The organism is Polymorphospora sp. NPDC051019 (genome assembly GCF_040683055.1).
GTDB lineage: Bacteria > Actinomycetota > Actinomycetes > Mycobacteriales > Micromonosporaceae > Polymorphospora > Polymorphospora lycopeni.
Map to the genome: position 1 here is coordinate 54,849 of NZ_JBFBCH010000017.1, position 115,343 is coordinate 170,191.

The window sequence follows — 115,343 nt, forward strand, 5'->3', positions numbered from 1 at the left end:
CCGTCCCCGACGCCGAGCGCCACGACGTCGACCGCGCCGGCCCCGAAGCCGACCCGTACCACGACGTCCGCCCCGCCACCCCCGGCCGGCGGCGGCATCCCGGCGTCCTTCCCCGGACCGCACAACACCGGCGTGCCGGCCGGCGTGACGTTGAAGAACTCCGGCGGCATCACCGCCTCCCGCGACGGCCAGGTCATCAGCGGCCTCAACATCAACGGCTGCGTCACCGTCACCGCGAAGAACGTGGTCATCCGCAACTCGCGGATCAGTTGCGGCGGGACGTACTCGATCCGGACCAACGGGGCGAAGAACCTGGTCGTCGAGGATGTCGAGATCAACGGGCAGGGCAAGAACTCGGCCGCCGTCTGCTGCGGCGACTACACCCTGCGCCGGGTCGAGATCACCAACGTCATCGACGGGCCACGGCTCGGCAGCAACGTCCGGATCGAGGACTCCTGGATCCACCACCTGACCCGGGTCTCCGGCTCGCACAACGACGTACTCCAGACCACCGGGGCGTCCAACATCGTGGTGCGCGGCAACACGCTGGAGGCGTACAACCCGACGACGCGGGATCCGTTCAACGCCTGCCTGATGATCGGTTCGACGACCGGGCCGATCGTGTCGAACCTGACCTTCGAGCGAAACTACTGCAACGGCGGCAACTACTCCATCGGGGTCCGCGAGGATCTCAACGCCGCCAACATCGTCATCCGCAACAACGTCTACGGCCGTGACTACCGCTACGGCGTCATCGCCCGGCCGCAGCAGTCCGGCATCACCTGGGAGTCGGCCACCAACGTGTTCGCCGACAACCGCAAACCCGTCAAGTAGCGGGACCGACAAGCAGTTCGACGCCCTCCCCGGTGGACCGCGGGGCCGTGCGATCCGCACGGCCCCGCGGCTCGTCCACGCACACCTCCCGGCCGCGCCGGGCGCCCGCCGTCCCAGCGGGTCGCCGTCCCAGGGCCGGGTACGCGACCGCGCGAGCCGTGCCGGTCAGAGCCGGTCGTCGAAGGCGGCGAGCCCGTTGTGGCCGGCCCCGTCCGGCAGTCGGTGGCGGGCGTCCGGATCGCCGTAGAGCGTCCAGCGCAGGAAGTCCGTCGTCGTCTCGACCACCACCTCGAACGCCGGATCGCCGGTGCGCAGCAGCGAGCGGCCGTGGTCGCCGTCGGGCAGGCTCAGCATCGCCTTCGGCCAGGGCACCTGGTCGTACGCGGCCTTGCCGGAGGCGTACGACACCACCTCGTCCAACTCCCCGTGCACGAAAAGCTGCGGAGCGGCAGGTCCGCTGAACGTCGTACCGACCCCCAGCGCACTGCCGGCGAGCACGATCCCGGCGTCCAGCCGCTCGTCCCGGGCCAGGGTGAAGAGCCCCAGCGTGGTGATGCCACCGGCGGAGTGCCCAGCGGCGGCCACCCGGTCGGTTGCCAGCCGGCCGGCGAGCGGATCGCCGTCGCGCCCGTCGAGCGCCAGCACCTCGGTCACCACGTACGACACGTCGGCCGGCTGGTTCAGCACGTCGAAGACGTCCGGCTGGGTGGCCGTACCACTGGTCTTCGGGAAGCGGGGCGCCGCCACCACGAAGCCGGCCGCGGCCCAGCGGGTGAGTACCGCGGCGTAGTCCTGGGGCGTGCCGGTGAGGCCGTGACTGAACGCGACCACCGGGAAGCGGCCGGTCGCCGCCCGCGCGCCGCTGCGGGGCGTACCGCCGGGTTCGCCGGCCGCCGGATACCACACCGTCACCGGCAGGGCCCGGCCGTCACGGGCGAGGTCGAGCTGCCGTACGCCGACCGCGAACGGCTCGGCCGGCGCGGCCCCGGGCGTGACCGGTGCGGCGCTCGCGGTGGCCGGTGCCGGCGCGGACGGGGCGTCCGTCGTGCCGCCCGAGTTCGGCGTGGGCTGCGGCGAGCAGCCGGCGACCGTCACCGCCAGCAGCGCGGTGACCAGGATCGGGATACGGCGGGAGCGTCGGGGCATCGCTCGATTGTGCCTCGCCACCCACCCGTCCCGTCCGGCCAACGGCCACGCCGGCAGCCGGCTACCCGCCCCGAGGCGCCCTTGCGCGCCGATCAAGGAGAAGTTGTGGCTTCCGCGGGGCGAGATGCCCGAAGTATCCCCATGATCGACGCGGCGTCGGGCGCGGCCGGCGGGGCGGCCGGCGGGCGCGGCGCGGCCGGCGGGGTGTCAGAGGCGGTTCTCGAATTCGGTTACGCCGGTCAGGTGGGCCGCGTCCGCGATCTTCTGCCGGGCGGCCTGGTCGCCCTGGAGGATCCAGCGCAGGAAGTGGGTCATCGCGGCCATCGTCTGGGCGAAGCCCGGCCGCCCCGGCGTCAGGTAGGTGCCGTGGTCCTGCCCGACCAGGGTCAGGAACGCCTTCGGCCACGGCACCCGGTCGTACGCCGCCCGGCCCCGTGCCGCCTTGACGATCGGGTCGGCGCTCCCGTGCACGAAAAGCATTGGCGCGGCGGTGCCGCCGAACGCCACCCGGGAACCGCCGGCGATCACGATCCCGCCCCGCCACTGCTCGGCGTGGCCGTCGGTGAAGAGCCCGGCGGTGGTGAAGCCGCCCGCCGAGTGCCCGGCGGCGGCGATGTTCGCGGTGTCCAACCGGCCGGCGAACAGGTCGCCCGGCACCCGGTCGAGCCGGCTGAGCTGACGGATCACGTGACGGGCATCGGCCGGCTGGTGCCGTACGTCGTTCCGGTCGAACCGCCGGCTGCCGCGCTTGGTGTACGGGTATGCCGGCGCCACGACCACGAACCCGGCGGCCGCCAGCCGGGTCGTCACCGCCCGGTGCAGATCGGGCAGGCTGTCCAACCCGTGGCTGTAGAGCACGATCGGGAAACGCCCGGGGGCGACCTCGGCGTCGACCCGGGGCGTCGGGCCGGTCGGGCCGGCCGACGGATACCAGACAGTGGTGGGCAGCGGCCGGGCCGCACCCCGGCGCAGGTCCAGGGTCCGCACCCCGACCGGATAGCTCACCTGCGGCCCGGCGGCGGCACGGGGTGTTCCGGCCTGCGCCGGTTTCCCGACCGCCGGGGCGCAGCCAGCGAGCAGCACCGGCACAAGACCGATGATCAGTGCTGTGACCAGCCGTTTGGTGCCCACGCCTAGAAGGTAAGGGCGGGCCGGCGCGGCGAGGCCAGCTTTCCGGTTCCCCTGCGCCGGCCGGCCGGATGGTGTTGTCCCGATCATCGGCCGGCCGGCGCTGATCGTGATCAATTGCGGTGTCGGGAAGTCGCCGGTCGGAAAGGGGGTACGCCACGCCGACGGGAGCGGACCCACAACCGGACCCGACTTCGCTAGGGTCGTGCCCATGTCTGACGAGTACGTGGATCCGAGCGGGAACACGGAGGCCTTCCAGGCCTTCACACAGACGGCGGAACCGGCCGAATCGTCGTCGAAGCTGCCCCTGATCATCGGTGCGGCCGTCGCGGCGGTCGTGCTGCTCGCCCTGGTCGGCTGGCTGGCGCTGGGCTGACCCCAGGTCCCGGGGGAGCGCGGTCAGCCGCGCGCGGCCACGACGCTCCGGGTCTGCTCGGCGATCTCGCCCTCCTCGTCGGTGGGCACGACGCAGACCGCCACCGGCGAACCGTCGGGCGAGACGACCCGTTCCCCGGACCCGGCCGTGTTGCGCCCGGCGTCCACGGCGATCCCCAGCCGCTCCAGCCCGTCCAGTGCCGCCGCCCGCACCTCGGCGGCGTTCTCGCCGACCCCGGCCGTGAAGGTGATCGCGTCGAGCCGGCCCAGCAGGGCGTAGTAGGAGCCGACGTACGACCGGATCCGCCGGCAGTAGACGGCGAAGGCGAGCGCGGCGGCCCCGTCACCGGCGGCCCGCCGGGCCAGCACCTCACGCATGTCGTTGACGCCGCACAACCCGACCAGCCCGCTGCGCTGGTTGAGCAGGTCGTCGATCTCGTCGACGCTCATCCCCGCGGTGCGGCGCAGATGGAAGACGACCGCGGGATCGATGTCCCCGCTGCGGGTACCCATCACCAGCCCCTCCAGCGGGGACAGGCCCATCGAGGTGGCGGCACTGCGCCCGCCCTCGACCGCGCACGCGCTGGCGCCGTTGCCCAGGTGCAGGGTGATCGTGTTGGTGTCGGCCGGGTCGCGGCCGAGCAGCCGCGCGGTCCGCCGGGAGACGTACGCGTGCGACGTGCCGTGGAAGCCGAACCGGTAGATGCTGTTCGCACGGGCCACCTCGGCGTCGATGGCGTACGTCGCCGCCTCCGGCGGCAGGGTGCGGTGGAAGGCGGTGTCGAAGACCGCCACCTGCGGTACGTCCGGCAGCAGTCGCCGGGCCACCTCGATCCCGGCCAGGTTGCCCGGATTGTGCAGCGGGGCGAGCGGGACAAGTTCCCGGATCCCGGCCACGACCTCGTCGTCGATCAGCGTCGGCTCGGCGAACCGCAGTCCGCCGTGCACGACCCGGTGCCCGATCGCCGCCAGCCCGCCCAGGTCGAGCCCGCCCATGATCTGCGCGAGGGCGGCTTCGTGATCCTCCGGGGCGTCGCCCGGCTCGCCGATCCGTTCGACGATGCCCCGGTCCACGACCCGGTCGCCGTCGTACAACCGGAACTTGACCGACGACGACCCGGAGTTCAAGACCAGGATTCGCATGGTCCCTACCCCTTGTGTCCGGCGGCCTGGATCGCGGTGATGACGACCGTGTTGACGATGTCCTTCACCGTGGCGCCCCGGGACAGGTCGTTGACCGGCCGGCGCAGACCCTGCATCACCGGCCCGACCGCGACCGCGTTGGCCGAGCGCTGCACCGCCTTGTAGGTGTTGTTGCCGGTGTTCAGGTCGGGGAAGACGAACACGGTGGCCTGGCCGGCGACCGAACTGCCCGGCAACTTGGTCGCGGCGACGGCCGGGTCGATCGCGGCGTCGTACTGGATCGGGCCCTCGACCGGCAGGTCGGGCCGGCGCTGCCGGACCAGCGCGGTCGCCGCCGCCACCTTCTCGACGTCGGCGCCGGAGCCGGAGGTGCCCGTCGAGTAGGACAGCATCGCCACCCGCGGCGTGATGCCGAACTGCTCGGCGGTCACCGCACTCGACAACGCGATGTCGGCGAGCTGGACGACGTCGGGGTCGGGGTTGACCGCGCAGTCGCCGTAGACCAGCACCCGGTCGGCGAGCAGCATGAAGAAGACGCTGGACGCGACCGATACGCCGGGCACCGTCTTGATCACCTCGAACGCCGGCCGGATCGTCGCCGCGGTGGTGTGTGTCGCGCCGGAGACCATGCCGTCGGCGTGGCCGGCGGCGACCATCATCGTGCCGAAGTAGTTGGGGTCGGTGACCACGTCGCGGGCCAGGTCGAGGGTGACGCCCTTGTGCCGGCGCAGGTCGGCGTAGCTGGCCGCGAACTCCTCCCGCCAGGCGCTGGTCGTCGGGTCGACCGTCTCGATCCCGTCGACGTCGACGCCCAGCTCGCGGGCCTTGCGGGCGATCTCGTCCGGATCGCCGAGCAGGGTGAGGTCGGCGACACCGCGGCGGAGCAGCAGTTCGGCGGCGCGCAGGATCCGCCCCTCGGTGCCCTCCGGCAGCACGATCCGGCGGCGGTCTGCCCGGGCCCGGTCGACCAGGTCGTACTCGAACATCAGCGGGGTGACCCGGCCGGAGCGGGTGACCCGCAGCCGCCGGGACAGCTCCTCGGTGTCCACATGGGACTCGAACGCGCCGAGTGCCGCCTCGACCTTGCGCTGGTTGGTGGCGGTCGGCCGGCCCTCGATCCGGGCCGAGGCGGCCACCGTGTCGAAGCTGTCGGTGTGGGCCAGCAGCACGGCGAGCCCGGTGTCGAGCCCTTCGACCAGGCGCATCGCCCGCGGGTCGGGCCGTTCGCCCAGCGTCAGCACCACGCCGGCCACCGACACCTGGCCGGCGGCGTGCGCGGCGTGCGCGGCGACCAGCAGATCGGCCCGGTCGCCGGGGGTGATGACCAGGCAGCCGTCGGTCAGGTGGTCGAGCAGGGTCGGCACGTGCGCGGCACCGACGACGAAATCCAGCACGTCCCGGGAGTACGCCGCGTCGGTGCCGGCCAGCCGGTCGGCGCCCAGCGCCGCCGCCACCTCGGCCACCGTCGGCGCCGACACCGCCGGCACCTCGGGGATCGCGTACGCCGGCACCGGCAGCCCGGGCGGCTCGGTCCCGGGCCGGACCCGGTTGGCCACCACGGCCAGCACGGTCGCGTCCAGGTCCTCCAGGTCGTGGTAGGCGCTGCGGGCCGCCGCCGCGATCGCTTCGCCGTCCTGCCCCAACCCGTCGACCACCGGTACGACCACACTGCCGAACTCGGTCGCCAGCCGGGCGTTGAACGCCAGTTCGCGGGGCAGCCCGCCGGGGGTGTCACCGCCGCCGTCGTCGTCGAAGTCGCTGCCGACCACCACCATCGCCGCGCAGCGCCGCTCCGCCGCCCGGTAGCGCTCGACGATCCGCGAGATCAGTTCCTCGCGCCGGCCGTCGGCGACCAGGACGGCCGCCTCGGCATAGGTGGTGCCGTACAGGTCGGCGTACGGCAGCTCGATCCGGTAGCGGTCGCGCAGCAGCGTGAGGATCGGGTCGTCGTCGCCGGTGACCAGCGGCCGGAACGCGCCGATCCGCTCGACCTGCCGGGACAGCAGCTCGGCGAGGCCGAGCGCGACGGCCGACTTGCCGCCGCCGGAGCCGATGCTGGCGATGTAGACGCTGCGGCGGTTCACGTCGGTTACTCGTCGTCCTCGTCGTCGAGGCGCGCCAGCCAGGTGGCGAACCGCTCGACCGGCGTCTCGAACTCCGGGTTGATGTCGACGAAGTCGCGCAGCCGCTCACCGAGCCATTCGATGGTGACGCTCTCTTCGCCCCGGCGCTGCACCAGTTCCTCGATGCCGCGGTCGGTGAAGTACATGGCCTGCTCCTCGATTCCGGGCGCGTCGCCGGCGGGCCGGTGGCGGGTCGTCGACCACACCACCGGCCCGCCGGTCGGGCGCGGATGTGCCGCCGGGCTACCGGCGGGGGAGGGCCGCCTCGAGCAGCGCGGCCTGCTCGGCGTCGTGCAGCTTCGCGGACCCGACCGACGGCGCGGCGGCCGCCGGGCGCGAGATCCGCTGGAGCCGTACGCCCTCCAGGTGCTCCAGCAGGTTGAGCGCGACGAACGACCAAGCGCCCTGGTTGGCCGGCTCCTCCTGCACCCAGGCGAAGTCCTCGGCGTTCGGGAACTCGGCCAGCGCGGCCCGGACCTCGTCGACCGGCAGCGGGTAGAGCTGCTCGACCCGGATGATCGCGGTGTCGGTGATGCCGCGCTCCTTCCGGGCCTGGACGAGGTCGTAGTAGACCTTGCCGCTGCACAGCAGCACCCGCTTGACCGACTCGGCCTTCAGACCGGCGTCGTCGCGCAGGACCGGCTGGAACGTGCCGCTGGTGAAGTCTTCCACCGAGGAGACGCACAGCTTGTGCCGCAGCAGCGACTTCGGCGTGAAGACGATCAGCGGCTTGCGCTTGGGCGACAGTGCCTGCCGGCGCAGCAGGTGGAAGTAGTTGGCCGGGGTGGTCGGGATCGACACCCGCATGTTGTCCTCGGCGCACATCTGCAGCCAGCGCTCCGGACGGCCGGACGTGTGGTCGGGGCCCTGGCCCTCGTGGCCGTGCGGCAGCAGCAGGGTCACCGCCGACGGCTGCCCCCACTTGACCTCGCCGGACGAGATGAACTCGTCGGCCACCGACTGCGCGCCGTTGGCGAAGTCGCCGAACTGCGCCTCCCACAGCACCAGCGCCTCGGTGTTCTCCACCGAGTAGCCGTACTCGAAGCCCATCGCCGCGTATTCGCTGAGCAGCGAGTCGTGCACGAAGAACCGGGCGCGGTCCCTGGTCAGCCGCGACAGCGGCAGGTAGTCGTCACCGCTGTTCGCGTCGACGATCGAGGCGTGCCGCTGCACGAACGTGCCCCGGCGGGAGTCCTGCCCGGCGAGCCGTACGGTCACCCCGTTGTCGAGCAGCGAGCCGAACGCGAGGATCTCGCCGAAGCCCCAGTCGATGTTGCCCTCGGCCGCCATCTTGGCCCGCCGGTCGAGCAGCTGCTGGATCCGCTTGTGCGGGGTGAAGCCCTCCGGCAGGCCCACGTGCGCCTCGCCAATCGCCCGGATGACGGAGGCGTCGACCGCGGTCTCCACCGCCGGCTCCGGCTCCTCCTGCCGGTTGCGGGTCACGCGGGGGGCCGCCGGTCCGGCCGCGTCCCGGGTGGCCTTGAAGACCTTCTCCAGTTGGGCGTGGAAGTCGCGCAGCAACTCCTCGGCGTCCTCGACGGTGATGTCGCCGCGCCCGATCAGCTCCTCGGTGAACAGCTTGCGGACGCTGCGCTTGCTGTCGATGATCTGGTACATCAGCGGGTTGGTCATCGAGGGGTCGTCGCCCTCGTTGTGCCCCCGGCGCCGGTAGCAGACCAGGTCGATCACGACGTCCTTGTTGAACGCCTGCCGGTATTCGAACGCCAGCCGGGCGACCCGGACGACCGCCTCGGGGTCGTCGCCGTTGACGTGGAAGATCGGCGCCTGGATCATCCGCGCGACGTCGGTGCTGTAGAGGCTGGACCGCGAGTATTCCGGCGCGGTGGTGAAGCCGACCTGGTTGTTGACCACGACGTGCACGGTGCCGCCGGTGCGGTAGCCGCGCAGCTGGGACAGGTTGAGCGTCTCGGCGACCACACCCTGACCGGCGAACGCGGCGTCGCCGTGCACCGCCAGCGGCAGGACCGTGTAGCCCTCCAGCTTGAGGTCGATGCGGTCCTGCTTGGCCCGGACGATGCCCTCCAGGACCGGGTCGACGGCCTCCAGGTGCGACGGGTTGGCCACCAGCGACACCGTGATCGAGTGGTCGCCCTCGGGCGTGGTGAACTTCCCGGTCTGGCCGAGGTGGTATTTCACGTCACCGGAGCCCTGGGTGGAGCGCGGGTCGATGTGCCCCTCGAACTCCGAGAAGATCTTCTCGTACGGCTTGCCGACGATGTTGGCCAGCACGTTGAGCCGGCCCCGGTGCGCCATGCCGATGACGACCTCGTCCAGGTCCGCCTCGGCGGACGCCTGGAGCACCTCGTCGAGCAGCGGGATCAGCGACTCGCCGCCCTCGAGCGAGAATCGCTTCTGCCCGACGTACTTGGTCTGGAGGAACGTCTCGAACGCCTCGGCGGTGTTGAGCCGGTTGAGGATGTGCTTCTGCTCGTCCGGGGTGGGCTTGGTGTACTTGCGCTCGATCCGGTCCTGGATCCAGCGGCGCTCCTCCGGGTCCTGGATGTGCATGTACTCGATGCCGACCCGGCGGCAGTAGGTGTCGCGCAGCACGCCGAGGATGTCGCGCAGCTTCATCTTCTGCTTGCCGGCGAAGCCGCCGACCGGGAAGCTGCGGTCGAGGTCCCACAGGGTCAGGCCGTGCTGGAGTACGTCGAGATCCGGGTGCTTGCGGATCTTGAACTCCAGTGGGTCGGTGTCGGCCATCAGGTGGCCACGGACCCGGTAGGCGTGGATGATCTCGATGACCCGGGCGGTCTTGTCGATCTGCCCCTCGGAGCTGACCGCCACGTCCCGCATCCAGCGCACCGGCTCGTACGGGATCTGCAGCGCGGTGAAGATCTGGTCGTAGAAGTTGTGCTCGCCCAGGATCAGCTCGTGCATGACCTTGAGGAACTCGCCGGACTGCGCGCCCTGGATGATCCGGTGGTCGTACGTGCTGGTCAGCGTGATGATCTTGCTGACGGCCAGCTCGGCCAGGGTCTCCTCGGACATGCCCGCGTACGGCGCGGGGTATTCCATCGCGCCGACGCCGATGATCGTGCCCTGGCCGACCATCAGCCGCGGCTGCGAGTGGACCGTGCCGATGCCGCCCGGGTTGGTCAGCGAGACCGTGGTGCCGGAGTAGTCCTCCATGGTCAGCTCGTTGCGCCGGGCCCGCCGGACGACGTCCTCGTACGCCTGCCAGAACTGCCGGAAGTCCATCTGCTCGCAGCCCTTGATCGACGGCACCACGAGGTTGCGGGTGCCGTCGGGCTTGACCAGGTCGATCGCGATGCCCAGGTTGACGTGCTCCGGCCGGACCACCGCCGGCTTGCCGTCGACCTCGGTGAACGAGTTGTTCATCTCGGGGTGCTCGGCCAGCGCCCGGACCAGCGCGTATCCGATCAGGTGGGTGAAGCTGACCTTGCCACCACGGCCCCGCGCGAGGTGGTTGTTGATCACGATGCGGTTGTCGACCAGCAGCTTGGCCGGCACCGCCCGGACGCTGGTCGCGGTCGGCACCGACAGCGAGGCGTCCATGTTCTGAACGATCTTGGCGGCGACGCCGCGCAGCGTGGTGGTCTTCGGGCCCTCGTCGGTGGACTTCGACGCCGGGGCGCTCTTCGCGGCCGGCGCGCCGGTGGGTTGCGGCGTGGCCTTCGGCTGAGGCGTGGCCTTCGGCTGAGGGGTGGCCTTCGGCTGGGGGGCAGCCTTGGGGGCGGGCTTCGCGACCGGCTTCGCGGCGGCGGGCTTCCCGGCCGGGGCCGGCTTGGCCGGGGCCTCGGCGGCCTTCGGCTGGGGGGAGGTCGGCGCGGCCGGGGCCGAGGTGCCCGCCCGCTCCGCGGTCGACGCCCCGGCCGTGGCGGTGACCTCGGTCGGGGTGGCCGCGCCGGCACCGTCGCCGGACGGCCGGTAGTCGGCGAAGAAGTCGTGCCAGGCCGAGTCGACGCTGCTGGGATCGGCGAGGTAACGCTGGTACATCTCCTCGACGATCCACTCGTTCGGGCCGAAGCCCGCCAGTGGGTTGTCTTGCGAAGTCTGCTGCGTCGACACGGCCGGTAATCGCCTCTTTCACGCGGGGTGTGGTGCTCGCGGGATGCCGCCACCACTCGGGGGCTCGGGTCACAAAGTCGCGTACAAGGCTACGCTGTGCCCCGAGCGGGGGCATTGCCCCATCCGGCCCGTGTCGTGTTTCACAAGGTGATCATGGCTGACGACCACGGCGGGTGGCGCCGGCTCCCGGCCCGCGCCACCCGCCGTAGGGTCAGGAGATGTCCCGCTTGCGGACGATGAGCGTGCCGACCACGCCGGTCACCACGGCGTAGCCGATCAAAACCACCGCGCCCACCCACTGCGGCGGGTTGCCGGGCAGGGTGGTGCCGGAGACCATGAGCTGCGAGGCCAGCGACGGCACCAGCACCTGCAGGTTGTTGATCCAGTCGCCGAAGCGGTTGGCGAACGTGCTGAAGAACAGCGCCGCGCCGATGAACCCGGCGAAGTAGAAGATGATGGCCGCCACCGTCGCGCCCATCTGACTGCGGATCAGCACGCCGAAGCCGACGCCGAAGATCGCCCAGAGCAGGTACGCGAGCCCGTTGAGGCCGATCGCCTCCCACACACCGGACTGGTCCAGCTGCGCGCCCGTGTCGAGCCCGTTGAGGATCAGCGGGGTGACCACCAGGTTCGCCGCGGTCGTGATCACCCAGAACAGCACGCCGATGATCGACGCCGCGACCAGCTTGGCGACGATCACCGCGGTGCGGTGGGGCGAGGTCAGGAACGTCGTCGTCGCCGTCTGGTGGAAGAACTCGTTGGTCACCACGATGACGCCCAGCAGCATCACGATCAGCAACCCGAAGAGCTGGCCGTTGGTGTAGAGGTTCGCCGCCAGGTAGACGACGTCGGACACCGCCTCGAGCGCCGGGTCGTTCTCCGGCACGGTCCCGCCGAACTGCTCGGGGTCGAGCAGGAACGAGGTCTGGAAGTAGTTGAAGAACAGCGTGATCGCCCACAGCGGCACGGCGATGAGCGCGAAGACCCACCAGGTGTTGGTGGTGCGCAGCTTCAGCAGTTCGGCACCGATCAGCTTCATCGGATGACCGCCTTCCCGGACGTGAGCTCCAGGAAGACCCGTTCGAGGTCGGGCCGCTCGGGAGTCAGTTCGTGCAGTTCGACCTGGGCGGCCAGCGCGACCCGGCCCACGAAGGCGGCGTCGCTGCCCTCGACCAGCAGCAGGCCGTCCTCGCCCCGCTGCACCTTGGCGTTCTGCTCGGCGAGCGCCTTGGCGAGCTGATCCGCGTGTGGCGTACGGACCCGGATCCGGGCGCCGGTCGTCATCGAACCCAGCACCTCGTCGACGGTGCCCTGCCGGACCAGCTTGCCGGCGGCGATGATCACCACGTCGTCGGCGAGCAGTTGCATCTCGGACAGCAGGTGGCTGGAGACCAGAACGGTGCGCCCCTCGGACGCGAGCCCCTTGAGGAACCCGCGCATCCAGCGGATGCCCTCCGGGTCCAGGCCGTTCGCCGGCTCGTCGAGCACCAGCACCTTGGGGTCACCCAGCATCGCCGCGGCGATGCCGAGCCGCTGCTTCATGCCCAGCGAGTAGCCCTTGAACTTGCGCTTCGCCGCCGGGGACAGCCCGACCATCGCCAGCGTCTCGTCGGCACGCCGCTTCGGCAGGCCCGAGGCGGCACAGATCACCCTCAGGTGGTTGATCCCGGTACGTCCCTTGTGCGCACTCGATGCCTCCAGCAGCGCGCCCACGGTCCGCAGCGGTTCCTTGAGGTCCGGGTAGCGCCGGCCGTCGATGGTCGCCGTGCCCGAGGTCGGCGTGACCAGGTTGAGGAGCATGCGCAGCGTGGTCGTCTTGCCCGCGCCGTTCGGGCCGAGGAAGCCGGTGACCCGGCCCGGCTGGACCCGGAATGACAGGTTGTCGACCGCTTTGACGTTGCGATACTGCTTCGTCAGGCCGGCGACGATGATCTCGCCTCCGGCCGTGGGGCCTGTATGCCCGTCGGACATTTCTCTCCTCACTGTGTGCCGTGTGCACTCGTCGGGCGGATCCGGCGTGGAACCGCCGCCCGAACATCTCGCGCGTCGTCGCTCAGCGTGACGGTTGGTGGTGCGAAGGTCAATCCGCGCGAGTATCGAGGCGTGTCTCCTCCGCAGGCAGGAGATGGTCATACGTAGGCAGGAGAGCGCCCCGGAGTCCGACCGGGGGTTGCCCGCCGTACGGATCGTACGACGGAGATCATGCCGGGGTGGCGGACCGCCACACCCGGACCCGCCACGCGTCGTGACCGCCGCGCGCCGTGCCGGCCTGGTCCGGGTGGTCCGGTGGCGGCCGCCAACCGGCGGCGCGCAGTGCCGCCCGTACCTGCCCGGCGACCTCGGCCGGGCGCTGCCCGACTACCCAGGCGGGGAAGCGCAGGATGCGGTCGCCCCCGATCCACACCTCGTTCTGCCGCCGCATGTCCGCCGCCCACTCCCGTACGTCCATGTGGTGGGCGCCGTCGACCTCGACATGCAGTCTCCAGTCCCGCCAGTACGCGTCCAGGTAACGGTTGCGCCCCGCCGCGTCCGTTCGCCGTTCCTGCGGGTCGGGGCGGGGGAGCACGTGCTGCCGGCAGAGTCGTACGAAGTCGATCTCGCTGAGCGCCTGCGCCCCGCCGGCGACATCGTTCGCGGTCCGGAGCAGCAAGGCGCGCCGACGTACCCGGGGCATTCTTCCGAGCACGGTGAGTATCTCGCCCGGTGTGGTCCGGCGCTGCTGGCAGGCGGCGGCCACCACCGTCCGGGCGTCGTCGTCGGTCGACGCCCACTGCGCCGCGTCGACGACCGACCGTGCCATCGAGGTGCGGTCGGGGCGGGCCCGCTGCCGGTCACCGGCGGGCAGGGCCCCGGTACGGCGGACCCGTACGGCGGGCAGTCCCAGCGGGAGCCGGCGGAGCAGGTCGGCCCGTCGGCGACCGGCCGGCACCAGCACGTCGACCACGTCGTGCCGTGGGTCGAGCCGAAGGCCACCAGCCCGGGCGGCCGCGAGGCCGGCCAGCACCGCACCGGGCCCCGCCGCGAGTACGGCGGTCCAATGGTGCTGCTCGCGGGTGATCTCGCCGGAATGAGCGAGTAGTACGCCCCGGCAGATCCGCTGTCACCGTCCGCCGGCCACCGGATGCCGCACCTTTGCCGGGGACCGCAGGGCGACCGCCTGCTGCCAGGTCAGTACGCCGGACTGGGCGAACAGCAGCCAGTCGAGCGGGTCTGCGTCGTCGTGGGGGATCCGCATCCGGCGATGCAACCGCAGCCGCCGCTGCCCACGCAGCCCCGTCCCCGTCGAGCCGTGACCACCGCCCGCTGCCCGCCGATCTAGAACGTTTGTGGTCGTCCCGGCAGCCACAAACGTTCCAGATCCGTGCGGTGCGACGGCGCTCCGCGCTCCCGCGGGCCGGTGACGCGTCCCGTCCGGCGCGGAACCGGCGCGAAACCGGCGCGGAATCCGCCACGCCGACACGCGCGACGGGCTTGGCCGCCCCGTCGACGCTTTCGTCCGGGAGATGCGGATACTGGTACGACGCGGACGACCGTTGACTGAGAGATCTCTCAGGGATCTTTCAGTATTCGCCCAGCGATGACCCAGCGGCGCGACAGATGATGGCCCCATGGCCGCCGCATCGCAGACCGAGGCAAGACTGCTCGTCGTCGAGGACGACCCCAACATCCTGGAGCTGCTCTCCGCCAGCCTGCGCTTCGCCGGCTTCGACGTGGCGACCGCCACCAGCGGCAGCGCGGCGGTCGCGGCGGCCAAGGACCGCCGGCCGGATCTTGTGGTGCTCGACGTGATGCTGCCCGACTTCGACGGGTTCGAGGTCATCCGCCTGATGCGTGAGGGCGGCACCCGTACGCCGGTGGTCTTCCTGACCGCCCGCGACGCGACCGACGACAAGATCCGCGGGCTGACGCTGGGCGGCGACGACTACGTCACCAAGCCGTTCAGCCTCGAAGAGTTGACCGCGCGGATCCGGGCGGTGCTGCGGCGTACGACCAGTGGTGAGCCGGTGACCGCGCGGCTCACCTTCGCCGACCTCGAACTCGACGAGGAGACGCACGAGGTCTACCGGGCCGGGCAGCGGGTGCAGCTCTCGCCGACCGAGTTCAAGCTGCTGCGCTACCTGATGCTCAACGCCAACCGGGTGCTGTCGAAGGCGCAGATCCTCGACCACGTGTGGAACTACGACTTCCGGGGCGACGACAACATCGTCGAGTCCTACATCTCCTACCTGCGACGCAAGGTCGACAACACCCAGCCGCGGCTGATCCACACGCTCCGGGGGGTCGGGTACGTCCTGCGTAAGCCGGCGGCCTGACGGTGGACTGCCTATGATCACCCGCGCCCCGCTGCGCACCACGCCGCTGCGCGTCAAGCTCGTGGCCGCGGTGCTGGTCCTGGTTGCCGCCGCACTGCTGGTGATCAGTGTCTCGACGACGTTCTTCCTGCGCAGCTACCTCGTCGGGCAGATCGACAGTGAGCTGCGCGACTACGTCGGCGACCTGAAGTCGGCGTCGTCGCTGCCCCGTCCCGGCGAGTCCGTCTGGGTCGGGCTGCCCACCGACTACCTGGCGGTGCTCGCCGACGACTCCGGCCACGTCGAACCCGCCCGCGACGTCCTCTACGACCGTGAGCGGATCGCCTGGGAGGACCTACCCGCCTGGCCGGACAACGCCGCGGGCTTCGAGGAGCACCGGGACGAGATCGTCACGGTGAAGGCCCGGGACGGCAACCCCCGCTGGCGGATGTACCACGCCCGGCTGCCGAGCGGCCAGTACATCGCGGTCGGCCAGAGCCTCTCCGACGTCGACCTCGCCGTGCAGCGGCTGATCTGGATCGACGTGCTGGTCGGCGGGGCCGTACTGATCATCCTCGCGTCGCTGGGCGCGGCGATCGTACGCACCAGCCTGAAACCGCTCGACGAGATCGAGCGGACGGCGGCGGCCATCGCCGCCGGCGACCTGTCCCGCCGGGTGCCCGATCCCGAGCACGGGCTGGTGGTGCCGCAGACCGAACTCGGCCGGCTGTCGCGGGCGCTGAACACGATGCTGACCCAGATCGAGGCCGCGTTCTACGCCCGCGAGGCGTCGGAGTGGGCGGCCCGGGCGGCCGAGGCGGCGGCCCGCGACGCGCTGGTCTCCGCGCAGACGTCGGAGACCCGGGCCCGTCGGTCCGAGGAGCGGATGCGGCAGTTCGTCGCCGACGCGTCGCACGAGCTGCGTACGCCGCTGACCACCATCCGCGGCTTCGCCGAACTGCACCGGCAGGGTGCCGCCGCCGGGCCGGAGGACACCGCCCGGCTGCTGCGCCGGATCGAGGACGAGGCGGCCCGGATGGGCCTGCTGGTGGAGGACCTGCTGCTGCTGGCCCGGCTGGACCGGGAACGCCCGCTGGTGCTCGCCCCGGTCGAGTTGCGGGTGCTGGCCACCGAGACGACGCAGGCGACCCGCGCGGTGGCCCCGGAGCGGGACATCCGGATGGAGGTGGCGCCCGACGCCGGCGACCTGGTCGTGCTCGCCGACGACGCCCGGCTGCGTCAGGTCCTGGGCAACCTCATGACCAACGCGATCAGGCACACGCCGGCCGACGCGTCGGTGCGGCTGCGGCTGCGGGCCGAGTCCGGGTTCGCGGTGGTCGAGGTCGTCGACACCGGGCCCGGATTGACGGCGGAGCAGGCCGAGCGGGTGTTCGAACGGTTCTACCGGGCGGACGCGGCCCGGACCCGCCGGGACGGCGCCGCCGGCACCGGGCTCGGTCTCGCGATCGTTGCCGCCCTGGTGGCGGCCCACAACGGCCAGGTCGAGGTCGACAGCTCGCCGGGTGAAGGGGCGACGTTCCGGGTACGGCTACCGCTGGCGCCCGGGTCGGCGATTCCGTACGAGGAGTCCTGACTCACAGTCAACGTACAGTCCGGTTACAGGTGGATCGCAGTGCGAGGGGGGAAGGTGTAGGACATGAGCGAGCAGGAGACCAATCCGCAGCACAAGCCGGTCTGGCCCGGCGACGAGGTGACCCGCCCCGAGCTGTCCGGTGCCGGCCCGGCGCCGTCCGACTCCGCCGCCACCCCAGCCACCCCCGCTCCGCAGGCCGCCGCCCCACCACCGCCGGCGCCACCCACACCACCCACACCGGCACCGCCGGCGGCACCCGCCCCGCCGGCCGGCCCGACCCCGCCGATCGCATCCGCCCCGCCGGCCGGCCCGACCCCGCCGGCCGCACCGGGTCATCCGGCGAATCCGTGGCAGTCCCCCCGGCCCTCCGGCGAGCAGCCCCAGGCCGCCGCGCCGGCGTACGCGCCGAGCCCGTGGCAGGCTCCGCGACCCGACGCCACGCAGTCCCACGCCGTACCGGCGGGCGCCCCGCAGTCGGGCGTCCCGCACGCCCCGGCGCATCCGGGCGTACCGCATGCGGCGCCGCAGTCGGGCGTACCGCACTCCGGACCGCCGCACCAGCCGCACACCGCGCCGCCCTACCCCGGGCAGCAGCCGAGCCAGCCGCCGTGGGCGGTCAACGTGGGCCAGCCCGGATACCCGCACCAGCCGTACCCGGGTGGCAGCCCGTGGGCGCAGCAGCCCGGCGCCGGCCAGTCCGGCGGCAGCCGGGTCGGCCGGGCCTTCGCGGCCGGGGCGGTCGCCCTGGTGCTGATGCTCGGCTCCGGCCTGGCCGGTGGTGCGCTCGCGCTCGGCCTCAGCGACGAGCGGCCGGGCGGCAACCGCACCTACACGGCCGCCCCGATCATCAACAGCGCCGACCTGCCGGCCATCGCCGCGTCCGTACAGGACAGCGTCGTCTCGGTCACCACCGGTAGCGGCGGCGGCTCCGGCGTGGTGCTGTCCGCCGACGGCTTCGTGCTCACCAACAACCACGTGGTGGCCGGCGCCGACAGTGTCACTCTCGCCTTCGCCAACGGCCGCCGGGCCCAGGCGAGGATCATCGGCACCGACCCGAAGAGCGACCTCGCGGTGCTCAAGGCCGAAGGGGTGGGCGACCTGTCCCCGGCGACGTTCGGGGACAGCGACGCGATGCAGGTCGGCAACACCGTGCTCGCCCTCGGCAGCCCGCTCGGCCTGGAGGGGTCGGTGACGGCCGGCATCATCAGCGCCAAGGACCGCACCATCCGGGCCGGCGGCGACCAGCAACAGCAGGGGGCGGGCGCCACGTCGATCTCCGGCCTGTTGCAGACCGACGCCCCGATCAACCCCGGCAACTCCGGCGGGGCACTGGTCAACACCAACGGCGAGGTGATCGGCATCAACACCGCGATCCTCACCGCCGGCCAGAGCCAGGGCAACATCGGCGTCGGCTTCGCCATCCCGAGCAACAAGGCCAAGTCGGTGGCCGAGGCACTGCAGCGGGGCGAGAAGGTGTCGCACCCGGCCCTCGGCGTCTCCGTCGGCCCCGCCGACGGCGGCGGCGCACTGGTCGCCCAGGTCGTGCCGAACGGCGCCGCGGCCCAGATCGGCCTTCAGCAGGGCGACGTCATCAAGGAGTTCGACGGCAAGCCGGTGAACGACTCCGACGACCTGATCAACGCGGTGCAGGCCCGCAAGGTCGGTGACCGGGTCGAGATCACGTACGAGCGAAATGGAACGGAAGTCAAGGCAACCGTGACGCTGACCGAAGCGTCGTAGGTAGTAGCAGACCGAGCTTTGTAGGGCGGAACCCTTTCGCAACGGAGTCCGCCTCCTCCCCAGAGCGGCGGGTGATGTGACCAAGGGGGTTGGTCACGTCGCCCGCCGCTCGCCCTTCGCGGGACCCGTGCTCCGCAGTGGACTGGTACGGTCGGCGGCCATGCGGACCGAGACGTTCGTCGACCGGTTCCCGGTCGCGGCGCCACCCGACCGGGTCTTCGCCCACCTCGCCGAGCCCACCAACTCGGTCGGTCTCTCACCGCTGATCGTGGCCGTACGGGACGTACGGCGGGAAGCCGGCGGAGCGGTCGTGCGGTTCGTGGCCGTGGAGAGGTTCCGGATCGCCGGCCCGCTGCGCTACGACAACATCCTCCGGGTGACCCAGACGGCGACCGTGCCGGACCGGCAACTGGTGCTCGACGTCCTCAGCCCGGCGCGGGTCACGGTGCGGTTCGTGATGGACCTCGCACCGCTGGACGACGGCGGCACCGAGGTGACCGTGACGGTGACCCTGAGGATGCCGGCGCCGCTGCGGGCCTACGTGCTGCGTACCGCCCGGCGGGTCCAGGAATATCGGGCCCGCGAACTGGCCCGGCGGATGGCCGCCTGAGACCCGGTCCCGCCCACCCGGTCCGGGTGACGCCGCCGGCACCGGTTTACCCGCCGGGCGGCCGGGAAACCGCGGCTCATCTCGTCAATACCGGCGCGTCATTTCCGGCCACGAGGGGGCTGCGGACGGTGACCCAGATTCCAGTCACATCGGCGGTAGGGCAGCGGCCGCTACGGATCGCGATGGTGGTGCCACCGTGGTACGAACTGCCGCCGCCCGGCTACGGCGGCCTGGAACAGGTGGTCTCGGCGCTGGTCGACGGCCTGGCCGCCCTGGGACACGACGTGACGCTCTTCGGTGCCGGAAGCGGGACCGGTACGGCCGCCGAGTTCGTCGGCACCGACCAGTTGCAGAACTCCCGGCTCGGCCAGGCCCTGCCCGAGTTGGCCCATGTCGCCCGGACCAACCGGATGATCGCCGACGGCGACTTCGACATCGTGCACGACCACACGACCATCGGCCCGCTGGCGGCGTCCCGCCGGGAGACACCGACGGTGGCGACGGTGCACGGGGCACCCGTCGGCGAACTCGCCGACATCCTCAAGGGCGTCGACCCGCAGGTCGCCCTGGTCGCGATCTCGCACTCGCAGCGCCGGATCAGCGCCAACCTGCCCTGGGTGGCGACCGTGCACAACGCGATGGCCGGCAGCGGCGTCAGCAAACCGGCACCCAGCGACGGGCCGGTGGTCTGGCTGGCCCGGTTCTCCGCCGACAAGGGGCCCGACCTGGCGATCGAGGCGGCCCGGGAGGTCGGCCTGCCGCTGGTGCTCGCCGGCAAGTGCACCGAGCCGGGCGAGGTGCAGTACCTCGCCGAGGTGATCGAGCCGATGCTCGGCCCCGACGTGACGCTGCTGCGCAACCCGGACCGGGAGACGTGCGCGTCGCTGCTGCTCGAGGCCCGTTGCCTGATCATGCCGATCCGCTGGTCGGAGCCGTTCGGGATGGTGATGCTGGAGGCGATGTCGGCCGGTACGCCGGTGGTCGCGCTGAACCGGGGCGCCGTACCGGAGTTGATCCGGCACGGTGAGACCGGTTTCGTGCACGACGATCCGGCCGAACTGCCGCAGTCGCTGCGGGATGTTCTCGCACTCGACCCGGCCGCGTGCGTGGAGCACGTCCGGACCGAGTTCGGCGCCGACCGGATGGCCCGCGCCTACGAGCGCGTATACCGGCGCTGGGTCTCCAACGACCGCTCGGCTCCGGCGGAACGGGAGATGGCGGCGTACTCGACGACCTGACCGACCGCCGGCCGCGTCGCCTCGCGCGCCGGCCGCCCTACGCGCCGGCCGCGCCGTCAGCCGGCGCCGAAGCAGACGAAGGCGGCGGCGGTGGCGTGCTCCGCACCCGCCGGTCCGAACGCCGCCTGGGCACCGGCGAGCGCGCCGGCCGGCGGTGCGCCGGCCCGCATCCGCCGGTGCAGGTCGAGCATCAGCGCGGTGGTGAGATCCGCCGGTACGGGCAGCACGGCGGCGATCAGCGTACGGGTGCCCAGCGCCAGCAGCACCGAGCTGAAGCCCATCACCTCGTCACCGGGCCGGACCGCGGACAGCCCGGCGTCGCAGGCCGAGAGCACGACGCAGCCGGGCGGGCTGACCAGCCGTTCCAACTCGTAGGCGGTGAGCGGGCCGTCGGCCAGTTCCAATGTGGAGAACAGCGGGTTGTCGGCCCGGAACCGGCCGTGGGCGGCGATGTGGGCCAGCCCGGCACCGTTCAGCGCGGCGGTGATCGCCTCCGCGGTGGCGGCCGTACCGGCGAACAGCCGGGCGCCGGGCCGGACCCGCGCGAGGTGACGTACCTCGGTCCGGGCCGCGGGCAGCCGCGGCCCGGCGGCCAGGACGGTCGGGCCGTCGGGGGCCGGCCGTTCGGCGGCGCGCAACCAGGCGGTGGCCGAGGGGGTGACGGTCACCGGCCGGCCGGCGCAGGTGGGCAAACCCGACCACGGTACGGCGTGCAGCCCGCCGACCGGTGCGATCACCAGCGGGCGGTCGCGGAGGTACGGGCGCAGCGGGCCGAAGAGCTGCTCGTCGAGGGCGTGGGCGGCGTGCCCGGCGCCGGTGCGGGCGGCGGCCGAGTCACCGGTGGTGACCAGCCGGCGCAGCCCGAACCGGTGGGCGGCGGCGTGCCGCAGCGCGTCGGCGAGCGGGCCGAGATCGTGCAGGGTGGCCCGGCCGTCGCGGAGCAGCACCGCCCGCAGCCGGTCGCCGTGGGCGACCAGTTCGAGCAGTACGGCGGTGCCGAGCACCCCGGCCAGCCGGCGGATCCCGGGCGGGGTCATCAGGGTGCCGCCGCCGCCCGCGCCCCGGGCCAGCTCGCGGATGCGCTGTTCGAGCCGGGCCTGGTGGCGGCGCAGGCCGTGCACCGGACGGTCGGCGAGCAGGGCGTCCTCCAGGGCGGTGCTGACCAGCCGCAGTTCGGCCAGGGTGGCGGCCAGTTCGGGGTCCTGCGGCGGCAGCACGGGACGCATCCGCAGTGCGTTGGCCCGCCAGCGTTCCGCCCAGGCCAGCACCTGGGCCGGCGCACCGGAGCGGACCGCGATGTCGAGTCCTTCGGCGGCCAGTTCCCGCCCGTACGTGCCGCTGTGCGCCCGCAGTTCGGTGGTGCCGAGCGACGCCCGGTAGCCGTCGAGCACCGCCAGCCCGCGACGCAGCGCCCGGCCGGCGCCCCGTACGTCGTCGGCGATCCGGCGCGCCAGGGCGAGCGCGTACCAGCCCTGGGCCCGGTGCGAGGCGGTGCCGCGGTGGCGCGCCCGGGCGGCTACCGCCAGCAGTTCGGCGGCCCGCCCGGTGCGACCGAGTTCGGTGGCCAGCCGGGCGGCCTCGATCCGGGTGGTCAGGGCCGGATCGGGCCAGCCGGTCGCGTCGAGCCGGCCGGCCGTACGCACCATCGCGCCGAGCAGCGCCGGCGAGCGGGTGCCGCGGGAGAACTCGGCCCGCAGTTCGACATGCCGGGCGAAGGCTGCCCAGGTGCGGCGGCCCTGGCGCTGGAACCGGGTTCTGGCCTGGCCGGCGGTCGCGGTGGCGGTGTCCAGGTCGCCGGCGAGCAGGGCGGCCCGGGCCCGGGCGAGCAGTGCCTCGGCGAGGTCGGAGGACATGCCCCGGCGGCGGAGCTGGTCGACGGCGGCGCCGGCCACCTCGACCGCCTCGTCGACCAGCGGCACCGACAGCAGCAGCTCGAAGCGGTCGAGCAGCAGGGCCGGGCGGGGTACGGCGAGCCGGTGGTATTCCTGTTCGACGGCGGCGAAACAGCGTAGGGCACCGGCCACGTCACCGCGCTGGCCGGCGGCGATGCCGCTGTTCCAGCGGGCGTCGGCGGCGGCCAGGTCGAGGCCGAGCCGCTGGAAGATCGTGGCGGACCGGTCGAGGTCGTCGTCGGCGCCCCGGCTGGTGCCCCGGTGCGAGTTGAGCAGTCCGCGGTTGTTGCGGGCCCGGGCCTCCAGCAGCAGGTCGCCCTCGCGCTGGGCGATGTCGACCGCGAGGCCGTAGTCGCGGACCGCCTCGTCGAACCGGCCCCGGTAGTGCAGGACCACGCCGCGCTGCATCCGGGCCCGGCCGGCGTCGGCGCCGGTCAGCCGGGGGAGTGCGGCGGTCACCTCGCGCAGGGCGGCGGCGGTGTGGCCGGCGTTGGCCAGCACGTAGCCGAGGCTCATCCGGGCCAGCGCGCGGGTGCGCGGCGAGCCGGTGGCCCGTACCGCGCGGCGTAGGTGGCGCAGTGCGCCGGGCAGGTCGTTGAGTTCCCGCAGGGCCAGGCCGATGGCCCGTTCGGCCGTCGAACGCTCGTCGCCGGTCGGGGCGCCGGTGGTGAGCACCCGGTTCGCGATGGTGATCGCCTCGCGGGGGTAGCGCTGCACGGCGTCGAGTGCGCGCTGGGCCGTAACCGCACCGGTGCCGGTGAATTCGGCCATGCCAAGAGAATCGCCGAAGATTGATCTACAGTCAATATCTTCAATGTCTGAAGAATGCTGTTTATCGTTCGGTGGAGGATTGCTCTATTGACTGGAAACTATTGGTCTGAATAGAGTCCAGGACTGGCGAGCGTCCCCTCGACCGCTGCCGGCCTGCGCTCTTTCCCACCCTCAGGAGGACCGGTGCCGCCTGACAATCCCGCCGTGCCGCGCCCGGGCAGCCGGATGTCGCGGCGCCGACTGCTCGGCATTCCGGTCCTGGCCGCCGCCGCGGTGCCGCTCGGCGCCGCACCCGCCGTCGCCGGGCCGTCCCCCGGTGCCGGCCCCCGGTCGGGCGCGGGACTGGCCGCCGACCAGGCCGACCAGGCATACCAGCAACTGTTCCGGACGGCCGTCGCCGCTGATCCGGCCGTACGGCTGCACACCGTCCCCGGCCGGGAGTTCAGCTACCGGCCCCGGCAACTGCTCGTCGCCCCCGCCGACAAGGCGCGGGTCGTCGCCAGGCTGCGGACGTACGGTCACAACGTCACCGAGAACGCCGGATTCGCCGGGGTGGCCCGGCTGCTGGTCGAGTCCACCGCCGACATCCCGTCGCTGGTGACCAGACTGCGGGACCAGCAGCAGTGGCCGGGGCAGCCGGTCCCGCGCGTGCAACCGCACCACGTCGCGGTCGGATTCGGCAACATCATGGGCAACCCCGGCGGGCCGCCCCGCGCCACCGGCGCCCTGCCGGTCCCGGACCCGGCCCGCCTCGGTGAGGGCGCCGGAGTGACGGTGGGCGTCTGCGACACCGGCATCTGGCGACTCGCCGGCAGCCGCCATCCACAGTGGCTCGGCGGCCGCTACCTGCCCGAGACCGACGACGAGGACCAGCTCTACAGCCACCTCGACGTGCTCGCGCCGCAGGGCGGCCACGGCACCTTCGTGGCCGGGGTGATCCGGCAGGCCGCGCCCGGTGTGCGGTTCGACCCGGAGGCCGCGCTGAACGCCACCGGGGTCGGCGACGAGGAGATGCTGGTCGGTGCGCTGGGCCGGCTCGACCCGGCGACCTCGGTCGTCAACCTGTCGCTCGGCTACTACACACAGGACGACCTCGCCCCGCTCCCGCTCGCCAACGCGCTCGCCGCGTTGCCGTCCCGCACCGCCGTCGTGGCGGCGGCCGGCAACGCCGGCACCGCCCGGCGGTCCTGGCCGGCGGCGTTCGACCGGGTGGTGGCCGTGAGCGCGGTCGACGTGACCGGGACCGGACACCTGCCCGCGCCGTACAGCGGCTTCGGTCCCTGGGTCGACGCGTGCGCGGTGGGCGAGCACACCAGCACGTACGTCGACGGCCGGCTGCAGATGCCGGGCCAGCCGACCCGCTGGTTCCACGGCTTCGCGGCCTGGGCCGGCACCTCCTTCGCCGCCGCCCACGTGTCCGGGCGACTCACCGCCCTGATGACCGCCACCGGACTGGACGCCGAAGCGGCCCGCACGCTGCTGCTGTCCGGCCCGCGCTGGCACCCCGACTACGGCGTGCTGGTCGGATGAGCCGTTCCGCCACGCGTTGCGCGGTGTGCCGGTGACCGGCGGTGCGCCGCCCGGTCCGGAGACCGGCGGCGGACCGTGCCGCCAGCAGGGCGCACCGACCGGTCCGGCCCCCGACGCGGCGACCGCCCCGACGGGCTTCGCGGCGGCGGCCGGCCACGGGGCGTCGGACGCGCCGGCCGGTCCGGCCGGGCTGATCGCGGCGGCGTCCACCGGCGACGAACTGGCCTGGGCCGAACTGGTCCGGCGCTACACCCCGCTGGTGCTGTCGGTGATCCGCTCCTACGGGCTGAACCGTACCGACGCGGCCGACGTGAACCAGACCGTGTGGCTTCGCCTGGTGGAGCAACTCGACCGGCTGCGGGAGCCGAGGGCTCTGGCCGCCTGGTTGGCGACGACCTGCCGACGCGAGTGCTACCGGCTGGTCCGCATCGGCCGGCGCACCCAGCCCTTCGACCCGTACGACGACGCCGGGCACGCACCCGGTTCGCTGCTGGTCGACGCGGCGAGCCCGGACGAGGACCTGCTGCGCGCCGAACGGCACCAGGCGCTGCGGGAGGCGTTCGCTCAACTTCCGCCACGGTGTCAGAAACTGCTGTCGCTGCTCGCCGCCGACCCGCCGGCCAGCTACCGGCAGGTCGGCGAACGGCTCGGCATGCCGATCGGCAGCGTCGGCCCGACCCAGGGCCGATGCCTGCGCAAACTGCGGAGTTGCCCGGCCCTCGTGTCGTTCCTCGCGACGGGCCCCGACACCGAGCCGACCGGAGGTGAGCGCGATGCAGCCGTGGCTGCCGAATGCTGACGACAGCCTGCTCGCGGAGCTTGGTGCGGCACTGCGCGATCCCGGGCCGGTGCCCGAGGAGTTCCTGACCGCCGCCCTGGCGGCGTTCGCCTGGCGGACCGTCGACACCGACCTGGCGATCGCCGAACTCACCTTCGACTCGGCGTGCGATCCGGCGCCGGCCGGCCCGGTCCGGTCGGCGGGAACCGCCCGCTCCGCCCGTACCCTGGCCTTCCGCACCGGGCCGGTCAGCGTCGAACTCGAGGTCACCGGTGCCGGGATCGTCGGTCAGCTCACCCCGGCCAGCGGCGGCCTGATCACCGCTCGCACCCCGGACGGTCGCTACGACGAGAGCCCGATCGACCAGGTCGGCTTCTTCTCGCTGGGACCGCCGCCGGCCGGACCGGTCCAGCTCTGGGCGCGCACCGGCGGCCGTACGCTCGCGACCGCCTGGGTCAGTCTGCGCTGAGGCCGTACCGGCCTGCGTCGATCCGTCCGTGGTGGAGCAGGCCGTGGGTCCCGTCACGGCCTGCTCCGTGCACCGGCCACCCGGCGTCTCCCCACCGATGTCGGCGGGTGGATATCAGTACGGAGGGCGATCGAGGCGGCGGGATACCTCGGCCGTGGCCGGGCATCGTCAGATGGCGAAAGCAGCGGCGAACGGGGCGTAGCCGTCGGGCAGGTGATTCCCCGCCCTCGCCGGCCGCGCCGGGCGTTCAGGTCAACGCGTGGCGGGCAGTCCGGCTATATCCACTTTGGACAGCAGTGGGACGGCCGGGGTCATCGGGAGGTTGCTCGACCTCGCGGCTCGGTGGGCGGGTGGATGGCACCATTTCTTCTTACGGCGAAGAAAAAGAGTCGTCAAGTAACGAGATGGTCTCGGTGTGTGGGGTCGTGCCGTTCGAGCCGGGCGGGTGCCGATGAGTTTGAATGTTCTCCCAGCTTACGGCAGTGCTCGCGGTCCCATTGGACAGTCCACGGGGGGCGGCCGCGTTGCTGCCGCGCCGCTCGCGTCCGGCTGGTAGGCCCTGCGGTCGGGGCACTTTGTTTCTTCGGGGAGGTAAGAAAGTCCCCGAGAACTATTGACGAGGAAGCGACAAGATCCTTAGCGTTACCGACCGAAGGCCTTCCGGTGGTAAGGAACCTCCCCTGCCACCGCTCCGTACCCGCTCGGTCATCCCCGCTGAGCGCGCGTCGTCGTGCCGTCGCCGCGGCGCGGCCGACCCGTAACCGTCAGTGAGACCGGATGTCGGTCTTCTGCCGGTTGCTAACCATCCAGCATGGCTGGGCGCGAAAGAAGCATCCGAGAGCCCCGGCCCGGACCCCCGACGTCCCCCCGGACGCAGCACCCTGTTCCAGATAAGAGGTATGCCCATGAGGTGGCGCACCACCGCCGTGATCGCCATGTGCGGTCTGCTCACACTGAGCCTGGCCCAGCCGGTTCAGGCGAACCCAAGCAAGGATGCCGTCGACCTGGACGTCATGTTCATCGGCGCGCACCCCGACGACGAAGCCGGCCAGCTCGGCATGTTGGGGTACTGGAACGAGTACCACGACATGAAAGCCGGTGTCATCACCACGACCCGCGGCGAGGGCGGTGGCAACGCCACCGGCCTGGAGGAGGGGCCGGAACTCGGCATCCTGCGCGAGGCCGAGGAGCGTCGCGCCGTCGGCTGGGCCGGCATCGAACACATCTACAACCTGGACGCGCTCGACTTCTACTACACCGCGAGCGCACCGCTCACCGAGCAGGTCTGGAACTACGAGAGCAGCCTGTCCCGGATCGTGCGGGTCCTGCGGATGACCCGTCCCGAGGTCATCATCACGATGAACCCCTCGGCCACCCAGGGCAACCACGGCAACCACCAGCAAGCCGCGATGCTCGCCGTGGAGGCCTTCTACGCCGCCGCCGACCCGGCGGCCTTCCCGGAGCAGATCACCGAGGAGAAGCTCAAGCCGTGGCGGGTCTCCCGGATCTTCCAGTCCGGCGGTAGCGGCTCGAGCAGCACCGGCCCCGCCTGCGAGACGACCTTCACCCCGGCCCGGTCCGACAACGTCATCTTCGGCACCTGGCAGGGCTACGAGTCGGCGCGGCACGACGGCACCCGGTGGAACCAGGTCACCACCTGGGCCCGCCGCGAGTACGTCTCCCAGGGCTGGGGCGGCAGCGCCGACCCGTCCTCGAACCCCGCCAACATCAACTGCAACCGGCTGACCCTCATCGACAGCCGTACGCCGTACCCGGACCCGAACGTCGGCGCCGGCACGGCGGCGCTGCAGGGCGCCACCCTCCGGGCCCCGGGCGGGCTGCCGCTCGGCACCGAGGTGCACGTCCAGCCCGAGCAGTGGGAGGTCCTCGCCGGCCAACCGTTCAAGGTCAAGACGGTGGTCCGCGCCGAGCAGGCGATCGCGGGCGGCAAGGTCTCCGTCGACGCGCCGGAGGGCTGGACCGTCAGCGGCAGCGGCAACATCGGCTGGATCGGCCCGCGTAAGGACATCGTCGCGACCTTCACCGTCACCCCGCCCCAGGACCTCACGGCGGGCACCCGGTTCCGGCTGAACGCCACGTTGACCAGCAAGAACGACGGTTCCGGAAGCAGCAGCGCCCTCGTGCAGGCGACGGCGCCGGTGCGCGGCACCCTCGAGCCGCTGCCCGAGATCGGCAACTTCCGGGAGTGGACCCAGCGCCACAAGGTGCAGTCGCTCGACGCGCTCATCGAGTCGATGCTGAGCATCCCCAGCGGCGGCACCCGCGACGTCCGGGTCGACCTCCACAACCACAGCCACGAGGCCCAGTCCGGCACGGTCAAGCTGCATGTGCCGGCCGGATTCACGGTGGCCCAGCAGGACCTTCCCTACAGCGACCTGCAGCCCGGCGCCAAGGGTGCGGTGACGTTCTCGGTGACGAACTCCGACGCGTCGCTGCCCACCTCCAACCGGGCACCGAACAACGGCGCCTACCCGGTGCAGATCGAGACGACCCACAACGGCGGCAGCGCCACCGAGCCGGGCGTCCTCAACCTCGTGCCCGTCACCGCCATTCCGAAGGCGAGCAGCGCCCCGGTGGTCGACGGCACGGCCGGCCCGGGTGAGTACACCGGCGAGGTCATCGACATCTCGACGCGCTGGGAGGGTACGGCGGCGCCGGCGGAGGACATCTCCGGCACCGCACAACTGACCTTCACCCACGACGCCCTGTACGTGATGCTCTCCATCACCGACGACGTACTCGGCACCGTCCTGCCCGCGGAGGACTGCAAGCGTCCGCGGCGCAACGACAACGTGGAGTTCGGTATCGACCCGCGCGGCGACTCGGCCAACACCTCCACGGTGTTCAACGTCGCGCTCTTCCCGATCACCAACGACCCGGCCAACGGCAACCCGCCGTGCTTCGCCCGGGAACGGGACAACCACCAGGGCCCCGGCCCGGAGACCGCCCCGGGCATGGAGGTGGCGTCCGTCGTCACCAGCAACCCGTACGTCGGTTACCGGATCGAGGCGAAGATCCCGTTCAGCGTGCTGCCGGACGCGATCGACCCGGCCCGGATGGGCATGAACATCCTGGTCAACGACTCCGACACGCAGGACCTGACGGCGCAGACCCGGGTGGGTTGGTCGACCTGGAGCGGGGTACGCGCCGACCCGTGGCGCTGGGGCGTGGCGACGCTGGACGGACTGGCGAACCAGCCGTCGGCGCCGAAGGCCCCGATCATGCCCGACACGGCCGCGATGAGCGTCAACTCGCCGCAGACCATCCTGCAGTCGAGTTCGGACAAGGTCGCGCCGGGTGGCTGGCCGGCCCTGCCCAAGAACACGATCACGGTGCCGAAGCTGTTCGCGTCGGACGACGCGGTCACGTTGCGGCTGCGGGCGAAGGCCGCCGGTACCGCCAACGTGTACGTGTGGGACGGCAGCAAGGTCCTGGCCCAGAAGACGGTCGAGGTGACCGGCAACAACCTGGACCTGGTCCTGCCGCTGACCGCGCCGCTGCCGGCCGGTTCGAAACTGCTCGTCTCCTACGAACGGGACGGCGCCACCACCGGTGTCGCCTACGTCCTGAGCTGACCGCGGAAACCTGATGGGCCGGACGATGTCCGGCCCATCAGGGCGTCCGGACCCGGTCCGCGACGACGGAACCGTGACCCGTCGGTGGTGGACTTCGGCCGGATCACCGGATGCGGGGTGGCACGATCCGGGGATCAAGGCCGAGGTGGCGAGCCGTAGCGTGTTCGGCAGACAAGCCATTGAGGCGTCACGGAGGGAACGACGATGAGCGACTACTCGACCAGCATCGATGTTGACGGCGACGGCACCTGGGACGAGCACACCGTCCACGAGCAGGCCGACGGCAGCGTGGAGCTGCACGCGGACATGAACGGTGACGGCCGGGTCGACTTCATCGGCCACGACTACGACGCCGACGGCCTGGTCGACGCCAGCGAGTACGACCGCAACCACGACGGCGTCTTCGAGACCCAGATGCGCGACACCGACGGTGACGGCTGGCAGGACGAGGAGATCGCCGACCGCAACGGCGACGGCGCCGTCGACCTCGCCGGCACCGACTACAACGAGGACGGGACGCTGGAGAACGTCGTCCTCGACAACGACTTCAACGGGCTGATCGACACCTTCGTCCAGGACACCGACCTCGACGGCCGCCAGGACACCATCGGCTTCGACTTCAACGAGGACGGCAACACCGACGCGGTGGTGCAGCACCCGAACGTGACCGAGTACGTCGACCCGGTCCAGTATCCGAACGTCAACCCGCTGCTGTCGAACTGACCCGGGGCGTACCGACGGTGGTTTGTCGATGACGGTGGGTCGGCCCGGTGCCGGCCCACCGTCGTACGTTCCGAGGTTTTGCCAGCCAGACCCTGGCGTACGCCCGTCCCAGCGCTGACGATTGGGGCGGGAGGTGATCGCCTTGGTCGCCATCGCCACCGACCGGTTGACGAAGATCTTCGACGACGGCACCGTCGCCGTCGACGACGTGACCATCGACGTGCGGTCCGGGGAGTTCGTGGTCCTGCTCGGACCGACCGGGTGCGGCAAGTCGACGGTGCTCCGGCTGGTGGCCGGCCTGGAGCGGCCCACCTCGGGCGAGGTCCGGTTCGATGGCCGGGTGGTCGACGACATCGAGGCCGGCGACCGGGGCGTCGCCCTGGTACGTCAGGACCACGCCCTCTACCCGCACCTGACGGTGGCGCAGAACATCGGCTTCCCGCTGCGCTCGGGCAGCGACGCCGGTCCGGAGGTGACCGGCCGGATCGCCGAGCTGGCCGGGCAGTTAAGCATCACCGACGTGCTGCACCGGCTGCCCGGGAACCTGTCCGGCGGCCAGCGGCAGCGGGTCGCGATCGCCCGGGCGCTGGCCCGTCGCCCGGCGGCGTTCCTGCTCGACGAGCCGCTGTCCCACCTGGACGCCGGAATGCGCGCCGACCTGCGTGCCGACCTGACCGCGCTGGCCCGCCGCAACGGGACGACCACGATCTACGTGACCCACGACCAGGTCGAGGCGATGTCGATGGCGGACCGCGTCGCGGTGCTGCGCCGGGGGGGGCTGCAGCAGGTCGGCCCGCCGTCGCAGGTGTACGGCGACCCGGCGACCGTCTTCGTCGCCGCCTTCCTCGGCAGCCCGCGCCCCAACCTCTTCCAGTGCGCCGTGTACGCCGGCGACGGTCGGGTCGTCCTCGACCTGGGTACGCAGGTGATCGACTTTCCGTCCGACGACCCGCGCGGCGCGGTCCTCGCTGCCCGGCACACCGAGCGGGCGACGGTGGCCCTGCGGGCGGACGCCCTGCGCCCGGCACCGGCCGACGCCGAAGGACCGGTGCTGCACGGCGTCGTACGGGTGGTGGAGAACCTGGGGCACGAGGCGCTGGTGCACCTGGAGACCGGTGGCGTGCCGACCTCGGCGGCCGAGTCGAGGCTGGAGCTGCCGGATTCCGTACGGCCGCTGTCCGGGCTGCTGGCCGAGCCGGAGCGGCCGGCACGGGGCGGGCGGTGGCCGGGGCTGGGGCGTCTCATCCCGCGCCAGCGCGACGGCGGGCGGCCGACGGCGCGGACCCGCTACGGGTTCTATCCCGTCTACGACCCGGAGCTGCCCGACGACGAGTCGGCCGCCGGTGACCTGGTGGTCCGGGTGCCGGTGCCGGCGACGCCCCGGACCGGTGAGCGGATGACGGTGTCGGTCGACCTGGACCGGCTGCTGCTCTTCGACCGCGCCGGCGACCGTATCCGGCTCTGACCGCCGCTGGCCGGCACCGACCCCGGCGACGAGCGGACCGCCCTGCCGGTACGGCGCACTTCAGGCAAATTTCAGGGACGTCGTCGGGTTCCGCCCTGGACATTAACAGTTAACAGTCCTAATAATTGGCCAACTGTTCGACAGCGGCCGATGCCGCGCCGGGTTGGGAGGGACTGGTGATGAGACGCTCCAGGTCGTTGTTGCTCGCCGTGGTGTCGGCGTTGGCCGTGAGTGCGGGGGCGGTGTGGGTGGCGGGGCCGGCCCTCGCCGCCGGCCCGTCCGCGACGTTCGTCAAGACGTCGGACTGGGGTTCCGGCTGGGAGGGGAAGTACACGGTCACGAACGGCGGGGCGACCGCCCTGTCGTCGTGGGCGGTGGCCTTCACCCTGCCCTCGGGTTCCTCGGTCGGTTCGTTCTGGGACGCCGACATGACCCGGTCGGGTCAGCGGTTCACGTTCCGCAACCGCTCGTGGAACGGCAGCCTGGCGCCGGGGGCGTCGGTGTCGTTCGGGTTCATCGCCACCGGTTCGGGATCACCGGCGGACTGCACGCTGAACGGCGCGGCCTGCGGCGGCGGCACCCCGCCCACCACGCCGCCACCCACGACCCCGCCACCCACGACGCCACCCCCGACCACGCCGCCGCCCACCACGCCACCTCCGACCACGCCGCCGCCGAACTCCGGGCTGCCGAAGCGGGCGCTCATCGGCTACCTGCACAGCAGCTTCGCCAACGGCTCCGGCTACGTGCGGATGGCCGACGTACCGGCCTCCTGGGACATCATCAACCTGGCGTTCGGCGAGCCGACCTCGGTCACCTCCGGTGACATCCGGTTCCAGCTCTGCCCGGTCGCCGAGTGCCCGAACGTCGAGACCGAGGCGCAGTTCATCGCCGCGATCCGGGCCAAGCAGCAGCAGGGCAAGAAGGTGCTGATCTCGATCGGCGGCCAGAACGGGCAGGTGCAGCTCACCACCACCGCCGCCCGGGACCGGTTCGTCAGCTCGGTCGCCGCGATCATCGACCGGTACGGCCTCGACGGCCTCGACATCGACTTCGAGGGCCACTCGCTGTCGCTGAACACCGGCGACACCGACTTCAAGAACCCGACCACCCCGGTCATCGTCAACCTGATCTCCGCGGTCCGGTCGCTCAAGCAGCGGTACGGCAGCCGCTTCATCCTCACCATGGCGCCGGAGACGTTCTTCGTGCAGCTCGGCTACCAGTACTACGGATCGGGGCCGTGGGGCGGCCAGGACCCGCGGGCCGGCGCCTACCTGCCGGTGATCCACGCGCTGCGCAACGACATCACCGTCCTGCACGTGCAGGACTACAACTCCGGTCCGATCATGGGGCTGGACAACCAGTACCACACGATGGGCGGCGCGCTCTTCCACATCGCCATGACCGACATGCTGCTCGCCGGGTTCCCGGTGGCCGGCAACACCAACAACGTCTTCCCGCCGCTGCGTGAGGACCAGGTGGCGTTCGGCACCCCGTCGTCGACCTCGGCCGGCAACGGCTACACCGCCCCGGCGGCCGTCCAGCAGGCCGTCACCTGCCTGGTACGGGGCACCAACTGCGCCGGTTACACGCCGCGCAGCGGCACCAACCCCAACTTCCGGGGCCTGATGACCTGGTCGATCAACTGGGACCGCTACTACGGCTGGGAGTTCCAGAACTCGCACCGGCCATTCCTCAACGGGCTGTCGTAACACCCGTACGGGACGCAAGGGGGCGCGGATTCCGCGCCCCCTTCGCCGTCTGCCGGGTCAGGCCGGCGATGCCGATCCGGCGGCGGCGAGCCGGTCGAGCCCGGCGCGCAGCGCGCTGGCGTACTCGGGGGTGATCGCCCCCTCGTCGACCCGTAGCGCGATCTTGCTGCGCATGTGCTCGACCGGCCCGCCGACGTCGACCGGTCCCCGGGCCGCCGCGTTCCGCAGGTTGCGCAGCAGGTTCTGCAGGTCGAGCCCGGCGTCGTCGCGGATCGCGCCGGCCGCCAGCCCGGCGGTGACGATCTGGTCGAGATCGGCCACCGCCTCCGGCACGCTCGGGCCGGCGGTTCCGCCCGGCCCGGGCGTACCGCTTGGTGGTAGCCCGGTCGGCGGCGCCCCGGTCGGTGTCCCGCCGGGAGTGGGGCGGCCGGTCGGCCCCGGACCGGGCGACGGTCCACCGGTCGCCGGACCGTCGGGGGGCACGGCGTCCGGCGAGAACAGCGACGTCGGCCGGGCGGTGCCCGGTAGGCCGTCGGCCGCCGGCGGCCGGTGGTCGTCCCGGGGCCAGGTGAACGCCAGTACGACCGCCGCGAGCGCCGCGACCGACGCGGCGGCCAGCACGGCGAGCCGCAGCGGCACGGCGCGTGCGGGCGGCGCGGCCGACTCCGCGACGGGGGGTTCGGGCGTGAGCTGCGCGCGCAGCACGAGCCCCACCTGGTGGGCGGTGGGCCGGTCGCGCGGGTCGCGGGCCAGGCAGCTCAGGCAGACGTCGGCCACCGCCGGAGGCAGTCCCTCCACACCGGACAGTGTCGGTGGTTCGGCGTCCGGCCTGCTGCGGGCCAGGTCCTCCCAGGTGTTGGCCGGGAACGGCACCCGGCCGGTCAACGTCTCGTAGAGCAGGACCCCCAGCGAGTAGGTGTCGGTGGCCGGCTGGGCCGGGGTGCCGTCGAGCCGCTCCGGCGCGACGTACGCCGGCGTGCCGAACGTCTCGCCGTCGGCGTCCTCGTCGGGCGCGCCGACGTGCGTGGCGATGCCGAAGTCGAGCACCTTCGCACCGGTCCCGGTCATCATGATGTTGGCCGGGGTGACGTCGCGGTGGACGATGCCGAGCCGGTGCGCGGCGGCCAGCGCCTCGGCGACCTGGGCGCAGACCTCGACCGCCTCGGGCCACGGCAGCGGGCCCTCGGTGAGCCGGGACTCCAGTTCCTCGCCGGAGAGCAGTTCCATCACGACGAAGGCGGTGACGGTGCCGTCGGGCGCGACCGTCTCGCCGTAGTCGTGGACCGACGTGACGTGGGGGTGTACGAGTTGCGCGGCGGCCCGGGCCTCCTCACGGACCATGCCGCGGAACCGGGCGTCGGCGGCCAGTTCCTCCGCGAGCACCTTGAGCGCGACGACCCGGTCGAGCAGTTCGTCGCGGGCGCGCCAGATGACGGACATCCCGCCCGCACCGATGCGGTCGATGAGGCGGTATCGGCGGGCGAGCAGACCACCGGGGTGGAGCGAAGACATGTGGGCACCTGTCCGGGGTGGGGGGCGGTATCAGGCTGCGGGACGGAAAACACTCTGTCAACGGCTTGTAACGCATGGGTGCGAATCGTTTGAAACATGTCGCTCTCGGGCAACTCCGGGTAAGTGGCCGGCGGGGCGGGACGGACCCGAAGCCGGTCGTGCCAGGATGAGGCCATGGTCAACGGTCCGGTGGGGTTCGTGCTCGGCGGCGGCGGTGTGCTCGGCGCCGTCGAGGTGGGCATGCTGCGCGCCCTGTTCCGCGCCGGCTACCGCCCCGACATCGTGGTCGGCACCTCGATCGGCGCCGTCAACGGCGCCCTGGTCGCGGCCGACCCGACCGAGGCGGTCACCGAACGGCTCGTACGCCTGTGGGCCAGCCCCGAGGCGAGCGAGGTGTACGGCGACTCGGTCGCCCGGCAACTGCGCCGGTTCGCCGCCCGTACCCACCTGCACTCGCCCCGGCCGCTGCGCAAGCTGCTGGAGAGCGCACTCGGCGCGGAAACCACGATCGAGGAGCTGAAGGTGCCGTTCCGGTGCTGCGCGGCGAGCATCGAACGCGCTTCCGAGCACTGGTTCGACCGCGGCCGGCTGGTCGACGCCGTACTGGCCTCGGCGAGCGTGCCGGGGCTGCTGCCGCCGGCCGAGATCGACGGCGAGCACTTCGTCGACGGCGGCATCGTCAACTCCATCCCGATCGGCGCGGCCGTCGACGCCGGCGCGAAACTGATCTTCGTACTCCAGGTCGGTCGGGTCGAGCGGCCACTGACCCCGCCGCGGCGGCCCTGGGAGGTGGCGCAGGTCGCCTTCGAGATCGCCCGGCGGCACCGCTTCGCCCGCGAGATGGCCGCCCTGCCCGACGGCGTCGAGGTGCACGTCCTGCCGACCGGCGGCGGGGAGTCCCGCGACGACACCCCCTGGGCCTACCGGGACATGGCCGCCGTCGGGCGGCGGATCAGCCGCGCCTACACCGCCTCCCGCCGCTACCTGTCGACCAACGTGGCGGGCCGATGACCACGGCGACACGCACCGGGCGCCGCTGATGCGGATCCCGCCCCGCTGGCTGCGCCGGATCCTCCTCGGCCCGGCCGTCGTCCTGCTCACCTTCCTGTTCGTGACCACCCTGCCGATCTGGCTGCTGGTCGCCGCGGCCGCCTCGCCGCTGGTCCCCGGCTACCTGCGGCCGCTGCGTGTGCTGTGGATGCTGACCTTCTACCTGGTCTGGGACGCCGCCGCGCTGATCGCCCTCTTCGTCCTGTGGCTCGCGTCCGGGTTCGGCTGGAAGAAACGGTCACCGGCGTTCCAGCGGGCCCACTACGTGCTCACCGGCTGGTTCCTCACCGCACTCTTCTGGCAGGTGAAGTGGACGCTGCGGCTGGGTATCGAGGTGGTCGGCACCGACCCGGACACCGCCCTGCCCGGCCGGCCGGAGATCGTCGTGAGCCGGCACGCCGGGCCCGGCGACTCGTTCATCCTCATCCACGCGCTGGTCAACTGGTACGCCCGCGAGCCGCGCATCGTCCTCAAGGACACCCTCCAGTGGGACCCGGCGATCGACGTCATGCTCAACCGGCTGCCCAACCGGTTCGTCGCACCCGGACACCAGCCCGGCGAGACGATCGAGCAACAGATCGCGCACCTGGCGACCGGGCTCGACGACAACGACGCCTTCGTGATCTTTCCGGAGGGCGGCAACTTCACCCCCCGCCGCCGGCTGCGCGCCATCGCCCGGCTGCGGGCGTTGGGCCTGGAACGGATGGCGAAGCGGGCCGAGGGGATGCGCAACGTGCTCGCCCCCAAACCCGGCGGGCTGATCGCGGCGCTGGACGCCGCACCCGACGCCGGCGTCATCTTCGTCGCGCACACCGGCCTCGACCGGATGCTCACCGTCGCCGACGTGTGGCGCGAGCTGCCCATGGACAAACGCATCATCATGCGGTTCTGGTCGGTGCCACCCGAAGACGTACCGACCGGCGAGGCGGAACGGATCGAGTGGCTGTACGACTGGTGGAAGCGGATCGACGAATGGATCGACGAGCACCGTCCCGAGCCCGGTGGGGCGTAGGGTCGGCGGGTGGACCAGATTCACGTCGTGACGACCGTCGTCGACGCCCGCTCGGTGGCCGAGGTGCTCTCCGCCGCGGCCGTGGCCGGCCGGCTCGCCGCCTGCGCCCAGGTGAGCGGGCCACTCGACAGCACCTACTGGTGGGACGGCCGGATGGAGAGCACCCGGGAGTGGACGGTGCGGTTCAAGACCGCGCCCGACCGGGTCGACGCGCTGGTCGAGCACATCCGTGGCGCCCACCCGTACGACGTACCGGAGATCCTGGTGGCCGCGGTCGGCAGCGCCAACCCGGCCTACACGGCCTGGGTACACGAGCACACCCGACCGGCCTGAGTAGTCGGACCCAGGCTGAGTACGCACACTCTGTGACCGCCCCGCCGGCGACGGAAATCATGCGACTGTGACCGAACCCGCGCCCGTCTACCCCTGCCCGGCCTGCGGCGGCACCGCCAACCTGGCGGTCGGCTGCCGCCGGTGCGGCCGGGCGCCCGACCCCGTCGCCGCCGAGGTGATCCGGCTCGACTACCAGATCCGCGTGCTCGCACCCCAGGTCGAACAGGCCCGCCAGCACCACCTGTCGCTGGCCGCCGCGCTGCGCGACGCCCAGCAGCGGCGCCAGGCCCTCGCCGCCCGGGTACGCGCCGCGACCCTCGCCGCCCGCCCGGCGACCCGGCCGGCACCCGTACTGCCGCCGGGCACCGTCGCGCCGCGTCCGGGGGCGCCGGTCCCGGCCGGGATAGGCACACCGGACGCCCCTACCGGGCCGGTGGGCCACGGCGCGGCCGGGGGAGCGGCGGGGTGGCCGGCCGCCCCCGGGTACGGCGTGCCGGGCGGCCCGGCCGTGCCGGCCCGGCCGGAAGCCTCCACCCGGACGGTGCAGAACATCCTGTTCATCCTCGGCGGCCTGCTCTTCGGCACCGCCGCGATCGTCTTCACCTCCGTCGCCTGGGCCACCTACGGCGTCGCCGGCCGGGCCGCGATCCTGGCCGTCGTCACCGGGCTCGCGCTCGCCGTACCCCCGCTGGCCAGGTGGCGCGGTCTCACCGCCACCGCCGAGACGTTCGCCACCATCGGCCTGCTCCTGGTCCTGCTCGACGGGTACGCCGCCTGGTACGTCGACCTCTTCGGCCTCGCCGGATCGGCGGGTACCCGGTACACCGGGCTGGTCTGCGCGGTCACCGCCCTGGTCGCCGCCGGCTACGCCGCGCTGACCCGGCTGTGGGCGCCACGCTACGTCGCACTGCTGGTCGCCCAGCCGGTCCTGCCGCTGCTGGCGTACGACCACCGGCCGGACCCACTCGGGTGGGCACTGGTCTACGCGGCGGTCGCCGCCGGCAACCTGCTCGTCCTCCGGCTGGCCCGCCACGCCGTCGTGCCCGGCGCCGGTCCGGTGCCGGCCAATGCCGCGCCGGGCGGCGGCCGACGGGTCGCGTTCCGGGTCGTCGGCTGGGTCGGGTACGCCGTCATGCTGGCCGCCGCGACGATCAGCTCCCTGATCGCGCTGGTCGTCGCCGACGTGGCCGGACCGGTCGCCGTCGTCGGGCTGCCGCTCGTGGCCACGGCCCTGCTGCTGGTCGCCGCCGGTGCCGTGGCCGGCAGCGCGGTCCTTCGTGGACTGGCCGGCGCCGTCCTGGTGGTCGTGCTCGCGGTCGCGGCCCTGCGCCCGGTCGCCGAGGTACGCCCGTCGCTGCTGCTGGTGGCCGCCGCCGTGGTCGCGCTCGGGCTGGCCGCCGTCGTCACGGTGACCGCCCGGCCGCTGCCCGCCGCCGTGCGTACCGGCCACCGGGTCGGCGCGCTGCTCGTCACCGGGGTCACCGCGCTGGTCACCGTGATCGCGACCGCTGTCGTCGCGGTGGCCACGATGGCCACCGCGCTGCCGGGCGACGACACCAGGGTCCCGTTCGACTGGCAGGTGCCGGTGGCGGTGCTGGTGGTGACCGGCGCGCTCGGGGTGCTGCTGCCGCGGGCCGGCCGCGACGCCACCGCCGCCGTCGGCGCGGGCCTGGCGGTGCTCGCCCTGCCGGCCGCCGTGCCGATGGCCGGCTGGCCGGTCGCGGCGGTGGACCTCGCCGCGATGGCGGCGCTGCTGTTCGCCGCGCTGTGGCACCGGGCCGTCGTCGGGGGCGTGGTCCGGGCCGGCACCGGCGCCGTCCTGACGCTCCACGCGGTCGGGGTCGGTCTCGCCCGGCCGTCAACGGCGACCGGCACGCTGGCCGTCGTACTGCTGCTCGGGCTCGCGGTGGCCGCCGTCGCCGACCGGCTGGCCGCCGGACCCGGCGGCGGCCGGCCCGCCGGACCGGGCGCCGCGGACGGTGCCGACGCCGCCGGCCCGCACCCCGGCGCCGTGGCCGGGCCGGCCGGCGGCGCGAACGTCACCGGCCTGCCCGGGCGCCCCGCCCACCGGCGGCCGATCGGCGGGCTCGCCTTCGCCGCCGCACTGGTCACCTGGCCGGCGCTGGTCGTCGCCGGGCTGGCCGCCGCCACGATCGCCGGCTGGTGGCAGGCGAGGGCCGCGCTGCTCGCCGTCGCGCTGCTGCTGCCGGTGCCGGTCCTGGTCCGGCGGCTGCGGCCGGCACTGCTGCCGTACGCCACCGCGGCGGTCGCGGTCGCCGTGGTCGCCACCGCCACGGCGGCCGGCGGCGGGCCGTACGACGAGCCACCGGCGGTGTACGCCGCCGTCGGCATCCTGCTGCTCGTCACCACCGCGCTGCTGGTCGCCTGGACGCCGGGGCGGATCCTCGCCGCCGCGGCGACCCTGCCACTGCTGGCGATCGCCGTTGTCACCGTCGTGCCGGCGGTCGTCGGGGTGCTGCTGGCGCCGTACGCGTGGCTCGGAGCGATCTGGTCGGGCCGGCCGAGCGGCGGAGTGCCGACCCCGTCGCGGCGGTGGTTGGTCGAGTCCGGGCTCGACTCCGCCGCGCCCGCCCTGGCGCTCGGCGTGCTCACGGTCGCGATCTGGCTCGCCGCCCATCTGCTCCGCCCGGCCACCGCCGGACCGGCCACCGCCGGACCGGCCACCGCCGGACCGGCCACCGCCGGACCGGCCACCGCCGGACCGGCCACCGCCGGACCGGCCATCGGCAAGCCGGCCGCTGTCGAGCCGGCCACCGCCGGCCGGGGGATCGGGTGGTGGCAGGTGCGGGTCCGGCTCGCCACCACCGCGGCGCTGCCGGTCGGCGTGGCCGCCGTCCTGGTCGCGCTGACCGTCGCCGGCACACCGTGGCCGGTCGTACCGGCGGTGTCGCTGGCCGCCGGGCTGGCGTACCTGCTCACCGCCGCCCTGGTGCCGGTGCGGACCGGGGCGGTCCTGGTCGCCGTACCGGTGGGGGTCGCCCTGACCGGGGCCGGCCTGGCCGGTGCGCTGCCGACCGAGGCATCGACGATCGCCGCCCTCGGCCTGGTCGTCGCCGGCGCCGCCACGGTCGGCGTCGCCGGCCGGGGCCGGGGCGGCCGGATCGCCGGCTGGCTGGTGGCGGTCGTGGCCGGGTTGACGCTGGCGGCGACCGTGGCGCTCGCGGCCGACCTGCCGCTGCGGCTGGTCGCGCTGGCGGTCCTCGGCGGCGCGGCGGTGGCGCTGGCCACCGGCACCGTGCTGCGGATCCGGCGGCCCGCCGAGTCGGTGGCCGTCGAGGCGCTCGCCCACGCCGGGGCCCTGGTCGCGCTGCTGCTCAGTCTCGGCGGGATCCGGTACGTCGCCGCGGTGTTCACGCTGTGGGGCGTCGCCGTCGGGGTCCGGGCGCTGTGGGCCGGACCGGTGCCGGGCGCGGCGTTCCTGCACCGCCGCCGGGTGCTGGTCTGGGCGGCTCTCGGCAGTGAGCTGGTCGCCTGGTGGCTGCTGCTGGTCGCCGACCGGGTGGCGGTCCTGGAGGCGTACAGTCTGCCGGCAGCGGCCCTCGCCCTCCTCGCCGGCTGGCTGGCCGCCCGGTCCGGGCTGGGGAGCTGGTCCGCGTACGGTCCGGGGCTGGCCGCCGGCCTGCTGCCGAGCCTGGCCTCGGTGCTGGTCGGTGACGACCAGCCGATGCGCCGGCTGCTGCTGGGCACCGGCGCGGTGCTGGTCGTCCTCGCCGGTGGTGCGGCCCGCCGGCAGGCGCCGGTGGTGCTCGGCGGGGCCACCGTCGTCCTGCTGGCCCTGCACGAGCTGGTCGCCGTCTGGGACCTGCTGCCCCGGTGGATCTTCCTCGCGATCGGCGGTCTCGCGTTGATCGCCCTGGCCGTGACGTACGAGCGCCGGCGGCGTGACCTGGCCCGGCTGCGCGCCGCCGTCGGCCGGATGACCTGACCCGGTAGGAGGGGACGTATGGGGGGTGGGGTTAGCCCTACCCCCCATACGGGGGTGGCCAGGATTACCGAAAAGCCGGACTAAAAGGATGCTGGACGGCAGCGCGCGGCTCGACCACGGAGCGGCGACTGAGTGAACAGGGAGATCCATGACTGTCGGCGCGGTGGCGGAACGCACGCTGCAACGGGGAAGTGACTTCGCGCGGCTTTCCCGCCGGATCAACGAGGCCGGGCTGATGCGTCGCCGGCCGGGCTGGTACGCCGCGAAGATCGCGCTGACCGTGGGGCTCTTCCTGGGCGGCTGGGCCGCCTTCTTCCTCGTCGGTGACAGCTGGCTGCAACTGCTCGTCGCGGTGTTCCTCGCCTTCGCCACCACGCAGGTCGCCTTCCTCGGCCACGACGCCGGGCACCGGCAGATGTTCCGCAAGCGCCGGATCAGCGAGATCTCCGGTCTGATCGCCGGCAACCTCGCGGTCGGGCTCAGCTACGGCTGGTGGATCGACAAGCACAACCGGCACCACGCCAACCCCAACCACGAGGAGCACGACCCGGACGTCGAGGCCGGCGTGCTGGTGTGGACCCAGGAGCAGGCGGCGCAGACCAGCGGGTTCGGCCGGTGGATCGTCGAGCGGCAGGCGTACCTCTTCTTCCCGCTGCTCACCCTCGAAGGGCTGGCCCTGCACGTCGCGAGCGTGAAGGCGCTGCTGGGCAGCACCCCGATCCGGCACCGGCGCACCGAGCTGCTGCTGCTGGCCGTGCACACCGTCGGCTACTTCGCCGCGGTCTTCGCCGTGCTGTCGCCGCTCAAGGCGATCGCGTTCATCGTCATCCACCAGGGCCTCTTCGGGGTCTACATGGGCTGCTCGTTCGCCCCGAACCACAAGGGCATGCTGATGCCGACCGACGAGGACGACCTCGACTTCCTGCGCAAGCAGGTGCTCACCTCCCGCAACGTACGCGGCGGCGTCTTCGTCGACTTCGCGCTCGGCGGCCTGAACTACCAGATCGAGCACCACCTCTTCCCGAGCATGCCGAGGTCGAACCTGCGCCGGGCGCAGCCGATCGTCGCCGCCTACTGCGCCGAGAACGGCATCCCGTACGAGGAGACCAGCCTGGTCGACTCCTACCGGCAGGGGCTGGCGCACCTGCACGAGGCCGGTGCGCTCCTGCGGGCCGAGCGCCGCTGACGCCGTACGCGAAAATGGGCGACGCCGACCGGCGTCGCCCATTCTTTTGCCTTCGCTCAGCGGCCGAGGAACTGCATCAGCGAGTCGGGTGCCTCCACGGTCTGGCCCGCCGGCGGTGCGGTGACGTGGACCGGGGCACCGAAGTCGGAGTACGTCATCTTGAGCGTGTCGAGCGTCGGCTCGACCGATGTGAGGTCGATGTCGAGCCCGGTGAGCCGGCCCTGCGCGTCGGTCGTCGCGGTGAACGGCAGCGCCTTCGCGTTGTCGCCCAGCGCCTGCTGGATCCCGAAGCTGCCGGCCGGCGTCTGGCTCAGGTCGAGGGTGCCGGAGAAGTTGGTCGGGCCGTCGCGCCGCGCCTCGACCACCGACTTGATCATCCGGTCGGCGCCGGCCGGGTCGCCCTCGGGCAGGATGTCGAAATCGGTGCCGGCGAGCCGGGCGACGTCGACGCGTACCCATTTGTCGCCGACGTCGGGCAGCCCGGGGACCTTGAGGTAGACGGTCTTGTCGACCGCCACGACCTCGATCTGCACCGCCTGGCCCTGGCCGGTGTCCAGCGCCATCGTCATCGTGCCCCGGTCACCCTGCGGGTCGAGCTGGCCCCGGCTGCTCAGGCCGGTCGCCTCCATGGTGACCCGGAGGCTGTCGTCGTTGAGTCGCTTCGCCGCGGTGCTCAGCGCCTCGACCGCGGCCGGGTCGGCCGAGGGGGCGGAGGTCGCGGATCCGGTCGGTGCCGGGGACGCCCCGGTGCCGTTCTGGTCGGCGGGCGCGGCGCAGCCGGCCACGCCGAGCGTGAGTACGGTGACGAGGCCGAGCCCCGTGGTCGCCATGCGTGGAATCTGCCTCATTGGCACAGGGGTAACCGTTCGCGCGGAACGGTAAACATCGATCACCGCATGTCGGTGGGGTGCGCGCCGCCCGGATCGCGGAGAGCCGGCGGTGGCGGGCGCGCGGCAGGCGGACGAGACCGCCGGCGGTACAGTCTGCGCATGGCAAAGGTGCTGGACACGGACGCGTTGCGTGGCGAGCTGGCGGGGCTCGAAGGCGACTGGGCCGGCGACTCCACGGCGATCACCCGCACGGCGGAGCTGCCCGGTTTCGTCGAGGCGATCGCGGTGGTCGACCGGATCGCCGTGGTCGCCGAGGAACTCGACCACCATCCCGACATCGACATCAGGTGGCGCACGCTGACCTTCCGGTGCGCCACCCACTCCGAGGGTGGCGTGACGGAGCGTGACATCGAGCTGGCCCGGCGAATCGACGAGATCATCGGAGCGGCGACATGAGGTTCGAGATCAGCAAGGTCCTCGACGCGATCGAGGGCCGCCTGACCACCGACCCGAAGCTGGCCCGGGCCGTGCTCGACCTGGCCGAGGTGGTGCGCTACGTCGACTTCGACGGCGGCCGGCCGGCCACCCTGCTGCGGCTCGGCATGGTGGTCGACGCGCTCGGCCGGCAGCTCGCCGAGGAGAACGTCCCGGTCTACGTCGTGGTGCACCGGGCGCTGCTGTCGGACGCCGACCTGACCTCCAACGAGCGGATGGTGGTCCGCCGCTGGGCCGACGACGGCGTCGTCGAGGTCCTGCCCAATCCCGGTGAGCGGGTGCTGGAGGTCGCCGACCTGCTCGGGCTGCCGGTGCTGAGCCGGTCCCGCTTCGACAACGCCGTCGGCCGCTACCCGTGGCTGGCCGACCAGCCGGGCCGGCTGCTCGCGCCGGTGCCCGCGGCCGGCGGCCCGGCGCTGGTCGCCCAGGTCGGCGGCGGGCACGAACCCACCTCGGCGGCACCGTCGCCGGTCGGTGTGCAGTTGCTCGGCCGGATGTGGCGCTGCCCCGACCCGGAGTGCTCCAGCTTCGGCTCGATGCGGGTCGGCCGGCCCGGCGGGCAGCCGCCGCCGACGTTGCGGACCGGCATGCCGACCTGTCCCCGGCACGACGAGCGGCTCACCGACGCGGGGCACCGGCCCCGGGCGGAGCTGTTGTCGGTACGCATCGACGGGATGGTCCGGCGGCGGTTCGTGGTCGCCGCCGACGACCCGGTCGTGGTCGGCCGGGCTCCGGAGGGTGGCGGGATCATTCTCGGCCAGTGGCTGACCGACGAGGCCCGGCGCTGGATCAGCCGCAGCCACGTCCGCTTCGAGTTGCAGGGCAGCGAGCTGGTCGCGCACGACGTCAGCACCAACGGGACCGGGGTGCGGCCGGGCGGCTCGACCGACGACGACCAGCGGGAGACGCTCAAGCGGCAGGCCCGCCCGCTCGGCCCGACGGACGTGGTCGAACTCTACGCGGGGGTGCAGATCGGCCGGTCCCGGCTGTGGCAGACCGGCGGGGTGGCCAACCCGACGTCGGTGATGGCCGAGGCACCGACGATGGCGATCCGGATCGCCGACCGCTGAGCCGCCGGCCGTCCGGCCCGCCGTCGGCCGGACCGGCGGTCGACCGGGGCACGGGGCGGTCGGCTGAGGAGAGGCGGACCGCCCGGCCCGCGAACCGCGGGCCGGGCGGTCCCGGATCAGTGCAGTACGGCGGCGAGCTGGGCGATCGCGTGGTCGATCTCGGCCGCCTCGACGACCAGCGGCGGGGCGAGCCGGATCGTCGAGCCGTGGGTGTCCTTGGCGAGCACGCCCCGCTCGGCCAGTCGTTCGCACGCCTGCCGGCCGGTCATCAGCGCCGGGTCGATGTCGACGCCGGCCCACAGCCCCCGGCCGCGTACGGCGACCAGGCCCTCGCCGACCAGCGAGCGCAGGCCGGTGTGCAGCCGTACGCCGAGCTCGGTCGAGCGGCGCTGGAACTCGCCGGTGCGCAGCAGCCGTACGACCTCGGTGGCGACCGCGCAGGCGAGCGGGTTGCCGCCGAACGTCGAGCCGTGCTGGCCGGGACGGAGCACGCCGAGCACGTTCCGGTCGGCGGCGACCGCGGAGACGGGCACGATGCCGCCGCCGAGCGCCTTGCCGAGCACGTACATGTCCGGCCGGACCCCTTCGTGGTCGCAGGCGAACGTCTCACCGGTCCGGCCCAGACCGGACTGGATCTCGTCGGCGATGAAGAGCACGTCGCGTTGCGTGCACAGGTCGCGTACGCCGGGCAGGTAGCCCGCCGGCGGGACGACCACGCCCTGCTCGCCCTGGATCGGCTCGATCAGTACGGCGACCGTGGTGTCGTCGATCGCGTCGGCGAGCGCGGCGAGGTCGCCGTACGGGACGATCCTGAACCCGGGGGTGTACGGCCCGAAGTCGTCGCGGGCGTCCGAATCGGTGGAGAAGCTGACGATCGTGGTGGTGCGGCCGTGGAAGTTGCCGTCGGCCACGATGATCGTCGCCTGCCCGTCCGGCACGCCCTTGACCTGGTAGCCCCACTTGCGGGCGACCTTGATCGCGGTCTCGACCGCCTCGGCGCCGGTGTTCATCGGCAGCACCAGGTCCTTGCCGCACAGTTCGGCCAGCTCGCGGCAGAAGGTCGCGAACTGGTCGTGGACGAACGCCCGGCTGGTCAGCGTGAGCCGGTCGAGCTGGGCGTGCGCGGCGGCGATCAGGGTCGGGTGCCGGTGGCCGAAGTTGAGCGCCGAGTAGCCGGCCAGGCAGTCCAGGTAACGCCGCCCGTCGACGTCGGTCACCCAGGCGCCCTCCGCTTCGGCGACGACGACCGGCAGCGGGTGGTAGTTGTGCGCGGTCCAGCGCTCGGCGTCGCCGACCGCCGCCGGGGTACGCATCCGTTCGACGATCACCGGTTCGCCTCCCGCAGTTCGAGGGTGCAGCACTTCGGGCCGCCGCCGGCCTTACGCAGTTCGGACATGTCGACGCCGATGGTGTGGTAGCCCCGCTCACGCAGCGCGGCGGCCAGTCCGGTCGCCTGCACCGGCAGGACCACGTTGCGGCCGTCGCTGACCGAGTTCAGCCCGAACACCGCGGCGTCCTCGGGCGTGGCGACCACCGCGTCCGGAAAGAGCCGGCGCAGCACCGCTTGGCTGCCCGGCGAGAACGCCTCGGGCAGGTAGGCCACGTTGTGCTCGTCGAGCACGAAGAGCGCGGTGTCGAGGTGGTAGTAGCGCGGGTCGACCAGTTGCAGGGTCACCGTCGGTCGCCCGAAGAGTTCCTGCGCCCGGGCGTGCGCGGCGTGCGTGGTGCGGAAGCCGGTGCCGGCGAGCAGCAGGTTACCGACGAGCAGCAGATCGCCCTCGCCCTCGTTGACGTGCTTGGCCTCGTGCACCTCGAACCCGGCCCGCGACAGCCAGGAGGCGTACGCGGGTGCCTCGTCGGCGCGCTGCGGGTCGCGGAACTGCACGGCGAGGGCCTGCCCGTCGACGACGGTGGCACCGTTGGCCGCGAAGACCATGTCGGGCAGGCCCGGCACGGCCGGGATCTCCTCGACGGTGTGGCCGAGGTCCAGGTAGACCTGCCGCAGCGTGCTCCACTGCGCGATCGCCAGGTCGGCGTCGGTCGGCGCGGTGGGGTCCATCCACGGATTGATCTTGTATTCCACGGCGAAGTACGTCGGCCGGCACATCAGGTAGCGCCGGCTGGTGGCGTCCAACGACATCTGTCCTGCTCCCGTGATCGGCGCGCCCGGCCGGGTTCGGCCACTGGGCTGGCGCTTGCCGCCAACGCTATGCGGCCGGCTTCGGCGGCATCTACCGTTCAGGGTTGCGTTCTGTCGCAGATCGTTGCGTGGATCGGGGCAGCGACCATCGAATCGTTGTGTCGTCCCGCGAGCGACCCCGGACAGCGTTGAGGGGCGGCGAACCGCCGCCCCTCAATAGGTGCTCTGCCAGAGGTGAACCACTTCGGGCGAGACTGCGGAACCGGTGAACCACCGCTTCCGTGCCAGCTCGGATACCCGTCAGAAGCGCTCGATAAACTGTGTGTCAAGCCACTCTCGGAACCGCACGACGGTGTCACCGTCCGTGGTCGGCCAGGCGAACTGGCCGGTCATCGCCAGGATGCCGATGACGACCGCCGCGAGCCCCAGCACCAGGCCCAGCAGGGCCTCCGTCTTGCCCGAGATGTGGCGCCGGGCGGTGGCCGAGATGCCCGCCACCCCGAGCAGGGCGCCGACCGCGCCGATCCCGATGCCGTAGCCGGCCAGCGCGCCGGTGAGCACGAAGAGGATGCCGGCGACACCGAGGATCAGGCTGATCGTGGCCAGCAGGCTGGTCCGGGGACGCGGGCCGGTCGGCGCGACCGGCCGCTCCTCCTCGGTCTCCGGCGTACGGTCGACGACCGCCGCACCGGCACCGCCCATGTCCCGGCGGTCGGCGCTCAGGTCCTCGGTGACGATCCGGTCGGTAGGTGCCATTTCGTCCCGGTCTGACCTGCGGTCAGGTGCCGGCGGCAGCACCGGCTCCGGCTTGCGGATCTCGGTCCGCGTCCTCGTCGGGGCGGCCCCGGTCGCCGACCGGCTGCGGTAGGTCGTCGCCTCGTCACCCGGGCGGCCGGCGGCCGGGGCGGCATCGGCGGGAGCGGGCCGGGCCATGGTGGCGGTCGGGGTCGGCGCTTCCGAGCCGGCGGGACGCTCGTCGTCCCGCGTCGGCGCCGTCTCCTCCCGGCGCGCGAACGAAGGAATCCTTACCACAGCACACCTCCTGGTCAGTGCGTGGTGCCTCGGTGATGGCGCCTACGCGGGGAACACCATCGGAGTACCCCGATGGCCGACGAACCATGCCCGGGCCGCGGGGATAGGGTTTCGCTGTGCCTGAAGGTCACACCATCCACCGCCTCGCCCGCCGCCACCGCGAGCTATTCGCCGGTGACAAGGTCACCGTCGCCAGCCCGCAGGGCCGGTTCGAGACCGGCGCCGCGCTGCTGTCCGGCACGGTCCTGCGCGACACCGAGGCGTACGGCAAGCACCTGCTGCACCACTACGAGAACGACCTCGTCCTGCACGTCCACCTCGGGCTGTACGGCAAGTTCACCGACGGCGCGGGGGAGCCGCCACCGCCGGTCGGCGAGGTACGGATGCGGGTCGCCTCCGACGCGTACTGGCTCGACCTGCGCGGCCCGACCGCCTGCGAGGTGCTCGGCCCGCCCGAGACCCAGACGTTGCGGGACCGCCTCGGTGCCGACCCGCTGCGTGACGACGCCGACCCGGGCCCCGCGTACGCGCGCATCCGGCGCGGCTCGACCGCGCTGGCCGCTCTCCTGCTGGACCAGTCGGTGGTGGCCGGCACCGGTCTGATCTTCGTGACCGAGGTGCTCTTCCGGGCCGGGATCGCGCCGACCACCCCCGGCCACCGGCTGACCCCGGCCGCCTGGGAGAAGATCTGGACCGACCTGCGCGAGCTGATGGCCACGGCGGCCGGGACGGGCGTCATCGACACCGTCCGGCCCGAGCACCTGCCGGAGGCGATGGGGCGGGCGCCCCGGGTCGACCGGCACGGCGGCGAGGTCTACGTCTACCGCCGGGCCGACCTGCCCTGTCACGTCTGCGGGACCGAGGTCCGGCGCGGCACGCTGGGCGGCCGCAACTCCTACTGGTGCCCGACCTGCCAACCGGCCGGCTGACGCTCAGCCGCCGGCCAGCGCCTCGACCGCCCGCCGGGCGGCGATCAGCACCGGATCCCAGACCGGTGCGTACGGCGGGGCATACCCCAGGTCGAGGCCGGTCATCTCCTCCACCGTCATCTGGTTCCACAGCGCGACGGCCAGCGGGTCGATCCGCTTCGCCGCCTCGGACCGGCCGACGATCTGGGCGCCGAGCAGCAGCCCGCTGCGCCGCTCGGCGAGCAGCTTGACCGTCATCGGGTCGGCGCCGGGGAAGTATCCGGCCCGGTTCGTCGACTCGACCTTCACGGTGACGAACTCGTAGCCGGCCGCCGACGCGTCCTGTTCCCGCAGCCCCGTACGCGCCACCTCCAGCTCGCACACCTTGGTGACCGACGTACCGATGACGCCGGGGAACGTCGCGTAGCCGCCGCCGATGTTGATGCCGGCCACCCGGCCCTGCTTGTTCGCGTGGGTGCCGAGCGGCAGGTGCACCGCCTGCCCGGTGAGCCGGTGCACGGTCTGCACGCAGTCGCCGGCCGCCCACACCCCGTCCACCCCCATCACCCGCATCCGCAGGTCGACCTGGATTCCGCCGGTCGTCCCGACCGGCAGGCCGGCCCGCCGCGCGAGCGCGGTGTTGGGGCGTACGCCCAGGCCGAGCACGACCACGTCGGCCGGCAACTCGCCGGCGTCGGTGACCACCGCCGCCACCCGGCCGGCGCGCTCGGTGAGCCCGGTGACGGCGACCCCGCTGCGTACGTCGATCCCGATCCCGACCAGCGCGTCGCGGACCAGGGCCGCCATGTCGGGGTCGACGGTCGACATCGGCTGCGGACCCCGCTCGACCAGCGTCACCGACAGCCCGCGCCGGATCAGCGCCTCGGCCATCTCCACGCCGATGTAGCCGCCGCCGACCACGACCGCCGTACGCGGCCTCGGGTCGCCGTCGAGCCAGGCCCGCAGCGCCGAGCCGTCGTCGAGGGTCTGCACCCCGAACACCCCGGCCGCCGCCGTCCGCGCCCACGGCGGGTCGACCGGCACCGCGCCGGCGGCGTACACCAGCTGGTCGAAGTGCTCGTGGACCTCGCCCCCGCCGTCGAGGTCGCGGGCCACCACCACCCGGCGGTCCAGATCGATGGCGGTGACCTCGTGCCGGAGCCGGACGTCGATCCGGTACTTGTCGCGGAACACCTCCGGCGCCCGCGCGACCAGGTCGTCGCGGCTGTCGACCAGGCCCCCGATCCAGTACGGGATCCCGCACGCCGAGTACGACGTGAAGTGGCCCCGTTCGAAGGCGACGATCTCCAGCTCGTCCGGACCCAGCCCGCGGCGGGCCTGGGACGCGGCCGACATGCCCGCCGCGTCGGCGCCGACGACAACCAGCCGGGTCAACTCAGCTCCTCGTCGCCGTGGCCAGGTGGTCGACCACGCTGCCCAGATCACCCGTACGGTCGTGCACGGCGCGCTGGCGGGCCGCCCCGGAGCCCTGACGGCGCAGCTTCTCCAGCAGCGGGGTGACGGTGTCGAGGTCGCCGTGCCGGGCCAGTTGCGGGCCGACCCGGTCGACGAGCCGGAGCAGCAGTTCCCAGGCCGGCCGCAGGCCGCCGCCGAGCAGGTCGACGGCCAGCCCCTCCAGCCCGTCGTGTGCCGCCCGCCAGTGCGCCGACACCAGCAGGTGGTGGTCGATCCGGGGTGCCGGCCGGCCGGCGGCGATGTCGTCGAGGGCGGCGCCGACCAGACCGCGTACGAGGGCGGCGACCAGGATCGTGTCGTCGAGGCTGGCGCAGACGTCGCCGATGCGGATCTCGACGGTCGGATAGCGGTCGGACAGCCGCGAATACCAGTAGAGCATCCCCTCGTCGAGGATCACCCCGGACTCGATCAGCTCCCGCAGCAGCCGCTCGTAGTGTTCGTGCGAGTCGAGCCAGGGCATCGGGCCGACCGACGGCCAGCGGTTCCACAGCATCGAGCGCCAGCTCGCGTAGCCGGTGTCGCGGCCGGCGTAGAACGGCGAGTTGGCCGTCGCGGCGTGCAGGACCGGCAGCCACGGGCGCAGGTGGTCGAGCACCCGGACACCGGTTTCCGGGTCGGGTACGCCGACGTGGACGTGCATCCCGTTGAGGCCGGGCCCGGGCACCAGCATCCCGTACCGCTCGATCATCCGGTGGAACCGCGGATTGTCGACCAGCGGCGGCACCGGGCCGTCGACCGGGCCGGTGCCGACCGCGAGCAGTCGTACGCCGGCCTGTTCGGCGGCGTCGGAGACGCCGGTACGCAGCAGCCCGAGCGAGTGCCGCAGCGCGTCGAGGCAGAGCCCCGGCGGACTGCCGATCTCGATCTGGCTGGTCTGGAACTCGAGCTGCACCTGACCGCGCAGCTCGGGCGGTACGTTCGCCAGGACCGCGTCGACCGCCGGCGCGGCGATCCCGGTCGCGGCGTCGACGAGAAGGAATTCCTCCTCGACCCCCACGGTCAGTAACTCCGACGTGCCCGCCGTCGCGGGTCTCACCTGCTCGGCCACCCCACCGGCCATCGCCGCCACCGCCGTTCTTCACCCCGTGCCCGGGCGGATGCCCGCGCCTGCCGTCCTGACTACCCACCGTCGCCGGCCGGGAAAACGCATCCCTTCTCATCCTGCCCCGCGTCGGTCCGGTTCGGCCGTGTCCGTTCGGCCGCGCGTCGGTCCGGCCCGGCGTCCGCTCGGCCGTGCGTCGGTCCGGCCCGCCCGCGTCCGTCGACGCGGGGCGGTGTCGGAATTGGCGGCGGAGCCGTAAGCTGGGCTGCGTGCCGGGGATGCTGATGAGCCTGATGGGCCTGTGGGCCTTCGCCCTGGCCCAGTTCGCCGCCCACTCCGCACACCCCGCCGAGTTGCTGGCCGGGGCGACCGTCGTCGTCGCGGCGCTGCTCGCGGTCGCCGTCGCGGTCCACCTGGTGGTCGCCGGCCCCCGGGGCGCGGATGAGAGCACCCGCACCGGCGCCACGCTGCGCGAGCGGGCCCGTCGTCGATCTCTGCCCCGCCTGCTCGATCCCGACGCCGCCGGCCGGCCACGGCCGCGAGCACCCGCACCGGGCCGGGTCCATCCCGTCCCGGCCGTGTAGCACCACTTTTCCTCCACCGCTGCGCGGTCGATTCCACCGCACCTAAACCGTCCACATCGGACTGTCAAGCCGGGCCGCCGCGTGCCGCCCGGACACGGAATCGAACCCAGAGGGATCACCCATGCTCGCCTTCGCGCCCCTCGACGCCGCGGTCACCGCCGCGTCGACCGCCGTCACCGCCCTGGCCGACCTCGTCGCCCCGCTCGCCGGCGGCGCCGCGACCGCCGCCGCCATCGTCCTGTTCACCTTCGCCGTACGACTGCTGATCTCGCCGCTGAGCTGGGCGCAGGTACGCGGCGAGCGGAGCCGTACCGCGCTCGCCCCGCAACTGCGGGAGATCCAGCGCAAGTACGCCGACGACCCGGCCAGGATGCAGGCCGAAGTCGTCGGCCTCTACCGGTCGGCGGGTGCCTCGCCGCTCGCCGGCTGCCTGCCGGCACTGCTCCAGGCACCGTTCTTCCTCGTCATGTACCGCCTCTTCACCACCGCGGACCCGGATTCCGGGCTGCTCGCCGAACGGCTCGCCGGGGTGCCGCTCGGGCACCACGTCGCCGACGGACTCGGCGGGGCGGCGGGGCCGCTGTTCGCCGTACTCTTCGCCGCCCTGCTGGTGCTGGCCTGGTGGTCGTCGCGGCGGATGCGTCGTACGGCCGCCCTGGCCGCGGCGGCCGGCGCCGGGGCCGCCGCGCCCGCGAAGGCGACGGGCCGGGCGGGGGAGCCGCAGCCCGATGTGGCGGCGCTGCTCGGCCGGATCATGCCGCTGCTGCCGTACGGGACCCTGATCGTCGCGGCGGTCGTCCCGCTGGCGGCGGTGCTCTACCTGGTGGCGACGACGGCGTGGACGGCGCTGGAGCACGCGGTGCTGCGCCGGCCGCAACCGGCTCCACTGGCCGTTCCGGTGCCCGGCCGGTGAGTCGCCGGCCCCGCCCGCCAACATGCGCGTGATCAGGGGCGGTGGTCGGCGACGCGCCGACGACCCGCACGATTTGGTCCCTGATCACGGGGATCTTGGGGTGGGACTTCAGGCAAATTTCAGGGACGGGGTCGGGGAGCGCTCTGGACATTAACAGTTAACAGTCCTAATAATTGGCCAACTGTTCGACGGCGGCCGATGCCGTGCCGGGTTGGGAGGACTGGTGATGAGACGCTCGAGATCCTTGTTGCTCGCGGTGGTGTCCGCACTCGCCGCAGGTGTGGGTGCGGTCTGGGTCGCCGGCCCGGCGCTGGCGGCGGGGCCCACCGCGACGTTCGTCAAGACGTCGGACTGGGGCTCCGGCTGGGAGGGGAAGTACACGGTCACCAACGGTGGCGCGACGGCGCTTTCGTCGTGGGCGGTGGCGTTCAGCCTGCCGTCCGGTTCGTCGGTCAGTTCGTTCTGGGACGCCGACATGACCCGGTCGGGCCAGCGGTTCACGTTCCGCAACAAATCCTGGAACGGCAGCCTCGCGCCGGGCGCGTCGGTGTCGTTCGGCTTCATCGGCACCGGCTCCGGTTCGCCGACGGACTGCACCCTGAACGGCGCGGCCTGCGGCGGCGGCACCCCGCCCACCACGCCGCCACCCACCACCCCGCCGCCGACCACGCCACCGCCCACCACCCCACCGCCGACGACGCCGCCACCGACCACCCCGCCGCCGAACCCCAACGACGGCCTGCCCAAGCACTTCCTCACCGGCTACTGGCACAACTTCGACAACCCCGCAGTCGAGCTGCGGCTGCGTGACGTACCGAACGAGTACGACCTGATCGCCGTCGCGTTCGCCGAGGCGACCAGCACCCCCGGCCAGGTCACCTTCGGCATCGACCCCGGCCTGTCGGCGTCGCTCGGCGGATACACCAACGCCCAGTTCAAGGCCGACGTCGCGACCCTGCACCAGCGCGGCAAGAAGGTCATCATCTCGATCGGCGGCGAGACCGGCCGGGTCCAGGTCAACGACTCCGCCTCGGCGACCGCGCTGGCCAACAGCCTCTACTCGATCATGCAGGAGTACGGCTTCGACGGCGTCGACATCGACCTGGAGAACGGCCTCAACCCGACCTACATGGCGCAGGCGATGCGTGCGCTGCGTAGCCGGATCGGGGCCAGCCTGATCATCACGATGGCGCCGCAGACCATCGACATGCAGAACCCGACGGTGTCGTACTTCAAGCTCGCGCTCGACATCAAGGACATCCTGACCGTCGTGCACACGCAGTTCTACAACTCGGGCTCGATGCTCGGCTGCGACCAGATGCAGGCGTACTCGCAGGGGTCGGTGAACTTCATGACCGCGCTCGCCTGCATCCAGCTGGAGGCCGGTCTGCGGCCCGACCAGGTGGCCCTCGGCCTGCCGGCCGGACCGGGCGCGGCCGGCGGCGGGATCGTCGCCCCCGCGATGGTCAACCAGGCGCTCAACTGCCTGGCCCGGGCGACCAACTGCGGCAGCTTTCGCCCGCCGCGCACCTACCCCGGCATCCGGGGCGCGATGACCTGGTCGATCAACTGGGACGTCTCCAACGGCAACAACTTCGCCCGCACCGTCAAGCCGCACCTGGCGACGCTGCCATGACGGGAGTACGCATGAAGATCAGACCGCTACGCACGGCGGCGATCGCCGCCGGCCTGGCCGCCGCCGTCGCGGCGACCACCCTGGTCCTGGCCCCCTCGGCCGCCGCGGCCACCGCCACCTACGTCCGCACCTCGAGCTGGGGCAGCGGGTACGAGGCCAAGTTCACCGTCACCAACAACACGTCCTCGGCGATCAGCTCCTGGACGGTCGCGTTCGACCTGCCGACCGGCTCGCGGGTCAGTTCCTTCTGGGACGCCGACCTGACCACCGCAGGGCAGCGGGTGACCGCCCGGAACAAGTCGTGGAACGGCGCCCTCGGGGCGGGGGCCACCGCCTCGTTCGGGTTCATCGTCGCCGGCTCCGGCGACCCGACCAACTGCACCGTCAACGGCACCTCGTGCGGCGGCGGACCGGTCCCGACCACGCCCCCGGTCACCACGCCGCCGCCGACCACGCCCCCGCCGACCAACCCGCCCCCGTCCGGGGCGATGCGGGCGGCGCCCTACATCTACTCGTGGGGCAGCGTCCCGCCGATCAACACGATCATGCAGACGACCGGCATCCGCTGGTTCACCAAGGCGTTCATCCTGTCCGGTGGTGGCTGCACCCCGGCCTGGGACGGCAGCCGGCCGCTGCTCGGCGGCACCGACGCCGCGCAGATCGCCCAGATCCGGGCGGCCGGCGGCGACGTCATCCCGTCGGTCGGCGGCTGGAGCGGCAACAAGCTCGGCCCGAACTGCTCGACCCCGCAGGCCCTGGCCGGCGCGTTGCAGCAGGTGGTGACCGCGCACAACCTCAAGGCGATCGACCTCGACGTGGAGAACACCGACGAGTTCGAGAGCGAGGTCGTGCAGGACCGGATCCTGAACGCGCTGAAGATCCTCAAGCAGAACAACCCGAACCTGAAGACGATCGTGACCATCGGTACGGCGACCACCGGTCCGACGTACTGGGGCACCCGAATGATCAACCGGGCGGCGGAGTTGCAGGCCAACGTCGACGTCTGGACGATCATGCCGTTCAACTTCGGCGGCGGGGCGAACATGTACACCTCGACGGTCAGCGCCGCCGAGGGGCTGAAGAACACGCTGAAGACCGCGTTCGGCTGGTCCGACGCGACGGCGTACGGCCGGATGGGCATCTCCGGGATGAACGGCCGGTCCGACCAGAACGAGATCACCACGCCACAGCAGTGGACCCAGATCCGCGACTGGGCGAAGTCGAAGAACCTGGCCCGGCTGGCGTTCTGGTCGGTCAACCGGGACCGGCCGTGCCCCGGCGGCGGCCTGAGTTCGGAGTGCAGCAGCATCGCGCAGCAGAACTGGGAGTTCACCGCGATCACCGCGGGATTCTGACCGGATGTTGAAAGGCTGACCGCGGCGGGCGGCAAACCGCCGCGGTCAGCTCCGCGTCATCCGGCGGAGGCGCGGGCCTTCGCCCGCCGCTTGCGGAGCTTCTTCACCACCCACCAGGCGATCAGCACCACGAACAGCCCGATGATCGCGTAGTCGAAGTAGTTGTAGTAGCGGTCGACCTGCTGCCAGCGTGAGCCCAGCGCGAAGCCCAGCCCGATGAAGATCGAGTTCCAGATCCCGCTGCCCAGCGTGGTCAACGCGGTGAACTGCACCAGCGGCATCCGGTCGGCGCCGGCCGGGATCGACACCAGGCTGCGTACGACCGGCACCATCCGGCCGAACAGCACCGCCCACCGGCCGTGCCGCTCGAACCAGCGGTCGGCCTTCTCCAGGTCTTCGAGATCCACCAGCGGCACCTTGTCGAGCCAGCGCTTCAGGCGGTCCTCGCCGACCGCCGCGCCGAGCCAGTAGAGCAGCAGCGCGCCGAGCACCGAGCCGGCGGTCGCCGCGATCGTCACCAGGACGACGTCGACCCGGCCCTCGCCGGCCAGGTAACCGGCCATCGCCAGCACGATCTCGCTCGGAATGGGCGGGATCAGGTTCTCCAGCGCGACCAGGAGGCCGACGCCCACCTCGCCCATCGCCTCGATGACACCCGCGACCCAGCCGGTGAGTCCACCGATCTCGGTCGGCTCGGCGGCTACGGCCATGGGCGTGCTCCCTCACCTGGAATCAGCCTGATCCCGTTCTCTACCCCGATGATCGCGGGGTCACACCCGGCCGGGCGCCGGCACACCCGCGGTCTCCGGACGGGCGGAAACGGGGGCGGCGGCGTACCCGGCACGTGCGGCCGGATCCCGCGGCCCGGTAGGCAGGCGACCGGACGGCCATCGGGTTAGGCTGCGGCCCCCAGGTTCGTCACCGGCGAAAGGTCGCAGCATGTTCGAGGAGTCCCGCGTCGCCCTCGTCACCGGCGCCGCTCGCGGCATCGGGGCCGCCACCGCCCGCCGGCTGGCGGTCGACGGGTTCACGGTGGCCGTGCTCGACCTCGACGAGGCGGCCTGCGCCGACACGGTCGCGCAGATCACGCGGGACGGCGGCCGGGCCCTGGCCGTCGGCGCGGACGTGGCCGACGAGACCGGGGTGCGGGCGGCCGTCGACCGGGTCGCGGCCGAACTGGGCCCGCCCGCCGTCCTGGTCAACAACGCCGGCGTGCTGCGCGACAACCTGCTCTTCAAGATGACCGAGGCCGACTGGGACACGGTGCTCGGCGTACACCTCAAGGGGGCCTTCCTGGTCACCCGGGCGGTGCAGAAGCACATGGTCGACCAGCGGTACGGCCGGATCGTCAACCTGTCCAGCACCTCGGCGCTGGGCAACCGGGGGCAGGCGAACTACGCCGCGGCCAAGGCGGGCATGCAGGGCCTCACCAAGACGCTGGCGATCGAACTGGGCCCGTTCGGGATCACCGCCAACGCGGTGGCACCCGGCTTCATCGTCACCGAGATGACCGCCGCCACCGCGGCCCGGCTCGGCGTCGACTTCGCGCAGTTGCAGGAGCGGGCCGCGGCCGAGACCCCGGTACGCCGGGTCGGAAGGCCCGAGGACGTCGCGCACACCATCGCCTTCCTGGCCAGCGAGGGTGCGTCGTTCGTGTCCGGGCAGGTGATCTACGTCGCTGGCGGCCCGCGCGACTGATCCGGCTCAGGCCCGGGCGGACCGGGTCCGCCAGAGCCAGAGCAGGCCGAGCACGGGCAGCAGGAGCGGAATGTAGCCGTACCCCTCGCCGAAGCCCGACCACACCGTGTCGTCGGGGAACGCGGACGGGACGAGCAGGCTCGCGGTGCCGACGACGAGCACCCCGACGAGTTCGATCGTGCAGCACACCAGCGCGATCCGCCGGCCGAGTTCGCCGGCCCGGGCCAGGCCGTAGGTGGCGATGATGTAGACCACCGCGGCGAACGCCGACAGCAGGTAGGCCAGCGGCGCCTCGCCGAAGCGGGTCGCGATCTGCAGGCCGGCGCGGGCGGTCGCCGCGATCGCGAAGAGCAGGTAGACGGCGATCAGCACCCGGCCGGGGCCGCCGTTGAGCATCCGCGACACCCGGGTGTCCGTACGCGGTTCAGACACCGGCCACCTCCCAGGTCTGCTGCAGCCGTACGACCAGCACCGGGATGACCAGGCAGACGACGGTGACGATGATGGAGCCCCACCGGGTCGGTTCCATCCGGGCGAGCACGGCGGCGATCGGCGGCAGGCAGACGATCGTGGCGAGGTAGCCCCAGAAGGTGCCGGGCTCGGCGGGACTTTCCCCGCCGGCGATCGCCACCAGGGCCGCGACGCCGAGGGCGAGGATCGCGACCTCGACCACGGCGAGGCCGATCAGGTGGGACCGGTCGGGGGCCCGGTCGCGCACGGTCGCGACCAGCCCCCACGCCGCCAGCGCGAGGGCGAGCACGATCGTCAGGGTTTCGAGAGCGCCGTTCACGGCCACACTCTACTAACGCCTGTAGTAAGGCGATCCGCGGATGGCGCTTCTGGAATCGATCATGTGAAACAGATCAATATGCGGCTATAGTTCTCGGGCATGGGCGGGACGGGCATGTGGGCTTTGCCGGTCGTAGGCGGATGTGTCCTGTTGGCCATGGTCGTCCTCGCGTTGATCCTCGACCGTCCGCGTGGGCCCCGCCCCGACCTCGGGCAGCTCCGGGCCGAGGCCACCGGGCTGGCCGCGCACGCGGTCGCCGCCCAGGAGCGGGCCGGCCGGGCCGGTGCGGCCGCGGTCGAGGCCCGCTCGGCGGCGCTGGCCGCGCGGCGGGCCCGCGACGAGGCGTGGACCGCCCAGGAGCGGGCCGCGAAGGGCTACCACCTGGCCTGGCAGGAGGTGCTGGCGGCGCGGGAGACGGCGGGGGCGGTCGACGTCACCGGCGGCCGGGACCGGACGGTCACCCGGGCGGCGCTGTCGGCGTACCGGCGGGGCGACATCTCGATCGACGAGCTGCGCCGGGTGTGGTCCGGCGCGGACGGGGCCGACCCGGTGCTGGCCGATCGCGAGCGGGCCGCCGAACGGTGGCGGATGCGGGAGCTGGGGGCGCGGCGGGTCCACGACCGGGCCAACCTGGCGCTGCGCCGGGCCGACGAGGCGGCCGGGATCGCCGAGTGTGCGGCGCGGGCGCTGCTCGACGAGGCCGTGGTGGCGGCGACCGAGGCACACGAGGCGATGCTCGCGGTCGAGTGGCGGGCGAGCCGGTCCCGGTTGCGCTGACGTCACGTACGGGCGGGAGAATTCCGACAAAAGTGGCAAGTGTCGTCCGGGGTGGCGGCGGTCGGGACTGATAGCTTCCGCTCATGATCGATGGTGGTCGCCGGGTGGCCGTCGCCCTGCGGATCGTGACCGTGCTGGCGGTGCTGGTCGGGGTCGGGGTGACCGCGGTCGGCGCCGACACCCTGCCCGGACTGCTGCCCTACTTCACCATCCAGAGCAACCTGCTGCTCGGCTGCTTCGCCGCGTACGCCGCCCTGCTCGCCGGGGGCGACGGGCAGCCGCCGGCGGTGGTCAAGGGCGCGGTCACCACCTACATGGTCATCACCGGGCTGGTCTACCACCTCGTGCTGATGAACGGCTCCGGCGAGTTCTCCATGGCCGACGAGGCCGCCGCCGCGTCGGCGCTGCTCCAGCTCGGCAACCAGCTCACCCACACCCTGACCCCGATCCTCGCGGTCCTCGACTGGCTGCTGCTCGACCGGTCCCGGGCCCGCTTCCGGTACGCGCTGCTCTGGCTGGCGTACCCGCTGGCCTACCTGGCCTTCGCGCTGGTCCGCGGCCTGGTCGTCGGGACCTACCCGTACCCGTTCGTCGACGTGACCGAGCTGGGCTACGGCGGGATCGCCGTCAACACCCTGGTGTTCGGCGGCGCCTTCTATCTCATCGGGCTGGCCGTCGTGGCCGCCAACCGGGCGGTGACGGGACCGCGCCGGGGGCGCGGAACGGCCCCGGCCGCCGGTCGGGCAGACTGACCGGCGACGAGGCGACCGGAGGGGGCGGGATGGGACTGCGGTTCGGGCTGTTCGGCACCGGCAACTGGGCGGCGAACGCGCACGCCCCCGCGATCGTCGGGCACCCGGGGGCCGAACTCGTCGGCGTCTTCGGCCGCGACCCGGCCAAGGCCGCCGACCTCGCCGACCGCTACGGCGCCCGCCCCTACCACGACGCCGACGAACTCATCGCCGACGTCGACGCGGTCGCCGTCGCGCTGCCGCCCGACGTGCAGGCCCCGATCGCCGTACGGGCCGCGCAGGCCGGCAGGCACCTGCTCCTCGACAAGCCGCTCGCGCTCGACCTCGCCGAGGCCGACCGGGTGGTCGACGCCGTACGGCGCACCGGGGTCGCCTCGGTCGTCTTCTTCACCAACCGTTTTCGCGGCACCGTCGTCGACTTCCTCGACGGGGCGGTGACCACCGGCGGCTGGACCGGCGCCCGGGCGATCCTCTTCGCGTCGATCTTCGAGCCGGGCAGTCCACACCTCGGCTCGACCTGGCGGCGCCGGCACGGCGGGCTGTGGGACGTCGGGCCGCACCTGCTCTCGGTGGTCGTACCGGTGCTCGGGCCGGTCACCCACGTCGCCGCGATGGACGCCCCGGACCACACCGTGCACCTGCTGCTGCGGCACGCCGGGGGCGCGGCCAGCACCATGTCACTGACCGTCGACGCCCCGCCCGCCGCCCGGACGAACGAGGTCACCTTCTACGGGACGGCGGGGCTGGCGACCGTGCCGCCCGGCGAGACCACCGCGGTCGAGGCGCTCACCACCGCCGTCGACCTGCTGCTCGACGAGATCGCCACCGGGGCCCGGGGCGGGCTGCTCGACGTCCGGTTCGGCCGCGACGTGGTGGCCGTACTCGCCGCCGCCGAACTGGCCCGGTCCGGCGCCGGCACGGTGGCGGTCGCCCCGGCCCGCTGACCGGCGGCTGGGGGACATCCCCCGTACGCCACTCAGGGTCGGTCTCCTACCCGGGGCCTACTCCGTACGGCCCGGTCTGCGCCGAAGGGGCAGGCCCGACTCCGCTGTCAGCAGGTCGCGGATGTCAGAGGGGGTGCCTAGGCTCGGTACGTGGAGCTGATCAGGGTGCAGGCACTGTCGACGACCCGTCTGGACGTGACCGTGGACGCCGCCGGTGACACGCTGGAGGTGCGGGTCGTCGGGGAGATCGACATCGCCAATGTCGACGAGTTCCGGGTGCTGCTGTGGTCGCTACCGGCCGGCGCGACGACCGCCCGGGTGGATCTGTCCGGCCTCGAGTTCCTCACCGCGGCGGGGGTCCGTGCGCTGATCGCCGCGCACCTGCGGCTGCGCGCCCGGGGCACCCAACTCGTGCTGTGCCGGCCGACCCCGCTGGTACGGCGCGTACTGCGGGTCAGCCGGGTGAACCGGGTCATCCCGGTCGTCGGCTCGGCCCGACCGGCGGCGGATCAGCCGTCCGCCGGACAGTGGGGCGGCGAATCGCGAGGAACCGAGCGGCCCGCCAGCCGGCCGGGCGTCGAGCGGCCGGGACCGGAGAAGGTGACGTCGGACAAGGCCGGCCAGCGGGTCTGGCAGCCCGGCCCGCTCCGCGACGCCCACCACCCGGTCCGCTGCGGCCGGGCCGCCTGACCAGGGTTCCGGCCGACCGGGCGAGCACCGGCCGGGTCCGCCCCGCCGGTGCCCGGGCCGTGTCGGCCAGGGGGCTCAGTACCGGGCCATCGGGCTGGCCAGGGGGGCTCAGTACCGGGCCAGCGCCAGCCAGTCCTGGCTGGTCACGTCGGTCCCCGGCTGGATGAGCAGGCGTTCGAGGGTGCCGGGGTTGGCGGCGGTCAGATCCCAGATGGCACCGCTCGGCAGCCGGGTACGGGCCAGCCGGGTGCCGGCCGAATAGACCTCGCCGGGCCGGACCAGCCAGCGCAGCAGCCGGGTCGAGCCGCCGGGGATGCCGAACGACAGCGGTGCGATCCGTTCCGGTGACGACCACGCCGGCAGCGTCCGCGGCCCGCTGCGGGCCAGCCAGCGGGCGGCACCGAGCACGGTCGCCAGTTCGGGGTCGTCGGCGGTGCGGATCGGGCGGCCGAAGGCACGCCGTACCGTCTCGGTGACCGCCGGCATCCGCGACCCGCCACCGACCAGCAACACCGCGTCGACCTGGTGGGCCGCGACGTTCAAATGGTCGAGCATGGCCGCGCAGCACTGCGTCGTACGGCTCAGCAGCGGCGCCGCCAGGGTGGCCAGCTCGGTGCGCGACAGCCGGTAGGCGGGCACGTCCGGCAGCAGGTAGTCCTCGACCGTGGCGGTGTCGCTGAGCCGGTGCTTGATCCGCTGCGCGAAGTCGGTCACCGCCATGCCCAGCCGCAGCGTCGCGGGCGCCGACGGGCTGGCCGCCGCGGCCCGCAACAGTGGAGCGAGCCACTGCTGCCCGTCGCTGTGGATCTGGGCGGCCAGCAGGGCGTCGATGTCGCGGCCCCCGTCGTCGATGGCCGCGTGCCCGAGCACCTCGTGCCGGCGTTCGTCGATCCGCACCAGCGCGGTGTCGAAGGTGCCGCCGCCGAGGTCGTAGACGAGTACCAGGTCGCCGTTGCCCAGCGGTGGCCCGGCGACCGGGGCGAAGGCGGCCGCGACCGGCTCGGGCAGCAGTTCGACGGTTTCGAAGCCGGCCGCCTCACCGGCGGCGACCATCTGCGCCCGGCGGGTGTCGGCCGGGGCGGCTGCCGTGGGATCGAGCGGGGTCGGCGCATAGGTGGCCGGTACGGTGATCACCGCCCGCTCGATCCGCCCGCCGTGCAGCCGTTCGGCCTCCGTACGCAGGGCCACGAGCACGGCCGCCACCTGCTCGATCGGCCGGAACCGCCGGTGCCCGAGCACGGTGGGGGTGTCGGCCGCCAGGCCGCGCTTGAACTCCGTGGCGTAGGCCGTCGGATCGGACCGTTTGCGCTGCTCGGCGGGGCTGCCGACGAGCATCTGCGCGCCGTCCCAGTAGACGGCCGAGGGCCAGCTGCGCAGGCCGGTCACCGGCTCGGGCACCAGGGACACCGAGTCGCCGCGGACCACCACGGCCGACGACGAGGTGGTGCCGATGTCGATGATCAGCACCGGCTTGTCAGACGTCGTAGACATCGACCAGGCTCCGTTCCTCGGACTCCCAGTTGACCAGTAGATAGCGGCTGTCGGCGCTGAACCCGACCCGGCCCTGGTGGCCGGCGCTGCCGCGCAGGCGGAACAGTTCGTGGTCGGTGGTCGTGTCGTGTACGGCGACGACCGGATCGCCGTTCGGCGCGGGGCTGGCGTCGGCCCTCAGCTGACCGTCGGGGCTGGTGGTCGTCGTGCCGAAACCGTCCCGGCCGCTGAGCTCGGCGAAGCCCGGATGCTGCCGGCGCCAGTGCTCGTCGCTCAGCCGTTCGAGCCGGCTGCCGGTGCGCAGGTCCCACAGCGTTGTCGCGGCGCGGCGGCGCAGCCCGACCCCACGGCTGCCGCCCTCGGTGGCCAGCCGCCACGCGGTCTCGTCGACCAGGACCTTGAACGGCCCGCCGGGATCGCGGAACCGGGTGTTGAGCTTGCCGGTCTCCACCTCCCACACCGAGAACCACCCGTCGGCGTCCCAGCCCACGAGGCAGAACCGCCCGTCCGGGTCGACGAACACCCGGCCCCTGGTGGTCGCGTCCACGCCGGCCTCGGGGCGGAAGTCGCCGAGCACCGCCCCGTCGAGCAGCGAACGTAGCCGTACCGACGGGGCCCGGGTGCACTCCACCAGCAACTGCCGGTCGGCGTGCAGTTGCCAGAGACCTCGCGACTCCAGGTGCAGGCGGCGGTTGGGCGCGTCGAGCGGCATCCCCCCGCGGTCGCGGGCGGCACCGGCGACCATGACCGGGCCGACGGGTCCGCCCGCGGCGGACCGGTGCGAGACCAGGGTGCCGGACCGGGCCACGGTGAGGTCGAAGACCCGCTCGTCGGCGGTGCGGACCCGGGCGACCGGCTCGCCGGCCGCGAACGGCGCGCCCTCGGCGACCAGCCAGCGCTGCAGCCGTCCCACGCCGCCGGGGATGTCCCACGTGAGTGGTTCGACCTGCCAGCGGGGTCGCTCGGCGGGAACGACCCGGGCGGCCGCGCCGGCCGCGTAGCGGGCCGCGCCGCGCAGCACCGCCAGTTCGGGCTCGCCGGAGCGGCGTAACGGGTGGGCGGTGGCGCCGTCGCGGAACCCCAGCCCGTCGAGCATCCCGGGTACGACCATTTGCAGCCGGGCGCCACCACCGGCGAGTACGACGGCGGCGACGTCGGCCAGGGTGAGCCCGCGCTCGCTGACGAGCGCGTGGCAGCTCTCCACCAGCCAGTGCAGTGCCGGGGTGGCGATCGCGGTGAGCCGGTCGCGGGTGAGCCGGTGCGGCGGGCTGAGCGCGGTCAGGTGGTCGACGACCTCCTCGCCGCCGCCGCTGAGCTGGTGCTTGAGCTGCCGGATGAAATCGATCATCTCGTAGTAGGCCCGCAGGCCGGGGTCGCCGGGCGCGGCGAGCAGCGGTTCGAGCCAGTCCCGGGCCCGCTCCCGCAGATCGTTGATCAGTTGGGCGTCGATGTGGTGGCCGGCGGCGTTGCCGCGTTGCGACAGCAGGGTGGTGTGGCTCCCGTAGACCTGGACCAGGCCGACCGTCCAGTTCGTACCGAGATCGCAGACCAGCACCAGCGCGCCGGCCGGAAGGTTGTCGCTGACGTCGGGGTCGAGTGCGGCGGCGACCGCGTCGGGCAGCAGCTCGACGTCGGTGAAACCGGCTGCCTCGCCGATCCCGATCATCAGGTCGCGGCGGGGGTCGCCCGGCTCGTAGTCGGCCGGCACGGCGAGCGAGAGGCGGGACGGCGGGCTACCCAGCAGCCGCGCCGCCTCGGCGCGCAGGACACTCACGAACAGGGTCAGCGCGTCGACCCCGCTGATCTCCCGGTCCTCCAACCGCATCGAGGCCTGGGCGTCGAGCGCCCGGCGCGGCCCCTCGATGTAGCGGCGGGGCAGGGTGCGCTTGCACAACTCGGCGGCGGTGCCGACGACCGGCCCGGCGTCGTCGAGGCAGATGGCGGACGGCCAGCTCGACCCGCCCCCGGGTTCCTTGACGAGGGTGACCTGATTGCCGTCGACGAGCGCGGCCCGGGTGCCTGACGTGCCGAGGTCGACCACCAGGATCGGTTCGCTCACCGTAATCCCCCACACGTCGTCGGTCATCACTATCCGAAGTAGTGCGGGCATAGTGTCCGCGAGGGGTACACGTTCCGTCCAGCCTTGATACGGCACTGTGTCCGCACCCCAGACGGAGTGCGGTTACGTGAAATGAGGCCGTAACCGAGCAGAACCGGCCATCCGGTCGAGGTGCTCCGTCGAATGCCGTACGCGCGGTCGAACGCGAGTGACGGAAGGCTGCCAGGCATGACGCTCCGTGACGGTTCAGCATCCCGTCGGGCCGGGCGCCTGTCGGTCGTACCCGACGGTCCGGGGACCGGGACTGGCGACGGAGGTCAGCCGGCCGGGATCGCCCTGACCTGACCGGACCCGCAGGGAGGGCGGAAAGACTCTTACCTACCCAATCGGGCGCATATCACGGCTTGTCGATGTATGGGGGTCGCCAAGCTCGCCGTGACTGTCACCGGGGTGGGGCTAGCCACACCCCAAGGAGGCGCGCAGGGTCAATGCCGGCACGAACACCGGTCGGCCAGACTGGGCGGCATGACAGGCGAGCTGGTCCGGCGGCACACGGGGGCCGTCGTACGCGGGCTCGCCCTCGGCGGGCTCGCCGTCGCCGCGGCCGCCTCGTTCACGCTGCAGATGGCGCTCTTCGTGCCGGGGTTCATCCTCGGCATGGTCTTCCTGCTGCCCCGGCCGCTGGTCGTCGCCAGGTGGCTGCCCAACCTGGCCCGCCGGCTGGCCGGGCGCTGGTCCGGCGTCGAGATCTCCTCGCCGTACCGGCCGCGCCCGCAGCCGCCGCAGCCCGGTCCGGACGGGCTGTACGAGCGGGACCGGCAGCTCTACCGCAGCCCGTGGTTCCCGGCGTACATGGACCGGATCGACTGGGTGCTCGGCGACACCGCCACCTGGCGCGACCTGCGCTGGACGTTCCTCGAACCGGTCGTCGGCGGCCCTCTCGCCCTGCTGCCCGCCGCACTGGTCGCCGGCGGCGGGTGGCTCGGGTACGCCGGTGTCACCGGTCCGGCCGGGACCGGCTGGTGGGCGGTCCCGCTCGGCCTGCTCGCCGTGACAGCCGGCGTCACCGCCGCACCGGCGCTGCTGTCGGCGCACGCCCGCTGGACCCGGCTGCTGCTGCGCCCGGTGGAGCCGACCCTCACCCCGGCCAAGCGCTGGATTCTCCTGCGGCTGCTGGTGCTGGTCCGGATGCTCGCCCTGCTCGGCCTGACCCTGCTCGTCGTACCGGTCGCCGTGCTGAGTGCGCTGGCCGTCGTGCTCACCTTCGGGTTCGGCCTCATCGTCGCCTTCCCGCCGGCCGTCGAGCACTCCCGTCCGCTGACCAACCTCCGCCGCCGGATGGCCCGCTGGTCCGGCGTGGAGGTGCCCGAGCCGTACCGGCCCCGGCCGCCCCTGCAGCGTCGCCCCGACGGGCTGTACCAGGTCGGCAAGTCCCTGTACGAGACGCCCCGGATGGCGGCCTACGCGCAGCGGATGGACTGGCTGGTCAGAGATCCGGCAAGCTGGCGGGACATCATCTGGCAACTGCTGGACCCGCTGGTCGGGGGAGTACTGCTGGCGGTGCCGCTCGGTGCGATCGGCTACGGCATCTGGGGACTGGCGCTGCCCCGGTTCACGGTTCTCATCGGCCTGCGGGGCGACGACCTCGGACCCTGGCACGGCAACGTCGCCGGGAACGGCGCGATCGCCGTACCGGTCGGGCTGGCGCTGGCCGTCGCCGGCCTGGTCGTCGCACCGTCGCTGCTGCGCCTGCACGGCCGCTGGACGGCGCTGCTGCTCGGACCGACCGTACGGGCCAAGCTCGCCCTGCGGGTGCAGCGGCTCACCGAGACCCGGGCCGACGCCACCGAGGTGCAGGCCGCCGAGCTGCGCCGCATCGAGCGTGACCTGCACGACGGCGCGCAGGCCCGGCTGGTCGCCCTCGGCCTCACCCTCGGCGCCGCCGAACAACTCGTCGAACGCGACCCGGCCGTCGCCCGCGAGCTGATCGCCGAAGCCCGCGACAACGCCGCCCGGGCCCTGACCGAACTGCGCGACCTCGTACGCGGCATCCACCCGCCGGTGCTCGCCGAACGTGGCCTCGGCGACGCCGTACGGGCGCTGGCCCTGGACTGTCCGCTACCCGTCGAGGTGACCGTGGACCTGCCGGGCCGCGCGGAGGCCCCGGTGGAGTCGGCGGCCTACTTCGCGGTCAGCGAGCTGATCACCAACGCGGTGCGGCACGCCGGGGCGGGCCGGATCGCCGTCGACATCGGCCACCGCGACGACGCCCTGCGGATCGTCGTCACCGACGACGGCCACGGCGGCGCCGACCCGACCCGCGGCACCGGGCTACGCGGCATCGAACGGCGGCTCGGTACATTCGACGGCGTCGTGACCGTCGACAGCCCGCCGGGCGGTCCGACGACCGTCGTATTGGAGCTGCCGTGCGTGTTGTCCTCGCCGAGGACCTCTACCTGCTGAGAGAGGGGTTGTCGCGGCTGCTCACCGCGCACGGGTTCGAGATCGTCGCGGCCGTCGAGACCGGCCCGGAACTGCACCGGGCGCTGATCGGGCTGCGACCCGACGTCGCGGTCGTCGACGTACGGCTGCCGCCGACCCAGACCGACGAGGGGCTACAGGCCGCGCTGGCCGCCCGCCGGGAGATCCCGGGCCTGCCGGTGCTGGTGCTGTCGCAGCACGTCGAGCAGTTGTACGCCCGCGAGTTGCTCGCCGACGGGTCGGGCGGGGTCGGCTACCTGCTCAAGGACCGGGTCTTCAACGCCGACCAGTTCGTCGACGCCGTACGGCGGGTCGCGGCCGGCGGCACCGCGATGGATCCCGACGTCATCGCCCGGCTGCTCACCGGCACCGGCCGGGCCGGACCGCTCGCCCGGCTGACCCCACGTGAGCGCGAGGTGCTGGAGCTGATGGCGGAGGGGCGCTCGAACAGCGCCATCGCCCAGCGGCTGTTCCTGAGCGAGAGTGCGGTCGGCAAACACACCGCGAGCATCTTCGGCAAACTCGACCTGGCGCAGTCGGACGACGACAACCGGCGGGTGCTGGCCGTGCTGGCGTACCTCAACGGCTGACGGCCCGGTCCCGGCCGTGGGCGGCCAGGGTCAGCGGAGCGGGCCGAGCGCGCCGGTGACCTCGGCGGCGGAGCCGAACCGGTCGACCGGCAGCGAGCGCAGTGCCTGCATCGTCTTGGTGTCCGCGCCGCTCTCCTGCGCCCGCCTGATCAGATCCTCCTTCGACACCGGATAGTCCAGGCCGCTGAGCTGTTCCTCCCACGGAAGCTGCTGACTGGTCATGACCACCCCCGTACCCGCAAACCCCCGCCCACACTCCCGCCCCGCCCCCTTCGCGTTGATCAAGGAGAAAGCGTGCCCGTCTTGTACGGGATCGCCGCTCAACTTCTCCTTGATCAACGCGGCGGGCGGGCGAGCGGCGGGCGGGGCGGCGGCGGGGCGGCGAGCGGCGGGGTGGCGGGGCGGGGTGGGGGTGGGGGTTTGGTGGTGGTAGGGGTGGGTAGGAGTTGGTATGTCCTTGTATGACGCTAACCTCGGCGAGAACGACGCCGGCTGGGGTGGGACGTTGGGGCGGATCGCCCACCGGCTGGCCGGCCCGGACGACTTCGACCCCCTCCTCGCCCGGATCGGCGACGCCCGGATCGTGCAACTCGGCGAGGCGAGCCACGGCACGTACGACTACTACCGGCTGCGCGAGCAGCTCACCCGTCGGCTCGTCACCGAGTACGGGTTCTCGTTCGTCGCCGTCGAGGGAGACTGGCCGGACTGCGACCGGGTGCACCGCTCGGTCACCGGCGTACCCGGCGCCGACCCCGACCCGCAGGTCGCGTTGCAGCGGTTCGAGCGGTGGCCGACCTGGATGTGGGCCAACGCGGAGGTGGCCCGCTTCTGCCGGTGGCTGCGGGCGTGGAACCTCGACCGGTCGCCGGAGCAGCGGGTCGGGTTCCACGGTCTCGACGTCTACAGCCTCTGGGAGTCGATCCACGCGATCCTCGACCATCTGGGGCAGGACGACCCGCCGGCCCGCCGCGCGGCGGAGGAGGCGTACCGCTGCTTCGAGCCGTTCGGTGGCGATCCGCAGGTCTACGCGATGGTCGACGACGAGTGCCAGGGCGAGGTCGTCCGGATGCTCACGCAACTGCGGACGCGCGCCGCCCGGGACGGCGCCGACCGCTTCTCGGCCTGGCAGAACGGCGAGGTGGTCGCCGGGGCCGAGCGCTACTACCGGGCGATGGTCCGGGGCGGCCCGGATTCGTGGAACGTCCGCGACACCCACATGGCCGACACCCTCGACCGGCTGCTGACCTTCTACGGCACCGGTGCGAAGGCCGTGGTGTGGGCGCACAACACCCATGTCGGGGACGCCCGGGCGACCAGCATGACCCGGTCCGGGCTGGTCAACATCGGCGAGCTGGCCCGGGAGCGGTACGGCCCCGACGACGTGGTCCTGGTCGGCTTCGGAAGCTATCGGGGCGAGGTGATCGCCGGCAGTGAGTGGGGTGCGCCGGCACAGGTGATGGAGTTGCCGCCGGCCCGCCCGGGTTCGCTGGAGGACCGGCTGCACACGGTGCTTCCGGAACGCGCCCTGCTGGTCTTCCCGCGCGAGGATCGGCCGGCCTGGCTTGCCGCGGAGTTCGAGCACCGGGCGGTCGGCGTCGTCTACGACCCGGAGGTCGAACGCTGGGGCAACTACGTGCCGACCCGGCTCGGCGACCGCTACGACGCCTTCGTCTGGTGCGACCAGAGCACGCCGTTGCACCCGCTGTCGGCCCGGATGGTGCCCGGCGAACTGGAGACCTATCCGGCCGGCGTCTGACCGGGGCCGGGCGGGTTCCAGGTGAACCTCGGTGCGCGGCGCTCGTGGAACGCCGCGACCCCCTCGGCCAGGTCACCGGCGGTCCGCATCTCCCGCTCCCAGTACGCCGCCCGCCCGACACCCGGGTCGGCGCCGCCGTGCCGGGCCGCGGACGCCAGGGCGACGTACTCCTTCGCGGCGGACTGGGTGAGCAGGGACCGTTCGGCCAGCGTCGCGGCGAGGGCGCGTACCCGGTCGGCCAGCCCGTCGGCGGGCACCACATCGTCGACCAGCCCGATCCGGGCCGCGTGCGCGGTGTCGACGAGTTCGGCGGAGTAGAGCAGGTATTTCGCCGCGGCCGGCCCGACCAGTTCGACCAGCCGGCGGGTGGTGGGCAGCGGGTAGACCACGCCCAGCCGGGCCGGTGGTATCCCGAACCGGGTGCTGTCGGCGGCGATCCGTAGGTCGCAGGCGACGGCGAGCTGGCAGCCGCCGCCGACGCAGTGGCCACGGATCTCGGCGATCGTCGGTTTCGGGAACGCCGCCAGCGCCGTTTCGGCGACCACCGCGGCGATCTGGCCGTCCCCGCCGTCGCCGCCGACGCCGAGCAGTTCGTCGAGCGAGCCGATGTCCGCGCCGGCGCAGAACGTGTCGCCGGCCCCGGTCAGCACGAGCACCCGTACCCGGGGGTCGGCGGCGAGCCGGTCGAGCAGCATCGGCAGCTCCCGCCACATCCGTACGGTCATCGCGTTGCGCTTGGCCGGGTTGTCGATCCGGATCGTCGCGGTGCCGCCGGCCACGTCGAGCCCGAGCCCCGGACGGCCCGCCGCCCGGTTCCCGCCCAGCGTCCTGTCGTCGGCCATCGACCACTCCTCCCACGCGTGCACCGACCCTACCGGCCGGTAACGCGAGCTGGCGCCACACCCGCCCCGGTACGGCGCGGGTCAGGCGCTCACCGGCTGCACGTGGCGGCGGCAGGCGTCGGCGTACGCGGCCGGGGTCATCCCCACCGCCGCGCTGAAGTCGCGGATGAAGTGCGACTGGTCGAAGTAGCCCAGGTCGGCGGCGACCTCGCTCCAGTTGGCCGGCCCGTCCTCCGCCAGCCGGGCGGCCGCCTCGTGCAGCCGGTAGCGCCGGAGTATCCACTTCGGGCTGACTCCGACGTGGCGCTGGAAGAGCCGCTGCAACGACCGGGACGACAGCCCGAACCGGGTCGCCACCTCGTCGACCCGGACCACCGACCGGTCGTGCAACAGGGTGCGTACGATCCGCCCGACCCGCTCGACCTCGGGATCCGGGGCGGGCCGGCGGGCCCGCAGGTGGCGCTCGGCGATCGCCGTCAGCGTGTCGAGATCCGGGCCGGCGGCCGCCAGTTCGTGGGCCAGCCGGGCGGCGTCGGCCGCGCCCCAGAGCTCGGCGAGCGGTCTGGTCTGGCCGGTGAGCCGGGCGACCGGGCCGGCCAGGAACGGTGCGAACCCGCCCGGTCGGAACTTCACCCCGAAGACGTGGCCGCGCCCCCGGTAGCGATAGGTGAACACCGTGTCGCCGACCCCGGCCACGGCGACCGGTCCACCGGTGGCGAACAGGTTGACGCACGGGTGGGGGAGCAGGCTGACCGAGCCCTCCCGGTCCTCGGGCAGGTCCCAGCGGACCAGCCAGTGCCGCTCGACGAGGCCCGCGAGGTCGGCCGAGGCGGGCGCCCGGTCGAGGTCGAAGTCCCGGGCGCGCACGCCGAGCAGGCCGTGGCGGCTCGCGGTCGGCGCCGGTAGGTGTCGCGTTTTTCCAAGCGGTGGCCGGTCCACCAGAGCAGCATGCACCATATGACCGACAACAAAACCCCTGCTCGTGGGCCGGCACCGGCCGGCACGCAACGCCTGATGCCGTACGTCACCGTCAACGACTCGGCCCGGGCCGTCGACTTCTACCGCGACGTGCTCGGCGGGGAGGTGCTGACCAGGATCGACGGACCGGACGGCGAGATCATCCACGCGGAGGTGCGGCTCGGCGACTCGGTCTTCCAGTTGGGTGCCCCGATGCCCGACCTCGGCCTGGTCGGACCGCCGGAGCAGGGCAACGCTTTCACGTTGACGTACTGGGTCGAGGACCCGGACACCGTCTTCGCCCGCGCGGTGTCCGCCGGGGCGACCCCGCTGTCGGCGGTCGGCGACGCGTTCTCCGGCGACCGGATGGGAGTGTTCCGCTGCCCCTTCGGGCTGCGGTGGTGTGTGGCCCGGCACGACCGCGACATACCGGTCGAGGAGATCCGGGCCGCCGCGCTGGCCTGGACCGCCGAGGGCGACGACTGAGCGTACGGAGGTGGTGCCGCCGGACGGCCGGCGGCACCACGGCTGTCAACGGGCCGGTGCCGCGTCGTCGAGTGCCGCCGCCTCCTGCGGCGTCGGGGCGCTGCCACCCAGATGCGCCGGCTGCCACCAGCCGTCCTCGGGCCCGGACGGCAGGTCCGGATAGTCACGCTGGGCGCGGTCGACCAGCGTGGAGAGCGCGGTGTGCAGTTCGGCGGTGACCGCCTCCTGATCACGCTGCGTGGGTACCGGCTCGCCGATCAGGATCGTGATCGGCACGTGGCGGGTGAAGGTACGGGGCCGGCCCTTCGTCCACAGCCGCTGGGTGCCCCAGATCGCCATCGGGATCAGCGGGACCTTGGCACTGTGCGCCATCCGCGCGGCCCCGGTCTTCAGCTCCTTGACGGTGAACGACCGGCTGATCGTGGCCTCCGGGAAGACGCCGACCACCTCGCCGTCCTTCAACTTGGCCAGCGCCTCACGGTAGGAGGCGATCCCCGCGTTGCGGTCGACCGGGATGTGCCGCATGCCACGCATCAGCGGCCCGGATATCCGGTGGTCGAACACGGACTTCTTGGCCATGAACCGCACCAGCCGGCGGGCCGGTTGGGCGCCGAGACCGCAGAAGATGAAGTCCAGGTAGCTGACGTGGTTGCTCGCGATCACCGCCCCGCCCTGCCGGGGGATGTGCTGCTCGCCCTCTACCCTGATCCGCAGGTCCAACACCCGGAACATCGCCTTTGCGGTGGCGATGACGGGCGGGTACACCAACTCCGCCATGGGATGAACCTAGCCGGCTTCGCTGGGAGGCGCCCGGCAGCCCGCCCGGCGGGCGCCGGACCTACGCCCGGTCAGCGCCGGTGGATGTCGAGCTGGTCCTGCATCTGGCGGGCGAAGCCCTCGGCGGTGGCGAGTTGGTCCCGTAGCGCCTGCACGCGTGCCATCGCCGCCCGGTGGAACATCGCCAGCCGTTCGAGCAGGGCGGTCCGCTCGTCGCCCGGGTCGGTGCCGGACAGCGCGTCGAGCAGGTCGAGCAGGTCGCGCATCTCCTCCAGGGTGAACCCGAGGGGCTTCATCCGCTTGACCACGGCGAGGCGGTCGAGGTCCGGCTGGGTGTAGAGGCGGAACCCGCCGTCGCTGCGGGCCGACGGGACGATCAGCCCGGCCTCCTCGTAGTGGCGGATGGTGCGGATGCTCAACCCGACCCGCTCGGCGGCCTCGCCGATCTGCATGAGCTGGCTGGTTCCCTCACTCCGCTCGGTCACGCGCCCCCCTCACTTCGTTCGGTGTTCGCATGACGGTGACTGAGCTGGCTGGTTCCCTCACTCCGCTCGCTCATGTCACCTAGTGTCCATCAGTGTCCGACCTTCGGTTGACCGCCCAGATTGGCGTGCGTCCGGGCGCTCGACCCGGTCAGTCCGGTGATCTCGACGGTGGTGCCGTGGGCCGCGTACCGGGTGGACGATCGCGATGGCGGCGGCCATCGTGAACGACGCGAAGAGCCCGAGCAGACCCTACTCTCCGGTTAGAGGAGAGTTCCCCGATCCGTGCCGTGCTGATCGTCACCGCCCGCCTGTCGGGACCGGCGCATCTGTCTTCTTACGAGAGAGTAGAGTTCCCGACCTTAGGATGGTCGTCATCCAGGGCGGCGCACGGATTGTTGGGGGCCAGCGATCGACCTCTTCGAGATCCTGCTGGTGGCCGTACGCCGCTGGTACGTCTCCGTGCCGGCGGTCCTCGTCGCGATCCTGACCGCGGTGGCGGTCGGATTCGTCATGCAGCCCGAATACAAGGCGTCCGCCACCGTCCTGCTGATCCCGCCGACCGTGAACCCCAACGACCGCCGGCCGACCCCGGCGAGCGCCACCCCCGTGGAACGCAACCCGTGGCTCAGCCTCGGCGAGGTCGGCATGGCGCAGGCGGTCCAGGTTTCCGTCACCGCCCCGCAGGCCCGCCAGCGGGTGGAGGCCGCCGGTGGCGTCCCGGACTACGAGGTCGGGCACACCGTCCGCAGCGGCCTGCTCACCATCGACGTCGCGGCACCGACGCCCGAGCAGGTGGCGGTGACCGTCGACACGGTCACCGCGCTCATCGCCGAGGAGGTGGTCGAGCGGCAGCGTGACTACGATCCCGGCCCGGGCGAGGCGATCGGCACCCAGTTGCTCGACAGCGGCGCCGGCGTCGTCACCTCCCGCTTCCACATCCTGCGGACCCAGTTGATCGTCGGTGCCGTGGGGATGGTGCTCGCCACCGTGTTCGTGGTCTCCTTCCACGCGATCGCCCGCCGCCCGTCCCGGAGCCGCCGGGCGCAACTCGCGTCGGCCAGCCGGTCCGGCACGGGCAGCGTCGGAGTGGCCAGCGTGGGGGCGTCCCGGATCGACCCGGCGAGCCCCGAAGCCGCCCGGGTCGACCGGGACGTCCGCCCGGCGCGCCCCGGAAACGGCCGCGCCACCGGCGCCGCCTCCGTCGGCCGGGCCGGCAGCGTCGGAGTGGCGAAGGTCGTCGGACCGGCACCACCCTCGGCATCCGCGCCGCCACCCGCGCCGGCCACCTGGCCGCCCGCGCCGCCCGGCGGGCGAGGCTGAGGCCGTTACGCGATCCGGCCCGGCGTCCGGCGGCGGGCGAAGCGGGTCAGCCGTCCAGCCGGCGGACCATGTTCATGATGGTCTCCAACTGGGCTCCGCCCTTGATCGCGTAGTTGGTCGCGCCGAGGTATCCCCACCAGTCCCAGCAGCCGTTCGGGTTGACCGCCGACGGGACCGCCTGCGGGTACAGCACGATCAGGCGGTTGGTGTCGGCGTACTGGTTGAGGTTGGCCCGGTCGACGAAGGCCGTGCCCACCTCGGCGTGCCCCTGCTTGCAGCCGTGCAGTGCGACCAGCAGCCGGCAGGACTGGCCGGCGGCGCACGACGCCGGCACGTACGCGAACCCGGTCGAGCCCATGCTCAGCCCGGGCGCGTAGCCGTTCACCGCGAAGCTGCTCTGGTTGAAGCTGATGAGCTGCCCGCCGAGCGCGCCGGTGTTGCGCGGGCTGACCGAGCCCAGCAGTTTGCGCAGGAAGGCGTTCTGCGGGTCGGTGCCGCAGTCGTTCAGGTACGGCTGTGCGGTGGCCGAACAGCCGACCGTCCCGTACGGCGTCACCCATCCGTGCCCGGCCGGCGATCCGGTGTCGTACTGCACGCTGGCGCCGAAGTGCTGGTAGAAGTTGACCAGCGCGTCGTTGACCGGCTTCTTCACCACCGTGTCGCCGGTGCCGCGGAAGGCGTAGACGGGCCGGCCGGACAGGTTCGTGACCGGATCGATCCACCCGTACGCGGCCCACAGCGGTGGATACGTCTTCAGCGCCGCCAGGTTGGTCGGCCACAGGTCGTCCATGCAGCCGTACGTGGCCTGGGCGGCGTTGAACTGGGCGCAGTAGTAGGGGCCGGCGGCGAAGATCGCCGCACCCCTGATCCGGGCCGAGTAGGCCAGGTGCAGTTGGGTGGCCATGTAGCCGCCGGCCGAGACCCCGGCGACGTAGACCGCCGACACGTTGTAGGTGTTCAGCGAGCCGGGCACCGGCGGTCTGGTCGGTGGGTCGGCGGCCTGGGCGGCGGTCGTGGGTACGACGGTGAGCAGGGCCGCCGTGGCGGCCGCGGTGATGGCGCGGACGAGGAACTTCACGGGTCCTCCTGTTCCGGGCCGGGCCGGTGGGCGCGGCATGCGCCGAGGTTAGGGGCGGCGGGAGCAGGCCGTACATCGATGTGGGTGACATGTTTCGGCCGCCTGGAGTGTGGTGCACCCCACAGGTGGAGTTCGATCTAGCTCCAGGTGGTCGAGCCGTTCCCCACGCTGTGGCTCCGACTGTGGATCCCGAACCGGAATGGCACGCTCGTGCAGCGCGGCTGCACCTTTGCCGGCATCGACAGGTCGGACGCCACCCTCACCCTCGACTTCGTGCTCCACGACGTCTCCGGACCGGCCGGCGTCTACGCCTGGGCGGCCGGCGAGAAGAACCTGGTGAAGGCGCTGCGTCCGGTCTTCGTCGAGCGGCTCGGGCTCGACCGGCGGCAACGCTTCACGCGGTTCTACTGGATCCGGGGCCGGGCCGCCGGCTGAGCCCGGATCGACACCGGCTCGTGCGAACCCGCCACCGAGCCGAGCGTCGTCCGGAGGATCGCGCCGGCCAGGCTCATGTCGCCCTGCTCGCGGTGAACCCGGCGAGCGGCAGGATCACCTCGACCAGGCCACCGGATTCGTCGTTGGTGGGCGATGACGCCGCGGTCTGAAGCATGATCTGAAGCTGTGAACCGGTCGGACCCGCCACCATGAGGTCCACCGCCCGGGGCGAATGGGCGGACCACACCGGCGTGGGTGCGGAAAACCCCAGGTTCGGCTTGACGGCACTGCCGTGACCTGTATATTCAACTCATTGGTTAATCAACCAATTGGTTGAGAGGAGAGATGACGGCAGATCCGGTGAGCACCGTGTTCGCCGCGCTCGCCGACCCGACCCGCCGGGCGATCCTGGCCCGGCTGGCCGAGGGCGACGCGACGGTCAACGAGTTGGCGGAGCCGTTTCCGGTCAGCCTCCAGGCCGTCTCCAAGCACCTGAACGTGCTGGAGCGGGCCGGGCTGATCGTGCGGACCCGAGAGGCACAGTGGCGGCGCTGCCGACTCGACCCCACCCCGCTCCGCTCCGTCGCCGAGTGGATCGACCAGTACCGCCGGCACTGGGAAGGGCGGTACGACGTGTTGGACGACTACCTGCGTGAACTGAAGGAGAAACCGCGATGACCAACGACCTGAGCGTCGAGCACCCGTCCGACCTCGAGATCACCCTCAGCCGGGCCGTCGACGCCCCGCGTGACCTGGTGTTCGCCGCACACACCCAGGCAGAGCACCTGAAGCACTGGTGGGGCCGGGGCAATCCGCTCGACGTCGAGATCGACTTCCGGGTCGGCGGCAGGTACCGCTACGTCGAGCACACCCCGGACGGCGAGAGCCACGCGTTCCGTGGCGAGTTCCGGGAGATCGTCCCGAACGAGCGGATCGTGCAGACCTTCGAATACGAGCCGATGGCCGGCCACATCCTGGAGGAGACGGTGGTGTTCGAGGAGCGGGGCGGCCAGACCGTGGTGACGAGCACGTCGCGCTTCGCCAACAAGGAGGACCGGGACGGCATGGTCGCCTCCGGTATGGAGGACGGCGCCGCCGAGTCGTACGCCGTCCTCGACAGCTACCTCAAGACCCTCGCCTGACCGGCGGGCGTGGTGCCGGCCCCGTGCCGGCACCACGCCGCGTCCACCGAAAGCCGGGAACCGCAATTGCGGACATCAAGGTTCGGCGCCTGACCAGCCCGATCGATGCGAGGTGGTCGGCATCGGTTCACGCCGATGTCGACAGTCGATCGCCTGCGCGCCGCCCGGCCTCACCATGCTGGCCGCCGACCGGCGGGACCCGCCCGCCGCGGAGGGAGACCAGCGTGCGCAAGACACGCCGCATCACCACGGCGGTGCTGGTGGCGGCCACGGTGCTGGCCGGCACCCCGGCCCTCGCCGCCCCCGCCAAGGGCAAGACGTTCGACCTGCAGGCCCACCGGGGCGGGCTCGGCCTGCGGGTGGAGAGCAGCCTCGCCTCGTTCGGCAACGCGCTCCGCCTCGGGGTGAGCACGCTCGAACTCGACGTGCAGATCACCGAGGACGGCCAGGCCGTGGTCACCCACGACCGCCGGGTCGCGGCCAACAAGTGCGTCGACACCGCCCCGGTCACCCCGGGCGACCCCGAGTTCCCCTACGTCGGCAAGTACGTCAACACGCTGACCCTGGCGCAGGTCCGGACCCTCGACTGCGGCACGCGGACCCTGCCCGAGCATCCCGGCCAGCTCGCCGTGCCGGGCTCCACGATGCCGTTGCTGCGCGACGTGTTCGCGCTGGTCAAGCGGTACGGCGCCGACGACGTCACGCTCAACGTCGAGACCAAGGTCGAGGCCGGCGCGCCGCACGAGACCGCACCCCGCGAGCAGTTCGTCCAGGTCACCGCCGCCGAGATCCGGGCGGCCGGGCTGCTCAAGCAGGTCACCATCCAGAGCTTCGACTGGGGCGCGCTGATGCGGATGCGCCAGGTCGAGCCCCGGCTGCCGCTGGTCGCGCTGACCAACTACGACTTCCTGCAGACCGGCCAGCCGGGCCGGTCGCCGTGGCTGGGCGGCCTCGACATCGACGACTTCGGCGGCGACCCGATCAAGGCGATCAAGAGCTTCGGGGTGAAGACCTTCTCGCCGGTGCACGGGTTCCCGCAGAACGGCTCGGTCGCCGACCCCGGCTACCGGTCGTACGTGACGAAGGAGATGGTCGACCACGCCCACCGCAACGGCATCAAGGTGGTGCCGTGGACGGTCAACGACGTACCGACGATGGCCAAGCTGATCGACGACGGGGTGGACGGGATCATCACCGACTACCCGGACCGGCTGCGCGGGCTGATCGCCGGTCGCGGCTACCGGCTGCCGAAGGCGTACACGGCACCGTTCGACATCCAGGCGCACCGGGGCGGCAAGGCGACCCGGCCGGAGAACACCCTGCCGGCGTTCGCGAACGCACTGTCCAACAAGGACATCTCTACTCTGGAGCTGGACACCGGCGTGACGTCCGACGGCCACCTGGTGGTGTCGCACGACCGCACCGTCAACGGCTCGCACTGCGTCGACACCGCACCGGTCCGTCCCCGCGACCCGAAGTTCCCGTACGTCGGCAAGCCGGTCCGGGAACTGACGCTGAAGCAGATCAAGACGATCGACTGCGGCTCGAAGACGACCGAGCCGACCCAGGTGCCGGTGCCCGGCGCCCGCATCCCCACCCTCGACGAGGTCTTCTCGCTGGTGAAGGGGAGCGACCGGCCCGACGTACGGCTGAACATCGAAACCAAGATCAGCCCGCTGGTGGCGGACACGGCCCCGTACCGCAACCTCACGGCGAAGCTGGTCCGGGCCGTCGAGAAGGCGGGCTTCGTCGACCGGGTCACCATCCAGTCCTTCGACTGGCGGACCATCCGGCACGCCAAGAAGCTCAACCCGCGGATCGAGACGGTCGCCCTGGTCTGGCAGTACGGCCCCACCGAGTGCGCCGGCCTCGCCGACGAGTGCTCGCTCCGAACGGTGTACGGCGACCCGTCGGTGCGGAGCCCCTGGACCGGTGGCCTGGACTGGTGGCGTCACCGTGACCTGGGCAAGCTGGTCCGCGCCGCCGGGGCCGGCACGGTCTCGGCGAACTGGCAGGTGCACGACCCGGGGCAGGGCACGGTCGCCTCGGCCGACTGGTACCTGCGGGAGAACCCGGCCTACTACCACGGGCCGGACGTGCCGGTGCTCCAGCGGCGCGACGGGCTGAAGGTGGTGCCGTACACGGTGAACGACCCGGTGATCATGCAGCGGGTGATCGATCTCGGGGTCGACGGGATCATCACCGACGACCCGGAAACGCTGATCCGGGTCGCCATCCGCAACGGCCTGCGCTGATCGGCGCGGGTGGCCCGGCCCGCCCGGGCCGGGCCACCCGGCGGGCGGTTCAGGGGTGGCGGGCCGGCTCGCCGGGGAAGCCGGCACCGTCGCGGGGGCCGGCCAGCCGGGCGCCGATCCGGCGGCTGGCGGCCAGCGCCGCCCACGCGCAGAGCGCGACCAGGTCGGCGTCGGTGGCACCGGTTCGTCGGAACGCGTCGACGGCCGGCTGGTCCACCCGGTAGGCGGCGAACGCGACCAGCATCGCCAGCCGGCCGGCGGGGCGGTCGGCCTCCGCCAGCCCGGCCACCGGTCCGGCCAGCCAGGACGGGTCGAGCGGCCGGGCGGTGCCGTCCCAGGCGTCGAGTTCACGCCGCACGAGTTCGCGTACGGGGGCGGGAACCGCCCGGGTGGCGGCGGCCTCGACGGCGGCGACGGCGGCGCCGAACGCCGCGGCGACGTTCGGGTTCGGCGCGGTCCACCACAGGTCGGCGGGTGGCTCGGCGGCCGGCAGCAGGCCGAGCGAGTGGCCGGCGGGGTGCGGTCGACGGGCCTGCCCGACGATCAGCCGGCCGAGCACCTTCATGACCGGCCCCAACGCCTGGCGCGGCACCCCGGGCGGCAGCGGAATGTCGTACAGCAGCACGTTGACGACCCGGTTCAGGTAGTGCATCAGCACCGCGCTGCCCACGATCTCCGGCGTGTGTGCGGGCGGGAAGGGCAACTCCCGCCCGGGGGACGGCGTCGTCACCCAGTCCGCGATGGCGTCGAGGCGTGGGTCGGGCCGGCCGGCCCGCGCGCCGGGCAGCATCGCCTGCCGGCCCAGGCTCTGCGACATCTCGTCGTGCACGGTGATGCAGTACGGGCAGGTGTTGGCCCGCGACACCGCGGCCGCGATGGTCTCCTTGGTCAGCCGGTCGACGGCGCCTTCGACGATCACGGTCTCGCGCAGCAGCAGCCAGCAGGCGGCGAGCACCTCGGGTGCCGGGGCGTGCAGCGCGACCGGCGGCGCCAGCACCCCGAAGTCGCGCTCCAGCTGCCGGTAGACCTCGGCGACCAGGCCGCGCGCCGCGCCTCGGCGGACCGGGGCCACGTGCCGGACCTGGGTGAGCCCCAGCATGCCGAGCACCGGAACCAGGAGCTTCTTCGACATCGCACTCTCCTTCCGCCGGGGGCACATCGGTCGGTGGCGCGTCACCGCCAGCCGGCGAGGCCCGCCGCGAGCGCCGTGGCGAAGCCGGCCGGGTTTTCATCCATCATGGAGTGACCGGCGTCGGGCACCTCGTACGCCGGGATGCCGTGCGCCGCGAAGGCGCCGACGTCGACACCGGAGCGGGCGCCCACCACCACCGCCCGACCCATCGGCAGCCGGTAGAGCTGGTCCCGGAAACCGGGGTCGCGGGGTTGCCGCAGCGAGCGGCCGCTGCGGTGCATGGCGTGCGGTGCGGCGGCCCGGACCGCGGCGGCGAAGTTGCCGGCCCCGGTGTGCCCGTCGGCCGCGGCCTTCGCCAGCATCTCGACCAGTTCCCGGTGGCCGCGCTCGACGAACTCCGCCTCGTCGAGGTCGGCCAGGTAGGGGCTGAGCATGCCGCGCCCCCGGTCCAGCGCCGGTTCGGCGAGCAGCAGGTATCCGACGAGGTCGGGCCGGGCGGTGGCCAGGGTGATCGCGACGGCGCCACCCATGCTGCTGCCGACCACCGCGCAGCCGGTCAGGCCGAGGTGGTCGAGCAGGGCGGCGACGGTCGCGGCGTGGGCCTCGATCGTGTAGGAGAAGTCGGCCGGCCGGTCGCTGAACCCGACACCGAACGGGTCGACCAGGATCCACCGCCGGTCGCGGATCGCCGGATGCGCCGCGGTCTCCGGGAAGTCGGCCGACGCCGAGCAGGCCAGCCCCGGAATGTAGACGCCGGCGGGCCCGGTGCCGGGCAGGTCGTGGTAGCGAAGGGCACCGCCCGCGTCGGCGAGGTGCAGCGACTGCATCTGGCTCACCCCCCCCTGGTCGGTCCTCTTTATAACGAAAAACCGTTGTCCGGGACCGGAATCTTTCGCCGTACGGACAGCGCCCGCCGGGCCGACGGGGGTGCCGGCGGGCGAGGGGCTTTCGCCGCACCGACAGATGTGCACCGAGGGCCGTACGGCGTCGTTAGCGTCAATCCATGACTAGTGATGCGGTCCGTCCGGGGCACTGGGGCGGCGAAGTGGACAGTGACAGTGCCGGTTCAACCGCGACCGTGACCGCGCGGCGAGGCCCCGCCGACGCGACCACCCAGGACAACTGGGTCGCCTCGGCGTTGCTCGTGCTGCGGCTGGCCGTGGGCAGCACCTACCTTCTGCACGGTCTCCAGAACCTCTTCGGCGTGTGGACCGGATGGGACACCGCCAAGATGGCCGGATACCTGGAGCCGAAGGGATTCGGCGGCGCCTCGACGGTGTTCGCCTGGATCCTCGCCGTGACCGAGACGCTCGCCGGTCTCGCCCTGCTGCTCGGGGTGTTCACCGCGCTCGGCGCCTCGCTCGTGGTGATCATGATGGCCACCTCGGCGTCGCTCAAGCTCGGGGTCGGCTTCTTCATGCCGGGCGGGTTCGAGTGGGAACTGGCGGTGCTCGCCTGCGGGCTCGCCGTCCTGCTGGCCGGCGCCGGCAAGTGGTCCATCGACGCCTGGAAGATCCCGTCCCGTACGGTCTCCCGGGTCCGGACGATCGCACTCGGGATCACCATCGTCATGACGCTGGTCATGGTCGTGGTCACCTGGGGATCGCCGCCACCGCACGTGCAGTGAGTGTGTCGACGTCGGGGGTGCCACGGACGGACCGGTGGCACCCCCGGCGTGCTGCGTTACCCGCCGGTTCGTCCGCTATACGATGGTTGCGCCGGCCGGTCGCCGGTGACCGGCCATGCCGACGGCTGAGGGGGAGACACCGTGACCGAGACCATCGGGCAGCTCAACCGCGCAGTGTCCGGGGACTACCGTACGGCGCGGGCGGCGCTGCTCACCGCGGAGCGCGAGCTGCGCGACGCGACCGAGCGGGTGGCGGCCCTGCGCCGGGCACTGCCGCCCGGTCCGGTGGTCGCCGCCGACACCCCGCTCACCGCCCTCGACGGCACCGTGACCTCGCTGGGTGAACTGTTCGACGGGCACCCGACGCTGTTCACCTACAACCTGATGTTCGACCAGGACTGGCCCGAGCCGTGCCCGATGTGTGCGATGTGGATCGACGGGCTCGACCCGCTGGCGCCGCACCTGCGCGAGAACACCGGCGTCGCCGTGCTCGCCCCGGCCGCCCCGGACCGGCTCGCCGCCCTGGCCCACGCCCGGGGCTGGCACCGGGTGCCGGTCTACTCGACCCGCCCCGGCGACCTGAGCGACCAGCTCGGCCTGCGCCTGCCCGGCGGCGACATGGTGCCGGCGGCCACCGTCTACCGCCGCGACGGCGCCGACCTGCGGGTGCACTGGCACGGGACGGCCGACCTGACCGACCCCGCCGACCCGGAGGCGACGCCCTACCACGCCGGCGACGGCGGCGACTCCCGCGGCCTCGACCCGATCTGCGCGACCTGGCCGGTGCTCGACCTGCTGCCGCAGGGGCGCGGCGACTGGTACGCCAGCCACCCCGAGCCGACCGGCGGCGGATGCCACGCCTGAGCGAACCTTCGGCCGGCTGACAGGTCTGTCGGTCCCCGGCCACCGCTGCGGCACAGTGGAGTGACGGGCACCCCGGCCGGCGGTGTACGACCCTGGCGGCCCGCTGCGGGATGGGTGATCTGGTTGATCTCCGACTGTGCGATCGAGGTCGAGGGGCTGCACAAGCGATTCCGGCGTACGCACGCGTTGCGCGGGCTGGATCTGCGGGTGGCGGCCGGAACGGTCTGCGCGCTCCTCGGCCGCAACGGCGCCGGCAAGACCACCGCCGTACGGGTGATGACCACGCTGACCAGGCCGGACGCCGGCCAGGTCCGGGTGGCCGGCTACGACGTGGTGCGCGAGGCCGAGACCGTACGTCGCAACATCGGCCTCGCCGGGCAGTACGCGGCGGTGGACGACGACCTGACCGGCCGGGAGAACCTGTGGGTCTTCGGGCGGCTGCACCACCTCGACGACCGGACCGCGAAGGCGCGGGCCGCCGAGCTGCTCGCGCGCTTCGACCTCGCCGGCGAGGCCGACCGGCCGGTGAAGGGTTACTCGGGCGGCATGCGCCGCCGCCTCGACCTGATGGCCAGCCTGATCACCGCGCCGCCGGTGCTCTTCCTCGACGAGCCGACCACCGGGCTCGACCCCGGCAGCCGGCGGCAGATGTGGCGGCACATCGCCGACCTGGTCGCGGCCGGCACGTCGGTGCTGTTGACCACGCAGTACCTCGACGAGGCCGACAGTCTCGCCGACCAGATCGTGGTGGTCGACCAGGGCCGGGAGCTCGCCGCGGGCACCCCGGCGGAGCTGAAGTCGGCCATCGGCATCCGGGTCGACGTGGTGCTCCGGGAAACCGCCGAACTGGCCGCCGCCGCCGGCATCCTGGCCGGCTTCGCCAGCGCCGAGCCGGAGATCGACCATGATCAGCGTACGGTGCGGGTCGCCGTGCCGACCGGTGCGATCACCCTGCCGGTGGTCGTACGCCAGCTCGACGCCGCCGGGCTGGTGGTGGAGGACGTGGCGCTGCGTCAGCCGAGCCTGGACGCGGTCTTCTTCCGGTTGACGGAGCGGGCCGCCGGGGCCGGCGCGGACCGGGCGGGCGGCTGATCCGCCGACCGGCCGACCCACGCCGCCGCTGGCGCGCGGTACGTCAGCGGTCCGGCCGGCGGGGCCGACGGTCCTGGCGGGGGGTGCGGGTCGCCCGGCCCGGGGGAGCGGGGCGGTCGTCGTCGGCGGGGCGGGCCGGCCGCAGTGCCGGGGTCATCTCGACACCGAGGCTCTGGATGGCGCGGCGGTAGGCGACGATCGCCGCATCGGTCTCGCCGACCTGGGTCATCGCCTCGCCCAGCTGGGACCAGAGCCGGGACGTCTGTGCCGAGTCGGCCAGCTCCTCGAGCTCGTCGCGGGCGGTCCGGCAGGTGGTCCGGGCGCCGTCGGTGTCGGCGAGGATGGACTGGGCGGCGGCCAGCAGCAGCAGCGTGTCGATCCGTTCCGGGGTCGACCGGCCCGCCGTGCTGTCCAGCAGCTCGCGGGCACCGCTGACCGCCTCGTCGGGGCGGTCGAGCAGGATCAGTGCCGAGAGCAGGTCGTTGCGGCACCGGATGATCTCCAGCACGCTGCCGGTCGACCCGAGGTCGACCAGGGCCTGGGTGAGGATCTCGTGGGCCAGCTCCGGGTCGACCGGGGGCTGGCGCAGCAAGAGGCCGCCGTAGAGGGCCCGGAGCATCCCGATGATCCGCTGGTGGTCGTGGCCGAGGCTGGCGTCGATGGCCCGGCCGAGAAGCTCCATGGCCCGCCCCGGGTGTCCGGCCTCGGCGGCCGTGGCGCTGGCCCGGTGGTAGACCGCCATCAGGTCGTGCCGGTCGGTGATCTCCGGAACGATCTCCAGCGCCTCGGCGATGGGCTTGCGGGCGAGCCCGGGCTCACCGAGTTCACACTGGACACTGGCGATGATCGCGCGGATCTCGACCCCGACGTCGGAACGGTCGAGGCCGATCTGCTCGATGTGGTTGGCGGTGGACCGGGCCACCGCGAGCGCCTGCTCCGCCCGGCCGAGCTGGGCCAGGCACCGGGACAGCCCGAGGCCGGCCGACAGCCGGTTGCTGTAGCCGGTGTCGGTCTCCGCGGCCAGGCAGGTCTCGTAGTGCCGGGCCGCCTCGGTGGAGCGGCCGGCCGCCTCCTCGACCTGGGCGAGCCCGAGGGTCGCCTCGCCGAACACCGCCGGGACGGTCGGGTGGGCGTCGGCCAGCTCGGCGTACGCCGTCCGGGCCTGGTCCAGCTCTCCGGCGAGAAGTGACACCCTGGCCAGCTTGAGTTCGACGGTGGCGGTTCCCGGCGTGGGCTGGTCGGCTTGGGGTGGCATCCACAGATCCTCAGGGCGACAGGTCAGGCGCTCGGAGAGCTGGCGGACGACCCGCTCGGTGGGCGCGCGACGGTCGGACTCAAGAAAAGAGATATAGCTGGCGGATAGGTGTTCACCGGCGAGGTCGCGCTGACGTAGGCCGCGATCGAGGCGTAGCAGCCGCAGCCGGGTGCCGAATGACTGCGGCTGTGAGGACGCGTCGGGTGTCCGGGTCGAACCTGAATCCATCATGACTGCCAGCCTGTGAGATGCGTTAACAGCGGGTGGAGACGAGTAGTGGAGAGGACCGATGGTGCACCCATAGTAGTCGAACAATGGGTGGACAGAGGTGCCCCTTCAATACTCAATCACAGGCAAAGTCAACTTAGGATCACTGACTTGACAAGTTGATCACAGCAAGTCATCACTGCGGAACCGCATGGTAGCCGTTGGTCGCGGGCCGGGTGTGCTCAGTTGATCGGCCATCCGGCGGTGGGCGCGGCCTGACGGAACGCGAGCTGCGCGCTGAGTTCGGACCAGCGCGGCAGCGGCACCGGCGTGATCCGGCGGATCGAGTGACGGTGGTCGGCGCCCCGGTCCGGGCCGGTCACACCGGCCGCCGGCTGCCCGGCCAGCGCCGGGTCGAGGTCCGCCGTGGGGAGCAGTTGCTCGGCGGGACGCTCGTCGGTCGCGTCGGCCACGGCGCTCCACGGCTCGCCGGCCGCGCCGTCGAGCCGGGCGATGATCGTGTCCAGATCCACGATGCGACCGCTGCGCTGGAATCGGGTATAGAAGGCCAGACCCAGCCTGGCGGCCACCGTCTGGCGCGGGGCGCTGCCCACCGAGGTCTGCGACCAGGCGTGTTCGAGTAGTTCGATCGCATTGTCGAGACGCTTGTCGTCACCGGTGTGGCGGGCGTATTCCAGCATCGCCGAACCGAGGTCGCTGGCATGCGACCAGCACAGGTCGCGATGCCGATCGGTGGCATTGGTCTGGTTTCCGCGGGCCTTGGTGACGAGAAGGTCCTGGCAGCGGCGCAGCCACGGCAGGGGCCCCGGTTCGCTGGCGGGAGGGCTGTCGGTGGGCGGTCCGTCGACGCTATCGAGCGAGGTGGATCGACATCGTGAGTGCTCGTCCGGCTGCTGGCCTTCCATGCCCGCCCCCCACCGTAATGCAAAACTCGATCTTGGCCCAGGTGGAACATGGTCAAGGTTAATCGATGTCTCCGGAGGTTCGCTATGCCAAAGTAAAGAGACAGTGTGCCCGTTATGTCGGCAGAACATATGCAATAGCGTTCTTTTCACTACCGGAGATGGCGGGGTTGTTAACCTGCCCGCCTTCTTCTGCCACCGGAACCCGACCCGCCACCGTCGCCGGGCGTACGGCCCCAGGCCGGCGACACATCCCACGCCGTACGTCTTTCGCCCCGCTAACGGATGTCTGGCCGGCTGATCAGGCGTCCCATAACTTACGGGCATGGCTGCTGGGTCCGTCTCCAGACGCCGCTTGCCCACGGCCGGCGGCGCCGCCGGCGTGCCCGCCGAGGTGGACCTGGCCGTCGTGGCGCAGACCTACGTGGACAGCCGTACGCCCCCCGGCGCCCCGGGCGGCCCCGCCCTCGCCCGGCTCGCCGACGTCGCCGTACGCCTCGACGCCGACTACTGCCGCGCGGTGGCCGAGTATTTCGACCGCGCCCCCATGCTCGGGCTCGATCCGCGGCTGACCGAACTCTACGAAGGACTGAAGGCCGAGAACCGGCGCCAGTTCCGGGCCATCGTCGACGCCGGCATCGAGGTCCGGCCGTGGTCGGCACCGGGCCAGCCGTACCACGGCTCCCGGGAACTGATCACCGGCGTCCGCGAGACCGGCGTGCTCTACGTCTACCTCACCAGCTCCGGGCACGGGCCGGCCGCGCCGACCGGGTTCCACCCGCTGCGCGAGCCGTCCGGTGTGGTGATCGACGGCGTCGAGCTCAGCCACAACGACGTCTTCCGCGCGGTCCACGACATCTTCGGTCACGTCATGTTCGGCAACAGCTTCGGGCCGGTCGGCGAGTTCAAGGCGACGTACTGCCATCTGCACATGTATCCGGCCGAACTGCACCCGGTGCTCTTCGTCGAGCACGTCGGGCAGCTCTGCTGGTTCTTCTACGGCCCGCACCTGCGCGACCCGCGGGGGCGGCTGCCCGCACCCACCGAACCCGGCTACCGGTCGCCGGCCAGCCGGCCGTACGCGCAACAGAAGGTGTTTCCGTTCCCCCAGGGCTACATCGACCAGTTTGTCAGCATGTTCCACTACCGGGAGCCAGCATGACCCAGATGCAAGATTCCAGGTTGGACGACCGGCGGCTCGCGGCGGTCAGGCAGGACTTCCCGCTGTTGCAGTCAGGGGGCGGGTCGCTCGCCTACCTGGACAACGCCGCCACGACCCAGAAGCCCACCGCCGTGCTCGACGCGATCGTCGACTACTACCGCCACGCCAACAGCAACGTCGGCCGTGGCTACCACCGGCTGGGCCTGGCCGCCACCGAACTGTTCGAGCAGGCCCGGGAGACCGTACGCGCCTGGATCGGCGCGGAGCACCCCGACGAGATCGTCTTCACCAGCGGCACCACCGCCGCCACCAACCTGGTGGCCGAGACGCTCGGCCGGCGGCTCGTCGGCGCGGGCGACCAGATCGTGGTGACCGCGATGGAGCACAACAGCAACCTGCTGCCGTGGCGGCGGCTGTGCGAGCAGGCCGGCGCCGAACTCGTCGTCGTGCCGGTGAACGCGGCCGGCGTGGTGGAGACGGCCGACTTCGCCGCGGCGCTGGGCCCGCGGGTGCGGATCGCGGCCTTCTCCCACGTGTCCAACGTGCTCGGCACCGTCAACCCGGTCCGGGAGATGATCGCCGCCGCCCACCGGCACGACGTGGTGACCGTCGTCGACGGGGCGCAGGCGGTCCCGCACCGCCCGGTCGACGTACGCGACCTCGACGCCGACTTCTACTGCTTCTCCGGCCACAAGGTCTACGGCCCGATGGGTATCGGCATCCTCTACGGCCGGCGCGAACTGTTCGCCACGATGGGGCCGTACCAGGTCGGCGGCGGCACGGTGAAGGGCGTCTCGTTCGAGGAGCCGGTCGCCTACCAGCCACTGCCCAGCCGGATGGAGGCCGGCACGCCGGACGTCGCCGGCGCGATCGGGCTCGCCGCCGCGCTGCGCTACGTCGACGGCATCGGCTGGGACGCGCTGCGCGCCCACGACGCCGACCTGGTGCGCGGCGCGGTCCGCGAACTGGGCCGGCTGGACCGGGTACGGATCATCGGCGACCCCGGGCTCGACCCGAGCGGCATCGTCTCCTTCGCGGTGGACGGGCTACACCCGTACGACGTCGGCGGCCACCTCGACCAGCACGAGATCGCGGTGCGCTGCGGCGTGCACTGCGCCAGCACCTTCCTGGACAGCCTGGGCCTGGTCGGCACGGTGCGGGTGTCGTTCGCCGCCTACAACACCTGGTCGGAGGTCGAGCGCGTGATCGAGGCGCTCGGCACCGTACGCCCCGGCTTCTGGACCACCGAGCAGCCCACCACCCGGTTCCTGTGAACCGCGACGAGAGGAGCTAGCGGCCATGGTTTCGGCACTGGAGACGGCGGCCGTACTGCGCCAGCAGCGGGCCAACTGGGACGCGGTCGCCGCCGGCTGGCGGACCTGGACGGTGCCGTTCGAGCGGGGCGCCGCCGTGGTGACCGACCGGCTGGTCGCGCTCGGCGGGGTGGCGTCCGGCCGGCGGGTGCTGGACCTGGGCACCGGGGCGGGCGAACCGGCGCGTACCGCCGCCGGACTCGTCGCACCGGACGGCCGGGTGGTCGGCGTCGACCCCTCGCCCGTGATGATCGAGGCGGCCCGGGAGCGGTGCGCCGGGCTCGGGGTGGACTTCGTGGTCGGCGACGTCGCCGCGCCGGAACTCGCCGACCAGCGGTTCGACACCGTACTGGCCCGTTGGTCGCTGATGTTCGCCGCCGACCGGGTCGACAACCTCGCCAAGGTGCGGCGACTGCTGGTGCCCGGTGGCGTACTGGCCGCCGCCGTGTGGGGACCACCGCCGGCCGTACCCATGATCAGTCTGGGTTTCGCGGTCGTCTCCGCCGAACTCGCGCTGGCGCCGCCACCACCGGGACCCGGCCCGTTCACGATGGCCGACCCGGAGCAGGTGGTGGCGGAGTTCACCGCCGCCGGGCTGCGCGACGTCACGGTGCACGAGCAGGTCGTGCCGTTCGTGCTCGACTCGGTCGACGACTTCGTCCGGTTCACCCGCGACGTGCTGCCGCCCCGGATGCGCCAGGTGATCCAGGAGCACCGCGGCTCGGTCGACGACCCGGCGGTGTGGGCGGCGGTCGGGCGGGCCGCGCGGCGGTTCGTGAACGGGGACGGCCGGGTCGAGCTGCCGTCGACGGCGTACTGCGTGCGGGCCGTCGCGCCGGGGGCGGGCGGATGAGGTTCGACACCCGGCTGGTGCACGTCGGCCAGACCCCCACGCCCGGAACCGGGGACGTGGTCCCGCCGCTGCACCTGGCGACGACGTACGAGCGGTCGGCGCAGGGCACGCCCCGCTACTTCTACGGGCGGGGCGAGAACCCGACCCGGGAGGCCCTGGAGGCGGCGCTCGCCTCGCTGGAGGACGTCGAGCACGCCAGTGTCTACTCCTCCGGCCAGGCGGCCACCGCGACCGTGCTCTCGCTGCTGCGGCCCGGCCAGCGCCTGGTCGCCTCCGACGACGTGTACGGCGGCACCTGGTCGCTCATGCAGACCCTGCGCCGGTACGGCATACACGTCGAGCACGCCGACCTGACCGATCCGACGGTCGTGGCGGCGCTGTCCGATCCCGACCGGTTTCCCGACCTGGCGATGGTGTGGGTCGAGTCGCCGACCAACCCGCTGCTGAAGATCGCCGACCTGGCCGACGTGTCGGCCCGGGCCCACCGGCGGGACGCGCTCGTCGTGGTCGACAACACCGTGTGCAGCCCGGCGGGGCAGCAGCCGCTGCGCTTCGGTGCCGACGTCAGCGTCTACAGCACCACCAAGTCCATCGCCGGCCACCTCGACGTGATCGGCGGCGCCCTGGTCTGCGCCGACCCGGCGCTGCACGCGGCCTTCGTCGAACACCGCACCACCGCCGGGAACGTGCCCGGCGGGCTGGACTGCTACCTGGTCCACCGCGGCCTGAAGACGCTCTCGCTGCGGGTCGAGCGGCAGGCCCGGACCGCGCGGGTGATCGCCGAGGCGCTCACCCGGGAGCCGCTCGTCGGCCGGGTGCACTACCCGGGGCTCTCCGACCATCCCGGTCACGACGTCGCCCGCCGGCAGATGGCCGGCCCCGGCTCGATGATCAGTTTCGAGTACCGCGCCGACCCGGAGAAGCTGATGACCCGTACCGGGCTGTTCGCCTGCGCGGTCAGCCTCGGCGGCGTGCGGTCGCTCATCGAGTGCCCGGCGCTGATGACCCACCGGCCGATTCCCCGCGAGGTCCGGTTGCGGTCCGGCGTGACCGACGACCTGATCCGCCTCTCCGTCGGCATCGAGGACCCGGCGGACCTGCTGGAGGACCTGCTCAGCGCGATCCGGGCCGGCTGACCGGCCGTCCCGGCGGGACGAAGGAGGACGTCGAGGTGACCACAGACACGGCCGGTACGGAGCACCGGGTGCCGGAGGGGACCGGCGGATCGCTGGACGACCCCACGGTCTGGCGCCGGATTCGCGAGCTGTTCCTGCTCGACCCGTCGACCGTCCACCTCGACACGGCCACCGTGGGCTCACCGCCCCGGGCGGCCCTGGACCGGCTGGGGGTCGCCGACCGGGAACTCGCCCGCGTCCCGCGCGACCCGTACGACGACAGCGCCCTGGTCGACGTGCGGACCGTCCTGGCCGGCGGCTACGGCTGCGCGCCGGACGAGATCTGTGTCGCCGGCAGCGCCATCGACGCCAACACGAGGGTCCTCAACGGACTGGAGTTGGCCGAGGGCGACGAGATAGTCAGCACCGACCACGAGTGCTTCACCATCCGTGCCCCGCTCAACGCGCTGGTCAACCGGCGTGGCGTGGTGGTCCGCCGGGCCGCGCTGCGGGTCGGGCCGGAGCAGCGGGCCGAGGACATCGTCGCCGCCTTCGCGGCCGCCATCGGGCCACGTACCCGGGTCCTCCAGTGGCCGGCGGTGAGCCTGACCACCGGGACCGTCTTCCCCAGCCGGCTGCTGGCCGAACTCGCCCACCGGCACGGCCTGGTGTCGGTGGTCGACGGTGCGCAACTGGCCGGGCAGCTCGAACTCGACCTGCACGCGCTCGGGGTGGACTTCCTGACCGGGTCGGGGGCGAAGTTCCAGTGCGGCCCGCAGGGCACCGCCTTCGTCTACGCCCGCAACCGGGTGCTGCCCCGGCACAACCCGCTTCCGCTGCCGGCCTTCTGGCCGGCGCCGTCGCTGGCGTACCCGGCACAGGGTGGCCTGCCGCCGCGCACCACCACAACCGAGCCCGCGTACGACCTGGCCGACCTGATGCAGCGCGCCGACACCGTCGACCTGTCGCGGGCGGCCGCCCTGCGGTTGTCGTGTCAGCTCTGGGACCGGATCGGGCGGGCCGAGATCGGCCGCTACGTCCGTGCGCTCGGCGACCGGCTGCTGTCCGGTGTCGCCGAGCACTTCGGTACGGCGGCGCTCTACAACTCGGTCGAGGACGCCCGGCTGCGCTGCGGGATGATCGCCTTCACACCGTTTCCCGAGGCCGCTGACGGGCCCGCGGAAATGGCGCGGTACGGCGAGTTCGCCGCCCGGCTGCGCGACGAATACCGGATCGCGACCTCGGTGACCGGGTTCGCGACGCCGAACAATTCAGGTATGCGATTCGCAATACGCGTTTCGCCGCACCTTTACAACACTTATGACGAAATTGATTCGGCGGTGGCTGCGATGGCGGCCCTGGCCAGCCGGTGAGCTGACCTGTAATGCCTGCTCACAGCCGAGTTGTGGAGCGGCGTGCGGACCGAGTTGACAGAAGCTGTCAATGAAACTTGACTGCTGCCAATATTCGATGATAATCAATTGGCAGTGGTTGGCTCACACTGGAGGACCACGTGTTGCAGAAAGCCAACAAGCCTGCGTCCAATGATCTCGGCGCGTTTCCCGTGCAGTCCTGGCCATTGCCGATGCGCATGGCCGACTTCGCGCACCGCGGCTTCCGGTGCACCCGCCCGGAATCCCGCGCGCTGCTCGAACGGCACGCCCGCAGCTTCCTCACCGGCTTCAACCTCGCCGCCCGCAACCGCGGTGATCTGCACGGCCCGCTCGCGGCGGTCACCGCCGAGGAACGCGGGTTCGCGTACGAGGGCGCCGCGATGTTCGCCTCCATGCTCGACGTCGTACCGGCCCGCCGGCAGGCCCTGAGCCGGCTGCTCGCCGGCCCCGGCGACGGCTACACCCACCTGATCCACGTCGGCGCCGGCTGGACCTTCGCGCCGATGCGGCTGCCGCTGCCCAGGCTGCCGGTGGCCCCGCTGCTGCGCTGGCTGGCGCTCGACGGCGCCGGCTTCGCCGAGACGTTCTTCGGCGGGCCGGCGGCGCTGACCCGGCGCTGCGCGCGCCACAGCGGCGAGCGCTGGGAGGCCGTCGTCGCCGGCTGCGGGCGGGCGCTGTGGTTCCTCGAGTCCGCCGACGTCGACGGCATCGCCGCCGCGATCGAACGGCAGCCGTTCGCCGCCCGCGCTCCGCTGTGGAGCGGCGTCGGGCTGGCCTGCGGCTACGCCGGCGGGGTCAGTGAAGAGGAGATGGACCGGCTGCCGGTCCACGCCGGCGTGCACGCCGCGCACCTGCGCCAGGGCGTCACCTTCGCCGCCGGCGCCCGGGTCCGCGCCGGCATCGTGCCCGCGCACACCACGCTGGCCTGCCAGCGCCTGGTCGGCGTCTCGGCGGAGACCGCCGCCGGCTGGACCGACACCGACGCCGAAGACCTGCTGACGTCGACGGAACTGCCCGCGTACATGGAGTGGCGGGCCAGGCTGCGCCGCCGCTGCGACGCGCGCTTCTGACATCCGGTGCTGCCCTCGAGGAGGTAGACAGACATGCCGAAAGCCCTACGGCTTGCGCTTGCCCCGGTGTTGGGGGTGGTGCTGTGCGTCGCGCTCGGGTTGCTGGTCAGCCGACCAGCGCTCGGTGACGCCGAACGCGCCCGGACGGTGGAGCGCTTCGGGTTCGCCGTACAGAACCTCAACTCCACCCCGCCCGACGCGCGGTACATGCGGCCGGTCGCGCCCGCGTTGTGGGGGCTGCGGGCCTGGATCTCGGCCGTCGGCGCGGCCGTCGGCCTGGTCGACCTGACCGGGCAGGGCCGGGCCACCGACGCCTGCCTGGTCGACCCCCGCGACGACTCGGTCACGGTGCGGCCGGTGCCCGGCGCGGGCGGGCCGGCGTACGCCCCGGTCGAACTGCTCCCGACCGGGCTGCCGTACGACGCCACGATGGCGCCGATGGGCTGCGTGCCGGCGGACCTCGACGAGGACGGCGACCAGGACATCATCGTCTACTACTGGGGCCGCACGCCGGTGCTGTTCGTCAACACGGCCGGCCCCGCCACGACCCCGACCGCGGCCACCTTCCGGGCCGTCGAGATGGTCGTGCCGATGCAGGTCTGGAACTCCACCGGCCTCAACGTCGCCGACGTCGACGGGGACGGCCACCTCGACGTGATGGTGGCCAACTACTTCCCGGACGAGGGCAAGGTCCTCGACCCCGCCATCACCAACGAGGCCCGCATCGCGATGCAGGACTCGATGGCGCTGGCCGCGAACGCCGGCATGAACCGTCTTTTCCTGGCCCGGCCGACCGGCCAGCCGGACACCCTGCCCCTGCTGACCGACGCCTCCACCGCCATCCCGGAGCGGGCCGGCACCTCGTGGACCCTTGCGATCGGCTTCCAGGACCTCACCGGCGACCACCTGCCGGAGGCCTACCTCGCCAACGACTTCGGCCCCGACCACCTGCTGGTCAACCACTCCACGCCCGGCAAGGCCCGGTTCGAGGCCGTGATCGGCGACCGGGACATGGTCACCCCGAAGTCGCTGGTGCTCGGCCGGGACTCCTTCAAGGGCATGGGCATCACCTACACCTACGACCGGGGCAGCGAACTGCCGATGATGGTCGTCAGCAACATCACCCACCCCTTCGGACTGCACGAGAGCAACTTCGCCTTCGTGCCCGACGGCAAGGGTGAGGACCTGCTGCGCGGCAAGGTGCCGTTCCGCAACGACAGCGAACGGCTCGGCCTGTCCCGGTCCGGCTGGGGCTGGGACGTCAAGTCCGGCGACTTCGACAACGACGGCGTCGACGAACTGGTCCAGGCGACCGGCTTCATCAAGGGCGAGGTCAACCGCTGGCCGCTGCTGCAGGAACTGGCGATGGGCAACGACGGCCTGACCCGCTTCCCGGTGTCCTGGCCGGTGTTCGGCCCCGGCGACGACCTGTCCGGGCACCAGCACAACCCCTTCTGGGTACGCGGGTCCGACGGCCGCTACACCGACCTGGCCAAGGACGTGGGCCTCGGCGCGCAGGACGTGTCCCGGGGATTCGCGTTCGGCGACGTCAACGGCGACGGGAAGCTCGACATGCTGGTGGCCAACCAGTGGGAGGACTCCCGGGTCCTGATCAACGAGGGGCCGGCCGGGCCGGGCGCGTTCCTGCGGTTGGAGATGCCGGCCGGTGCCGGCACCCGCCCGGCGATCGGCGCCAAGATCGAGGTGCACGACCCGGAGGGCGTCCGCCGGACCCAGTTCTTCCCGGCCAACGGGCACGCCGGCGTCTCCGCCGCCGAGGTCTCCATGGCCCTGCCGTCGACCGGCGCGACCCGGGCGACCATCACCTGGCGGGCCGGCACCACGGTGCACCGGGCCGACGTCCAGCTGACCGCCGGCCGGCACACGATTCTGCTCACCCCGAACGGAACGGCGGAACTGCGATGACGACGACGGCCGCACCCCCCACCAGTACGCCGGCCGACAGGCCGGAGCCGGTCGGCGGCACCACCACCGAACCCGCCGCCGCGGCGGCCAAGCCACCGACCCCGCCCCGGGTCAAGGCGCTGCAACGGTTCGCGCTCTCCATCACCGTGTTCAACATCGTCGGGCACCTCTTCCTCGGCTTCGAGCAGTCGCCGATCACCCCGATCCTCGCGCTGCTCGGCAGCTACACGACCGCCCTGCTGATGGAATGGGTCGACAGCAGGGCACACGGCCGGGTGCCGGAGTTCACCGGCGGCACCGGCAACCTGGTGACGTTCCTGCTGCCGGCGCACATCGCCGGGCTCGCCTGCGCCATGCTGCTGTGGGGCCACGAGTCGATCTGGCCCTACCTGTTCGCGGTCACCGCCGCCAACGCCAGCAAGTACGTCATCCGGCTGCGCGAGAACGGCCGGCTGCGGCACATGCTCAACCCGTCCAACGCCGGTATCGCGCTGACCCTGGTGGTCTTCCCGTGGGTCGGCATCGCCCCGCCGTACCACTTCACCAACAACATCTCCGACACGCTGGACTGGCTGCTCCCGCTCGCGGTGCTCGGCGCCGGGACGATGCTCAACGCCGGGCTGACCAAGAAGATCCCGCTGATCATGGCCTGGGTCCTCGGCTTCGCGGCCCAGGCGTTCCTGCGCTGGCTGTTTCTCGACCACTCGCTGGTCGGCGCGCTGCTGCCGATGACCGGCTTCGCCTTCATCCTGTTCACCAACTACATGATCACCGACCCCGGCACCACGCCCAGATCCCGGCGCGGCCAGGTGATCTTCGGGCTGACCGCCGCCGCGACCTACTCGATCCTGGTCCTCGCCGAGGTCTCCTTCGGACTCTTCTTCGCCCTCGTCATCACCTGCATCCTGCGCGGCCTGATCCTCCTGTTCAGTCCGGCCCGCCGGGAGTCCAACCGGCGGGCGGCCGAGGCCGCCACGACCGCAACCGCCACCGCCACGGCCGGCACCACCCCCGCCGCCCCGGTGGCCGAGCCCGCGAAGACAGTGGCCGGACCGCCGAAATGAGTACCGAACCGATCGCCATCGTGGGGATGGCCTGCCACTACCCCGACGCCACCGACGCCGGACAGTTGTGGCAGACCGTCCTCGGCCGGCGCCGAGCCTTCCGGCGACTGCCGGAACAGCGGCTCGGTGCCGGCTACCGGGGCACCCCGGACGAGGCGGACACGACGTACGTGACCCACGCCGGTCTCCTGCGGGACTGGTCGTTCGACCGGCAGCGGTTCGGGATTCCCGGACCGCTGTACCGGTCGGCGGACCTCAGCCACTGGCTGGCCCTCCAGACCGCCGCCGAGGTGCTCTCCGACGCCGGCCTGTCCGGACCCGACCTCGACCGGGCCGGGGTCGACCGCGACCTGGTCGGGGTCGTGCTCGGCAACTCGCTGACCGGGGAGTTCAGCCGGGCCGCCACGGTACGCGCCCGGCTGCCGTTCCTGCGCGACGCCAGCGCCCTGGCCATGCGCCGCAGCGGGATCGAACCCGACCGGGTCACCGCCACCCTCGGCGAACTCGAACAACTCGTCGGCGACGCCTTCGCCGCGCCCAACGACGAGACCCTGGCCGGGGCCCTGTCCAACACCATCGCCGGCCGGATCTGCAACCACTTCGACTTCCACGGCACCGGCTACACCGTCGACGGTGCCTGCTCGTCCAGCCTGCTCGCGGTCATGACCGCCTGCCGGGCCCTGCGCGACCACGAACTCGACCTGGCCATCGCCGGCGGCGTCGACCTCAGCCTCGACCCGCTCGAACTCGTCGGCTTCGCCCGGGTCGGCGCGCTCGCCGTCGACGAGATGCGGGTCTACGACGCCAACCCGACCGGATTCCTGCCCGGCGAGGGCTGCGGGATGGTCGCGCTGATGCGGGCCTCCCACGCCGACCGGCTCGGCCTGCGCACGTACGCCACGATCGTCGGCTGGGGCACCTCCTCCGACGGCTCCGGCGGCCTCACCCGGCCCGAGGTGAGCGGCCAGACCCGGGCGCTGGCCCGCGCCTACCGGATGGCCGGCGTCGACCCGGCCGCGGTCGGCCTGATCGAGGGGCACGGGACCGGCACCGCCGTCGGCGACCAGGTCGAGATGCGGGTGCTGCGCCAGGTGCTGGAACGCGCCGGCACCCCGGCCGCCTTCGGCAGCATCAAGGCCAACATCGGCCACACCAAGGCCGCCGCCGGCGTCGCCGGCCTGATCAAGGCGGCACTGGCGACGTACCACCGGATCCTGCCGCCCACCACCGGCTGCGAGGAGCCGCACGACCTGCTGCGCGGACCCGGCGTACCGGTCCGGATCCTCGCCGAGCCGCAACCGTGGACCGACCCGGAGCCGGTCGCCGGCGTCTCGTCCATGGGCTTCGGCGGGATCAACACCCATCTGGTCCTGCGCGGAGCCGGCAGCGGCGCCCCGCTGCCGGCACCCGCCGTCGCCCGCTGGGCGGCCCCGGTGCCGGAGTACGACATCGTGCTGCTGCACGGCCGCGACCGGGCCGACCTCGCCGACCGGCTCGACCTGCTGGCCGCCCAGGCCGACCGGCTCAGCGTCGCCGAACTGCACGACCTGGCCGCCACCTGCCACCACACCGGCGACCACGGCCCGGCCCGCGCGGCACTGGTCGCCGCCCGGCCCGACCAGCTCGCCGCCGCCGCCCGCCGGGCCCGGGAACTCCTGGCCGAACCCGTCGCGGTCGGCATCGACGAGCGGGCCGGGTGCGCGGTCGGTGTCGGCGCGCCGGCCCGGGTCGGCCTGCTGTTCCCCGGCCAGGCCGCGCCGGTCCGCGCCCGGCTGCCGTACTGGCTGGACCGGCCCGGCGTGCCGGTGGTCCCCGACGGGGTCGAGCTGCGCGACGGCGACGCCGCGACCCAGGTGGCCCAGCCGGCGATCGTCCGGCAGAGCCTCGCCGGCCTGGCCTGGCTGCACGCGCTCGGCTGCCGGCCGGTCGCCGCCGTCGGGCACAGCCTCGGCGAGATCACCGCACTGGTCCACGCCGGTGCCCTCGACCCGGTCGACGGGCTGCGGCTCGCCGCCGTACGCGGGCGGCTGATGGCCGACTACGGCCGGCCCGGCACCGGCATGGCCAACCTGGCCACCGACGCCGACCGGGCCGCCGCCCTGCTCGACGGCACCGGCGTGGTCGTCTCCGGCCGCAACGGCGCCCACCAGACGACGGTCGCCGGCCCGGTCCCGCGGGTGCGCGAGGTGCTGCGCCGGGCCGCCGCCGCGGGCGTCACCGGCGTCGAACTCGCCGTCTCGCACGGCTTCCACAGCCCGGCCATGGAACCGGTCGCCGACCCGCTCCGGTTCGCGCTCAGCGGCTTCACCTTCGGCGAGCCACGCGCGACGGTGGTGTCCACCACCACCGGCGCCCCGCTCACCCCGGCCACCGACCTCGCCGCCCTGCTGGTGGAGCAGCTGACCCGGCCGGTCGACTTCCTGGCCGCGGTGCGGGACCTGGCCGGCCGGTGCGACCTGCTCGTCGAGACCGGACCGGGCACCATCCTGACCCGGCTGGCCCCCGACTGCGGGGTGCCGCTGCCGGCCGTCAGCCTCGACTGCGGCGGCGGGCAGCGCCAGCACGCCATGGCGACCGCCGTACTCGCCGCCGCCGGCGCCGCCGACCTCGGCCCGTACTTCGCCGGCCGGGGCTACCGGCTGATGACCGCCGGGCAGCCGGTCGAACTGCTCACCAACCCGTGCGAGACGCTGCCGGTCGACGAGGTCGCCGACCTACGCCCACCGGCCCGCGCCGTCGCGTCCGCGCCGGCCGCCGCGCCCGTCGCCGAGGCCGCCGCACCGGTCACCACCGGCGGCGAGCCGCTGACCGTCCTGCGCGAACACCTCGCCCGTACGCTGGAGCTGCCGGTCGCCGCCATCCGGCCGACCGCCGACCTCCTCGGCGACCTGCACCTCAGCTCACTGCAGGTGGTGCACACGGTGAGCGAGGTGGCCCGGATGCTCGGCCGCGACGTGAAGCTCACCCCGGTGCTGCTGGCCGGCGCCACCGTCGCGCAGGCGGCGGAGGTGCTCGCCAGCGCCGACCGGCCGGCAGCGCCCGTGGCGGCGCCCGACGCCCCGCCGGAGCCGCCGCCCGGCCCCCGGGTCTTCGCCCACCGCCTCGTCGAACACCGGACGCCGGACCGGCCCGCGCCCACCGTCGCCTGGCGGGTCGTCGCGCCGGACGGGCACTGGCTGGCCGAGCGGCTGGCCGCGCCGGACGACGTACCGGCGACCGGGCTGGCCGTGGCGCTGCCCGAGGTCGATCCCGGCGTGCCGAGCGACCACCTGGCCGGGCCGGTCGCCGAACTACTGGCCCGGATCGGCCGGGAGCGGCCGGAACGGCTGCTCGTGACGCACCACGGCCATCCCGCCGCCGCGGCCGTCGCCCGCAGCGCGGTCGCCGAGTACGGATGCCACGCCACCGTGGTCGAGCTGCCGGCCGACGCCCGGCCCGACGACCTGCCCGACCTGGTCGCCGACGGCTACCAGGAACTGCGGATCGGGTCCGACGGGAGCCGGCACCGGGTCGAGACCTCGGTCCGGGCCACCGGCGAGGGCGGCGACGCGCCGCTGCGCCCCGGCGACGTGCTGCTGGTCACCGGCGGGGTCGACGGCATCACCGCCGAGGCCGCGTCGGTGCTGGCCGAACGCAGCGGCTGCCGGCTGCTCGTGCTCGGCCGCACCGCCGCCGACGCCCCGGCCGTCGTGGCCGGCCTGGACCGCCTGCGCCGCCGCGCCCCGGCGACGTACGTCAGTTGCGACGTCACCGACGCCGACCAGGTACGGCGGACGCTGGCCGCGGCGGCGGCCGACGGGGTCGTCGCCGGCATCGTGCACGGCGCCGGGATCAACGAGCCCCGCCCGATGCCGGACGTGGACGCGGCGTCGCTGCACCGGGTGCTGCGCCCCAAGGTCGACGGCCTGCGGCACCTGCTCGACGCCGCCGGCCCCGACCTGCGGCTGGTCGTCGGCTTCGGCTCGATCATCGGCCGGTGCGGGCTGACCGGGCAGCCGGAGTACTGCGTCGCCAACGACTGGATGCGGCTGCTCGTCGAGCGGTGGGCCGCCGCGCACCCGGACCGCCGCGCCCTGGTGCTGGAGTGGTCGGTCTGGTCGGACCTCGGCATGGGGGTCCGGCTGGGCGCCGTCGACAGCCTCGCCCGGCGGGGCGTGGCGCCCATCCTCCCGGCCGACGGCTGCGCCGTCCTGCTCGACCTGGTCGGCGATCCCGGCGCCCCGGTCACGGTGACGGTCACCAGCCGGTTCCCGGCGATGCCGACGTTCGCCACCGCGACCGTCGAGGTGCCCGCGCTCCGGTTCGCCGAGAGCCGCCGCGACCTGCTGCCCGGGGTGGAGGTGGTGCTGGAGAACTCGCTCTCGCTCGGCGCCGACCCCTACCTCGACGACCACCGGCTGGACGGTACGGCGGTCTTCCCGGCCGTGCTCGGCCTCGAGGCGATGGCGCAGAGCGCCCGGTCGCTGCGGGGGCCGCGGCCGGTCTGGTCGGTGTGCGACGCGGAGTTCGCCGCCCCGATCACCGTTCCGGAGCGGGCGGAGCGGGCACTGCGCTGCTCGGCCGTCGGCGCGGCGACGAACCCCGACGCCGTCACCGTGACACTGCGCGACGACAGCGACGGCTTCGCCGCCGACCGCTTCCGGGGAACCGTCGACCCGCTGCCGCCGGCCGCGCCGCCCGACGCCGAGGTCGGGCCGGCACCGGCCGGTGCGGCGCCGCACCCCTTCTACGGCGACCTGCTGTTCCACAGCGGACGGTTCCGCCGTCTGGTCGGCTACGACCGGCTGTCCGCGTTCGAGGTACGGGCCTGGGTGGGCGCCGACCAGGCGGGCCGCTGGTTCTCCGCGTTCCACGGCGACGAGTTGCTGCTCGGCGACCCCGGCCTGCACGACGCCAGCATCCACGTGCTGCTCGCCTGCGTACCGCACCGGCGGGCGCTGCCGGTGGGGGTGGACCGGTTCACCGTGTGGCACCGCCCGGACGGCCCGGTCCTGGTGACCGCCGTCGAGCGCCGGCACACCGCCGACGACTACGTCTACGACGTCGAGGCCCGGGACGCCGCCGGCCGGGCGGTCGCCGCCTGGGAGGGGCTGCGGCTGCGCGCGGTGGGCCGGCCCCGGCCCGGTCCGCTGCCGGTGGCGGCGGTCGGCCCGTACCTGGCCCGCCGGCTCATCGAGTGCGGGGTCGCGGACACCGTCGACCTGTCCTCGGCACCGTCCGGCGCCGGCGTCCCGGGAGTGCTCGGCGCGGTCGCCGGCGGACCGGTCGGCCTGGAATGGCGGTGGGCCACCGACGAGGTACCGGCCACCGACGGCGCCCCGGCCGGCGAGGGGGAGGGGTGGCAGCACCAGCTCGCCCGGGACGTCGCGGACAAGGCCGACGAACCCTTCGCGCAGGCGCTCGGGCGCGTCACCTCCGCCTGGGCCGCCCTGCGCCAGCTCACCGGCGGTACGCACGACCAGCCGCTGCGCGTCGACATCGTGGTCGACCCCGGCACCGTCGTACTGCGGGCGAACGGCACGCAGGTGCTGACCGCGCGGATGTCGCTGGTCGGCGCCGACCGGCCGGCGATCGCGGCGGTCGCGGTGGCCGTGGAGGGAAGGTGACATGACATGTCCGTGTACGTCTACCGGCACCTGGTGACCCTCGACGAGACGAACCTGGTGGGCAACGTCTACTTCGCCCACTACCTGCACTGGCAGGGGCACTGCCGGGAACGCTTCCTGGTCGACCACGCCCCCGGGGTGATGGCCGCGCTGAAGTCCGGGGAACTCGCCCTGGTCACCATCTCCTGCGGGATGGACTACTACGCCGAGTGCTTCGGGCTCGACCTGGTGGAGGTGCAGATGACCCTGCGCGACACCGGCGGCAACCGGATCGCGATGGACTTCAGGTTTCGCCGCGGTGACGAGACGGTGGCCGTCGGCCGGCAGACCGTCGGTTGCCTGCGCCGGGCCGAGCCGCATCCGGTGCCGGTCCCGGTGCCGGACGAACTGGTCCGGGCGGCGGCGGCGTTCCCGTCATGATCTTCACCGCGAAAACCTGTAGCTGCCGGTCCCGGCGTACGCGGTGGTCCCGATTCGCCCGGCCAGCCGCGGTCGCGCTGCCGGCAACGGCTGGATCGGTCCGGCGACCGTCACGTCATGGTTCTACCTGAATCATTTCTGTGATTGACTAACTACCCCTTTGAGGAGCAGATCAGAAAGTCGCCGGGCGCACGTCCGGCCGATCCGCGTGGGTGCGTCACGGGGCGCGGCCAGACCGGGCACGGTGGACGGTCGGTGGCCGGACGGCACGTGGTCCGCCCGCGCGACCGGCCGGGGGCGTGCCGATCGTTGGAGGGCAGGTCGTTGGTGGACAGGACGCTGGCGGGCAGGGTCGCCGTCGTCGCGGGTGCGACGAGGGGCGCCGGCCGGGGCATCGCGGTGGAGTTGGGAGCGGCCGGTGCGACGGTGTTCGTCGCCGGGCGGTCGACCCGGCAGGCGCCGTCGGCGATGAACCGGCCGGAGACGATCGAGGAGACCGCCGAACTGGTCGACCGGGCCGGCGGGCGCGGCATTCCGGTCCGCGTCGACTTCTGCGAACCGGCGGAGGTCGACGCGCTGCGCGACCGGATCCGGTCCGAGGTCGACGGGCGGCTCGACATCCTGGTCAACGACGTCTGGGGCGGCGACCCGCTGGTCGAGTGGGGCAAGCCGTTCTGGGAGCACGACCTCGACCGGTCGCTGACCGCCTGGCGCAACGGCGTGCAGAGCCACCTGGTGTCGCTGCACCGCCTCGTCCCGCTGCTCATCGACCGGGGCGGACTCCTCGTCGAGATCACCGACGGCGACCGTGAGGACTACTACGGCTCGCTGTTCTACGACGTGGTCAAGGCCAGCGTCCGCCGTCTCGGCAAGGTGCTGGGCGAGGACCTCGGCAAGCACGGGGTCACCGCGGTCTCGCTGACGCCCGGCTTCCTGCGCTCCGAGGCGATGCTCGAGGGTTTCGGCGTCGCCGAGGGCAACTGGCGGGACGCGGCGAGGAAGGACCCCCACTTCGCCATCTCCGAGACCCCGCACTACGTCGGCCGGGCGGTGGCCGCACTGGCCGGCGACGAGAAGGTCGCCCGGTGGAACGGGCAGGTGCTGTCCTCGTGGCAGCTCGCCAACGAATACGGGTTCACCGACGTCGACGGGTCCCGCCCCGACTGGGGGAAGTACCGCGTCGACGTCTTCGAGAACGGTCGCAAGGACGTCGATCCGGAGGACTACCGATGAGCGCAGAGGTCACCAAACCCCCCACGGGTGGCACCGCACCGTCCGGGGCAACCGACACCGATTCTGGCGGCGGCGGCGGGCTGCTGCTCTGGGTGCTCTGCCTGGCCCAGTTCATGCTCATCCTCGACGTCGCCGTGGTCGCGGTGGCGATGCCCACCGTCCAGGGCGACCTCGGCATCGCGCCCGGCGACCTGATGTGGATCGGCACCGCCTACTCGCTGACCTTCGGCGGCTTCCTGGTCGTCGCCGGGCGGCTCGCCGACCTCCTCGGTGCCCGGCGGATGGTGCTGATCGGCCTCGCGGTGTTCGCCCTCGGCTCGCTCGGCTGCGGCATCGCCGTCAACGGCTGGACGCTCTTCGTCTCCCGGGCGCTGCAGGGCATCGGCGCGGCGATGATCTCGCCCGCCGCGCTGTCGCTGGTGATGACGAGCTTCGGCGAGGGCGCCGGCCGGGCCAAGGCACTGGGCATGTGGGGCGCCGTCTCCGCCGGCGGTGGCGTCGTCGGGCAGCTGCTCGGCGGTGTCCTCACCGACCTGGCCTCGTGGCGGCTGATCTTCCTGATCAACCTGCCGTTCGCCGCGCTGGTGGTCTTCGCCGTGCTGCGCCAGGTCGCCGCCGACCGCCCCGGCCAGTCCCAGGGCCGCACCGACCTGACCGGCGCCGGCCTGCTCACCGGCGGCATGGTGCTGCTCGTCGCCGCGGCCGGGCAGGCCGCCAACGGCTTCGGCCCGTTCGTCGCGGTGAGCGCGCTCGCCGGGCTCGCCGTACTGGTCGTCTTCCTGCTCGTGGAACGGCGGGTGGCGAACCCGATCGTCCCGCTCGGCCTCTTCAGCAACCGGCACGTCAGCCTCGGCAACGTCATCTGCTTCGCCTCGGCCGGCGCCACCATGGGCACCGTGTTCTTCGCCGCCCTGGTCATGCAACAGGTGCTCGGCGCGTCGGCACTGGTGGCCGGCCTGTCGTTCGCACCCGTCTCGGCGGTCATCACGATCGTGGCGCTGAAGTCGGGCGCCGCCGTCGCGAAGTTCGGGGTGAAGGCCGTCCTGCTGGTGTCCGCGGCACTGAACGCGCTCGGCATGCTCCTGCTGGCCAGTGCCCCCGCCGACGGCAGCTTCCTGCTGAACGTCGTACCCGGCCTGGTCGTCTTCGGCATCGGCGGCGGCCTCGGCTTCGCGCCGGCGATGTTCGTCGCGACCACCGGGGTCGCCAACGAGCAGCAGGGTCTCGCCTCCGGGCTGCTCTCCACGGCGCAGCAGATGGGTGGCGTCGTCGTGCTGGCCGTCCTCAACCTGATCGTCGTACGGGTGATCGTGGCCAACGGCGGGCCGGAGTCGGCGGAGGCGGCCATGGCCGGCTACCGGACCGGCTTCCTGTCCGCGCTGGTGCTGCCCGCCCTCGTGGCGATCTGCGTGCTGGCCCTGCCCCGCCAGCCGGCGCCGCCGGCACCGGTCAGCCCGGCCCCGGCCCCGGCCGGCCCGGCCGACTGACGGCACCACACACGCGAAAAGGTGGGGTGGTCACCTCGGTGACCACCCCACCTTCGTCGTACGGTCAGGTGAACACGTGCGGGGCGGGCTCCTCCTCCGCGGTGACCTCCGGGCTGAGCCGGCCGTAGCAGCGGGAGAGCCGCAGCACCGGATCCATCAGCGTGCTGTCGACCCGGCCGTCGCGCCACACGCCCGGCTCCACGTGCACGTGCACGACCCGGCCCAGCACCAGGTTGCCGTTGCCGACCGGGTGGATACCGGCGACCTCGCACTCCATGTGCGCCTTCGCCTCCCGGACCCGGGGCGGCCGGACCCGGACCGACGGCACGGGGGTCACCCCCACCTCAAGAAACTCGTCCTGGTCGGGGCCGAAGTGTGCGCCGGAGTTGTCGAGCTGCTCCAGCAGCCCCTGGTCGGCCAGGTTCACCACGAACTGGCCGGTGGCCCGGATGTTGCGCAGCGTGTCCTTCTCGCCGATGGAGCTGAACGCGACGTGCGGCGGGTGGTCGGCGACCAGGCTGAAGTACGAGTACGGGGCGAGGTTGCGCCGGCCGGCGGGCGACACCGTGGAGATCCAGGCGATCGGCCGGGGCACCACCAGCGAGGTGATGAGCTGGTAGACGTCCGGCTTCGACCAGTCGGCCGGATCGACTTCCAGGGGCTCGTCCAGTTCCCTGGGGGCGAGCGCGGGCTGGATGGTCATAGCGACTCCAATCGGCGGGTCAGCGCGACATCCGGGTCAGCCACCGGTCGCCGAACTGCATCAGCGGGCAGTAGTTGGCGGCCCTCATGTGGCGCATCTTCCGCAGGGTGCTCGTCGCGTTCTGGGTCGTCGTACCGGGCTGGACCAGGGACCGTTCCCCGCCGACCAGCACTGCCGCGAGCGTGATGTGCCGTTCGAGGTCGAGCAGGTCGGCCTCCAGCACCTCGTCGCGGGCGTCGGCCAGCTCGGGGCGGGTCAGCATCAGGTCGGCGTACGGCTCGGGCACGGCGGTGATCAGTTCCTCGACCGCGGCCCGGTAGCGGCGGTGCTCGATCTGCATGACGCCGGTGAGGTTGATCGGCACGTACGGCGGCGACATGGTCGGGCGGACCACGTCCTGGTAGTACTTCGCCGGCATCGCACCACTGTGGATCATCGCGGCGGTGAAGCCGCGGATCAGGACGGCGGCGTCGGCCAGGGCGGCCGCCGCGGGCCCGTCCGCGCCGGCCCGGGTGTGCTCCACCGCCCGGTGGATCAGCGCGGCGGCGTAGACGTTGAGCACGAAGTAGTAGTGGTGGACCAGGAACCAGCGGTCCATCCAGTCCCCGTCCGGCCGGTACGCCGCGGCAGACTCCGCCAGGTTGTCTGGCGCCGCCATGTCGGCGGCCGTACCGTCTGGCGCCGCCGTGCCGGCGGCCGTACCGTTCGGCGTCGCCGTGCCGGCGGAACCGTTCGGCGCCGCCGGCTGGGTCGGCGGTGGTCCGGCCGGTACGTCGACCGGGGGGCCGTCGGGGGTCGAGCCGTTCGTCCCGCCGGCCGACGCCGGCCGCAGCAGCCGGAAGAGCAGCGACATGCTGGCGACCTCGGCGAGCACGTCGTTGATCTCCAGCATGGTGAGGCGGAGGTCGGCGAGCGTACGGAACACCGCCACGGCGGTCTGCGCGGCCTGCTGGTGCGGTGTCAGCGGGGTGTGCCGGACCCGGAAGTAGTCGGAGTGCACCGGGACCGGGGGCGGCAACCGCCACGGCTCCTCGACCGGGGCGATCGCGTCGAGCCGGGCGGCCAGCGCGGCGGTGCTGTCCACGGCGAACTCGAAGCGCCGGGCGACCTCGGTGCTGTTGCCGCCGCGCTGCATGGCGTCCATCAGCATGCCGAGGCTGGCCTCGGCGCTGGCCCACACCGCGCGGGTCGACGCGTCGAAGCGGGCCCGTTCCCACTGCACCGGATAACCGACCACCAGCAGCGGTACGCCGCCGGACGGGGCGGGCTCGGCCGGGTCGACCATGACACTGCTCCTCATCGCAGAGGCGGGGACGCGCCTGAGGCCCGTCCCCGCCGAAATCTGAACCGACGTCTCAGCTTCCGACCGGCACCGCACCGGTCAGGCTCAGCGGGATGCTGGAGTGGCCACGCAGCGTGGCGTTCTCCCAGAAGTGCGTCTCGCCGCTGACCCGCAGATCGGGGTAGCGCTTGAGGACCGCGGTCAGGGCGACCCGTCCCTCGATCCGGGCGATGATGTTGCCGAGGCAGGAGTGGGTGCCGCGGCCGAAGCCGAGGTGCGGGTTCGGCGCCCGGTCCATCACCAGTTCCTCGGGCCGGTCGAAGCGCGCCGGGTCGCGGTTGGCGGCCGCCAGAACGATGACGACCATGTCGCCCTTGCGCAGCCGGGCACCGCCCAGCGTGGTGTCCTCGGTGCAGACCCGGCTGACGACGTGGACCGGGCCGGAGAACCGGACCAGTTCCTCGACACCGGTGTCGACGTCCGACCACATCCGTTCGAGCGCGTCGGGGTTGGCGAGCAAGGTGGTCAGGGCGTTGCCGAGGAACCGGGCCGGTACCTCGAAGCCGGCGTGCCAGAAGGCCCGCAGCGAGTTGAAGAGCACGGCGTCCGGGTAGTCGACCTTGGCGCGGTTGGTGGCGACGTACCCGGAGATCCCGTCGGCGGGTCCGGTGGCCAGCCAGCGCGCGACGAAGTCGCTGAAGTGCTGCCGGGCGGTGAGACCGGCCTCCTCGCTGTTGGGGTCGAGGCCGGCGTCCATGCTGCGGTGCAGCTCGTCGTTGCGCTGCCGCCACTCCTCGTCCTTCTCCGGCGGCGGCATCCCGACGAGATCGGAGATGGTGCCCAGGGTGAAGGGGGTGGCGTAGTCGCTGACGAAGTCGATGCTGTCGCGTCCGGCCAGGTCGTCGAGCAGCCGCTCGGCGCGTTCGACCGCGTTGCGTTCCAGGGCGCCGAGGTCCTGGGAGCGCAGCGCGTCGACGGCGAAATGGCGCAGCGGGGTCTGGTCCGGCGGGTCGAGGGTTTGCAGGCTCAGCAACGGCCCCGGGGTGGGAATCCCGACCTTGCGGAAATCCGCCGCGAAGACGGCCGAATTCTTCAGCGCCTCGAGGCAGTCGGCGTGCCGGGTCAGGATCCAGGCGCCCAACTGCTCGTGCCAGTGCACCGGATCCGTTTCGCGTAGCTGTCGGTAGACCGGGTACGGGTCGCGGATCGTGTGCGGGTCGAGCGGATTGAAGATTTCCTTCTGGGAGCTCACTTCGGTCTGCCGATCTGGCCGGCGGGGCGGCCGGTGAGAAGTTTCCGTGGCCGAGAAGTGGTGCGTGCGATCGAGTGGGCCGTGGCCCGGCCACGCCGGCCGGGCCACGGCGCACTACCCTAGTTTCAGTGCAGGTAACGCATGGCCTTCCCTCCTTTCGCGATGGCGGACCGGGGAAAGCCAGGGACGCGCCCACGCGTTACGGCACTTCGCCCCTGACGACTGAGCCGGATAATGCGAATCGATTGTCTACCTGGGCGAGGCGTAACTGGATTCTTCGGCCCGGTGCGCAAACGGGTCAAGCGGATCTGACAGATCTTTCTAATTCCTGAAAGCGAACGGTCCGGCCGTCGCGCGGTGTTCCGGAAACGAAGTGGCCAGGCAGAGAGTCAGCAAGAAATCTATCAAGCATCAGCTTGTTTTCCGATCGACTCGTTAACGTGTAATCCGCGTTGATCCGCTCAGTTATTGGAGCCCTGGATCGAGAGAGGACGGAGCACACGGTGTCGAGTGTCCGCGAACAGGTAGCAGAGCTGTCCGATGAGGAGAAGCGTGCTCTCCTGGCCCAGTTGCTCGGCCAGGACGGCAACCGGGAAGGTGAGCGACTGCTGCCCCCGCAGCGTCGGTACTGGGTGTTGCACCAGGTCTCGCCACAGGTCCCCACCCATGTCGTACGCACCGTCGACGTGACGGGCGAACTGGACGTCAGCCGGTTGGAGCAGGCCTTCAACCTGCTGGTCGACAGGCATGAGCAACTACGCACGAGTTTCGTCAGCGTGGAGGGCCGGCCGGTGGCCGCGCTCGCCGACGCCGGCGCCGTACGGCCCGGCATCGCCACGTTCGAGGTCGGCGACGGAACCGCCGAGCCGGCGGAGGAGGCGCTGCACAAGGTGCGGGTCCGGGAGGCGGGCCGCCCCTTCGACCTGGACGTCGCCCCGCTGGCCCGGGTCGCCGTCGTACGGCGCACCGCCGACCACCACGAGGTGCAGCTCACCGCGCACCAGATGATCGCCGACGAGGTGACCGCAGACCTGCTGCTCGGCCAGCTCGCCGAGGCGTACGACGCGCTGTCGGCCGGCCGTGAACCGGCGGAGGCGCCGGTGGCGGCGTCGGTCACCGCGGTCGTCGACCGGCAGCGGAGCTGGCTCGGCACCGCCGCGGCCCGCCGCGAGATGGAGTTCTGGACCCGGCGGCTGGCCGCCGTGCCGAACCTCGACCTGCCGATCGACCACCCGCGTCCGCTCGACCGGATGCCGCTGCTCAAGGGTGCCCGCAGCACCGTGGAGCTGGGCCCGGAACTGGTCGCCGCCGCCCGCGAACTCGCCGCGGCGCAGGGCACCGACCTGTCGTCGGTGGCGATGGCCGGCCTGCTCGCCGTCGTGGCCCGCTACACCCGCGAGAAGGACATCGCCATCGGCATCCCGGTCGCCGGCCGCGACGACGCCGAACTCGCCAACACGCTCGGCACCCTGGAGAACACCGTCGTCGTACGCAGCGAGGTCGGCGCCGACACGACGCTGCGCCAGCTCGTCGACCAGGTGCACGCCAACACCGAGCAGGCCCGGGCGCACCAGCAACTGCCGTTCGAGCAGGTCGTGGCGAAGCTGCGCCCGGAGGCCGACTTCAGCCGCTCGCCGCTGCACCAGATCCGGTTCGTCGACAGCCAGCCGAAGTTCGACACCCGCGAGATCGGTGGTGCGAGCTGGCGGCTGGCGGACGTCGACAGCGGCCTGGCCGCCTTCGACCTGACCGTCTACCTGCGCCACACCGAGGACGGCCGGACGCTGCTGCACGGCGAGTACAACGCCGAGCTGTTCAAGTCCGAGACCATCGGCCTGTTCCTGGAGCACCTGACCACGCTGCTCACCCGGGCGCTGGCCGAGCCGGACCGGGGCTGCGCCAGCCTGCCGATGCTGTCGGAGGCCGAGACGGCCAAGGTGCTCACGGAGTGGAACGACACCGCGGTCGACTACCCCCGCGACGCCCTGCTGCACGACCTGATCACCGCACAGGCCGCCCGTACGCCGGACGCGCTGGCGGTCATGGCCGGCTCGGACCGGATCACCTACCAGGAGCTGGACACGTGGTCGAACCGGCTGGCCCGGCGGCTGCGCGCCCTCGGGGTCGGCCCGGAGACGCTGGTCGGGGTGACCGCGAGCCGGAAGATCGGCACGGTCGTCGCGTTCCTCGGCGTGATGAAGGCCGGCGGCGGCTACGTGCCGATCGATCCGGACCAGCCCGCCGACCGGCTCAGCTCGCTGCTGGCCGACGCCGGCATCCGGGTGATGGTCGCCGCCGACGACCAGGCCGCGTTCCACCAGGAGGCGAGCGACGTGTGGGTCCGCCCGGACTCCGCCGACGTCGACGCGGAATCCGACGAGGCGCTGCCGAAGCTGGTCGACGCCGACAACGTCGCGTACGTCATCTACACCTCCGGCTCGACCGGCCGCCCGAAGGGCGTCGTCGTGCCGCACCGGCAGATCGTCAACTCGACGCTGGCCCGCAGCGGCTTCGGCCGCGAGGCGCCCGAGGCGTACGCGATCCCGGTGGCCCTGTCGTTCGACGCCTCGGCGGCCGGCCTCTACTGGACGCTGACCAGCGGCGGCCGGGTGGTGCTGCCCAGCGAGGACCAGGTGCGCAACCCGGCGCTGCTGGCCCGGCTGGTGCAGCACGAGCGGGTCACCCACATCACCCACATGCCGTCGTACTACCAGCTCCTGCTCGCCGCCGGCGGCCGTCAGCTGATCTCGCTGAAGGACATCTCGGCCGGTGGTGACGTCTTCCCGGCGCAGCTCGCCGTGGACCACTACAAGACCCTGCCGTGGGCGCACCTCTACAACGACTACGGTCCCACCGAGGTCACCGTCTGGGCGACCGCCCAGCTCTCCACTGCGGAGGAGGACGGCGCGAGCGTCCCGATCGGGCGGCCGATCAACAACACCCGGGTCTACCTGCTCGACGAGCAGCTCAACCCGGTGCCGGTCGGCGTGCCCGGCGAGATCTACGTCGCCGGTGACGGGCTGGCCCGGGGCTACCTCGGCCAGGCCGGCGCGACCGCCGACCGGTTCGGACCCGACCCGTTCGCCAGCACCCCCGGCGCCCGCATCTACCGCACCGGCGACCTGGCCCGGCACCTGCCGGACGGCCGGCTGGAGTTCCTCGGCCGGGTCGACACCCAGGTGAAGATCCGCGGCTTCCGGATCGAACTCGGCGAGATCGAGAACGTGCTCCAGGGCCACGAGGGGGTGCTCAGCGCGGTCGCCGACGCCCGCCGCCACCCGACCGGCGACGACGCCGACCTGATCGCCTGGATCATCCCGGCCGACGCGGCCGCGCCGCCGTCGGAGACCGACCTGGTCGCGCACCTCAAGCGGCAACTGCCGCACTACATGGTGCCGGGCCAGATCGTGGTCTGCGAGGAGTTCCCGCTCAACGCGCACGGCAAGGTCGACCGCCGGGCCCTGCCCGACCCGGTCGCCACGCCGATCTCGCTGCCCAGCGGCGAGGTGCCGCGCCGGCGGATCGAGAAGGAGATCGCCGACGTCTTCTCCGAGGCGCTCGGTGTCGCCCGGGTCGGCCTGCACGACGACTTCTTCTCGTTCGGCGGCAGCTCGCTCCAGCTCTCCCGGGTCGGTGCCCGGCTGTCCAAGGCGTACGGCCTGGAACTGCCGCTGCACGCGCTGTTCAGCACGCCGACCGTCGCCGGGGTGGCGGCCCGCGTCGAGCTCTACGAGCGGGAGGGCTTCGAGGGTCTGAAGGCCACCCGGGACGCGGCCGACGACCTCGACCGCGAGTCGGAGCTGGACGAGACGATCACCGGCGAGAACCTGGCGCAGGCGGACTTCTTCGCCCCGAAGGCGATCCTGCTCACCGGCGCCACCGGCTACTTCGGCGTCTTCCTGCTCGACCAGCTCATCGACCAGACCGAGGCCGACATCTACTGCCTGGTCCGGGCCCGGGACGTACCGGGGGCGATCCGGCGGCTCAAGGAGACCTGCGCCCACTACGAGGTGCCGTGGGACGACCGGTTCGAGCGCCGGGTCAAGGCGGTCGTCGGCGACCTCGGCAAGCCGCTCTTCGGCCTGTCGCCGTCGATCTTCGACGACCTGGCCAAGCTGATCGACGTCATCTACCACAACGGCGCGCTGGTCAACTTCTCGATGCCGTACTCGGCACTGAAGGCGCCCAACGTGGACGGCACGGTCGAGATGCTCCGGCTGGCCTCGCGCTACAAGGCCAAGCAGGTGCACTTCGTCTCCACCATCGACGTCTTCATCGCCGGTCACATGAACCGGCCGTTCCTCGAGCGGGAGCTGCCGAGCCGTCCGCCGCAGGTGCCCTTCAGCTACCCGCAGAGCAAGTGGGTCAGCGAGAAGATCATCATGAAGGCCAAGCAGCGCGGCCTGCCGGTCAGCATCTACCGGCCGTCGATCATGATGGGGCACCCGAAGACCGGTGCCTGCCACGCGCAGAACTACGTGCTCACCGCACTGCGCGGCTTCCTGGAGTTCGGCATCCTGCCCGACTACCCGGAGTCGATGAACGCCATCACCCTCGACTACGCCAGCGCCGCGATGGTGCACGTGTCGCGGCAGGAGGCGTCGCTCGGCAACATCTACCACCTCTGGAACACCGAGGCGATCCCGCACAACGCGCTGTTCCCCTGGATCCAGTCGTTCGGCTACAAGTTCGACACCGTCGACTTCGACGAGGCCGTCCAGCTGGCGATCAACGCGGGTCCGGACCACCCGATCTACCCGATGGTCCCCGTCCTGCTGCTCTACACCAGCGGTGACGCCGGACTGGAGATGTCGATGGAGACCGAGGACGCCATCGACAACCGGTCGGAGTGCATCAACCTCCTCGACGGCATCAAGGGCACCGGCTACAAGCCCGCCCCGCTGGACGAGAAGTACATGCACGACTGCCTCGCCTACCTGGTCCGCCACGGCCAGCTCGACCCGCCGGAGGCGTTCCCCCGGCGGCGGTGACCCGGTGGCGCCTCCCCGTACCCCACCCGGGGAGGCGCCACCGTCACCCGCCAACGCCCCAAGACCGGCAGCGCGCGGTCACCCCGACCGCCGTACCCCCGAGGAGACGCACCGATGAGCACCGACACCGACCTGTCCACGTTCGCCGTCGTGGTCAACGACGAGGAGCAGTACTCGGTCTGGCCGGCCGGCCGTACCCTGCCCGCCGGCTGGCGGGAGACCGGGTTCACCGGGCCGCGCGGCGCCTGCCTGGCGCACGTCGACGAGGTCTGGACCGACCTGCGCCCGAAGTCGCTCCGGCAGCGCATGGGCGCCTGAATCCCCGATCCCGGAACCACTTGCGGAGGCAGGTAATGAGCAATCCCGAAGCCGGCCCGAAGCTGTCGGCGGCAAAGGCCGAGCTGCTGCGCCGCTGGCGCGCCGGTGAGTCGGTGGCCGGCACCCCGGCCGCCGCGGAGCCGACCATCCCGGCGTTCGGGACCGGGCCGGCACCGCTGACTCCGGCCCAGCACCGCCTGTGGTTCCTGGACCGGCTGTTGCCCGGCTCCGCCGCCTTCAACCTGAGCCACTGCGTCGCCCTCGACGGCCGGCTCGACCCGACCGCGCTGGACGCCGCGCTGACCGACCTGGTCGAGCGGCACGACGTCCTGCGTACGGTCGTGGCGACCGTCGAGGGTGAGGCGCGGCAGGTGATCCGCGACGAGGCCCGCCCCGTCGCCGAATGGGTCGACCTGACCGACCTGCCCGCCGACCGGGCCCGCGCGCAGGCGCTGGAGCAGGCCCGCGAGGCGGCCGACACCCCGATGGACCTCGCCACCGGGCCGCTGGCCCGGCTGGTCGTCTACCGGCTGCCCGACACCGACCTGATGCTGCTGGTGGTGCACCACGTCATCGCCGACGGCTGGGCGCTCGGCGTCGCGCTGCGCGAACTGTCCCGGCACTACCGGTCCCGGCTCGCCGGTACCGCACCCGCCGCCCCCGCGCCCGGCCCCCGGTTCGCCGACTTCGCCGCCTGGCAGCACGACACCGCCGGCGACCTGTCGACCGAACGCGACTACTGGCGCGACCGGCTGGCCGGGATGCGCGCCCCCGAACTCCCCACCGACCTGCCCCGCCCGCCGGAGTTCGGCTACGCCGGCGACTGGCGCCCGGTCAGCCTGCCGGAGCCGGTCGACCGGGCCGTACGCGACCTCGCGCGGGCCCAGGACGCCACCCCGTACCACGTGCTGCTGGCCGCCCTGACCGTGGTGCTGAACCGCTGGACCGGGCAGCGCGACATCGTCGTCGGCGGCGCGGTCACCGGCCGCGAACTCGGGCAGACCCACGGCATGCTCGGCAACTTCACCAACACGGTGGCGCTGCGCAACGAGGTGACCGCCGGCGCCACGTTCCGCGACCTGCTCGCCTCGGTACGCCTGAACACGCTGGCCGCCCTGGCCCACCAGCGGCTGCCCTTCGACCAGGTGGTCGCCGACCTGAACCTGCCACGCAGCGCCGCCCACGCCGGGCCGCTGCCGGTCACCTTCGTGCTGCAGCCCGGCGGCCCGGTACGCGACTTCGGCGGCCTCGCCGCCGAGCCGATCCAGCTCGGCTGGCGGACCAGCCGGGCCGACCTCGAACTGCACATGTGGGACCAGCCGACCCTGCACGGCGGGCTGGTCTTCCGCACCGACCTGTTCGAGGCGGTCACCGCCGACCGGCTGGCCGCCCGGCTCACCGCCGCTGTCGCCGACCTGGTCGCCCACCCCGACCTGCCGCTGGCCGAGCAGACGCTGCTGCCGCCGGACGAGCGCGCGGTGCTGGCCCGCTGGTCGGCCGGACCGAGCCGGCCCGCG

The 115,343-nt window shown here is 72.7% G+C and carries 94 protein-coding genes and 1 pseudogene (2 of these 95 cut by a window edge); 58 read left to right on the top strand and 37 right to left on the bottom strand.

Features of this window, described 5'->3' with window-relative positions:
• Positions 1-834, top strand: the 3' portion of a protein-coding gene (locus tag AB0M79_RS25980; RefSeq protein WP_364218228.1) for a hypothetical protein. 399 nt of this gene lie to the left of the window's left edge; only the last 834 of its 1,233 coding nucleotides appear in the window; its start codon lies off the left edge, out of view; the stop codon is at positions 832-834.
• A gap of 165 nt (positions 835-999) precedes the next feature.
• Here the strand turns inward: AB0M79_RS25980 and AB0M79_RS25985 are convergent, their stop codons facing one another.
• Positions 1,000-1,980, bottom strand: a complete 981-nt coding sequence (locus AB0M79_RS25985; protein ID WP_364218230.1) for a chlorophyllase — start codon at positions 1,978-1,980, stop codon at positions 1,000-1,002.
• Positions 1,981-2,187: 207 nt separating this feature from the next.
• The gene (locus AB0M79_RS25990; protein ID WP_364218232.1) at positions 2,188-3,111 is read right to left on the bottom strand and encodes an alpha/beta hydrolase; all 924 of its coding nucleotides are present in this window, start codon (positions 3,109-3,111) and stop codon (positions 2,188-2,190) included.
• A gap of 208 nt (positions 3,112-3,319) precedes the next feature.
• On the opposite strand from AB0M79_RS25990, the gene AB0M79_RS25995 reads away from it, so the two are divergent.
• A complete protein-coding gene (locus AB0M79_RS25995; protein WP_357533190.1) occupies positions 3,320-3,484 on the top strand; it encodes a hypothetical protein in 165 nt (54 codons plus the stop codon).
• Between the two features lie 23 nt (positions 3,485-3,507).
• On the opposite strand, the gene AB0M79_RS26000 is transcribed toward AB0M79_RS25995, so the two are convergent.
• From AB0M79_RS26000 to AB0M79_RS26035, 8 genes are all read right to left on the bottom strand, one after another.
• Positions 3,508-4,626 carry an acetate kinase gene (locus AB0M79_RS26000; protein ID WP_364218234.1) on the bottom strand — a complete coding sequence of 373 codons (1,119 nt, stop codon included), beginning with the start codon at positions 4,624-4,626 and terminating at the stop codon, positions 3,508-3,510.
• A gap of 5 nt (positions 4,627-4,631) precedes the next feature.
• Entirely contained in the window at positions 4,632-6,710 is a 2,079-nt protein-coding gene (gene pta / locus AB0M79_RS26005) for a phosphate acetyltransferase (RefSeq protein ID WP_364218236.1), read from the bottom strand.
• Between the two features lie 5 nt (positions 6,711-6,715).
• Positions 6,716-6,895 (bottom strand): DUF6104 family protein, encoded by a 180-nt coding sequence (locus AB0M79_RS26010; RefSeq protein WP_357533186.1) that lies wholly within the window; start codon positions 6,893-6,895, stop codon positions 6,716-6,718.
• Between the two features lie 97 nt (positions 6,896-6,992).
• Positions 6,993-10,802: a multifunctional oxoglutarate decarboxylase/oxoglutarate dehydrogenase thiamine pyrophosphate-binding subunit/dihydrolipoyllysine-residue succinyltransferase subunit gene (locus AB0M79_RS26015; protein ID WP_364218238.1), complete on the bottom strand. Its 3,810-nt coding sequence runs from the start codon at positions 10,800-10,802 to the stop codon at positions 6,993-6,995.
• 211 nt (positions 10,803-11,013) lie between these two features.
• A complete protein-coding gene (locus AB0M79_RS26020) occupies positions 11,014-11,841 on the bottom strand; it encodes an ABC transporter permease (protein ID WP_357512643.1) in 828 nt (275 codons plus the stop codon).
• Complete coding sequence (locus tag AB0M79_RS26025; protein WP_364218241.1) at positions 11,838-12,773, bottom strand: ATP-binding cassette domain-containing protein; 936 nt, start codon at positions 12,771-12,773, stop codon at positions 11,838-11,840. Before AB0M79_RS26025 ends, AB0M79_RS26020 begins: the two co-directional genes overlap by 4 nt.
• 229 nt (positions 12,774-13,002) lie before the next feature.
• On the bottom strand, positions 13,003-13,806 hold the full coding sequence (locus tag AB0M79_RS26030) for a hypothetical protein (protein WP_364218243.1): 804 nt from the start codon (positions 13,804-13,806) through the stop codon (positions 13,003-13,005).
• Between the two features lie 96 nt (positions 13,807-13,902).
• A complete protein-coding gene (locus AB0M79_RS26035) occupies positions 13,903-14,037 on the bottom strand; it encodes a hypothetical protein (RefSeq protein ID WP_364218245.1) in 135 nt (44 codons plus the stop codon).
• Positions 14,038-14,410: 373 nt separating this feature from the next.
• Here AB0M79_RS26035 and AB0M79_RS26040 point away from each other — a divergent pair, with 373 nt between their 5' ends.
• The 5 genes from AB0M79_RS26040 to AB0M79_RS26060 all read left to right on the top strand — a co-directional run bounded on the left by AB0M79_RS26040 (position 14,411) and on the right by AB0M79_RS26060 (position 20,276).
• Positions 14,411-15,115 (top strand): response regulator transcription factor, encoded by a 705-nt coding sequence (locus AB0M79_RS26040; RefSeq protein ID WP_357533179.1) that lies wholly within the window; start codon positions 14,411-14,413, stop codon positions 15,113-15,115.
• A 13-nt stretch (positions 15,116-15,128) separates the two neighbouring features.
• Positions 15,129-16,688, top strand: coding sequence for an ATP-binding protein (locus tag AB0M79_RS26045; protein ID WP_364218248.1), 1,560 nt, complete (start codon positions 15,129-15,131; stop codon positions 16,686-16,688).
• Between the two features lie 63 nt (positions 16,689-16,751).
• Positions 16,752-18,428 (top strand): trypsin-like peptidase domain-containing protein, encoded by a 1,677-nt coding sequence (locus AB0M79_RS26050; protein ID WP_364218250.1) that lies wholly within the window; start codon positions 16,752-16,754, stop codon positions 18,426-18,428.
• A 160-nt stretch (positions 18,429-18,588) separates the two neighbouring features.
• Positions 18,589-19,038, top strand: a complete 450-nt coding sequence (locus AB0M79_RS26055; protein ID WP_364218252.1) for an SRPBCC family protein — start codon at positions 18,589-18,591, stop codon at positions 19,036-19,038.
• A 182-nt stretch (positions 19,039-19,220) separates the two neighbouring features.
• A complete protein-coding gene (locus AB0M79_RS26060) occupies positions 19,221-20,276 on the top strand; it encodes a glycosyltransferase family 4 protein (protein ID WP_357533172.1) in 1,056 nt (351 codons plus the stop codon).
• Positions 20,277-20,332: 56 nt separating this feature from the next.
• Here AB0M79_RS26060 and AB0M79_RS26065 read toward each other — a convergent pair whose 3' ends face one another.
• Positions 20,333-22,939 carry a CHAT domain-containing protein gene (locus AB0M79_RS26065; RefSeq protein ID WP_364218254.1) on the bottom strand — a complete coding sequence of 869 codons (2,607 nt, stop codon included), beginning with the start codon at positions 22,937-22,939 and terminating at the stop codon, positions 20,333-20,335.
• 183 nt (positions 22,940-23,122) lie between these two features.
• Between AB0M79_RS26065 and AB0M79_RS26070 the strand changes: the two genes are divergently transcribed.
• The 7 genes from AB0M79_RS26070 to AB0M79_RS26100 all read left to right on the top strand — a co-directional run bounded on the left by AB0M79_RS26070 (position 23,123) and on the right by AB0M79_RS26100 (position 33,212).
• A complete protein-coding gene (locus AB0M79_RS26070) occupies positions 23,123-24,469 on the top strand; it encodes a S8/S53 family peptidase (protein WP_364218256.1) in 1,347 nt (448 codons plus the stop codon).
• Between the two features lie 31 nt (positions 24,470-24,500).
• Positions 24,501-25,268 (top strand): sigma-70 family RNA polymerase sigma factor, encoded by a 768-nt coding sequence (locus AB0M79_RS26075; protein ID WP_364218258.1) that lies wholly within the window; start codon positions 24,501-24,503, stop codon positions 25,266-25,268.
• Positions 25,243-25,716: a hypothetical protein gene (locus tag AB0M79_RS26080; RefSeq protein ID WP_357533164.1), complete on the top strand. Its 474-nt coding sequence runs from the start codon at positions 25,243-25,245 to the stop codon at positions 25,714-25,716. The genes AB0M79_RS26075 and AB0M79_RS26080 overlap by 26 nt, the downstream gene beginning before the upstream one ends.
• A gap of 905 nt (positions 25,717-26,621) precedes the next feature.
• Entirely contained in the window at positions 26,622-29,312 is a 2,691-nt protein-coding gene (locus AB0M79_RS26085; RefSeq protein ID WP_364218261.1) for a sugar-binding protein, read from the top strand.
• 204 nt (positions 29,313-29,516) lie between these two features.
• The gene (locus AB0M79_RS26090; protein ID WP_357533161.1) at positions 29,517-30,035 is read left to right on the top strand and encodes a hypothetical protein; all 519 of its coding nucleotides are present in this window, start codon (positions 29,517-29,519) and stop codon (positions 30,033-30,035) included.
• Positions 30,036-30,177: 142 nt separating this feature from the next.
• Positions 30,178-31,500: an ABC transporter ATP-binding protein gene (locus AB0M79_RS26095; protein WP_364218263.1), complete on the top strand. Its 1,323-nt coding sequence runs from the start codon at positions 30,178-30,180 to the stop codon at positions 31,498-31,500.
• 197 nt (positions 31,501-31,697) lie between these two features.
• Positions 31,698-33,212, top strand: coding sequence for a cellulose binding domain-containing protein (locus AB0M79_RS26100; RefSeq protein WP_364218423.1), 1,515 nt, complete (start codon positions 31,698-31,700; stop codon positions 33,210-33,212).
• 57 nt (positions 33,213-33,269) lie between these two features.
• On the opposite strand, the gene AB0M79_RS26105 is transcribed toward AB0M79_RS26100, so the two are convergent.
• The gene (locus AB0M79_RS26105; protein WP_364218265.1) at positions 33,270-34,724 is read right to left on the bottom strand and encodes a serine/threonine-protein kinase; all 1,455 of its coding nucleotides are present in this window, start codon (positions 34,722-34,724) and stop codon (positions 33,270-33,272) included.
• A 174-nt stretch (positions 34,725-34,898) separates the two neighbouring features.
• On the opposite strand from AB0M79_RS26105, the gene AB0M79_RS26110 reads away from it, so the two are divergent.
• The 5 genes from AB0M79_RS26110 (at position 34,899) to AB0M79_RS26130 (ending at position 42,251) form a co-directional block, all read left to right on the top strand.
• Positions 34,899-35,735 carry a patatin-like phospholipase family protein gene (locus AB0M79_RS26110; protein ID WP_364218267.1) on the top strand — a complete coding sequence of 279 codons (837 nt, stop codon included), beginning with the start codon at positions 34,899-34,901 and terminating at the stop codon, positions 35,733-35,735.
• Between the two features lie 28 nt (positions 35,736-35,763).
• Positions 35,764-36,786, top strand: a complete 1,023-nt coding sequence (locus tag AB0M79_RS26115) for a 1-acyl-sn-glycerol-3-phosphate acyltransferase (RefSeq protein ID WP_364218269.1) — start codon at positions 35,764-35,766, stop codon at positions 36,784-36,786.
• A gap of 9 nt (positions 36,787-36,795) precedes the next feature.
• Positions 36,796-37,119: a divalent-cation tolerance protein CutA gene (cutA, locus tag AB0M79_RS26120; protein ID WP_357533152.1), complete on the top strand. Its 324-nt coding sequence runs from the start codon at positions 36,796-36,798 to the stop codon at positions 37,117-37,119.
• Positions 37,120-37,186: 67 nt separating this feature from the next.
• Complete coding sequence (locus AB0M79_RS26125) at positions 37,187-41,065, top strand: hypothetical protein (protein WP_364218271.1); 3,879 nt, start codon at positions 37,187-37,189, stop codon at positions 41,063-41,065.
• 148 nt (positions 41,066-41,213) lie between these two features.
• Positions 41,214-42,251 (top strand): acyl-CoA desaturase, encoded by a 1,038-nt coding sequence (locus AB0M79_RS26130; protein ID WP_364218273.1) that lies wholly within the window; start codon positions 41,214-41,216, stop codon positions 42,249-42,251.
• A 56-nt stretch (positions 42,252-42,307) separates the two neighbouring features.
• Here AB0M79_RS26130 and AB0M79_RS26135 read toward each other — a convergent pair whose 3' ends face one another.
• Positions 42,308-43,081, bottom strand: a complete 774-nt coding sequence (locus AB0M79_RS26135) for a hypothetical protein (protein WP_364218275.1) — start codon at positions 43,079-43,081, stop codon at positions 42,308-42,310.
• Between the two features lie 159 nt (positions 43,082-43,240).
• On the opposite strand from AB0M79_RS26135, the gene AB0M79_RS26140 reads away from it, so the two are divergent.
• Positions 43,241-43,537, top strand: coding sequence for a 4a-hydroxytetrahydrobiopterin dehydratase (locus tag AB0M79_RS26140; RefSeq protein WP_364218277.1), 297 nt, complete (start codon positions 43,241-43,243; stop codon positions 43,535-43,537).
• Entirely contained in the window at positions 43,534-44,646 is a 1,113-nt protein-coding gene (locus tag AB0M79_RS26145) for an FHA domain-containing protein (protein ID WP_364218279.1), read from the top strand. Before AB0M79_RS26140 ends, AB0M79_RS26145 begins: the two co-directional genes overlap by 4 nt.
• A 116-nt stretch (positions 44,647-44,762) precedes the next feature.
• Here the strand turns inward: AB0M79_RS26145 and rocD are convergent, their stop codons facing one another.
• The 3 genes from rocD to AB0M79_RS26160 form a co-directional block, all read right to left on the bottom strand.
• A complete protein-coding gene (gene rocD, locus AB0M79_RS26150; RefSeq protein WP_364218281.1) occupies positions 44,763-45,974 on the bottom strand; it encodes an ornithine--oxo-acid transaminase in 1,212 nt (403 codons plus the stop codon).
• Positions 45,971-46,786 (bottom strand): dimethylargininase, encoded by an 816-nt coding sequence (gene ddaH, locus AB0M79_RS26155; protein WP_364218282.1) that lies wholly within the window; start codon positions 46,784-46,786, stop codon positions 45,971-45,973. Before ddaH ends, rocD begins: the two co-directional genes overlap by 4 nt.
• A gap of 300 nt (positions 46,787-47,086) precedes the next feature.
• Entirely contained in the window at positions 47,087-47,818 is a 732-nt protein-coding gene (locus AB0M79_RS26160) for a thrombospondin (RefSeq protein WP_364218283.1), read from the bottom strand.
• Positions 47,819-47,934: 116 nt separating this feature from the next.
• Here AB0M79_RS26160 and AB0M79_RS26165 point away from each other — a divergent pair, with 116 nt between their 5' ends.
• Positions 47,935-48,747: a DNA-formamidopyrimidine glycosylase family protein gene (locus tag AB0M79_RS26165; RefSeq protein WP_364218285.1), complete on the top strand. Its 813-nt coding sequence runs from the start codon at positions 47,935-47,937 to the stop codon at positions 48,745-48,747.
• Positions 48,748-48,750: 3 nt separating this feature from the next.
• Here the strand turns inward: AB0M79_RS26165 and AB0M79_RS26170 are convergent, their stop codons facing one another.
• Positions 48,751-50,121 carry an FAD-dependent oxidoreductase gene (locus AB0M79_RS26170; RefSeq protein WP_364218287.1) on the bottom strand — a complete coding sequence of 457 codons (1,371 nt, stop codon included), beginning with the start codon at positions 50,119-50,121 and terminating at the stop codon, positions 48,751-48,753.
• A 1-nt stretch (position 50,122) separates the two neighbouring features.
• Positions 50,123-51,262: a glutamate--cysteine ligase gene (locus tag AB0M79_RS26175; protein WP_364218289.1), complete on the bottom strand. Its 1,140-nt coding sequence runs from the start codon at positions 51,260-51,262 to the stop codon at positions 50,123-50,125.
• Positions 51,263-51,522: 260 nt separating this feature from the next.
• On the opposite strand from AB0M79_RS26175, the gene AB0M79_RS26180 reads away from it, so the two are divergent.
• The 4 genes from AB0M79_RS26180 (at position 51,523) to AB0M79_RS26195 (ending at position 55,732) form a co-directional block, all read left to right on the top strand.
• Positions 51,523-51,828, top strand: coding sequence for a DUF6412 domain-containing protein (locus tag AB0M79_RS26180; RefSeq protein WP_364218425.1), 306 nt, complete (start codon positions 51,523-51,525; stop codon positions 51,826-51,828).
• 121 nt (positions 51,829-51,949) lie between these two features.
• Positions 51,950-52,741 carry a membrane protein insertase YidC gene (locus AB0M79_RS26185; protein ID WP_364218291.1) on the top strand — a complete coding sequence of 264 codons (792 nt, stop codon included), beginning with the start codon at positions 51,950-51,952 and terminating at the stop codon, positions 52,739-52,741.
• Positions 52,742-52,967: 226 nt separating this feature from the next.
• Entirely contained in the window at positions 52,968-54,377 is a 1,410-nt protein-coding gene (locus AB0M79_RS26190; protein WP_364218293.1) for a cellulose binding domain-containing protein, read from the top strand.
• Between the two features lie 11 nt (positions 54,378-54,388).
• Positions 54,389-55,732, top strand: coding sequence for a cellulose binding domain-containing protein (locus AB0M79_RS26195; RefSeq protein WP_357533129.1), 1,344 nt, complete (start codon positions 54,389-54,391; stop codon positions 55,730-55,732).
• 56 nt (positions 55,733-55,788) lie between these two features.
• On the opposite strand, the gene AB0M79_RS26200 is transcribed toward AB0M79_RS26195, so the two are convergent.
• Positions 55,789-56,442 carry a DedA family protein gene (locus AB0M79_RS26200; RefSeq protein WP_364218296.1) on the bottom strand — a complete coding sequence of 218 codons (654 nt, stop codon included), beginning with the start codon at positions 56,440-56,442 and terminating at the stop codon, positions 55,789-55,791.
• 229 nt (positions 56,443-56,671) lie between these two features.
• On the opposite strand from AB0M79_RS26200, the gene fabG reads away from it, so the two are divergent.
• The gene (gene fabG / locus AB0M79_RS26205; protein WP_364218298.1) at positions 56,672-57,430 is read left to right on the top strand and encodes a 3-oxoacyl-ACP reductase FabG; all 759 of its coding nucleotides are present in this window, start codon (positions 56,672-56,674) and stop codon (positions 57,428-57,430) included.
• Positions 57,431-57,436: 6 nt separating this feature from the next.
• Here fabG and AB0M79_RS26210 read toward each other — a convergent pair whose 3' ends face one another.
• Both AB0M79_RS26210 and AB0M79_RS26215 read right to left on the bottom strand, forming a co-directional pair.
• Positions 57,437-57,826, bottom strand: coding sequence for a hypothetical protein (locus AB0M79_RS26210; protein WP_364218427.1), 390 nt, complete (start codon positions 57,824-57,826; stop codon positions 57,437-57,439).
• Between the two features lie 28 nt (positions 57,827-57,854).
• Positions 57,855-58,226, bottom strand: a complete 372-nt coding sequence (locus tag AB0M79_RS26215; protein WP_357533122.1) for a hypothetical protein — start codon at positions 58,224-58,226, stop codon at positions 57,855-57,857.
• 150 nt (positions 58,227-58,376) lie between these two features.
• Between AB0M79_RS26215 and AB0M79_RS26220 the strand changes: the two genes are divergently transcribed.
• The 4 genes from AB0M79_RS26220 to AB0M79_RS26235 all read left to right on the top strand — a co-directional run bounded on the left by AB0M79_RS26220 (position 58,377) and on the right by AB0M79_RS26235 (position 61,383).
• Positions 58,377-58,997, top strand: coding sequence for a hypothetical protein (locus AB0M79_RS26220; protein ID WP_364218300.1), 621 nt, complete (start codon positions 58,377-58,379; stop codon positions 58,995-58,997).
• Positions 58,998-59,080: 83 nt separating this feature from the next.
• Positions 59,081-59,749 (top strand): Pr6Pr family membrane protein, encoded by a 669-nt coding sequence (locus AB0M79_RS26225; protein ID WP_364218302.1) that lies wholly within the window; start codon positions 59,081-59,083, stop codon positions 59,747-59,749.
• Between the two features lie 29 nt (positions 59,750-59,778).
• The gene (locus AB0M79_RS26230) at positions 59,779-60,693 is read left to right on the top strand and encodes a Gfo/Idh/MocA family oxidoreductase (RefSeq protein WP_364218304.1); all 915 of its coding nucleotides are present in this window, start codon (positions 59,779-59,781) and stop codon (positions 60,691-60,693) included.
• 150 nt (positions 60,694-60,843) lie between these two features.
• Entirely contained in the window at positions 60,844-61,383 is a 540-nt protein-coding gene (locus tag AB0M79_RS26235) for an STAS domain-containing protein (protein WP_364218306.1), read from the top strand.
• Positions 61,384-61,491: 108 nt separating this feature from the next.
• Here AB0M79_RS26235 and AB0M79_RS26240 read toward each other — a convergent pair whose 3' ends face one another.
• Both AB0M79_RS26240 and AB0M79_RS26245 read right to left on the bottom strand, forming a co-directional pair.
• The gene (locus AB0M79_RS26240; protein WP_364218308.1) at positions 61,492-62,874 is read right to left on the bottom strand and encodes an Hsp70 family protein; all 1,383 of its coding nucleotides are present in this window, start codon (positions 62,872-62,874) and stop codon (positions 61,492-61,494) included.
• A complete protein-coding gene (locus tag AB0M79_RS26245) occupies positions 62,858-64,933 on the bottom strand; it encodes an Hsp70 family protein (RefSeq protein WP_364218310.1) in 2,076 nt (691 codons plus the stop codon). The genes AB0M79_RS26240 and AB0M79_RS26245 overlap by 17 nt, the downstream gene beginning before the upstream one ends.
• A 525-nt stretch (positions 64,934-65,458) precedes the next feature.
• On the opposite strand from AB0M79_RS26245, the gene AB0M79_RS26250 reads away from it, so the two are divergent.
• Both AB0M79_RS26250 and AB0M79_RS26255 read left to right on the top strand, forming a co-directional pair.
• A complete protein-coding gene (locus AB0M79_RS26250; RefSeq protein WP_364218312.1) occupies positions 65,459-67,396 on the top strand; it encodes a sensor domain-containing protein in 1,938 nt (645 codons plus the stop codon).
• Positions 67,360-68,004, top strand: coding sequence for a response regulator transcription factor (locus AB0M79_RS26255; protein WP_364218314.1), 645 nt, complete (start codon positions 67,360-67,362; stop codon positions 68,002-68,004). The genes AB0M79_RS26250 and AB0M79_RS26255 overlap by 37 nt, the downstream gene beginning before the upstream one ends.
• A gap of 30 nt (positions 68,005-68,034) precedes the next feature.
• Here AB0M79_RS26255 and AB0M79_RS26260 read toward each other — a convergent pair whose 3' ends face one another.
• Positions 68,035-68,226 (bottom strand): DUF2795 domain-containing protein, encoded by a 192-nt coding sequence (locus AB0M79_RS26260; RefSeq protein ID WP_364218316.1) that lies wholly within the window; start codon positions 68,224-68,226, stop codon positions 68,035-68,037.
• A gap of 229 nt (positions 68,227-68,455) precedes the next feature.
• On the opposite strand from AB0M79_RS26260, the gene AB0M79_RS26265 reads away from it, so the two are divergent.
• Positions 68,456-69,760 (top strand): erythromycin esterase family protein, encoded by a 1,305-nt coding sequence (locus AB0M79_RS26265; RefSeq protein ID WP_364218318.1) that lies wholly within the window; start codon positions 68,456-68,458, stop codon positions 69,758-69,760.
• Here the strand turns inward: AB0M79_RS26265 and AB0M79_RS26270 are convergent.
• Positions 69,742-70,602 carry an enoyl-CoA hydratase-related protein gene (locus tag AB0M79_RS26270; protein WP_364218320.1) on the bottom strand — a complete coding sequence of 287 codons (861 nt, stop codon included), beginning with the start codon at positions 70,600-70,602 and terminating at the stop codon, positions 69,742-69,744. The genes AB0M79_RS26265 and AB0M79_RS26270 overlap by 19 nt on opposite strands.
• Before the next feature lie 81 nt (positions 70,603-70,683).
• Positions 70,684-71,469, bottom strand: a complete 786-nt coding sequence (locus AB0M79_RS26275; protein WP_364218322.1) for an AraC family transcriptional regulator — start codon at positions 71,467-71,469, stop codon at positions 70,684-70,686.
• 90 nt (positions 71,470-71,559) lie between these two features.
• Here AB0M79_RS26275 and AB0M79_RS26280 point away from each other — a divergent pair, with 90 nt between their 5' ends.
• Entirely contained in the window at positions 71,560-72,045 is a 486-nt protein-coding gene (locus tag AB0M79_RS26280) for a VOC family protein (RefSeq protein WP_364218324.1), read from the top strand.
• A 45-nt stretch (positions 72,046-72,090) separates the two neighbouring features.
• Here the strand turns inward: AB0M79_RS26280 and AB0M79_RS26285 are convergent, their stop codons facing one another.
• Together AB0M79_RS26285 and AB0M79_RS26290 are read right to left on the bottom strand one after the other, a co-directional pair.
• Positions 72,091-72,822, bottom strand: a complete 732-nt coding sequence (locus AB0M79_RS26285) for a lysophospholipid acyltransferase family protein (protein WP_357533098.1) — start codon at positions 72,820-72,822, stop codon at positions 72,091-72,093.
• A 71-nt stretch (positions 72,823-72,893) separates the two neighbouring features.
• Positions 72,894-73,274, bottom strand: a complete 381-nt coding sequence (locus AB0M79_RS26290; protein ID WP_364218429.1) for a MerR family transcriptional regulator — start codon at positions 73,272-73,274, stop codon at positions 72,894-72,896.
• Between the two features lie 441 nt (positions 73,275-73,715).
• Here AB0M79_RS26290 and AB0M79_RS26295 point away from each other — a divergent pair, with 441 nt between their 5' ends.
• The gene (locus AB0M79_RS26295) at positions 73,716-74,627 is read left to right on the top strand and encodes a Wzz/FepE/Etk N-terminal domain-containing protein (RefSeq protein WP_364218431.1); all 912 of its coding nucleotides are present in this window, start codon (positions 73,716-73,718) and stop codon (positions 74,625-74,627) included.
• Between the two features lie 46 nt (positions 74,628-74,673).
• Here AB0M79_RS26295 and AB0M79_RS26300 read toward each other — a convergent pair whose 3' ends face one another.
• Positions 74,674-75,705, bottom strand: a complete 1,032-nt coding sequence (locus AB0M79_RS26300; protein ID WP_364218326.1) for a PHB depolymerase family esterase — start codon at positions 75,703-75,705, stop codon at positions 74,674-74,676.
• Positions 75,706-75,852: 147 nt separating this feature from the next.
• Here AB0M79_RS26300 and AB0M79_RS26305 point away from each other — a divergent pair, with 147 nt between their 5' ends.
• The 4 genes from AB0M79_RS26305 (at position 75,853) to AB0M79_RS26320 (ending at position 79,537) form a co-directional block, all read left to right on the top strand.
• Positions 75,853-76,140, top strand: coding sequence for an SIP domain-containing protein (locus tag AB0M79_RS26305; RefSeq protein ID WP_364218328.1), 288 nt, complete (start codon positions 75,853-75,855; stop codon positions 76,138-76,140).
• A 345-nt stretch (positions 76,141-76,485) separates the two neighbouring features.
• Complete coding sequence (locus AB0M79_RS26310) at positions 76,486-76,818, top strand: metalloregulator ArsR/SmtB family transcription factor (RefSeq protein ID WP_364218330.1); 333 nt, start codon at positions 76,486-76,488, stop codon at positions 76,816-76,818.
• On the top strand, positions 76,815-77,282 hold the full coding sequence (locus tag AB0M79_RS26315) for an SRPBCC family protein (protein ID WP_364218332.1): 468 nt from the start codon (positions 76,815-76,817) through the stop codon (positions 77,280-77,282). Before AB0M79_RS26310 ends, AB0M79_RS26315 begins: the two co-directional genes overlap by 4 nt.
• Before the next feature lie 224 nt (positions 77,283-77,506).
• Entirely contained in the window at positions 77,507-79,537 is a 2,031-nt protein-coding gene (locus tag AB0M79_RS26320; RefSeq protein WP_364218334.1) for a glycerophosphodiester phosphodiesterase family protein, read from the top strand.
• 49 nt (positions 79,538-79,586) lie between these two features.
• Here AB0M79_RS26320 and AB0M79_RS26325 read toward each other — a convergent pair whose 3' ends face one another.
• Both AB0M79_RS26325 and AB0M79_RS26330 read right to left on the bottom strand, forming a co-directional pair.
• Positions 79,587-80,669, bottom strand: coding sequence for a carboxymuconolactone decarboxylase family protein (locus tag AB0M79_RS26325; RefSeq protein WP_364218336.1), 1,083 nt, complete (start codon positions 80,667-80,669; stop codon positions 79,587-79,589).
• A 41-nt stretch (positions 80,670-80,710) separates the two neighbouring features.
• Positions 80,711-81,496: an alpha/beta hydrolase gene (locus tag AB0M79_RS26330; protein ID WP_364218338.1), complete on the bottom strand. Its 786-nt coding sequence runs from the start codon at positions 81,494-81,496 to the stop codon at positions 80,711-80,713.
• A 251-nt stretch (positions 81,497-81,747) separates the two neighbouring features.
• Between AB0M79_RS26330 and AB0M79_RS26335 the strand changes: the two genes are divergently transcribed.
• The 3 genes from AB0M79_RS26335 to AB0M79_RS26345 all read left to right on the top strand — a co-directional run bounded on the left by AB0M79_RS26335 (position 81,748) and on the right by AB0M79_RS26345 (position 84,252).
• Entirely contained in the window at positions 81,748-82,296 is a 549-nt protein-coding gene (locus AB0M79_RS26335; RefSeq protein ID WP_357533080.1) for a DoxX family protein, read from the top strand.
• Positions 82,297-82,437: 141 nt separating this feature from the next.
• Positions 82,438-83,160 carry a DUF899 family protein gene (locus AB0M79_RS26340; protein ID WP_364218341.1) on the top strand — a complete coding sequence of 241 codons (723 nt, stop codon included), beginning with the start codon at positions 82,438-82,440 and terminating at the stop codon, positions 83,158-83,160.
• Between the two features lie 123 nt (positions 83,161-83,283).
• Positions 83,284-84,252, top strand: a complete 969-nt coding sequence (locus AB0M79_RS26345) for an ATP-binding cassette domain-containing protein (protein ID WP_357533078.1) — start codon at positions 83,284-83,286, stop codon at positions 84,250-84,252.
• A gap of 43 nt (positions 84,253-84,295) precedes the next feature.
• Here the strand turns inward: AB0M79_RS26345 and AB0M79_RS26350 are convergent, their stop codons facing one another.
• From AB0M79_RS26350 to AB0M79_RS26360, 3 genes and pseudogenes are all read right to left on the bottom strand, one after another.
• Entirely contained in the window at positions 84,296-85,507 is a 1,212-nt protein-coding gene (locus tag AB0M79_RS26350) for a tetratricopeptide repeat protein (protein WP_364218433.1), read from the bottom strand.
• A gap of 15 nt (positions 85,508-85,522) precedes the next feature.
• A pseudogene (locus tag AB0M79_RS26355) lies at positions 85,523-85,738 on the bottom strand (helix-turn-helix domain-containing protein); the annotation flags it as partial.
• A 218-nt stretch (positions 85,739-85,956) separates the two neighbouring features.
• Positions 85,957-86,640, bottom strand: coding sequence for a hypothetical protein (locus tag AB0M79_RS26360; protein WP_364218344.1), 684 nt, complete (start codon positions 86,638-86,640; stop codon positions 85,957-85,959).
• 322 nt (positions 86,641-86,962) lie between these two features.
• Here AB0M79_RS26360 and AB0M79_RS26365 point away from each other — a divergent pair, with 322 nt between their 5' ends.
• The 12 genes from AB0M79_RS26365 (at position 86,963) to AB0M79_RS26420 (ending at position 105,280) form a co-directional block, all read left to right on the top strand.
• On the top strand, positions 86,963-87,799 hold the full coding sequence (locus AB0M79_RS26365; protein ID WP_357533074.1) for a crotonobetainyl-CoA--carnitine CoA-transferase: 837 nt from the start codon (positions 86,963-86,965) through the stop codon (positions 87,797-87,799).
• The gene (locus AB0M79_RS26370; RefSeq protein WP_364218347.1) at positions 87,796-89,073 is read left to right on the top strand and encodes a cysteine desulfurase; all 1,278 of its coding nucleotides are present in this window, start codon (positions 87,796-87,798) and stop codon (positions 89,071-89,073) included. Before AB0M79_RS26365 ends, AB0M79_RS26370 begins: the two co-directional genes overlap by 4 nt.
• Positions 89,074-89,098: 25 nt before the next feature.
• A complete protein-coding gene (locus AB0M79_RS26375) occupies positions 89,099-89,965 on the top strand; it encodes a class I SAM-dependent methyltransferase (RefSeq protein WP_364218349.1) in 867 nt (288 codons plus the stop codon).
• Positions 89,962-91,101: an aminotransferase class I/II-fold pyridoxal phosphate-dependent enzyme gene (locus AB0M79_RS26380; protein ID WP_364218351.1), complete on the top strand. Its 1,140-nt coding sequence runs from the start codon at positions 89,962-89,964 to the stop codon at positions 91,099-91,101. The genes AB0M79_RS26375 and AB0M79_RS26380 overlap by 4 nt, the downstream gene beginning before the upstream one ends.
• A gap of 35 nt (positions 91,102-91,136) precedes the next feature.
• The gene (locus tag AB0M79_RS26385) at positions 91,137-92,453 is read left to right on the top strand and encodes an aminotransferase class V-fold PLP-dependent enzyme (protein WP_364218353.1); all 1,317 of its coding nucleotides are present in this window, start codon (positions 91,137-91,139) and stop codon (positions 92,451-92,453) included.
• A gap of 212 nt (positions 92,454-92,665) precedes the next feature.
• Positions 92,666-93,544, top strand: a complete 879-nt coding sequence (locus AB0M79_RS26390; protein WP_364218355.1) for a DUF1702 family protein — start codon at positions 92,666-92,668, stop codon at positions 93,542-93,544.
• Positions 93,545-93,577: 33 nt separating this feature from the next.
• Entirely contained in the window at positions 93,578-95,470 is a 1,893-nt protein-coding gene (locus AB0M79_RS26395; protein WP_364218357.1) for a VCBS repeat-containing protein, read from the top strand.
• The gene (locus AB0M79_RS26400; protein WP_364218359.1) at positions 95,467-96,534 is read left to right on the top strand and encodes an enediyne biosynthesis protein UnbU; all 1,068 of its coding nucleotides are present in this window, start codon (positions 95,467-95,469) and stop codon (positions 96,532-96,534) included. The genes AB0M79_RS26395 and AB0M79_RS26400 overlap by 4 nt, the downstream gene beginning before the upstream one ends.
• The gene (locus AB0M79_RS26405; RefSeq protein ID WP_364218360.1) at positions 96,531-102,140 is read left to right on the top strand and encodes an SDR family NAD(P)-dependent oxidoreductase; all 5,610 of its coding nucleotides are present in this window, start codon (positions 96,531-96,533) and stop codon (positions 102,138-102,140) included. Before AB0M79_RS26400 ends, AB0M79_RS26405 begins: the two co-directional genes overlap by 4 nt.
• A gap of 6 nt (positions 102,141-102,146) precedes the next feature.
• Positions 102,147-102,560, top strand: a complete 414-nt coding sequence (locus tag AB0M79_RS26410) for an acyl-CoA thioesterase (RefSeq protein WP_357533057.1) — start codon at positions 102,147-102,149, stop codon at positions 102,558-102,560.
• 324 nt (positions 102,561-102,884) lie between these two features.
• The gene (locus AB0M79_RS26415) at positions 102,885-103,793 is read left to right on the top strand and encodes an SDR family oxidoreductase (protein ID WP_364218363.1); all 909 of its coding nucleotides are present in this window, start codon (positions 102,885-102,887) and stop codon (positions 103,791-103,793) included.
• On the top strand, positions 103,790-105,280 hold the full coding sequence (locus tag AB0M79_RS26420) for an MFS transporter (RefSeq protein ID WP_364218365.1): 1,491 nt from the start codon (positions 103,790-103,792) through the stop codon (positions 105,278-105,280). The genes AB0M79_RS26415 and AB0M79_RS26420 overlap by 4 nt, the downstream gene beginning before the upstream one ends.
• A 64-nt stretch (positions 105,281-105,344) precedes the next feature.
• Here AB0M79_RS26420 and AB0M79_RS26425 read toward each other — a convergent pair whose 3' ends face one another.
• The 3 genes from AB0M79_RS26425 to AB0M79_RS26435 all read right to left on the bottom strand — a co-directional run bounded on the left by AB0M79_RS26425 (position 105,345) and on the right by AB0M79_RS26435 (position 108,517).
• The gene (locus tag AB0M79_RS26425; RefSeq protein WP_364218367.1) at positions 105,345-105,983 is read right to left on the bottom strand and encodes a flavin reductase family protein; all 639 of its coding nucleotides are present in this window, start codon (positions 105,981-105,983) and stop codon (positions 105,345-105,347) included.
• A gap of 19 nt (positions 105,984-106,002) precedes the next feature.
• Positions 106,003-107,268, bottom strand: a complete 1,266-nt coding sequence (locus AB0M79_RS26430; RefSeq protein WP_364218369.1) for a hypothetical protein — start codon at positions 107,266-107,268, stop codon at positions 106,003-106,005.
• A gap of 70 nt (positions 107,269-107,338) precedes the next feature.
• Complete coding sequence (locus tag AB0M79_RS26435; RefSeq protein ID WP_364218371.1) at positions 107,339-108,517, bottom strand: cytochrome P450; 1,179 nt, start codon at positions 108,515-108,517, stop codon at positions 107,339-107,341.
• Positions 108,518-109,020: 503 nt separating this feature from the next.
• Between AB0M79_RS26435 and AB0M79_RS26440 the strand changes: the two genes are divergently transcribed.
• The 3 genes from AB0M79_RS26440 to AB0M79_RS26450 form a co-directional block, all read left to right on the top strand.
• Entirely contained in the window at positions 109,021-113,508 is a 4,488-nt protein-coding gene (locus tag AB0M79_RS26440; protein WP_364218373.1) for an amino acid adenylation domain-containing protein, read from the top strand.
• A 114-nt stretch (positions 113,509-113,622) separates the two neighbouring features.
• Positions 113,623-113,826, top strand: a complete 204-nt coding sequence (locus tag AB0M79_RS26445) for an MbtH family NRPS accessory protein (RefSeq protein WP_212826898.1) — start codon at positions 113,623-113,625, stop codon at positions 113,824-113,826.
• A 35-nt stretch (positions 113,827-113,861) separates the two neighbouring features.
• Positions 113,862-115,343: the 5' end (the start) of an amino acid adenylation domain-containing protein gene (locus tag AB0M79_RS26450; protein ID WP_364218376.1), read on the top strand. It continues 1,926 nt past the right edge of the window; the window shows 1,482 of its 3,408 coding nt (coding positions 1-1,482); its start codon is at positions 113,862-113,864; the stop codon falls past the right edge of the window.

Coding starts and splice junctions, on each gene's coding strand:
- AB0M79_RS26250 (WP_364218312.1), top strand. CDS start 65,459: ATGACAGGCGAGCTGGTCCGGCGGCACACGGGGGCCGTCGTACGCGGG.
- AB0M79_RS26195 (WP_357533129.1), top strand. CDS start 54,389: ATGAAGATCAGACCGCTACGCACGGCGGCGATCGCCGCCGGCCTGGCC.
- fabG (WP_364218298.1), top strand. CDS start 56,672: ATGTTCGAGGAGTCCCGCGTCGCCCTCGTCACCGGCGCCGCTCGCGGC.
- AB0M79_RS26140 (WP_364218277.1), top strand. CDS start 43,241: ATGGCAAAGGTGCTGGACACGGACGCGTTGCGTGGCGAGCTGGCGGGG.
- AB0M79_RS26135 (WP_364218275.1), bottom strand. CDS start 43,081: ATGGCGACCACGGGGCTCGGCCTCGTCACCGTACTCACGCTCGGCGTG.
- AB0M79_RS26225 (WP_364218302.1), top strand. CDS start 59,081: ATGATCGATGGTGGTCGCCGGGTGGCCGTCGCCCTGCGGATCGTGACC.
- AB0M79_RS26110 (WP_364218267.1), top strand. CDS start 34,899: ATGGTCAACGGTCCGGTGGGGTTCGTGCTCGGCGGCGGCGGTGTGCTC.
- AB0M79_RS26395 (WP_364218357.1), top strand. CDS start 93,578: ATGCCGAAAGCCCTACGGCTTGCGCTTGCCCCGGTGTTGGGGGTGGTG.
- AB0M79_RS26130 (WP_364218273.1), top strand. CDS start 41,214: ATGACTGTCGGCGCGGTGGCGGAACGCACGCTGCAACGGGGAAGTGAC.
- AB0M79_RS26400 (WP_364218359.1), top strand. CDS start 95,467: ATGACGACGACGGCCGCACCCCCCACCAGTACGCCGGCCGACAGGCCG.
- AB0M79_RS26035 (WP_364218245.1), bottom strand. CDS start 14,037: ATGCGGATCCCCCACGACGACGCAGACCCGCTCGACTGGCTGCTGTTC.
- AB0M79_RS26060 (WP_357533172.1), top strand. CDS start 19,221: ATGGTGGTGCCACCGTGGTACGAACTGCCGCCGCCCGGCTACGGCGGC.
- AB0M79_RS26065 (WP_364218254.1), bottom strand. CDS start 22,939: ATGGCCGAATTCACCGGCACCGGTGCGGTTACGGCCCAGCGCGCACTC.
- AB0M79_RS26230 (WP_364218304.1), top strand. CDS start 59,779: ATGGGACTGCGGTTCGGGCTGTTCGGCACCGGCAACTGGGCGGCGAAC.
- AB0M79_RS26185 (WP_364218291.1), top strand. CDS start 51,950: ATGCTCGCCTTCGCGCCCCTCGACGCCGCGGTCACCGCCGCGTCGACC.
- ddaH (WP_364218282.1), bottom strand. CDS start 46,786: ATGTCGTTGGACGCCACCAGCCGGCGCTACCTGATGTGCCGGCCGACG.
- AB0M79_RS26315 (WP_364218332.1), top strand. CDS start 76,815: ATGACCAACGACCTGAGCGTCGAGCACCCGTCCGACCTCGAGATCACC.
- AB0M79_RS26280 (WP_364218324.1), top strand. CDS start 71,560: ATGACCGACAACAAAACCCCTGCTCGTGGGCCGGCACCGGCCGGCACG.
- AB0M79_RS26055 (WP_364218252.1), top strand. CDS start 18,589: ATGCGGACCGAGACGTTCGTCGACCGGTTCCCGGTCGCGGCGCCACCC.
- AB0M79_RS26290 (WP_364218429.1), bottom strand. CDS start 73,274: ATGCAGATCGGCGAGGCCGCCGAGCGGGTCGGGTTGAGCATCCGCACC.
- AB0M79_RS26370 (WP_364218347.1), top strand. CDS start 87,796: ATGACCCAGATGCAAGATTCCAGGTTGGACGACCGGCGGCTCGCGGCG.
- AB0M79_RS26270 (WP_364218320.1), bottom strand. CDS start 70,602: ATGGCCGACGACAGGACGCTGGGCGGGAACCGGGCGGCGGGCCGTCCG.
- AB0M79_RS26390 (WP_364218355.1), top strand. CDS start 92,666: ATGCGCATGGCCGACTTCGCGCACCGCGGCTTCCGGTGCACCCGCCCG.
- AB0M79_RS26285 (WP_357533098.1), bottom strand. CDS start 72,822: ATGGCGGAGTTGGTGTACCCGCCCGTCATCGCCACCGCAAAGGCGATG.
- AB0M79_RS26325 (WP_364218336.1), bottom strand. CDS start 80,669: ATGTCGAAGAAGCTCCTGGTTCCGGTGCTCGGCATGCTGGGGCTCACC.
- AB0M79_RS26365 (WP_357533074.1), top strand. CDS start 86,963: ATGGCTGCTGGGTCCGTCTCCAGACGCCGCTTGCCCACGGCCGGCGGC.
- AB0M79_RS26190 (WP_364218293.1), top strand. CDS start 52,968: ATGAGACGCTCGAGATCCTTGTTGCTCGCGGTGGTGTCCGCACTCGCC.
- AB0M79_RS26220 (WP_364218300.1), top strand. CDS start 58,377: ATGGTCGTCCTCGCGTTGATCCTCGACCGTCCGCGTGGGCCCCGCCCC.
- AB0M79_RS26265 (WP_364218318.1), top strand. CDS start 68,456: ATGTCCTTGTATGACGCTAACCTCGGCGAGAACGACGCCGGCTGGGGT.
- AB0M79_RS26200 (WP_364218296.1), bottom strand. CDS start 56,442: ATGGCCGTAGCCGCCGAGCCGACCGAGATCGGTGGACTCACCGGCTGG.
- AB0M79_RS26080 (WP_357533164.1), top strand. CDS start 25,243: ATGCAGCCGTGGCTGCCGAATGCTGACGACAGCCTGCTCGCGGAGCTT.
- AB0M79_RS26420 (WP_364218365.1), top strand. CDS start 103,790: ATGAGCGCAGAGGTCACCAAACCCCCCACGGGTGGCACCGCACCGTCC.
- AB0M79_RS25995 (WP_357533190.1), top strand. CDS start 3,320: ATGTCTGACGAGTACGTGGATCCGAGCGGGAACACGGAGGCCTTCCAG.
- AB0M79_RS26425 (WP_364218367.1), bottom strand. CDS start 105,983: ATGACCATCCAGCCCGCGCTCGCCCCCAGGGAACTGGACGAGCCCCTG.
- AB0M79_RS26050 (WP_364218250.1), top strand. CDS start 16,752: ATGAGCGAGCAGGAGACCAATCCGCAGCACAAGCCGGTCTGGCCCGGC.
- AB0M79_RS26330 (WP_364218338.1), bottom strand. CDS start 81,496: ATGCAGTCGCTGCACCTCGCCGACGCGGGCGGTGCCCTTCGCTACCAC.
- AB0M79_RS26180 (WP_364218425.1), top strand. CDS start 51,523: ATGCTGATGAGCCTGATGGGCCTGTGGGCCTTCGCCCTGGCCCAGTTC.
- AB0M79_RS26085 (WP_364218261.1), top strand. CDS start 26,622: ATGAGGTGGCGCACCACCGCCGTGATCGCCATGTGCGGTCTGCTCACA.
- AB0M79_RS26115 (WP_364218269.1), top strand. CDS start 35,764: ATGCGGATCCCGCCCCGCTGGCTGCGCCGGATCCTCCTCGGCCCGGCC.
- AB0M79_RS26405 (WP_364218360.1), top strand. CDS start 96,531: ATGAGTACCGAACCGATCGCCATCGTGGGGATGGCCTGCCACTACCCC.
- AB0M79_RS25985 (WP_364218230.1), bottom strand. CDS start 1,980: ATGCCCCGACGCTCCCGCCGTATCCCGATCCTGGTCACCGCGCTGCTG.
- AB0M79_RS26040 (WP_357533179.1), top strand. CDS start 14,411: ATGGCCGCCGCATCGCAGACCGAGGCAAGACTGCTCGTCGTCGAGGAC.
- AB0M79_RS26380 (WP_364218351.1), top strand. CDS start 89,962: ATGAGGTTCGACACCCGGCTGGTGCACGTCGGCCAGACCCCCACGCCC.
- AB0M79_RS26025 (WP_364218241.1), bottom strand. CDS start 12,773: ATGTCCGACGGGCATACAGGCCCCACGGCCGGAGGCGAGATCATCGTC.
- AB0M79_RS26410 (WP_357533057.1), top strand. CDS start 102,147: ATGTCCGTGTACGTCTACCGGCACCTGGTGACCCTCGACGAGACGAAC.
- AB0M79_RS26000 (WP_364218234.1), bottom strand. CDS start 4,626: ATGCGAATCCTGGTCTTGAACTCCGGGTCGTCGTCGGTCAAGTTCCGG.
- AB0M79_RS26020 (WP_357512643.1), bottom strand. CDS start 11,841: ATGAAGCTGATCGGTGCCGAACTGCTGAAGCTGCGCACCACCAACACC.
- AB0M79_RS26430 (WP_364218369.1), bottom strand. CDS start 107,268: ATGGTCGACCCGGCCGAGCCCGCCCCGTCCGGCGGCGTACCGCTGCTG.
- AB0M79_RS26045 (WP_364218248.1), top strand. CDS start 15,129: ATGATCACCCGCGCCCCGCTGCGCACCACGCCGCTGCGCGTCAAGCTC.
- AB0M79_RS26240 (WP_364218308.1), bottom strand. CDS start 62,874: ATGTCTACGACGTCTGACAAGCCGGTGCTGATCATCGACATCGGCACC.
- AB0M79_RS26375 (WP_364218349.1), top strand. CDS start 89,099: ATGGTTTCGGCACTGGAGACGGCGGCCGTACTGCGCCAGCAGCGGGCC.
- AB0M79_RS26145 (WP_364218279.1), top strand. CDS start 43,534: ATGAGGTTCGAGATCAGCAAGGTCCTCGACGCGATCGAGGGCCGCCTG.
- AB0M79_RS26210 (WP_364218427.1), bottom strand. CDS start 57,826: ATGCTCAACGGCGGCCCCGGCCGGGTGCTGATCGCCGTCTACCTGCTC.
- AB0M79_RS26105 (WP_364218265.1), bottom strand. CDS start 34,724: ATGTCTTCGCTCCACCCCGGTGGTCTGCTCGCCCGCCGATACCGCCTC.
- AB0M79_RS26010 (WP_357533186.1), bottom strand. CDS start 6,895: ATGTACTTCACCGACCGCGGCATCGAGGAACTGGTGCAGCGCCGGGGC.
- AB0M79_RS26175 (WP_364218289.1), bottom strand. CDS start 51,262: ATGGCCGGTGGGGTGGCCGAGCAGGTGAGACCCGCGACGGCGGGCACG.
- AB0M79_RS26360 (WP_364218344.1), bottom strand. CDS start 86,640: ATGGAAGGCCAGCAGCCGGACGAGCACTCACGATGTCGATCCACCTCG.
- AB0M79_RS26090 (WP_357533161.1), top strand. CDS start 29,517: ATGAGCGACTACTCGACCAGCATCGATGTTGACGGCGACGGCACCTGG.
- AB0M79_RS26260 (WP_364218316.1), bottom strand. CDS start 68,226: ATGACCAGTCAGCAGCTTCCGTGGGAGGAACAGCTCAGCGGCCTGGAC.
- AB0M79_RS26310 (WP_364218330.1), top strand. CDS start 76,486: ATGACGGCAGATCCGGTGAGCACCGTGTTCGCCGCGCTCGCCGACCCG.
- AB0M79_RS26445 (WP_212826898.1), top strand. CDS start 113,623: ATGAGCACCGACACCGACCTGTCCACGTTCGCCGTCGTGGTCAACGAC.
- AB0M79_RS26350 (WP_364218433.1), bottom strand. CDS start 85,507: ATGCCACCCCAAGCCGACCAGCCCACGCCGGGAACCGCCACCGTCGAA.